This window comes from Bradyrhizobium sp. CCBAU 51765 (assembly GCF_015291725.1).
GTDB lineage: Bacteria > Pseudomonadota > Alphaproteobacteria > Rhizobiales > Xanthobacteraceae > Bradyrhizobium > Bradyrhizobium liaoningense.
Window position 1 is genome coordinate 5,917,876 of record NZ_CP030038.1, and the last position, 115,343, is coordinate 6,033,218.

The window sequence follows — 115,343 nt, forward strand, 5'->3', positions numbered from 1 at the left end:
CTCGTCGAGTGGTACGATTTCTACGCCTATACGGCATTCGCGCTCTATTTCGCTCCCGCCTTCTTTCCCGGCAACGACCCTGTCGTGCAGCAATTGAATGTCGCCGTCGTGTTCGCGGCGACCTTCCTGATGCGGCCCCTGGGCGGCTGGTTCTTCGGCTATCTCGCCGACCATTTCGGCCGGCGCATCTCGCTGACTCTGTCCGTCGTCTTCATGTGCTTCGGCTCGCTGATCATCGCGCTGACGCCGACCTATGCCACGATCGGCTTCGCAGCGCCGGTGATCCTCGCGCTCGCCCGCGTCATCGAGGGCCTGAGCCTCGGCGGCGAATACGGCGCCAGCGCCACGTATCTCAGCGAGGTCGCCGACCCCAAGCATCGCGGCTTCTATTCCAGCTTCCAGTACGTCACGCTGATCGGAGGCCAGCTCACCGCGATCATCGTGCTGCTGCTCCTGCAAAAGGTCTTCCTCACACCGGAAGAGCTGAAGGCCTGGGGCTGGCGCATCCCCTTCGCGATCGGCGCGCTGCTGGCGATCTTCGCCGCGGTGATGCGGCGCGGCCTGCACGAGACCGAGGCGTTCGAGGAGGCCAGGAAGGTGGTGAAGCCGACCGGCTCGATCACCAATCTGCTGCGCTATCCGCGCGAGCTCTTGCTGGTCGTCGGTCTCACCGCCGGCGGCACCGCCGCGTTCTACACTTTCACCACCTACATGCAGACCTTCGTCAAGCTTTCGGTCGGGCTGACCGAGGACCAGACCACCTTCGTGATCTTCGGCACGCTGATTTTCGCGACCATCCTCCAGCCGATCTACGGCGCGATCTCCGACAAGATCGGCCGCAAGCCGCTGCTGATTTTCTTCGGCGTCGCCGGCACGCTCGCTACCGTTCCGCTGCTGATGGCGCTGAAGGAGACGAAATCGCCCTTCATGACGTTCATCCTGATCTGCGCCGCCTGGCTGTTCGTCGCCGGCTACACCTCGATCAACGCCGTGGTGAAGGCTGAATTATTCCCGACCAATGTCCGCGCCCTCGGCGTCGGCCTGCCCTATGCCATCACGGTCTCGATCTTCGGCGGCACGGCGCCGGCGATCGCGCTCTATTTCAAGAGCATCGGGCACGAGGAATGGTTCTATTTCTATCTCAGTGGCATCATCTGCCTGTCGCTGATCATCTATTCAACCATGCGCGATACCAAGCACGCCTCCGCAATGCATCGGCACGAGTAGGCCATGACAGACGAGACGCCATCCGACAGCAAGCTGACGCGCACCAAGGAGAAGTGGGCGCGCGAGGGCCGGTTCCTCACCGGCAAGATCACGCGTCCGGAAGATCAGCGCCTGCCGCCCGGTCAGCACCTCACCAAGGACTGGCCGGTGCTCGATCTGGGCGTCGTACCGCCGGTCTCGCGCGAGCGCTGGCGGCTCGACGTCTACGGCGCGATCGAAACTCCCGTGTTCTGGACCTTCGACGAGTTCATTGCGCAGAAGCAGGCGCGGTTCACCTCCGATATCCACTGCGTGACGACCTGGTCGCGCTACGACAATGAATGGGAGGGACTCGCGACGCGCGAGCTGCTCGCGGCCTGCCAGCCGCGCGAGGATGCGCGCTTCGTCGTGCTGCATTCGTATGACGGCTACACCACCAACCTCCCACTGGAAGACTTCGCCGCCGAGGACGCGCTGCTCGCCCATAGCTGGTCGGGCCAGCCCCTGAGCGAGGAGCATGGCGGCCCGGTGCGGCTGGTGGTGCCGCATCTGTATTTCTGGAAGAGCGCCAAATGGCTCCAGGCCATCGAATTCCTGACCGAGGACGCGCCGGGCTTCTGGGAAGTCCGCGGCTATCATAACCGCGGCGATCCCTGGGCCGAACAGCGCTATTCGGGCGATTAGGCTCACGCAAGGACGAGGGAAGCCCATGCCGACCGAACGCTTTCAATTCACCGGAGAAGGCGGCCATCAGCTCTCGGCCGCGCTGGAGCTGCCTGACGGCGAGGCCGCGGCGTTCGCGCTGTTCGCGCATTGCTTCACCTGCGGCAAGGACGCGCTGGCGGCCAAGCGCATTGCAGTCGCGCTCGCCGCCAAAGGCATTGCGGTGCTGCGGTTCGACTTCACCGGACTCGGCTCCAGCGAGGGCGACTTCGCCAATTCGACGTTCTCCTCCAACGTCGCCGATCTCGTGCGCGCAGCCGATCATCTGCGCAGCATCCGCAAGGCGCCGTCAGTCCTGATCGGCCACAGCCTCGGCGGTGCCGCGATCCTTGCGGCAGCAGGACAGATCCCCGAAGCCAGGGCGGTCGTGGCCATCGCGGCGCCGTCCGATCCCGCCCACGTCACGGGTCTGTTCAAGGAGCATATCGACAGGATCCGCACCGAGGGCGAGGTCGAAGTCTCGCTCGCCGGACGTCCGTTCCGGATCAGGCGTGAATTCCTCGACGACATCGCCGAGCACGAGCTAATGAAGGACGTCACCGGCCTGCACAAGGCGCTGCTGGTGATGCATTCGCCTGTCGACGACACCGTCGGCATCGACAATGCGACGAAGATCTTCGTTGCGGCGAAGCATCCCAAGAGCTTCGTCTCGCTCGATCATGCCGATCATCTGCTGACGAAGCCCACCGACGCGCTTTACGCGGCCGACGTGATCGCGGCCTGGGCGAGCCGTTACATTGACTCAGCACAGCCCGCAAAAGCGATGGATCTAGCCGAGGACCCGCGAAAGGTCGTGGTGCAGGAGACCCGCAAGAGCAAGTTCAACCAGATCATCACCGTCGGGCCGCATCATCTGGTGGCCGACGAGCCGGTCGCGGCCGGCGGCGCAGACGCGGGACCCGGCCCGTATGACTTCCTGCTCGCCGGTCTCGGCGCCTGTACCTCCATGACCATGCGCCTCTATGCCGACCGCAAGTCACTGCCGCTCGAGCGCGTGACCGTCACGCTGAAGCATTCCAAGATCTACGCAAAAGACTGCGAAGAATGCGAGACCCGCGACGGCATGCTCGACCAGATCGAGCGCGACATCACGATGGACGGCGCCCTCGATGCCGAGCAACGCAAGAAGCTGATGGAGATCGCCGACAAGTGCCCGGTGCATCGGACGCTGACGTCGGAGATCCGCATCGTGACGAAGGCGGTGGACTAGGCGCCTGCACTAAAACGCGATGCGATTAGCATGAATCGTCATCGCGCTTTAGGTTGTTGTTTAAGCGTGATCTTTTCGGAAAACCGCTGCGCACTTTTCCGGATCATGCTTTAGAAGCACGATGCCATCGTCCGCACGGCCGCGCTGATCTCGCTCTCGCGCCACGCCGCGAAGCCGAGCAGCAGGCCGCGATCGCGGGGCCGGCCAACCGCCAGGCTCGACAGGGCGCGCGTCTCGACCCCCGCCGCAACCAGCCGCTTCACCGTCGCCTGATCAGTGCGCCCGCGCTTGAGTCGGGCGACGAGCTGGATGCCTCCAGGAGGCACTTCGACCGAGAGCGTCCCGCCGAGCTGTCGCTCCAGTTCCTCGACGAGGTGATCGCGGCGCGCGTGATAGAGCCGGCGCATCCGGCGCAGATGTGCGAGGAAATGCCCATCGGCGATGAGCTCGGAGAGTGCCTCCTGGATGTGACTCGAAGCGATCAGTCCGATGTGCCGCTGCGCGATCTCCAGGATGCTGGCCAGTGCCGGCGGCGCGACCAGATAGCCGAGCCGGATATCCGGCGTCGTCGCCTTCGAGAAGGTGCCGACATAGAACACGCGGCCATGGGTATCGAGCGCCTGCAAGGCCGGCACCGGCCGGCTGTCATAGTGGAATTCGCCGTCGTAATCGTCCTCCACGATCCAGGTCTTGCCGGGCCTGCTCAGGTTGAGAAACTCGGCGCGGCGGGCCAGCGACATCAGCCGCCCCGTCGGATGCTGATGCGAGGGCGTCATGAAGATCAGTTTTGGCGCCGCAAGGCCCGGCATCCGTTGCATACCCTCCTCGTCCAGTCCGATACCGCTCACGCGCGCGCCGGACGCCCGGAAGGCGGCCGCAGCACCGGGGTAACCGGGATCCTCGACCCAGACCTCATCGCCGGGCGTGATGATGGTCGCGGCAATCAAGGTCAACGCAGCCTGCGCGCTCGGCAGGATCATGATCTGGCCTGCGGCGGCCCGGACACCCCGGCTGGTCGCCAGATAATCCGCGAGCACCTCGCGCAGGCGCGTCCGGTTGACCGGGCCGAGCTCGCGCCTGGCTGCACGCAGGGCACCGCGGCGCAAGCAACGCGCCCAGACCTCGTCCGGAAACTCCCTGAAATCGCCATGCCCCGGGCGCAACGGCCTCAGCGATGCCTGATAGGACATCGGCCAGTCGGTCTGCTTGAGATTCGAGGCCCAGGGCGAAAGTCGCAACTTTCCGGAGCGTCCAGGCGCCGCAGCGGCACCCGCTCCTAGACGATCTCCGCCACCATCGACCGTGACCACCGGACGGCGGCCGTGCGATGCCGCAATATATCCCTCGGCGGCAAGCTGTTCGTACGCATAAGTGACGGTGTTGCGGGAGACGCCGAGATCGCTCGCGAGCCGACGGCTCGACGGCAGCGTACGGCCCTTCCCGAGACGGCCGCTCGCGATCAGGTCTCTAAGCTGGCTCGTCAGCTGCGTCACCAGCCCGGCGTCGTCCGTCCGTTTCAAGTCGATCAGAGCGGAGATCACCTCCTCCGAAATTGGCATCTTATTATTCTCCAATCTGGCGCTTTTTCAGGTGCCAGTAGCGATGCTATCCGGCGAACTGGACTGCTTCAAGGACTCCGAGATGAACTCACTTTCACCCCGCGCGGCCGTCGGCCTTTTCCTCATCGTCGTGCTGGCCTGGGGTGTGAACTGGTCGGTGACGAAGCAACTCGTGGAATTCGTCTCGCCGCTGTGGACCGCCGCGATCCGGAGTTGGATCGCTCTGGTCGGCCTGATCGTGATCCTCGGACTGAGCAAGAATCTGGTGATCCCGGAACGACGCGATATACCCGTCATCCTCAGCGTCGCGCTGCTGCACATGACGCTGTTCTCGATCCTCGTCGCGGCGGGTCTGCGCTTCCTGCCCGCGAGCAAGGGCGTCGTGCTCGGCTACACCACCCCGCTCTGGGTCGCACTCGCCGCCCCCATGCTCGGAAAGGGCACGCTGACCGCGCCGAAGCTTGCCGGCGCCCTGCTCGGGCTGATCGGGCTTGCCGTCATCCTGAATCCGTCCTCGATCGACTGGACCAATTCAGGCGTCCTGCTCGGCGCCGGCATGGTCATCCTGGCCGCCATCTCCTGGGCCGCGAACATCATCTATATGCGCGCGCATCGCTGGATCGCTTCTCCGCTCCAGCTCCTGCTCTGGCAGGTGCTCGTGGCCACGGCCGTGTTGTCGACACTGGCGATGATCATCGACGGGCTGCCGCAAGTCGAGTGGTCATGGCGGCTCGTGTCGCTGTTCCTGTATTCGGGCCTGATCGGAACGGTGCTGGCCTATTGGGCGATGTCGATGGTCAACAAGAGCATCTCGGCGCTGACGACGTCGCTCGGGACCACCGCGACGCCGCTCGTCGGCATCGCCAGTGCCGCGATCCTGCTGGGTGAGCCGATCGACGCGAGCCTTGCCATCGCGGCCGGACTGATCGTCAGCGGCATCGGCCTTGCGACGCTCGGCGACCGACTGCTGCGCGGTCAGGCCACTGCGAGGGGTTGAACCCGCAGCGCACCGCGCAGACCCGCCGTCGTGCCGACCAGGATGCCGGCGAGCGCCACGAACGACCCCAGCGCAAGCGTCGAGACGCCGGTGAGCCCCTGCCCGATCGAGCAGCCGAACGCCATCACGCCGCCGATGCCCATCAGCGCCGCGCCGCTGCCCGAGCGCAGCATGTGACGCGGTGAGGAATAGCCTTCGAGCTTGAACCGGCCCGTAGCGAGCGCCGTCACCAGACTGCCGGCGAAGACGCCGGCCACCGTCGCGATGCCGAAATTCAGCGTAAGACCGGTCGAGAGCATGGCGTACTGCAGAGTATCCGCGATCGGCGCAATGAAGGTGAGCGAGGTCACCGGGACGGGGTTGAAGTCGTCGGCGCCGAGACAGTCGGTGACATACCAACCGCCGGCGACGAGCAGGCCCACGACGACACCTGCCGAGATCTGACCTGGCGAACGGCGAAACGCCGGGTGCGCGAAGGCGAACAGCATCAGCCCGACGACCGTCGCGGCGGCGGCAAGCGCGCGTGAAAGCGATTCCGTGACACCGAGCATCACCAGCACGGACGGCAGCGAATTTGCGCTGACAGTCGTTTGTGAGGCCTGGACCAGCGCGATACGCGCCGGCGCGATCAGGCCCTTCAGCGTCATCTGCGCGGCAATGGCGAGCACGATCACGACGACGAAGGAACGGAGATTGCCGCGGCCGAGCAGGACCAGCGCCCGCGAGCCGCAGCCGTTCGACAGCACCATGCCGTAGCCGAACAGCAGGCCGCCGAGGAAGAGCACAGGCACTGAGAATGACTGCTGCAGATAGATCGACTTGCCGAGATCGACCATGCCGTTGCCGGCAAGGAGCTGGCTCGCAGCGATCGCAACGGCGATCGCCAGCGCATAACTCCGCACCAGCCGCCCGTCTCCCTCCGCCAGAAGGCCGCGCATGCTGCTCATCAGGCAGAAACCGCTGAGCAAGCCGACGGCGCCGTAGACGAGCCCGATGACGAGACCGGCGAGGATGACGAACTGGGCGGCTTCCATCGATTGTTCTCAGATCTCTCGACGTTCTCCGTCATTGCTAGCGCAGCGAAGCAATCCAGAAATGCATCCGCGGAGACCGGCTGGATTGCTTCGCTGCGCTCGCAATGACGATTTGCTACGGCTTCAGGATGACCCGGTCGCGCGAGGAGCCGGCGACGGCGACATAGGCTTCCCTGGCACGCTCAAGCGGATAGATCGCATTCGCCCTGATCGGAAACGGCTTCAGATGTCCGCTCGCAAAGCCCGGACCAAGGTCGCGCAGCACCGCGCCCGTCGCGGCCGAGGATAGACCCAGCGTGTCGATGCCGACATAGGTGTGCTGCCCCCGATAGAATTCGAGGATGTTGAACTGCACGATGCGGTCGATCGCGGCGATCAGGATCTGGCGGCCGCGCAGCGCAAGCGATTTGTGCGCGGCCTGGAAGTAGGGATCGCCGACGGTGTTGAAGACGATGTCGGCGCCCTTCCCGCCGGTCAATTCGCGCACGCGTGTGGCAACGTCAATGGCAGAGGCGTCGATCACCTCCACCGGCACGCTGCTATGCCCCTCATAGGCTTCCGTCCTGCGCACCACGCCGATGACGCGCGCGCCCTGCCAGGTCGCGATCTGAACCGCGGCCTGTCCGACCTTGCCGTTGACGCCGAACACCAGCACGGTCTCGCCGCTCTTCGGCACGCCTGCGCGGCGAAAGCCTTCCATCGCGGTGACGAAGGGGACGCCGATGCCGGCGGCCGCCTCCCAGGACACGGTCTTCGGTTTCTCAACGACGGCGTCAGCCTCGACCACGAGATGGGAGGCATGGGTGCCGTCACGACGGATACCGAGATCACCGGACGAGCCGAACACTTCGCGTCCGACCGTACCCGCCGGCCCGTCGATCACCACGCCGGCGTAGTCGCGGCCGGGAGTCCGGGGAAACACGGCATAGGGCATCAGCCCCGTCGCAGCCTTGATGTCGGATGGATTGACGGCTGCGGCCTTAACCTCGATCAGAACATCGCTCGGACCGCGCTCGAGTGTCAGGCGCTCCACGACTGGCGCAAGCGCGGCAGCGTTTTCAGCCTTTGAGACAAGACGCACACAGCGCGCTTCGACGGTTTTGGCATCGGCTGTCGACATGAAAAGACCCGCGATTTCTCGCGGGCCTTGTCGCCCCTGGGCGCGGTCAAGTCAATCCATCCCGTCAGTCCTTGGGGCGCTTGTCGTACAGCCGCCTGGCCTTGCCGAGCGAACGTTCCAGCGTGGCGGGCGCGACCACCTGGACCCTGGAGCTGATCCCGATCGTGTTCTTGATGTGGGTCGATATCCGGTCCGCATGGTCGAGCAGACCACGGCCGTCCCAGCTCTCGGGCCGCGCCTCCGCGATGATCGTCAGTTCGTCCATACGGCCTTCGCGAGTCAGTTCCAGGATGAAGTGCCCGCCGCACCAGTCGGTCGCGAGCAACACCTCCTCGATCTGGGTCGGAAACAGGTTGACGCCGCGCAGGATGATCATGTCGTCGGAGCGGCCGGTCACCTTCTCCATCCGCCGCATGCCGGGCCGCGCCGTGCCCGGCAGCAGTCGCGTCAAATCGCGGGTGCGATAGCGGATCACCGGAAAGGCTTCCTTGGTGAGCGAGGTGAACACCAGCTCGCCCTTCTCCCCATCCGGAAGCACCGCACCGGTCTCGGGGTCTATCACTTCGGGGTAGAAGTGGTCCTCCCAGATGTGCAGGCCGTCCTTGGTCTCGATGCATTCCTGCGCGACGCCGGGGCCGATCACCTCGGAGAGACCGTAGATGTCGGTCGCGTCCATGTCGAAGGCGTCCTCGATCTCGCCGCGCATCGCATTGGTCCAGGGCTCGGCGCCGAAGATGCCGACCTTGAGCGAGCTCTGGCGCGGGTCGAGCTTCTGGCGCTTGAACTCGTCGAGGATCGCGAGCATGTAGCTCGGGGTCACCGTGATGATGTCAGGACGGAAGTCGTTGATGAGCTGCACCTGCCGCTCGGTCATGCCGCCGGAGATCGGCACCACGGTGCAGCCGAGCCTCTCGGCGCCGTAATGCACTCCCAAGCCGCCGGTGAAGAGCCCGTAGCCATAGGCATTGTGGATGATCATGCCGGTGCGGCCGCCGGCGGCACGGATCGAGCGCGCCATCACCTCCGACCAGGTGTCGATATCGCGCTGCGTATAACCGACCACGATGGGCTTGCCCGTGGTGCCGGACGAGGCATGCACGCGCACCAGCTTTTCGCGCGGCACGGCGAACATGTCGAACGGATAGTTGTCGCGCAAATCGGTCTTCACCGTGAACGGAAATTTCGCGAGATCGGACAGTTCACGAAAGTCGGACGGGTGCACGCCGGCCTTGTCGAAGGCCTTGCGATAATGCGCGACGTTGTCATAGGCGTGCTTCAGCGACCAGGCCAGCCGCTGCTTCTGCAGCGCCATGATCTCGTCGCGCGAGGCGCGCTCACGTGCGTCCATCTCGGCGCTATAGCTACTGGCACCTTCCTTGAGCCTCGTCAGAGCCATCCTCGTTTCCCCACATTGGTTTGTTCTTTTCTTTGGTCTTATTGATCTGGCGCCGGCAGCCATGTGCCGGGAACGACACGCGAATGCCCGCGGAATTCCGCGATGACGGCGGTGCCGGCAGTGACACGCACATCATAGATGCCGGAACGGCCGCCACGAGTGACTTCCCGTGCCTTTGCAATGAGGCGGTCGCCGAGCTTGCCCGGCTTGATGAAGGTGATCTGTCCCTGCGCCGCGACAACGCGCTCGTTGTGCGAGTTGCAGGCGAACGCGAAGGCGGAGTCGGCGAGGGTGAAGATGAAGCCGCCATGGGCGATGCGCTGGCCGTTGACCATGTCCGGCCGCACCGTCATCGCAAGCGTTGCGAAGCCAGGGCCGATCTCCACGATCTCCATCCCGAGACCCTTGGACGCATCGTCCTCCGCCCACATCGCGTCAGCGCAGGCACGGGCAATATCCTCGGGCGACAGGGCGGCTTTGACGTTCACGCGCTTCTCCGGGCCAGATGCTTGCACATGATGTTCTGCTGGTTGGCTCAAGCTGTCAAATAATGCGACGCATTTGCATTCATGGGGTCTGATCTGCCCGATCAGACATGGTCATAATCGACGACGACACGCTCTGACGATGGTTTGGCCTGGCAGGTCAGGACGAAGCCGGCCTTCAGCTCCCACGGTTCCAGCGAATAGTTGATGTCCATCGGCGCCTCGCCCTCGACCAGCTTGGCGCGGCAGGTCGAGCACATGCCGCCCTTGCAGGCGAAAGGCAGATCGACCCCGGCACGCAGTGCGGCATCGAGGATCGCTTCGTCCTCGGCGACGGGCACGTCGCGCCGCTTGCCGTCGATGATCAGCGACGCAATCGCCTTCGGCGGCGCATCCGGCGCAACGGCTTTCTTGGGCCGCGGCTTGCCGCCGAATTCGGAGACGAAGCGCTCGACATGGATGCGTTCGTCCGCGATGCCGAGATCGCGGCAGGTCGCCTCGATCTGCTCGCTCATGCCGAGGGGGCCGCAGATGAAGACGTGATCGACGCTCCCCGCCGGCACCAGCGAGCGCAGCAGCACCCTCACCTTGCTGCCGTCGAGCCGGCCATGCAGGATCGGGATGTCCTGCTCCTCGCCGGAAATGACGTGGAAGAGCGAGAGGCGATCGATGAAGCGATCCTTCAGCTCCTCGAGCGCTTCGAGGAACATGATGTTGTCGGTGGTCCGGTTGCCGTAGAACAGGAAGAAGCGGCTGTCCGGCTCGCGGGCAAGCACACCCTTCACGATCGACAGGATCGGCGTGATACCAGAGCCGGCGGCAAAGCCGACATGGATGCGCGCGCGATCTGCCGGCGGGACCACGCCGAAGCGGCCGGTTGGCGTCATCACGTCAAGCTCGTCGCCGCATTTCAGCTCGTCCGCCGCCCAGCTCGAGAACGCACCACCATCGACCTTCTTCACGGCGATGCGGATCTCGCCGTCGTCGGGGCCGGAGCAGATCGAATAGGAGCGGCGCACCTCTTCGCCATCCAGCTTGGTGCGGAGCGTGAGATACTGGCCGGGCGTAAAGGCGTAATCGCCGGCGAGTTCGTCGGGAATGGCGAAGGTCATCGAGACGGCGTCGGACGCCTCGCGGCGGAGGCCGTTGACGGCAAGGCGATGAAAGCGTGGTGCGGCTGCGGACATCACGGGCACCCTACATTGGTCTCACTGCCGTCATTGCGAGCGAAGCGAAGCAATCCAGAATCCTTCTGCGGAAACAGTCTGGATTGCTTCGTCGCAAGAGCTCCTCGCAATGACGATGGTGTTGGCATTTGTGTGCCTCAATGACACTTGAAGTAATCGAAGGGTTCGCGGCAAGCCTTGCAGCGCCACAGCGCCTTGCAGGAGGTCGAGCCGAACTCGGAGAGCAACTCGGTGTTTTCCGAGCCGCATTGCGGGCACGCGACGGCCTGCTCGCCGAACAACGCGCGGCGCGAGTTCGAGGCCTGCGGCGGCGCAATGCCGTAGGCGCGAAGCTTCTGGCGCCCCTCCTCGCTCATCCAGTCCGTCGTCCAGGCCGGCGACAGAACGGTGCGCACCTTGGGATGATGAAAGCCGGCGCGCTCCAGCGCGATCTCGATTTCAAGCGCGATCATGTTCATGGCGGGACAGCCCGAATAGGTCGGTGTGATCGCGACCTCGACATGATCGCCATCGAGCGCAACCTCGCGCAGCACGCCGAGATCGGCGATGGTCAGCACCGGGATTTCGGGATCGACCACGCTTGCCGCGGCGTCCCAGGCCCGCCGGCGCAGCTCGCTGTCATGCTCCAGCACGCTCACCATGTCAGCCCCGGGAACGTTCGCTGCATCGACTGCAGCTCGGACAGGAGGTGGCCGAGATGCTCGCTGTGCCGGCCGGAGCGGCCACCCTGCTGCGTCCAGTCGTTCCGGGGCAGCTCGAGTGTCGCTTCGCCGACGACTTCGGACAGCCTCGTCAACCAGCGACCGCGCAAGCTCGCCGGATCGATGGCGATGCCGGCCTGGATCAGGGCGCGCTCGCCGTCGTCGACCGAGAACATCTCGCCGGTAAAGGCCCAGAGATGATCGATCGCTCCTTGAACACGCGCGTGGCTCTCATCCGTGCCGTCGCCGAGCCGGATGATCCATTGCGAGGCGTGGCGCACGTGATATGCGCTCTCCTTCTCCGACTTAGCGGCAATGGCAGCAAGCGTCGTATCGCGCGAGTTCATCATCGCGCGCCAGTAAAGATCGGCGAAGGCGGAATAGAAGAACTGCCGCACCAGGGTCTGGGCAAAATCGCCATTCGGCTGCTCGACCAGCAGCAGATTGCGGTACTGCCGCACGTCGCGCAAGTAAGCGAGCTTGTCCTCGTCGTTATCCCTACCTTCGACCTTGGCTGCGTAGCTATACAGCTCCCGTGCCTGGCCGATCAGGTCGAGCGCGATGTTGGAGAGTGCCATGTCCTCTTCCAGCATTGGCGCGTGCCCGCACCATTCCGACAGTCGATGGCCGAGGATCAGCGCATCGTCGGCGCGGCGCAGCGCGTAGAGCACCAGCGGCGTTTCGGAGACCTGGATGTTGGCGACGGCCATCACATGTGCCCCACTTCTTCCGGCACCTCGTAGAACGTCGGGTGCCGGTAGATCTTCGACTCCGCCGGCTCGAACATCATGCCCTTCTCGGCAGGATCGCTCGCGGTGATCGCGCTCGACGGCACGACCCAGATCGACAGGCCCTCGCCGCGACGGGTGTAGATGTCGCGGGCGGCTTGCAGGGCCATGGTCGCGTCGCTGGCATGCAGCGATCCCACATGCTTGTGCGCGAGTCCGTTGCGGCTGCGAATGAAGACCTCCCACAGCGGGGTGTTCGGCGTGGCCATCTTGATCTCCCTATTCGGCAGCTTGCGCGGTCTGACGCCGCGCGCGCTTGGCGGCATAGGCGGCTGCCGCCTCGCGCACCCAGGCGCCCTCTTCGTGCGCCTTGCGGCGCGCGGCCATGCGGTCGCGGTTGCAGGGGCCATTGCCGGCGAGCACCTGCTTGAATTCGGTCCAGTCGATCTCGCTGTAGCGCCAGTGCCCGTCCGCATCCTGCGTCATGCCGGGATCGGGAATGGTGAGGCCGAGATATTGCGCCTGCGGCACAGTGGCATCGACGAATTTCTGGCGCAGTTCGTCATTGGAGAAACGCTTGATCTTCCACTTCGTCGAGGTGTCGCTGTGCTGGCTCGTCGCGTCCGGCGGGCCGAACATCATCAGCACCGGCCACCACCAGCGGTTCAGCGCATCCTGCGCCATCGCCTTCTGCTCGTCGGAGCCGCGGCACAGCGTCACCATGATTTCGTAGCCCTGGCGCTGGTGGAACGACTCCTCCTTGCAGACGCGGATCATCGCGCGCGCATACGGGCCATAGGAGCAGCGGCACAGCGGGATCTGGTTCATGATCGCGGCGCCGTCGACCAGCCACCCGATTGTGCCGATGTCGGCCCAGGTCAGCGTCGGATAGTTGAAGATCGAGGAATATTTGGCCTTCCCCGCGAGCATGGCGTCGACCAGTTCCTCGCGCGAGGTGCCGAGCGTCTCGGCTGCGGCGTAAAGATAGAGCCCGTGGCCGCACTCATCCTGTACCTTGGCGAGCAGCGCGGCCTTGCGGCGCAGCGTCGGCGCACGGGTGATCCAGTTGCCCTCGGGCAGCATGCCGACGATCTCGGAATGGGCGTGCTGGGAGATCTGGCGGGTGAGCGTCTTGCGGTAGGCCGCCGGCATCCAGTCGTTCGGCTCAATGCGCTCCTCGGCATCGATGCGGGCCTGGAACTGCGCAGCCTTGGCCGCGTCTTCGAGACCGCGATCCTCGGTCTCGGCCGTATTCAGCGCCTGGGTATACATGCGCATCCTCCCGATTTATTGGGAGGGATAATATAACAGAAATTAGTTCATGCAAGATATTTCTGTAACATATAGGTCAGGCGCCGAACCGCCGTTCCAGGAGTTTTCGGGCCGCCGGCAACGGCCCTTTCTCATTGGTTGCATGGCCGTCAAGCCATTCTTCCGATGGGGCAAGCAGCGCGCGGTAGATCTCGCCGCAGAGCGCGCGGGCGGCCCTGCCCGGCCAATCCACAGGCAGCAGGCTCTCGGGCAGCAGCGGATCGCGCAGCACGACGCGCCGATAATAGTGGATCAAGAGGATTCGCGCGGTGAAGGCGTCGGCCTCGGACAGATCCGTGCCGCGCGCAATCGCGGCGCGCAGCGGCTCGAACGTCTTCATGAATTTCAGATAGGCATCCGCAGTACGATCGAGCGGCCAGCTCGCGCTGAGCAGGCGGCGGCCGCTGTCGTCTTCGGCCGAGACTTCGAGACGGATCGCACCCGCGGCCTCGTCGGGCACCGGCACACCTGACGGCGCGACCCACACACCCGGCAGCGGACTGCCGAAGCCGGCATTGCGCAGCGCCTCGCGCGAGGCGTCGCGGTCCTCGCCATTGCCGATGAGCAGCAGCTCGAAACGCCCGGTCCAGTCGGACGGCGGCGGATCGTAGATGTGGCGCGTGGCAGCTTCAAAAATCTGCCGACCCTTGTCGGCCAGGCGATAGAAACTGTTTCGCCCGACCTTCTCGCGCGTCAGCCAGCCGTCGGCAGCAAGCCGCGACATTGCGGTGCGGACCACGCCGCTGTCGATGTCCAGGCCTTCGAAGAATTCCAGCAGCGTCCCCAGCCACACCGAGCCGCCGCGCGGCACGATGGCATCGCCGAACACGGTGATGACGATGGAGCCGGTGCGCGACGGCTCGCGCTTGAGCTGGTCGATGATGCGGGAGAGTGGATGCGCCATGCGCGAGGCATAGCGCGTTTGGCGTGGCTGCGACAATGGATGGAAGCGACTCGCCTCTTCCATTCTCATGCGGGACGAAGTGGAGAACGAGCTACCTATGCGGATCGGGATACGCCAGGCTGCGCCAGCCGCTGCGATCAAATGGGCGCCACTGGCCCTCCTTCTGCGCAAGGCGATCGGCCACGGCATAGACGACGGCCGGATGATGGCCCATGCCGCAATGGCTGCTCTCCACCTCGATGCTCTCGGTCTGTGCGCCCGTTTTCTCCATGCAGCCCCGCCAGGCGCAGACACCGTCGGTGCGGCTGAAGATGGCGGTGGTTGGCACCGGCGGCGGAGCGGCGAGCTCGCCGCCGAAACGCGGATCGACCTCATCGGCCTTGTGCCCGCTGGCCCATTCGTAGACGCGCCAGGCGTTGGTCGATCGCGGATCGCCGGCAAAGGGGCTGCCGAGCGTGATCACCTGGCGTACCCGCTCCGGCATCATCTTGGCGAGCTGGCGGGCATAGAGGCCGCCGAGGCTCCAGCCGACCAGGCTGATCCTGCGGCCGTGCTTGTCGTTGAGCTCCTGGACCAGATCGACCATGGCATCCTGCACGCCCTCGCGCAGGCCGTAATTGCGACCCTGGCGCCAGCCGCTCACCGCATAGCCCTTGTTCGTCAAAAACGTGCGCAGCGCGCGCGTCGACGCATCGGAAGCCACGAGGCCCGGCAGCACCAGTAGCGGATGTCCATCGCCGCGCGGCGCAAGGCTCAGGAGCGGCAGCGCGCCGAGGAATGCGCCGAACTCGTGGATCGCGCGCCCTTCCAGAAACATCAGGGTACGTGACGGCGGACGCAGCGTCTGGGCAGTTGCGGTCATCGATGTTTTCCCCTGGAAAGACTTGCTGGAAAGGACGCCGGCTGCGAATCCGGCAAATGGGCATGAATTCCAATGCGCCGGCTTCTCGAACGTTCCGCAGCGCAACATGAATCAGCTAGGTGGCCGGTTCCAGACATTCAAGCGGGAGAGATGCGCGGCGGCAATAGGCCCGCACGGTAATGCTGACGGCCGTGACGCGAAAGTCACAGCAATCGAAGCAGGAATTCTGCGGAGTAGAGCGCGAGACCGGCGAGACCGCCGATCAGCGAACCATTGAAGCGGATGTATTGCAGGTCGCGGCCGATGTTGATTTCGATCAGCGTGATCAGCTGCGTCATATTCCACGCCTTGACCTGATCGGAGATGAAGGTGGAGACGCCCTTCTTCTGGTCGGCAACGAAGCTGCGCAGCACCGCTACCAAGCCCTTGTTGATCTCGCCGCGCAGCTCGGCATCGCCGGCGAGCGCCTCGCCGGCCGCGACGAACATGCCGGCGAGATGATGCTGCAGCACCTGCGTCTCGCCGCTCGCGCTACGCTCGATGAAGGAGCGCGTGTTGGCCCAGACGGTGCGGGCGAGTTCGGCAAGCTCGGGACGCGCGAGCAAATCGCGCTTCAAGCCGTCGATGCGATCGATGTAGGCCTGATCGGTACCGAGCCGATCGACGAAGCTCAGCACCATGCGATCGAACTCACCGCGGAACGGATGTTTGGGATCGCTGCGCACCTCGTTGAAGAAAGCGGTGGCTGAGACCACGATCTTGTTCACCAGAAACTTGTCGGCGCGATAGAGCCTGAGCAGGGTCGGCAACTCCGCGCGTACTTTCTCGCGGATCATCGCCATCGTTTCCTTCTGGTTCAGCGTGTCGTGCATCACACGCAGGAGATCGTCGAACAGGATCTGGTGCCGCCCCTCCGCCACGAAGCCGCGCAGCGTGCCGGCCGCGAGCGGCGCCAAATCGATCGCCTGGAGCTGCGATGACATGCGGCGGATGACGAAGCTCATCAGACCGGAGCTTTCGGTGGCGGAAACGGCCTCCGGGAGCAGGCGCAGCGCGAACCGCGCCAGATCATCGCTGCGCTTGCGGTTGCGCAGCCAGTCCGCAACGAAGGAGCCGAAATCGATCTCCTTCAGCTTCGCCTCGACGGGGCCGGCCTCGAGGAAATGCACCTGGATGAATTCGCCGAGCTTGTCGGCGAGGCGAGCCTGATTGCTCTGGATGATCGCCGTGTGCGGGATCGGCAGGCCGAGCGGCCGCTTGAATAGCGCGACCACCGCATACCAATCGGCGAGACCACCGATGGTCGCCGCTTCCGCGAAGGCTGCAACGAAGCCGAACACGGGATGCACTGGAAGAAGCCATTTCGCGACGACGAAGAGCAGAAGCGTCGCGGCCAGCACCAGCGTCGCCAGGGTTTTCACACGGCGCAGCTCGGCCGCGCGTTCGGCATCGCCGGGGGCGTCGAAGGAGAAGGTGGCGGGTGGAGTCATGACGGTTTGAGAGTACGTCATTCCGGGGCGGTCCGCAGGACCGAACTATGGTGCGCAATTGCGCACCTGAGAATTTCGAGATTCCGGGTTCGCCCTTCGGGCGCCCCGGAATGACGGTGGATGTGCTTACGGCAGCTCAAACAAAAGGCCCGCCGAAGCGGGCCTCAAATTCAGTTTCTACTCAGGCGCCAATCAGGCGGTCTTGTTGTAGACCTTGGCGAAATTGTCCTGAGCGGACTTCGCACCGTTGGCGGCGAGGTTGCCGAGATAGTCGGCGGTCGCCTTGGCACGCGAGACGAACACTTCGCCGCGGGAGCGGAGCAGGCTCGACTGGATCTCGACGGCTTCGCTGATCGATTTTGCCGACGCCAGCTTGTCGATGCCCGAGAAGAACGCCTCGGCGTCCTCGTAGATCGCCTGCTGGATATTGCGGCTGATCTTGCCGGCCTCGGCGACGGATTCGGCCACTGCGTTCTCGACAGCGGCGGTCACCCGCTCGGAGCCGGCGAAGGCCTCCGCGGCACGGTCCTTGGCAGTGTTGGCAGTCTTCTTGACGAATTCGCGGGCGGCCTCGGGAACTTCCAGATTCTGGATGTTCTTGAAAGCGTCCTTGAAGCCCTCGAAAGCGGTGTTGGTTTCAGTGGTCATGGGGGTTCTCTCCATCCTCATTGATCTGAGCTATGGGCTCACCCCGTCCTCATTGGCCCGGGGCAGTCACTTGTATGGCATAATTAATTGTGCGTTGCAACATTTGCATTGCGACGCACCATCACAAAAGTGTGATAAGCCTCGGCAAGAGGCATCATGATGCCTTTTTAGCCAACCGGTCCGATGATCGGCCCGATGCTGAGCGGGCGCTCCTAGTGCTGGACAGCGCCCGGCACCCCATACGCCTCCATCTGGGCCTGGACCTGCGCGATGTTGTGACCGAGCACGACGATGTCGTGGGTCCTGCCGTCGACATCCCGGACATGGTCGCGCAGCAGCGCCTCGGCCTTGAAGCCGAGGCTTTCGAACAGGGCGATCGCCGCCTGCTGATCGACGGTCATCTGGACCGAGAGCTTCTCCAGGCCGGCCCCGAGCGCGAGTGCAAAGGTCTCCTGCGAGAGCGCCTTGCCCACTCCCTTGCCGCGGACATCGGGCGAGACCACCATCCGGATCTCGCCGACATGCGGCGACCAGGAATGCGGATCGCGCACCAGCGTGCCGCACCCGACCACCCTGCCCTCTCTCACCGCGAGCAGGCTCTGAATCGCGCCGCGCTCGATCTCCTTGACCCATGCCGACAGGACCTTCGGCTCGCTGATGTTGCGGGGGAGGAACAGCAGATCGTGGGTCGGCAAGCCCTTGCCGAAGGCCAGCACGGCGGCCTCGTCCGCAGGCGACATCAAGCGGATCTCGACATCGCCGGCGTCGGACTTGACCCGACGCGGATAGGAACGCTGCTCGCTCATGTCGATCTCTTTCCCAGCCAGGAATCCAGTTTCGGCCACAGCCGCTTCACCGCGTTGGCGCCCGCGACGAGAGAGACGTGACCACCCTTCAGGATCACCTCCTCCTTGTCCGCCGAGCCGACCTTGGCGATCAGATGCTTGGCGGCCTCATACGGCACGATGTGGTCGTGCTCGGCGACCGCATGCAGGATCGGCACCGTGATGTCTTCCAGCTTCGCCGCCCGGCCGCCAACCGACATGGTGTCGTTGAACAGCTTGTTGTCCCACATCAGGTCCTTGGTGATGGCGCGGAAATACTCGCCCGCCAGCGGCAGCGTGTCGGTCGCCCAGCGGTCGAACATGCGGTAGGACTTCACGAACTCGTCGTTCCAGATGTTCTCCCAAAGCTGGATCTGGCTCGCCGTGCGCGAGGCGGGGCGCAGCATCTCGAACGAGGACAGGATCATCTCCGGCGGCACGTTTCCCACGCTATCGACGAGACGATCGACGTCGAAATAGCGGCGGTCGGAGAAGTTCGAGAACAGCTTCATCTCGCGGAAGTCGATCGGCGTGGTGAAGCAGATCAAATTCTTCATCGGCCCGTCCTGGTGGATCGCGCCGTAGAGCAGCGACAGCACGCCGCCGAAACAATAGCCGATGATCGAAACGTCCCGTTCGCCGGAATCGGCCTGCACGCGGCGGACGCAATCCGGAATGAAGTCGAGGACATAGTCCTCCATGCGCAGGTTCTTCTCCTCCGGCCGCGGGGCGTTCCAGTCCAGCATGTAGACGTCGTAGCCGCGCCTCAGCAGGAACTCGATGAAGCTCTGGCCGGGCACGAGGTCGAGGATATAGCCGCGGTTGGTCGTCGCCATCACGATCAGCACCGGCACGCGGTAGATCTCGTCCGACATCGGCCGATAGTGGTAGAGGCTCATGGTTCCGCGCGAATGCAGCACGTCCTTCGGTGTCGAGCCGAGCGAAGGGCCCGAGGTCGAGAAATACTCGACGCCCTTGATGCTGCGCTGGATCGCGCGCTGCACCTCGGACTGGATGCGCTCCGGGATGGACGCGAAATCAAGTCCCGTCGGCGCGTTCATTTTTGGTCTCCGCCTTCGGACGGCGGACGTTTCGTCCGCGGCGGCCGCGGAGCAGCGCCGCCCTGCTGCGCACCCGAACTGGCCGACATCTGGCTCAGCATCGACTTGATCTCGCCGAGTTGCCCTTCAATCGACTGAAGCCGCTCCGCGATACCGGTCATCTGCTCGCGGCTCGGCAGGTTCATGGAGAGCAGGTATTTCTCCATGAGATCGCCAAATTGCTTCTGAGCACCTGCAGCAACGCCGCCGGCGCGGTTCACGGCTTGCGAGAACTCGGGCGTCTCCATCGCCTTGGTCGCGAAAGAGTTGAAACCCTTCTCCATCTCGCCGACCATCTTCTGCCACAAGGCGACCGGATCGGTGATCTTGTCGGTCATCAGCATCCTCCCATGTGGAGGGCTTTGCACCCTTCTTTTCTCGCCATACCACACCGTTGCGAGATGCCGGTCAACCGGCAAGCCGCGGGCGCGGTGTCGCGCTCGCCGCTTCTTCACGGAACGAAACCGTGCGATACAGCAGCGACCAGCAGGAGGGACCGCGCCCGTGACCGCCCATCAGCCGCCCCACACCGTCCGCGCCAATGGCATCGACATCTGCTACGAGATCTTCGGCAACGACAATGCCGAGCCGCTGCTGCTGATCATGGGGCTCGGGGCGCAGATGATCCATTGGGACGATGCGTTCTGCGAGCAGCTCGCCGCGCGCGGCTTCCGCGTGATCCGCTTCGACAACAGGGACATCGGTAAGTCGAGCCATCTCACGGGCGGCAAGCGCCTGACCCCGCTCGAACTGCTGAAGCTGCGTTTCCTCAGGATTCCTGTGGCCGCAACCTACAAGCTGATCGATATGGCCAAGGATACGGTCGGCTTGATGGATGCACTCGGCATCAAGTCGGGGCATCTGGTCGGCGCCTCCATGGGCGGCATGATCGCACAGGAGGTGGCGCTGTCGTTTCCGCACCGCGTGCGTTCGCTGACGTCGATCATGTCGACGACGGGCAATCCGCGCATACCGCCGCCAACCCGCGAGGCCGCCGCGATGCTGATGGCGCCGCCGCCACGCAGCAAGGAGGAGTTCATCATCCGCTTCGGCCAGACCTGGAAGATTTTGCGCGTCGGCTCGTTTCCGGAAGAGGAAGCGCTCGACCTCGGACGTGCCGAGCGCGTGTTCGCGCGCGGGCTCAATCCGGCCGGCGTCGGGCGCCAGCTCCGCGCCGTGCTTGCCTCCGGCAGCCGCAAGGAGCGCCTGCATAGCGTGAAGACGCCGACGCTGGTGATCCACGGCACGGTCGATCCGCTGGTCCATCCCGAAGGCGGCAAGGACACGGCGGCGTCAATCCCGAATGCGAAGCTGCTGATGATCGAAGGCATGGGTCATGCCCTGCCCACGCGCTTCTGGCCGGAAATCATCGACGCGATCGACAAGCACGCGCATGGCGCGGCGGCGCGGGCGGCTTAGGTCTTCCGTGCGATCCAGATCACGTGGCGTGCGCCGCCGCCTCTGCCGGTGGCTCGGACGTTGACTTCGTTGACGTCGAAACCGGCGCTGCGAAGGCGCTTGGTGAACGCCGGATTGGGTCCGGACGACCAGACGGCGAGCACACCGCCCGGCCGCAGCGCCGTCTTCGCCGCCTGCAATCCGCTCGCACTATAGAGCGCATCATTGCCCTTGCGGGTCAGCCCTTCAGGTCCGTTGTCGACGTCGAGGAGAATGGCGTCGAAGGCCGACCGCTGCGCGCGGATGATTTCGCCGACGTCGATCTCCCGGATATTCACCCTGACATCGTCGAGGCTGTCGCCACAGACCTCCGCCATCGGACCTCTCGCCCAAGTCACCACCGCGGGCACGAGCTCGGAGACCACGACCTTCGCCTTGGCTCCAAGCACGGCGAGCGCTGCACGCAGCGTAAAGCCCATGCCCAATCCGCCGATCAAGACGACGGGCTTGGCGACCTTCTCGATCTGCTTCGCCGCGAGCGTCGCGAGCGCGGCTTCGGAGCCCGACAGGCGATTGTTCATCAGCTCGTTGGTGCCGAGCTTGATCGAAAACTCCTTGCCCCGCCGCATCAGGCGGAGCTCTCCGTCAGAGCCGGGGATTTTGGCGGTGTCGATCTCTTCCCAGGGAATCATGCCAGACATTTAGCACGATCGGGCGGGCCGTCACCCACCCGCCCAGACATCCAGCACATACCGGTTCTTCGCGCCCATCTCCTCGATCCAGCGCGCAGCCGTGGCGGTGTCGCTGCCGGCCTTCTCGCGCTGGATCGCAACCAGCGCGGCCTTCACATCGGGCTCCATCCTGCCGCCGTCGCCGCAGACATAGATGATGGCGCCCTGCTCGATCAATGGCCAGACCTTGTCCTTCTGGGCGGCGAGCACATGCTGCACATAGGTCTTCGGTCCATCCGCGCGCGAGAACGCCGTGAAGAGCTCGGTGATGCCGCCGGCCGCCAGTGCCTTCAGCTCATCGGCATACAGAAAATCCTGATCCGGGTGACGGCAGCCAAAGAACAGCATGGCCGGGCCGAGCGCGGCGCCTTTGGCCTTGCGCGCGGCACGCTCCTGGAGGAAGCCGCGGAACGGCGCCAGGCCCGTGCCCGGGCCGATCATGATGATTGGCACGGAGGGATCATCGGGAAGCCGGAAACCCGCCTTGGTCTCGCGCACCGTCGCATAGATCACATCGCCCGCCCGTCGATTGGCGAGGTAGTTGGAGCAGATGCCCTTGTAAGTGCCTCGGCCGGAGGCTGCCGGACCTTCGACCACGCCGACGGTGATGCTGCAACGCGCCGGATCGACCGACGGCGATGACGAGATCGAGTAATAGCGCGGGGCCAGCAGCGAGAGCATCTCCAGATAGACGTGGAACGGCAATTCGCAGGCGGGATATTCGAGCAGCAGATCGAACACCGATTTGCGCCTGGCCAATATCTCGCCGTGATAGCGCTCCAGCGTTTCAGGCTCCTCGCCGACGAAGCCCAGCAGCTTCGGCTTGGTCACAGGGCACCGGGTGTGCTCCGCCATGATCTGGATCTGCTTGCGCGTCGCGACCTGCTGGAGTTCGACGAACTCGCTGAGCAGGCGGCCGACCGACACGGCCTCGCCGACCGGCAATTGCGCACGACGGCCTTCGGCGACTTGCAATCTGATCTGATCGGCCGGCAGGAAGCCGAAGCGGCGGGCAACGGAATCCACCAGCGTCGGATCGTTGCGCGGAACGACGCTCAAATGATCGCCGACGCGGTAGGTGATGTCGGACGGCAACTGCACCTCGATGTGGCGCGTCGAGCGCTCCGACGGATGCGGTCCACTCTTGTTCTGCAGCTCGTCATTGACCAGCACCTTCATCGCCACCGCGCCGCCCTGGGCGACGATGGTGTTGACAGCGGTCACGGCCACCGGCTCGATCGCATAGAGCGGATCGTCCTCGGCGGTGCGGGTGAAATTCCAGTCGATGCCGAACTCCTTGGTCGCGACTTGCGCCGCAGCCGGGAACCATTTTTGGAACTGGCCGTCGAGATCGCTGCGCGCATCGCCCTCGCCGCGCGGATAGACCGCGCGCGCACCATGCTTCGACAATTGCTCGTCGATGAAGCGCGGCACCGATTGATAGGTCGCAGCCCAGTCGCTGTTGCCGCAGCCGAACACGGCGTAGCGCACGCCGGCGAAGGCATCCTTCGGCAAATCGCTACCAAGCCATTTGACGAACTGCGTCGCATTGTCCGGCGGTGCGCCGTTGTAGGAGGCGCAGATGATCAGCACACCGCCCTCCTGCGGCAGCCTGCCGACGTAATCGTCTAACGGGCCGAGATGCACGGCAAAGCCGTTGATCTCCGCAAGATCCGCCATCCGCGTCGCGAGCTCCTCGGCAGTGCCGAGATTGGAGCCGTACAGCACCAGCATCGGCGTGTTGTGGCCGGGCCGCGTCGTGGGTTTGCGCTGCGCCTTTGATGCCGAGGACGCAGCCGCAACCGGCCCGCCATAGGCACCGCGCTCGCGATCGGCGCGCGCGCGGACCTTGATCTTGAAGCCTTCCGGCTTGATCGTCAGCGTTTCCTTCAGGTGCATCTGATAGCGCTGATGGTCGATCAGCTTGAAGCGCTGCAGGATCATGCCGAGCGCGAGCACAGCCTCGTGCATGGCGAAGCCACGGCCGATGCAGGCGCGCTGGCCATTGCCGAACGGCTTCCAGGCATTGATCGGCCGTTTCGCTTCCGCCTCGCGGCTAAAATTCTCGGGATCGAATACATCCGGGTTCGGCCCCCAGACAGAGGGATCGCGATGCAGCGCGGTCACCAGGATGGTGGTGAACGTGCCCTTTCTGAGCTTGTACTTGCCGCCGCCGATGGTCTCGTCCTTGAGCGGCGAGATGCCGTAGGCCGGCGCGGGCGGCCACAGCCGCAGCGCCTCCTTCAGGATCTGCGTGATGTAGGCGAGCTGCGTCACCTGCTGATAGGTTGGCTTCGCGTTGACGTCGGGGCCGAAGACGCGGTCGACCTCGTCATAAGCCTTCTTGAGAATGTCGGGGTGCTTGAGCAGCGCATAGAGCGTGTAGGACAACAGGCCGCTGGTGGTCTCGTGGCCCGCGATCAGGAACGTGTTGATCTGGTAGCGGATATTGACGTCGTCGAGCTGCTCGCCGGTCGCGCGGTCGACGCCGGTCATCATCGCCGCGAGCATGTCCTTCTTGTCGTCGATGCCCTCCGCGCTCTTGCGCCGCCCGGCGATGATCTCGTCGACCATCCTGTTCATGAAGGCGACGTCCTCGGCGAGCGTCTTGCGGCGCTTCTGCATCCAGAGCTGCTCGAACGGCAGGCCGCGCGTCATCATGATGGTTTCGAGCGAACGCACCAGCGACTCGACGAAGGGGTGGTAGTCGCGCCGGTAGAACGAATTGAAACGATAGTCGAAGCCGCACAGGCCGATCGTGTCCAGCGTCAGCGCGGTCATGTCGTGGACGACGTCGATCTCGTCGTCGGCGTTGAGCCGCTCCCATTTCTGGACCAGCTGCTCGGCGATATCGACCATGCTTCCGTGGTAGGACTGCATGGCGCGGTTGCCGAAGGGCTGGAGCAGGATGTTGTGCGCCTTGCTCCAGTTCGGCTCGTTGGTATCAGCCGTGAACAGGCCGTCGCCGCCGACCGCGCGCACGCGCCGCAGCGCACCGCGCACCGTCTTGTCGAACCGCTTCTCGTCCGAGAGCTCGTCGACGAGATCGTGGCCGGACACGACGACGATCGGCGAGCCCATCATGTCGAGCCAGAAGATCGGCCCGAGCTCCCTGGCGAGCCGCGTCAGGTGCTGCACGGGGGCGGATGAATCCAGCGACAGCATGTTGCCGACCACCGGCTTGGTCGGCGGATGCGGAATCGGGTCCAGACGGTTCTTGGATGACATTTAACTACGTTCCCCCCTTGCCGTCATTCCGGGGCGATGCGCAGCATCGAGCCCGGAATCTCGAGATTCCGGGTTCGCCCTTCGGGCGCCCCGGAATGACGTCTCATTTGCACCGACGGCTACGTCGTCAGCCAAACCGCCTTCTACGCCATTCGATCAGCTTGGCGCTGACCTCTTCCGGCTTCTCCTGCTGCGTCCAATGGCCGCTGTCCTTCACCAGATACTTCTCGAGGTCGGAGATCAGATTCTCCATGCCGTCGGCCGCCGAAGGCGGCAGCACCGCATCGTTCTCGGCCATGATCATCAGCGACGGGACGTGGATGTGATGATCCAATCCCTCCGCGCGTTCCCAATTGCGCGTAAAATTGCGATACCAGTTGATGCCGCCGGTGAATCCGGTCTTCGTGAACGTGTCGACGAACACCTTCTTCTCCTCCGCCGACAGGATCGGCGTGCGCGGATCGACCTTGGCATCATAGGCCGCGATCATCTGCGGAAACGCGAGGTTGGTTTTCGGCGATGCGCCGACGCCGGCGACCGGCGGCGCTTCCGGTTTCGCCGCCGGCCGCGGCAGCGGCTTGCGCATGAAGGCGTCGAAGGTCTGCTCGACACGGCTGCCGAAGATCCTGTCCGGCTCGCGTGCGGGATCCTGGAACTGGACGATGTACATCTGATCGCCGAAGCGTTGGCGGAACAGGGCAATGGGATCGATCGGCGCGCGGTCCCAATGCGGCGTGTTGACGCCGACGACGCCGGCGACGCGCGAAGGGTGACGCAGCGGCATCTGCCAGACCACGAAGCCACCCCAGTCATGGCCGACGAAGATCGCCTTGTCGATGTTCAAGTGATCGAGCAGCCCGACGAGATCGCCGGTCAAATGCTCCATGTCATAGGCTTCGACCGCCTCGGGCCGCTCGGTCGCGCCATAGCCGCGCTGGTCCGGCGCGATCACCCGGATGCCGGCCTCGCTCAGCGCCTTGATCTGGTGACGCCAGGAGAAGGCGAGCTCCGGCCAGCCGTGACAAAGCACGAGCGGCGGTTTGTCATCTTTCGGACCCGCCTCGTAATAGCCCATGCGGATTCCGTTCGTCTGTGCGAACTTGAGCGGCGGCATTTCAATCATCATGGCTTCCTATTCCGCCGCGCCCTTGATATCGGCGGACGGCGGCACATAGGCGGCCTCCAGCGCGGCAAACTCCTCCGGCAGCATATCGCACATCACCTGCACATGCGGAATGATGTTGGCGCCGACGATGAAACCGAAGTCGAGCTGGTCGCGATAGCTCTGCACGGTGATGTTGAGGGCCTGCCCGTGCGTCGAAATCGACACCGGGAAGATATGCAGCAGCTCGGCGCCCGCGGCATAGAGCGTCTGCCGCGGCCCGGGCACGTTGGACACCGTGATGTTGGCGGCCGGCGGCAGCACGTCCGACAGGTTGGAGCGGCTGTACAGCAGCGCCAGGATCTGCACCATGATCGGCGCGCCCAGCATGGAGATGTTGGAGACCTGCGGCATCAGGGCACGCAAGGGATGCGACATCTCCTTGGACTTGGTCGATTGCGCGATGATGGCCTCCAGCCGCGCCTTGGGATCCTCGATGTTGGTCGCGATCGCGCAGATCATTCCGAACACCTGGTTGTTGGCCTCGGTGTTGCCTTCCTCGCGCAGCGAGATCGGCACGGCGGCGGTCAAGGATTTCGCCGGCAGCGTGCCATATTGCAGGAGGTAGCGCCGGACCACGCCGGAGGCCAGCGCCAGCACCACGTCGTTGAGCTTGCCGCCGGCCTGCTTGGCCAGGGCCTTCGCCCGCGACAGCGGGATCGACACGCCGGCAAAGCTTCGCTCCGACGAGATCGTCTTGTTGAGCATGGTCGGCGGCGACACCATGCTGGCGAGGCTCTCGCGCGACTTGGGATCGGCGACCTTGCCGAGCACGTCGGAGACGCTTTTCAGCACGGTCGGGATGTTGCCGGCGAAGCGCACCGCGCTCTCGATCTGGTACATCGCGTTGTCGAACAGGATCGAGCCGATGTCGCTCTTGCCGGTGCGCGGCAATTGCAGGTTCTTCGCGGCCTGCGAAGCGTCGAGCGGTTGAGAGAAGAGCTGCTGATAGGAATCGAGCAGGTTCGCGGCGATGTCGCGCGGCTCCTGTCCGGGCTTGCTTCCAGCCGTCGGCGGATCGACCTTCCGCGGAATCGGCGAGATATCGTAGATCATGTTGGTCAGCGCAGCGCCCGCGCCGCCATCGATCGCAGCATGATGCATCTTGGAATAGAGCCCGACCTCATTGTCCTTCATGCCCTCGAAGACGTAGAACTCCCAGAGCGGGCGCGCGCGGTTCAGGAGCTTGGCGTGCATCCAGCCGACGATACGTTCGAGCGTGGCGCGGTCGCGCGGTTGCGGCAGGCTGGCGCGAAAAATATGACGATCGATGTCGAACTGATCATCCTCGACCCAGGAGGGATGATCGATGTCAAGCGGCGCCTTCTCCAGCCGTGCCTTGAGGATCGGCGCGATGTGCAGGCGCGAGAGGATCATCGCCTTGAAGTCTTCGAAAAAGTCGCCCTTGTAATCGTCGGGCAGGCGGAAGATCGCCATGCTGCCGACATGCATCGGCATTTCGGGTGTTTCCAGATAGAGAAACGACGCGTCCAGCGACGACAGCTTCTTCCCGTCGGCCATGGTTCCCTCCCGCAGGATCTGACGGGCGCCTTGGACGGCGCTTCTCGTCAGGCGGATACTGCCTGTTCCGGCGGGGCATATGCAATGGCAAACGGCCCGGCCCGGTCAAATGGCCGGAACTCCCCCTCCGGTTGCGCCAGGCGGTCCGCCACGGCCCACAGCGCTGCGGGGTTCACCCCGAGCCCGATGTGGCTCGCCAAATGCACCTCGATGTTCTCGGCACGCGCGGAGGGACGAAGCAGACAGGTCCGCCAGTTCACGACGCCGTCAGCGCGCGAATAGATCGACGTCGTCGGCACCGGCAGATCGCCGGCGATCGCCTCGCGCGCTTCGGCAAAATCCTCGACCCGCTCGCCTGACATCGCCTCGTAAAGCCGCGTGGCGTTGGTCGCCCGCACGTCGTTGGCGAAAGGGCTGCCGAGCGTGATGACGTAACGGACCTTGTCGGGTGCCCAAAGCGCGAGATCGCGGGCATAGACGCCGCCGAGGCTCCACCCGACCAGGCTGACCTTGCGTCCGGTCGCGGCATGGATTTCGGTCAGGCGGGTGCGCAGCGAATCCCGCATCCGCCCGAGCCCGCCGAGATTGCGGCCCATCCGCCAGGCATGTGCCTCATAACCGAGCTCGCTGAGGTAGCGCCGCATCGGCGCCATCGAGAGGTCGCTGGCGAGAAAGCCCGGCAGCGCTAGCACCGGATGGCCGTCGCCCCTCGGCGCGCGCATCAGGAGCGGCGACAGCAGCAGGCTTGCATTCAATTCGAACAGTCCACGGGCTTCGGCCAGCAGCAGGCCGAGACCTGGCGGACGAAGCCGGCCCGATTCCAGCGCCCCGTCCGGTCCGGTCGACACTATTTTTTCTTGTCGCCGCTGCGGGTGCCGCCGAGGCCGGCCATCGCGACGAACATGTCCTGAAACCGCTCGGCGATCTTGGGATCGAAGGTGAACCAGCTCTGGATCAGGGATTCCGGCGAGACCTTCTCGATGTTGCTGAGAACCTGCTGCTGCAACTTGTCCATCACCGCCGCCTGCATCGGCGCCACGTCCGGCAGACCGAAGAACTGGCGAGCCTCGAGGGGGGTGCAGTCGATTTCGATGTTAACCTTCATGTCCCCTCCAGATGAGATTCGAGCGGCCTGTCGGAGTATCGCCGCGAGTTGTGGTGCAACGCAAGCGACCTGATGCCGGTGCGACATGCTCCGTCCGGCAATCAGCCGGCATGGTCAACCAAAGTCGAAAGACATGGTCCTCCATGCCGGGCGACACGGTCAGCATTGCTGCACAGCGGCGCAACTTGGCGCGTTCCTTGCTGGAATGACGCTTGCACGGGTCGATAACTCTGGGCAACATGGATCAGTCAGCCTCGCCGAACAATCAAAAATCACCGGCGTGGCAGTGCGGAGAGGGTCAAGAATGTCAATCGGTCAAGGTCTGTTTGCGGCGGCGCTCGCCGGTGCGCTTGCGTTGGCGGTCTCGCCGGCGTCAAGCCAGACGCTACGTTATGCCAATCAGGGTGACCTGAAGTCGCTCGATCCCTACACCCTGAACGAGAGCACCACCCACGCCCATCTTGGCCACGTCTATCAGGGCCTCACCGCGCGCGACAAGGACCTCAAGATCATTCCGGCACTGGCCGAGAGCTGGGAAACGCCGGAGCCGACCCGCTGGCGCTTCCATCTGCGCAAGGGCGTGAAATTCCACAACGGCGATCCCTTCACCGCCGACGACGTGCTGTTCTCCGCCGACCGCGTCCGCAAGAAGGGGTCCAACATGCAGACCCGCCTTGCGCCCGACGTCAAGGTGGTCAAGGTCGACGACTACACCGTCGATTTCGTTCTGCCCTCGCCTAATCCAATCCTGCATAATTCGTGGGATGTCTGGTACATCATGGACAAGAAGTGGGCCGAGGCGAACAACGTCGTCGATCCGACGCCGGTGGCGGCGACCACGCCGAGCTACGCCTCGCTGCACGAGAACGGCACCGGTCCCTTCATCATCGAAAGCCATCAACCCGGCGTGAAGACGGTGTTCAAGGCCAACCCCAACTATTGGGGCAAGGTGGAAGGCAATTTGAAGGAGATCATCTTCACCCCGATCGCCTCCGACGCCACACGCGTCGCCGCGCTGCTGTCGGGCGAAGTCGACGTCATCGAGCCGGTGCCGATCCAGGACATCTCCCGCGTCGATTCCAGCCCGAATGCCCAGGTTCTGAAGGGGCCGGAGCTGCGCACCATCTTCATCGGCTTCGACCAGACTCGCGATGAGCTGCTCTACTCCAACATCAAGGGCAAGAACCCCTTCAAGGACGCCCGCGTCCGCGAAGCCTTCTACAAGGCCATCGACATCGAGCTGATCAAGACGCGCGTGATGCGCGGCCTGTCGACGCCGTCGGCTCTGATGATCGCGCCGGAATTGTTCGCGCTCTCCAAGGATTTCACGCGGCCGAAATTCGATCCCGACGGCGCCAAGAAGCTCCTGACCGAGGCCGGTTACCCCGACGGCTTCGAAGTCACCATGGACTGCCCGAACGATCGTTACGTCAACGACGCCGCGATCTGCCAGGCCGTCGTCGGCATGCTCGCGCGCATCGGCGTCAAGATCAATCTGCTGGCGCAGCCGAAGGCGCAGTACTTCGCCAAGGTGCTGAAGCAGGGCGGCTACCAGACCTCGTTCTACCTGCTGGGCTGGACGCCGAGCACCATGGATTCCCATAACGTGCTCTACGACATCATGGGCTGCCGCGACGATGCGAAATCCTCGCGCGGCGAGGCCAATCTCGGCGGCTACTGCAACAAGGAGTTCGATGCCATCACCGACAAGGTGCTGGTCGAGACCGACACCGCCAAGCGCAACCAGCTAATCAAGCAGGCCTACGAGATCGGCATGAAGGACTGGGCCTACATTCCGCTGCACCAGCAGGCGCTGGCATGGGGCGTATCGAAAAAGGTCAACCTGCCGCAGCGCGCCGACAATCTGGTCATGTTCCACTGGGCGACCAAGAAGGAATAGCGTCAGTTGAACACAGGGTCCCGGTCGCGTGAGGCGTCCGGGACCATTCCTTTTCCGGCCGACAAAGATGTCAGCCGCACGCACACCCAAGGACAGTGGAAGGCATGCTCGCTTTCACTCTTCGCCGCGCCGTTCAGGCCATCGGCGTCATGTTCGCCGTCGGCATCATCGCGTTCTCGATGTTCCGCTTCGCCGGCGACCCCGTCAACCAGATCGTCTCGATCGATACCTCGGCGGCCGAGCGCGCGATCGTGCGCAAATCGCTCGGCCTCGACGATCCCGTGCCGGTGCAGTTCGTGCGCTATTTCGCCGATGCCGCGCAATTCAAGTTCGGCGTCTCCTACCAGTTCCGCCAGCCGGTCTCGGCGCTGTTGATGGAGCGCATGCCCGCGACACTGGAGCTGGCGATCTGCGCGACCGTCTTCGCGATGGTGTTCGGCATCCTGATGGGCGTCTATTCGGCGCTCAAACGCGACACGGTGCTGGCCAAACTGTTCCAGGCCGTTTCGCTTGTAGGCATCTCGCTGCCGACTTTCCTGATCGGCATTCTCCTGATCTATCTGTTCGCGGTGACATTGGGCTGGTTGCCCTCGTTCGGCCGCGGCGAGGTGGTCAAGCTCGGCTGGTGGACGACGGGCCTGCTCACGCTGTCCGGACTGAAGGCACTGATCATGCCCTCGATCACGCTCGGCCTGTTCCAGATGACCCTGATCATGCGGCTGGTACGCGCGGAGATGCTGGAAGTGCTGCGGACCGACTATATCCGTTTCGCCCGCGCGAGGGGGCTGACCACCCGTGCCATCCATTTCGGCCACGCGCTGAAGAACACGCTGATTCCGGTGATCACGGTGGCCGGGCTTCAGTTTGGCTCGGTTATTGCATTTTCCATCATCACCGAAACCGTGTTCCAGTGGCCGGGCATGGGACTTCTGTTCGTCCAGGCCGTGCAAAATGTCGATATCCCGATCATGGCCGCCTACCTGCTGATGGTCTCGCTGATCTTCGTCACCATCAATCTGGTGGTCGACATTCTCTATACCGTGGTCGATCCGCGCCTGCGCTCGACCATCGGTCGCGCCGCATAAGGCAGCCCTGCATGTCCGACGCCGTCGTCTCCAGTTCCGACAAGCAGAACGCGCAGCCGGCACAGGCCGCCCAGAACTGGTTCAGGCGCGCGCTCGACAGCGATCTCTTTTATTCTTTCCGGCGTTCCAAGCTCACCATGGTGGCGGCGACCATCACGGTCTTGTTTTTCCTGCTCGCGATCTTTGCATCCGTGCTCGCGGTGCAGAACCCGTTCGATCCGGCGCAGCTGCAATTGATGAATTCGCGGATCTCGCCGCTGTGGACCACCGACGGCCAGAGCCCGTTCCTGCTCGGCACCGATGAGCAGGGCCGCGACGTGTTCTCTGCCATTCTCTATGGCATGCGCATCTCGCTCGCCGTCGGCGTCGCCGGCGTGATCTTCGCCGGCGCGCTCGGCATCGGGCTCGGCCTGATCGCCGGCTATTTCGGCGGCGCAGTCGACGGCGTGATCATGCGGATCGCCGACGTTCAACTCACCTTCCCCGCCATCCTGATCGCGCTGCTGGTCAACGGCATCGCGAAATCGATCCTCGGCAACCGGCTCGACGCCACCAGCATGCTGGTGGTGCTGGTAATCTCGATCGGCCTGAGCTTCTGGGTGGGGTACGCGCGGACGGTGCGCGGCTCCGTGATGGTCGAGAAGAACAAGGACTACGTGGCTGCCGCGCAGCTGATCGGCCTGCCTGCGCCGAAGATCATGCTGCGGCATGTGTTGCCGAACACGATGGGCCCGATCCTGGTCATCGCGACGATCAACCTTGCGCTCGCCATCATCACCGAGGCGACGCTCTCCTTCCTCGGCGTCGGTCTGCCCGACACCATGCCATCGCTCGGCACGCTGATCCGCATCGGCAACAACTATCTGTTCGCCGGCGAATGGTGGATCGTCGCTTTCCCCGGTTTTGCGCTCGCCGCCCTGATCCTCTCCATCAACCTGCTTGGCGACTGGCTGCGCGACGCGCTCAACCCGAAGCTTCGATGAGTATGCTGCGCCCATGACCGAACCCGTTCTCTCCGTGCGCAACCTTCAGGTGGAGTTCGCCTCCCGCCGAGGTACCTTGCGCGCCATCGACGACGTCTGCTTCGACATCGCCAAGGGCGAGGTGCTCGGCGTCGTCGGCGAGTCGGGCGCCGGCAAGTCCGTCACCGGCCTCTCGGTAATCGGCCTGATCGATCCGCCCGGCCGCATCGCCGGCGGCGAGATTCGTCTCGCGGGCCTGCGCATCGACAATCTGCCGCCGGAGCAGATGCGCCGGATCAGGGGCAAGCGCATCGGGATGATCTTCCAGGATCCCCTCACCTCGCTCAATCCGCTGTACAGGGTCGGCGACCAGATCGTGGAGACGATCCGGACGCACCTCAATCTGTCGGAGCAGGCGGCGCGCCGCCGCGCCATCGACCTGCTCGCCGAGGTCGGCATTCCCGCGCCCGAAAAGCGGATCGACGGCTATCCGCACGAGTTCTCCGGCGGCATGCGCCAGCGCGTGGTGATTGCGCTCGCGATCTGTGCCGAGCCGGAGCTGATCATCGCGGACGAGCCGACCACCGCGCTCGACGTTTCCGTGCAGGCCCAGATCATCTCGCTGATCAAGCGGCTCGGGCGCGACCACGGCACTGCGGTCATGCTGGTGACTCACGACATGGGCGTGATCGCGGAGACCTCGGACCGCGTCGCGGTGATGTATGCCGGCCGCATCGCGGAGATCGGCCCGGTGCAGGATGTCGTGAGAAACCCGCTGCATCCCTACGCCAAGGGCCTGATGGGCGCGATCCCGACGCTTGCGGGCGAGGACAAGCGCCTCGTGCAGATTCCCGGCTCCATGCCGCGGCTGTCGGCGATCCCGCGTGGTTGCTCGTTCAATCCGCGCTGCGCCTTCGCCTTCGATCGCTGCCGCGTGGAGCGGCCGGAGCCGCTGCCGCGCGGCGCGCAATCGGTCGCGTGCCATCTCTATGACACCGTGCCGGCGGAGAGCGCGGCATGAGCATTCCCTTCGTCCAGGCCACGAATCTGCGGCGCGTTTTCGACGTCTCGAAACCCTGGCTCAACCGCATGCTCGAAGGTGGTCACCTCGAATACCTCAAGGCGGTGGATGGCGTCACTTTCGACATCAGAAAGGGCGAGACGTTCGCTCTGGTCGGCGAGTCCGGCTCCGGCAAGACCACGGTGGCGCGGATGGTCGTCGGCCTCCTGCCGCCGAGTTCCGGCGACGTCCTGATCGACGGCGTCTCGATGACCGATCCGCGGCAGGCGCCGGCGCGGCGAAAGCTGCGTCGCCGCATTCAGATGATCTTCCAGGATCCCTATGCAAGCCTGAACCCGCGCTTCCGCGTGGATGCCATCATCTCCGAGCCGATCCGCGCCTTCGACCTGATCCAGGGCGAACGTGACATCCAGGCCCGCGTCGGCGAGCTGCTCAGCCTCGTCGGGCTGCATCCCGACGACCGGCTGAAATTTCCGCATGAGTTTTCTGGTGGCCAGCGCCAGCGCATCGCGATCGCGCGCGCTCTCGCCTCCGACGCCGAGTTCATCGTCTGCGACGAGCCGACCTCGGCGCTCGACGTCTCGGTGCAGGCACAGATCCTGAACCTGATGCGCGACCTCCAGGACAAGTTCGGCCTGACCTACATGTTCATCAGCCACAACCTCGCCGTGGTCCGCCACATGGCGAGCCGCGTCGGCGTGATGTATCTCGGCCGCATCGTCGAGATCGCGGAAGGACGCGAGCTGTTTGCCCGCCCGCGCATGCCCTACACCAAGATGCTGCTGGGCGCCGTGCCCGATCTCGCCATGAGCGGCCGCCAGCGCATTCCGGTCAAGGGCGAGATCCCGAACCCGATCAATCCGCCCCCGGGCTGCGCCTTCAATCCACGCTGCCCGCTCGCGTTCGATCTCTGCCGCAAGGAGATCCCGGAACTTATCGACGGCGTCGCCTGCCACGCCGTCAACACCGCGCCGGTCCCGGCGTGACGCGCGCGTGCCATGCAGCCTGCGCATTTGGCGGCGGCGTGGCCCTGTGATCAATTGCGCGCGCCGGAAATAAGGTGGTGAAGTTCATGGGCAGCAATATCAATCCCGATCCGTTCACGACGAGGCCCGAGATCGAAGGCACGTTCGGGGTCGTCGCCACCACGCACTGGATTGCGACGGCCGTCGGCATGGCCATTCTGGAAAAGGGCGGGAATGCTTTCGATGCCGGCGTTGCCACCGCCTTCACGCTCCAGGTGGTCGAGCCCCATTTGAACGGTCCCGGCGGGGACGTACCCATCATCGTCCACGACGTGAAGCGCGGCCGCACCGAGGTGATCTGCGGTCAGGGCCCGGCACCCGCGCGCGCCACCATCGCACACTACAGAAGCGAAGGCCTCGACATGGTGCCCGGCACCGGCCTGCTCGCCGCCTGCGTTCCCGGCACTTTCGAATCCTGGATGATGCTGCTGCGCGACTACGGCACGATGCGCGTGCGCGACGTGCTGGAGCCGGCGATCTCCTACGCCCGCGACGGCTATCCGCTGGTCGAACGCGCCTGCGCCACGATCCAGACCGTCGAGCAGCTGTTCCGCAAGTATTGGCCGACCTCGGCCGCGGTGTATCTTCCAGACGGCAAGGTGCCGAAGCCCGGCACGCTCTTCACCAACAAGACGCTGGCCGCAACCTACGCCCGCATCCTCAGCGAAGCCGAGAGCGGCGGTGGGGGCCGTGACGCCGAGATCGAGCGTGCGCGAAAAGCCTGGTCGCAAGGCTTCGTTGCGGAGGCCATCGACAAGTTCTGCCGGACGCAGGAGGTGATGGACGTCAGCGGCTCGCCTCATCGGGGCGTGCTCTCGGCCGAAGACATGGCACGCTGGCAGCCGACGGTCGAGGCGCCGCTCACTTACGACTATGGCCGGTACACCGTCTGCAAGGCCGGCGTCTGGAGCCAGGGCCCCGTCACGCTCCAGCAGCTCGCGCTGCTCAAGGGCTTTGCGCTCAACGGGCTCGATCCGACCGGGCCGGAGTTCATCCATCTCCAGATCGAATGCGCCAAGCTCGCCTTCGCCGACCGCGAGAAATTCTATGGCGATCCCAAGTTCAACGAGATTCCGATCGGAACGCTGTTGTCGGATGCCTACAATGACGAGCGGCGCAAGCTGATCACCGACACGGCTTCGCTCGATCTCCTCCCCGGTTCGGTCGAAGGCTTTGGCGGCGAGGTCAAGCTGCGCCGCGCCGAGGGCCAGCGCGAGGCCGTCGGCGCGCTTGGTGCCGGCGAGCCGACGGTGGGGCGCTTCGGCGAGGTGCGCGGCGACACCGTGCATTTCGACATCATCGACAAGGCCGGCAACATGGTGTCCTCGACGCCGTCGGGCGGATGGCTGCAATCCTCGCCAATCATTCCGGAGCTCGGCTTCTGCCTCGGCAGCCGCGCCCAGATGTTCTGGCTGGAGGAAGGTCATCCCGCCGCGCTCGCGCCGGGCAAGCGGCCGCGCACGACGCTGTCGCCGACCATGGCATTGCGCGATGGCGAGCCGTATCTCGCCTGGGGCTCGCCCGGTGGCGACCAGCAGGACCAGTGGATCACGCAGTTCTTCCTGCGCCACGTTCATTGCAATCTGAATCTCCAGGAGGCAATCGACGCACCGGCCTGGCACTCCGAGCACTTCCCGATCTCGTTCTGGCCGCGCACCGCGCGCCCCGGCGTGCTCGTGGTCGAGAACCGCGTGCCGAAGGCGACGATCGAGAACCTGCGCGAGCGCGGGCATATCGTCGAGGTCGGTCCCGACTGGTCGGAAGGCCGCCTCACCGCGGCCTCGCGCGTCGGCGTGCGCCGCCGCGCCGCCGCCAATCCCCGCGGCATGCAGGGCTACGCCGCAGGACGCTGAAGGTAGCACAATGACCTGGTCGATCATCGCGCGTGACCCTGCCACCGGCCAGTTTGGCATTGCGGTAGCGACCCGCTTCTTCGCCGTCGGCGCGCGGGTCCCCTACATTGCCGCCGGTGTCGGCGCCATCGCAACGCAGGCCTTCGTCAACCCCTATTACGGCCTCGACGGCGTCAAGCTGCTGCGCGAAGGTTTGAACGCGCATGACGTGCTCGCCACCCTGCTCGCGACCGACGACGGTCGCGAGAGCCGCCAGATCCACATCATGGATGCCAGCGGCGAGATCGCAGCGCATACGGGGCGCGATTGTGTCGACTGGTGCGGTCACATCGCGGGCAGCGGCTTCTCGATCGCGGGCAACATGCTCGCCTGCGCCGACGTGCTCGACGAGACGGCAAAGACCTACATCGCCAATGACAGCCTCCCCTTCCCGCGCCGCCTGCTCGCGGCGATGCGCGCAGGCGAAGCCGCCGGCGGGGACAAGCGCGGCAAGCAGTCCGCCGCGCTGCTGATCCACGGCGAGGAGGAATGGCCGGCGCTCGACGTTCGCGCCGACGATCATCCCGATCCGCTCGGCGAGCTCGAGCGGCTCGAAGAGGTCAGCCACGAGCTCTGGGTGCACTTCCGCGCCTCCATGCCGACGCGGCAGAACCCGGCCGGCAACACCGATCGCAGCGTCATCGACGCCAGCATCGCAGCAGCGCGGGCAAGGCGCTCATGAGCCCGAGCCCCCTCATCGAGATCAGGGATCTGCGCATCCGCTTTCACGGCGACGACGGCCGCGTCACGCACGCCGTCGACAGCGTCGATCTCAGTGTCGCCCATGGCGCCACGCTCGGCCTCGTCGGCGAATCCGGCTGCGGCAAGAGCGTGACGTCGCTGGCCATCATGGGCCTCTTGCCGAAGCAGAGCGCGGAGATATCAGGCGCGATCCGCTTCGACGGTTTCGACCTGTTGAAGACCCCGGACCAGACGCTGCGCGACCTCCGCGGCAATCGGCTGGCGATGATCTTCCAGGAACCGATGACCTCGCTCAACCCGAGTTTCACGATCGGCGACCAGATCATCGAAACGATCCTGCGCCATCGCGGCGGCTCGCGGAAGAGTGCGCGGAACCGCGCAATCGAGCTGCTGCGCCGCGTCCACATCCCATCACCCGAGCGGCGCATCGACGAGTATCCGCACAAGCTCTCGGGCGGCATGCGCCAGCGCGTCATGATCGCGATGGCGCTGGCCTGCGACCCGCGCCTCCTTATCGCCGACGAGCCGACGACCGCGCTCGACGTCACCTTGCAGGCCCAGATCCTGGAATTGATGCGCGAGTTGAAAGCGGCGAGCGGCGCCGCGATCATCCTGATCACCCACGATCTCGGCGTCGTCGCCGAGGTCTGCGACGAGGTAGCCGTGATGTATGCCGGCGAGATCGTCGAGCGCGCGCCGGTGGACGAGCTGTTCTCGGCTCCGCAGCATCCTTATACGGTCGGTCTGCTCGGCTCGATCCCGCGGCTCGACCACCGCGCCGAGCAGCTTGCGACGATCGAAGGCATGGTTCCGAACATGGCGCAGCCGCCCGCCGGTTGCCGCTTCGCCGCGCGCTGTCCCTTCATGCTGGATGCCTGTACGAAGGCGCCGCCGCCGCTGCTGGAAGTCGGCCCCGGTCACCTCTCGCGCTGTATCCGCGCGCCGCTCGAACTGTTGGTGTCGTGATGGCCCTGCTCGAGGTCGAAGGCCTGGTCAAGCATTTCGTCGCCGAGCGCTCGCTGTTCGGCCGCGCATTGGCGCACGTCAAGGCCGTCGATGGCGTTTCGTTCTCGCTCGACGCCGGCAAGACGCTGGCCCTCGTCGGCGAATCCGGATGCGGCAAGTCCACCGTCAGCCGCCTGGTCTTGCGGCTGATCGAGCCGGATGCGGGCGCGGTCCGCTTCGACGGCCGCGACCTGCTCTCGCTCGACGCCAACGGCTTGCGCGCCTTCCGGCGTGAAGCCCAGATCATCTTCCAGGATCCCTACGCCTCGCTCAATCCGCGCATGACGGTCGGGCAGATCCTGACCGAGCCGCTGGCGCTGCACGATCTCGTTCCGGCGCCGCGACGATCCGAGCGCGTTTCCGAGCTGCTGCGGCTGGTCGGGCTCGAGCCGCGGCTGGCGCGGCGCTATCCGCATGAATTCTCCGGCGGTCAGCGCCAGCGCATCGCCATCGCGCGCGCACTCGCGGTCGAGCCGAAGCTGATCATCTGCGACGAGCCGGTCTCGGCGCTCGATGTCTCGATCCGCTCGCAGATCCTGAACCTGCTGAGCGAGCTGCAGGACCGGCTCGGCCTCGCCTACATTTTCGTTTCGCACGACCTCGCCGTGGTCAAGCACATCGCCGACCACGTCGCGGTGATGAATCTCGGCCAGATCGTCGAGACCGCGGAGGCGGATGCGCTGTTCGCCGCGCCGCGCCATCCCTACAGCCGGGCGCTGCTGTCCGCGATCCCTGTGCCTAAACCGCGGGCAAAGAGCAGCCGGATTGTGCTGCAGGGAGAGATCCCCAGCGCGATCAATCCGCCGCCGGGATGCCGCTTCCACACCCGCTGCCCTTATGTGGTCGACCGCTGCCGCAGCGAAATGCCTCGGCTCGTCGCGGATGGCATCGGACATGCAACGGCCTGCCACCGAACATCGGAACTGCCCTCCTCGGAGGCGATCGTCCCCATGGACGGCGGCTTCTCGCCGGTCCTGGAAAAACTGGTCGCAGCCTTCAGCGGCGGGCCGGAAGCAGCACGCGGCGGCGGGGTTCGTTCATTGGGGGCGGCCCCCACAACGCCGTGAAACAGAGGTCGAGAACGATGAGCTTTATGCGTTTGACAATCCTGGCGTCGGCATTGCTGACGTCGCTCGCGGGCACCGCCCAGGCGCAGACTACGCTTCGCATCGGCATCGCCGAGGACCCCGACATCCTCGATCCCAGCATCGGCCGCACTTATGTCGGCCGCATCGTCTTCTCCGCGTTCTGTGACAAGCTGTTCGACATCGACGAGAAGCTCAACATCGTGCCACAGCTGGCGTTGTCCTACGAGACATCGGCCGACGGCAAGGCCATGACGATCAAGCTTCGGCCGGGCGTCAAATTCCACGACGGCGAACCGCTGGACGCTGAAGCCGCAAAGTTCTCGATCGAGCGTCACATGACGCTGCCGACCTCGTTCCGCAAGTCCGAGCTCGCCAGCGTCGACCACGTCGAGGTGGTCGATCCTCTCACCATCAAGCTGGTGCTGAAGACGCCCTACTCGCCGCTGATCGCCCAGCTCACCGACCGCTCCGGCATGATGGTCTCGCCCAAGGCTGCGAAGGAGGCAGGCGACAAGTTCGGCCTGCATCCGGTCTGCGCCGGTCCCTACAAATTCGTCGAGCGCGTCCAGCAGGACCGCATGGTGTTCGAGAAGTTCGCCGACTACTGGAACAAGGACAACATCCACATCGACCGCGTCGTGTTCCAGCCGATCGTCGACGCCACCGTGCGCCTCGCCAATCTGAAATCCGGCGCGCTCGACCTGATCGAACGCGTGCTCGCCACCGACATCAAGGACGTCCGCGCCGATTCCCGGCTCGTATTGTCGACCGCGCCGGAACTTGGCTATCTCGGTCTGACCATCAACATCGGTAACGACAAGAATAAGGGCCCACTGAGCCAGTCGGCCAAAGTCCGGCAGGCGCTCGATCTGTCCATCGATCGCGAGGCTCTCAACCAGGTCGTGTTCAACGGAGAGTTCACTCCGGGCAATCAATGGGTCAGCCCGACGCATCCCTATTACCAGAAAGCATTCCCGGTTCGCGGCCGCGACGTTGCCAAGGCCAAGGCTCTGCTGAAGGAAGCGGGTGTCACCCTGCCGGTGACGGTAGACTACATGATCCCGAAGGGCGCGGAGAACGAGGCCGTCGCCCAGGTCGTCCAGTCGATGGCGGCGGAAGCCGGCTTCGACATCAAGATCCGCGCCGTCGAATTTGCAACGACCTTCAAGCAGGCCCAGGCCGGCGAGTTCCAGGTCTTCCAGATCAACTGGAGCGGCCGGATCGATCCCGACGGCAATTCCTACATCTTCATGCGCAGCAAGGCGCCGCAGAATGACGGAGGCTATTCCAATCCCGAGGCCGACAAGCTCTTGGAAGAGGGGCGAGCGACAGCGAACGTCGACGAGCGCAAGGCGATCTACGCCAAGCTGACCAAGGTCCTGCTCGACGACCTTCCGATCATCTACATCTATCACCGCACGCTCCTGATCGCGCACACCAAGAAGCTCGAGGGTTACCGGCAGATGCCCGATGGCCTCGTGCGCGTGGTCGGGCTGAAGTTCAAGTGATAGATCTGATGACGACGATGGCGTGTCCCGGACGCGGCGCAGCGCATGAGCGCTGCTCCGCAGAGCCGGGACCCACAGCAGCAGCGAACCGCGGCCATTGGGTCCCGGTTCAGCAGCGCAGCATTGCATGTTGCGCAGCGCCCGGGACACAAGCCGCACCATGCTGAATTTCCTCGCCCGCCGGATCGCGCAGATCGTGTCGACGCTGTTCTTCGTGTCGGTTCTGATCTTCTCGCTACAGCAATTGCTGCCGGGCGACCCCGCGCTGGTGATGGCCGGCGAGGAGCGCGATCCCGCCGTGATCGAGCAGATCCGCCAGCAATACAAGCTCGATCAGCCGGTCCCGGTCCAATATGTCTACTGGCTCAAGGGCGTCCTGACAGGCAATTTCGGCGAGTCGCTGCGCAACAAAATGCCGGTGCGCGAGCTGATCGCACAGAAGCTGCCCGTGACGCTGCAGCTCGGCTCGATGGCGATCCTGATCGCGTTCTGCATCGGCATTCCCGCCGGAATCATCTCCGCTGTGAAGAAAGGCACGGCCTGGGACTATGGCGCCAATCTGTTCGCGCTGTGGGGTATCTCGACGCCGAATTTCTGGCTCGGAATCCTCCTGATCTTCCTGTTCTCGATCAAGCTTGGCTGGCTGCCTGCCTCCGGCTACGTGCCGCTGACCGAGGACTGGCGCGCGAGTCTCGCCGCCACCATCATGCCGGCCTTCGTGCTCGGCAACGCGATTTCCGCGATCCTGATGCGACACACCCGCAGCGCCATGCTCCAGGTGCTGGAGAGCGACTATGTCCGCACCGCTCGCGCGAAGGGTCTTTCCGAGCGCTCGGTCATCCTCAAGCACGCCATGCGCAATGCGCTGACGCCGATCATCACGCTCGGCGCGCTCGAGCTCGGCACGCTGCTGTCGGGCGCGGTGCTGACCGAGCAGATCTTCTCCATTCCCGGCTTCGGCAAGCTGATTGTCGACGCCGTGTTCAATCGCGACTACGCCGTGGTGCAGGGCGTGGTGCTGGTGACGGCCACGGTTTACATCACCCTGAACCTCGTCGCCGACGTCGCCTATGGCCTCGTCAATCCGCGGCTGAGGGGCTAGGCGATGACGGACGCTGCGCTGCCCGCTAGCCCCGCCGCCCAAGCCTACGAGCTGGACAGCCCGGCGCGTCGTGCCCGGCGGCGGCTGTTCAAGCGCAAGGCGGCCGTGTTCGGGCTCGTCGTGATCACGGTATTCATCCTCCTTGCGGCGCTCGCGCCACTCGTCGTTCCCTACGATCCGATCGCGACGAGCTGGAGCCTGGTGCGCAAGCCGCCGACGGCGGCGCACTGGTTCGGCACCGACGAGCTCGGCCGCGATATCCTGAGCCGCGTCGTCTACGGCGCGCGCGCCTCCCTGCTCGCGGGTCTCATCTCGGTCGCGATCGCGCTCGGCATCGGCGTGCCGCTCGGCCTTCTCGCCGGCTATCGCGGCGGCTTCACCGACGCGCTGATCAGCCGGATCACCGATGCGATGCTGGCCTGCCCGTTCCTGATCCTGGCGATTGCGCTCGCCGCGTTCCTCGGCCCGAGCCTCGGCAATGCCATGATCGCGATCGGCATCTCGGCGACCCCTATCTTCATACGCCTGACCCGCGGCCAGGTGCTCGTCGTCAAGGCCGAGGACTATGTCGAGGCCGCGCGGGCGCTCGGCAATCCGCCGTGGCGGATCGCGTTCTCCCATATCCTGCCGAACATCCTGCCGGCGCTGCTGGTGCAGGCGACACTCTCGATCGCCGCCGCCATCATCGCGGAAGCCGCCCTGTCCTTCCTCGGCCTCGGCCAGCAGCCGCCCGCGCCGTCCTGGGGCAGCATGCTCAACGCCGCGCAACGCTTCCTGACCCAGGCGCCCTGGATGGCGATCTGGCCCGGGCTTGCGATCTTTCTCGTGGTGCTGTCGCTGAACCTGCTCGGCGACGGCCTTCGCGATGCGCTCGATCCGCGGCAGCGCTAGAGCCTTTTCCGTTCCGATGGAATCGGAACGGGGCTCTAGATTCTTGTTTTGACGCGTTTTCTTGACGCGAACCGGTGTCCACTTCGCTCGAAAACGCTCTAGATCACAACCTCGCGCATCACGCGGCGGCAGTCCATCTCGTATTCGAGATCGACGACCGGCGGCCGGGCAAAATGCCAGGTCAGACCGGAGCGCAAGGCGCCGCGGCGGACCAGTTCGTCGACCAGCGCGTGGTGGAAGTCATGCACGGAATAGGCCTGCACGCCGGTCGTGTCCTTCCAGCCGAAGCCGAAGGCGGCCATCCGGCTCTCCATCTGCGAGGTCGTGGTGAAGCGAACCTTTTCCCGCAAGCCTTCCGGGCTGAGGTCGCGGTAGCGCACGGTGCGCTCGACATAGGTACCGCTGCCCTCGCGTGCCTCGGCGCCGCCGGCAATGACGAAGCTGGGCGTGTTTGATCGCGTCGGTCGCGTGAAGGAGAATGCGTAGAAGGACGGCTCTGACGGCGGATCGATCTCCGGGCAGACATTGCTGCGCGCCACCGGATTGGTCGTGCCGTCGAAGATGCCCCACTCGGACAACGTCTTCACATAGTGCAGGTTGAACGCACGAAAGCCCTCCTCGCTGAAGGCCGCCGGCGAGCGCAGCTCGCAGGCACAGAACGCCGTCAATGGACGCCCCGCCTCCTGGATGAACTTTGCGGCCAGCGCAAATCCTTCAGCGAGCGGCACCAGGCGATCGAACCGGACGCGTTCGATCTCATAACCCTCATCCGCGACGGCGCCGGCGGAATACTGGAACACGGATGGAATGAAACGATAGTTTCCGGCGGAGAATTCGCGCGTCATGACGGACTCCTATTCCAATTGCATGCGAGTGCCCTTGGCGCCGTTGAGCAGACGCCTCAGGTGAAAACCGGCCAGCGGATCGTCGGCATGCATCCCGACCAGCGCGGCAAAGGCCGGCATTGCGGCGGCATCGCCGGCCTCCATCTTGGCAAAAGCTTCGGAATATTGCGCCGTCGCCGGGGCTTCGAATTTCGCCTGGGGCAGCGGTTCGAACGCGCGCAGCGGCTCGCTGCGCCCGCGCAGCATCAGGTCGCCCACGGGCCGACCATGGAAGTTCGCAGCCCCCTCGGCCACGCTGGCACTGACGCAGATGCGCGTTCCCAGATACTTGTTGGCCGCCTCCAGCCGCGCTGCCGTATTGACGGTGTCGCCATAGGCCGTGTAGTCGAAGAAGCGGTTGCCGCCGAAATTGCCGACCAGCGCGGGACCAGCATGGGCACCGATGCGGGTGGTCCCGAAATTCACGCCTCTCGCCTTCCAGCGCGCCGAGAAGTCCTCCGCCCAGGCGTCGAGATCATGGGCACAGGCGACGGCACGCGTCGCATAGTCCGGCTGGTCGCCGGGTGCATTGAACAGCACCTGGATCGCATCGCCGATGATCTTGGCGACCGTCCCCTCATGAGCGAAGACAATCTCGGTCATGCCGCCGAAATATTCGTTGAGAAGCTCGCCCAGTGTCTGCGGGGCCGCGGACTCGACCAGTGAGGTGAAGCCGGTGATGTCGGTGAAGAGGGTGGCGACATCGCGCCAATGCACCTCCATGCCGTCACCCTGGACATCCGCGGCCAAGCGCCTTGCGATCTCCGGCGAGAAGAAGCGCGACAGCGAGGCATAAGCGCGCTCGGCTTCCATCTGGCGCCGCCGCACTTCGCGCAGCATCTCCACATGACGAATGGTCTTCTCGATCGTGGTCTCCAGATCGGCGAAGTCGATCGGCTTGGTCAGGAAGTCGAAAGCGCCGCGGTTCATGGCGATGCGGATATTGCTCATGTCGCCATAAGCCGAGACGATGATGGTCGACTTCTTGTCCTCGGCCTCCTGGAGCTTCGCCAGCAGCGACAGCCCGTCCATCCGCGGCATGTTGATGTCGGAAACCACCATGTCGACATGCGGGTTCAGCTCGAGCGACTCCAGCGCCTCCAGGCCGTCGCGCGCGAATATGAGAGCGAGCTTCCCATCGCGAATCTGCCTGCGGAATTTCTGCAGGATCAGCGCCTCGAGGTCAGGCTCGTCGTCGACGAAGAGAATGGTCGCAGTCATGCGGCTTGCTCGAGCCTCGTGTCGATCTCCTGCCGCAGCAGTGCGAAGTCGATCGGCTTGGTGAGAAGCCCGACGGCACCGCGCTCGATCGCCTTTCGGCGCGTCTCGGCGTCGCCATAGGCCGTGATCATGATGACGGGCACATCCGGATGCGTGGCACGCACCTGCGGCAGCATGTCGAGCCCGCTCATGCCGGGCATGTTGATATCAGACAGGATCAGGATCAGCGAGGGATCGCGAACCTCGGCCGCGCGCTTCAGCGCCTCGGGGGCCGAGAGCGCGAACTCCATCTGGAAGCGGCCTGCGCGCAGGTCGCGCCGGAACTGTTGCCGAAACAGCGCCTCGACGTCGGGCTCGTCATCGACGACCAGGATGTAAACGTTCAAGACTTGCCTCCAAGTGTACTGCCAGGTGTGCTGCCAGTCGTGCCGCCTGTGGCCATCGCCCGCGGCAGGGTGATGATGAATTCGGTGAATACACCGGGCTCGGTGTTCACGTCGATCGTGCCGCCGTGCTGTTTCACGGTGATATCATGGCTCATGGACAGACCGAGCCCCGTTCCCTCGCCGGCCGGCTTGGTGGTGAAGAAGGGGTTGAACATCCTTTCCTTCACCTCGGGCGGAATCCCTGTGCCGTTGTCGCGGATCCGGATTTCGACGCTGTCGCCGAGATCCTTGGTTGTCGCGCCCAAGGTGGGCGCGAAGCTGTCCCCCTCGCTCTCCTTGCGCTTGGCCGCCGCGTAGAAGCCGTTCGAGATCAGGTTGAGGAAGACGCGCGTGATCTCCTGCGGATAAATGTCGACCATGCCGGCAGCGGGATCGAACGCGCGCTCGAGCGTGACGTTGAATGCCGGCCTTTCGGCACGCGCGCCGTGATAGGCCAGATTGAGGCTTTCCTCCACGACGGCATTGATGTCGACGGCGCGATGCTCGCCGGAGCCTTCGCGTGAATGCAGCAGCATGTTCCGCACGATGGAATCGGCGCGCCTGCCGTGCTGCACCACCTTCTCGAGGTTGCCCCTGAGCATGCCGGTCAGCTCCTCGACCTCCTCCTTCGTCTTGCCGTCGAGAGCGGCGGATCGCAACGTTTCGTTGAGCTCGTCGATCAGCTCCGTCGACACTGCGGAGAAATTGTTGACGAAGTTGAGCGGGTTCTTGATCTCGTGAGCGATGCCGGCGGTGAGCTGGCCGAGAGACGCAAGCTTCTCGGTCTGGATCAGGCGGTTCTGCGCGGTGCGCAGATCGTTGAGGGATTGGCGGAGTTCCGCGGTGCGCTGCTCGACCTTGTTCTCGAGGTCGGCATAGGATTCCTGCAAGCGTGCACCCATGTCGTTGAACTGGTCGGCGAGCCCTTCAAGCTCGTCGCCGGTTCTAATCGAGATGCGCTGGGAGAAATCGCCGCCCCCGATCCGCTCGGCGCCGCTGCGCAGGGCCTGGATCGGCACGACCATGCGGCGCGCCAGGAAGATCCCGGCGAGCACCGCGAAGATCGATGCTGCGAGCAGCACGATCGCAAGCCGCTGCAATGAAGCATAGAGCGCGGCATAGGCCTCCTCGACCGGCAGCTCGACGAACATGGTCCAATGCAGCGGCTCGATCGGGGCCGATGCAGTCAGCACCTTCTGGCCCTGGATGTTGCGCGCTTCGGAAAGCGCGCCGGCGACGGTACCGCTCCCGGCCAGCGCGGCACGTACCTGGGGGAGTCCGGACATGTCGGTATTGCGCAGGACGAGGCTGATGTCGGGATGCGCGATCAGTCGTCCCTCCGGACCGACCACGTAGGCGTGTCCGTGCTCGCCGACCTTGATCTGGGACACAACGTCCCAGATCAGCTTGAGATTGACCTCCGCGATGCTGACGCCGGCATCCTTGCGGGCGCCGGCCAGCGCCAGCGTCATGTAGGGCTCGGACTCCCGGCGGAAGTAAACCGGGCCGTAATAGACCTTGTGCGCGACCGCCTCGGTGAACTTCGGGTCGGCCGACAGGTCGATTCCGCTGTCGAGCGCGTCCATCGCCAGCCGCGAGACCCGCAACCGCTCCTTGCCAGTCGAATCCACCTGGGCAAGTTCGGTGATGGCAGGCACCTGGCGCAGGAGGCGCAGCGCGTCGAACCGGCGCTGCTCGATCGAACCTCCCGACCAGGGCAGTTGCGTGGTCCAGCCGAGCTGGCTCTCGATCTCCTTGACGAATTGGCCGATCTTGGCGGCGGCCGCCTCGGCCTGCTCGTGCTGGACTCTGATCAGCGAAGCCTTGTGCTCACGATAATAGAAGAAGACCTCGAACAAGCCATTGGCGAGCAGAGCGATGGCGACGACGGCCACGAACAGCGCGACGTATTTGGTGAACAGCCGCGACCTGATTCCGCGGCCCGCCGTTCCGCCGGACGCTGCCTTGCCTGGGGCCGCGCTCGGCAGCGGCCCGGCTCGAGGTGTGTCGGAGTGGACGGAAAGGCTCATCCCGCGGAACCTAGCAAGAAGACCGGACCTTGTCTCTCGCAAGCGCAGGAACGGGCTTCCCCAGGACACAACGAAAAAGGGCGGCAGCGGATGACCGCTGCCGCCCTTGGACTGGCTTGCCTTGCGGCCTCAGGTCGGCCGCAGCGCCTTGGAGCCGAGGTCGAGCTCGTTGACCTGCTTGTTCCGCTCCGAATCAGCCGCCGCGCGATGGTCGGTCGCCAGCACCACATAGACCGCCGGCAGCACGAACAGCGTGAACAGCGTGCCGATCGACATGCCGGCCACGACCACCAGACCGATCGAGAAGCGGCTGGCCGCGCCTGCGCCGGTCGCGGTCAGGAGGGGGATCAGGCCGGTGACCATGGCGGCCGTCGTCATCAGGATCGGCCGCAAGCGGATGCGGGCCGACATTTCGATGGCAGAGCGGCGGTCGAGCCGCTCTTTGACCTGGAGCTCGTTGGCGAACTCCACCATCAGGATGCCGTGCTTGGTAATCAGGCCGACCAGGGTGAGCAGACCGACCTGGGTATAGATGTTCATGGTCGCCGCGCCGAAGAACAGCGGGATCAGCGCGCCTACGATCGCCATCGGCACCGAGATCATGATCACCAGCGGGTCGCGGAGGCTCTCGAATTGCGCGGCCAGCACCAGGAAGATGATGATCAGCGCGAAGCCGAAGGTGATCGCGAGCTGATTGCCTTCCTGCACATATTGCCGGGAGTCGGCCAGATAGTCGTGGCTGAAGCCCTGCGGCAGCTTCTTGGCCTCGCCTTCGAGGAAGTCCACCGCCGCGCCGACGGTCACACCCGGCATCGGCACCGCCGAGAACGTCGCCGAATTGAGCTGGTTGAAGTGAGTCAGCGAATTCGGGTCGGTCTTGGTTTCAATGGACACCACCGTCGACAGCGGCAGCTGCTGACCGGTATTGGTCGTCACGTAGTAGCCGCCGAGCGATTCCGGCGACAGCCGCTTGGCGCGCGGCACCTGCGGGATCACCTGGTAGGACCGGCCCTCGAGATTGAAGCGATTGATGTAGTTGCCGCCGAGCAGCACCGCGAGCGTAGAGCCCAGGTTCTGCATGTTGACGCCGAGATCCTGTGCCTTGGTGCGGTCGATCGTCACCTTCACGTTCGGCTGGTTATAGGCAAGGTCGCTGTCGGAGACGATGAACATGCCGCTCTTCCGCGCAGCTTCCTTCAGCTTCTCCATCTGCTCATAGACAGTCTGGAACCCGGCGGTGGAGTTGATCACCATCTGGATCGGCAGGCCGCCCGGACCGCCCGGCAGCGGCGGCAGGTTGAAGGCGAAGGCCTGCACGCCCTCGATCTTGGAGAGCTCGGCCTGCACCAGCGGCTTGAGCTGGATCGACGAACGCGTGCGCTCGTCCCAGGGCTTGAGCAGCATGCCGGCGATGCCGCCCTGCGGGCCGTTGATGCCGTTCAGCACGAAGCGCAGGTCGGTCTCGGGGAATTTCGCGAATTCCTTGTCGAGCTTTTCGCCATAGAAATCGAGATAATCGATGTTGGCGTATTTCGGGGCCTTGGTCACCGCGAACACGATGCCCTGGTCTTCTTCGGGCGCCAGCTCCTTCGAAGTATGCATGTAGAGGAAGCCGACCAGCCCGAGGATCGTGATCGCAAACAGGCCGGTGATGGCCTTGTAGTCGAGCGAGCGATCGAGCTTGCGGCCATACCAGCGCGTCATCGCGCCGAACACCCGATTCACGATCTTTGCGAAGCGCCCTTCCTCGGTGTTCTTCAGCAGCATCGAGCACATCATCGGCGACAATGTCAGCGCGATCACGCCCGACACGATCACCGAGCCCGCGAGGGTAAAGGCGAATTCGCGGAACAGCGAGCCGGTGAGGCCGCCGAGGAATCCGATCGGCGCGTACACCGCCGCGAGCGTGATCGTCATGGAGATGACGGGACCCACGATCTCGCGCGCACCTTGCAGTGAGGCCTGAACCGGTGTCTTACCCTCCTCAAGGTGGCGATGGATGTTCTCCACCACGACGATGGCGTCGTCGACGACGAGGCCGATCGCCAGTACCATCGCGAGCAGGGTCAAGAGATTGAAGCTGAAGCCCAACGCCAGCATCAGGGTGCAGACACCGATCATCGACAGCGGAATGGTGACGACGGGGATGATGACCGAGCGCAGCGAGGCTAGGAACAGGAAGATGACCACGATCACGATGATCACGGCTTCGCCCAGCGTCTTCTCCACCTCATCGATCGAGGACTGGATGAACTTGGTGGAGTCGTAGGCGACCTTCATCTTCATCGACGGCGGCAGATTCCGCTCGAGTTCAGGGAACAGCGCGCGCACCCCCTTGACCAGCGTCAGCGGGTTGCCCTGCGGCGTTGCCTGCACGCCGATGAAAATCGCGTGCTCGCCGTTGAAGGCAACACTGGCGTCCGTGCTCTGGGCGGCAAGCTCGACGGTGGCGATATCCTCCATCCGCACGAAGCCGCCGTCCTTGGCCTTGACGATCATCTTCTTGAACTGGTTGACGTCGGTGAGGCCGGTATTCGTCGAGACGTTCGAGACGATGAGATAGCCCTTGGTCTGGCCCGCCGCGGACTGGAAGTTGTTGGCGGTGATTGCCGCGGCGACGTCGGCCGGCGACACATTGCGGCCGGCCATCTTCACGGGATCGAGCCAAAGACGCATCGCGAAGGTCTGGCCGCCGAGAATGTCGGCCGAGGCGACGCCGTCGACGGTCGACAGCACCGGCTGCACCACGCGCGTCAGATAGTCGGAGATCGCCGAACCGGACAGCTCCTCGGACGAGAATCCGAGATACATCACCGCCGTGGTCTGGCCGGTGGTCTTGGTGACAATCGGGTCGTTGGACTCCTTAGGGATCAGGTACTTCACCGAGTTCGTCTTCGCCAGCACCTCGGTGAGCGCCTGGTTCGGATCGAAATTCAGCTTGATGTAGACCTGGATCGTCGAGGTGCCGAGCACCGATGACGAGGTGATGTAGTCGACGCCCTCGGCCGAGGCGACTGCCTGCTCGATCGGCGTGGTGATGAAGCCCTGGATCAGGTCCGCGGACGCGCCGGGATAGACGGTCGTGATGTTGATGACCGTGTTCGACAGCTTCGGATATTGCCGGATCGGCAGCACCATCGCCGCACGCAGGCCGATCAGCAGGATCAGCAGGCTGACGACGACCGACAGAACCGGGCGCTTGATGAAAATATCGGTAAGGGCCATCGCAGCGATCTCGATTTCCGATCTGGATTTCTATGTCTCAAGAGACGTGATCCGGCGGGGCCGGATCACGTGAGGATGTTGTCAATAGCGCGGCGGCTGCGCCGGGATCGGCGGAGCCGGATCGGTCGAAATCGATACCGGCGCACCCGATTGCAGCTTGAGCTGGCCGAGGGCGACGACCTTGTCGCCCGCCTTCACGCCCTTGAGGATCTCGACGCGACCATCGACCCGGTTGCCGGTCTGCACGAAGGTGCGCACCGCCGAGAGGCTGGTCTTGCCGTCCGCTTCCTTTTTCTCGGCGATCACAAACACCGAGTCGCCGTACAGCGTGTAGTCGACAGCCGTCTCAGGCACCGTGATCACGGCCGGCTTGTCCGGCAGCACCACCGTGGTGGTCACGAACATGCCGGGCTTGAGGATCTTCTCCGGATTGGCGATCGTCGCCTGCACGCGGATGTTGCGGGTGTCGGTCGCGATCTGCGGCTCGATCGTGGTGATCTTGCCCTCGAAGGTGCGGCCCGGATAGGCATCGACCTTCAGCCGGACGGTCTGGCCGACCTTGAGGTTGCCGGAATCCTTTTCCGTCACCGTGAAGTTGGCCCACAGCTCCGACAGATCGGTCAACGACACGATCGCCGTACCTGCCGTCAGATATTGGCCAACCTCGACCTTGCGCATGCCGAGATCACCGGAGAACGGCGCTCGCACCAGCTTCTGCGAGATCAACGCTTCGGTCTTGGCGATGCCGGCCTGCGCCTGGTCGTAGGAGGCCTGCGCGGCATCGACGGTCGCCTGCGGACCGAACTGGCGCGCGGCCAGTTGCTTGGCGCGGTCGAGCGACAGCTGCGCGACGGTCGCCTGCGCCTTGTAATTGGCGAGGTCGCCCTGGTCCGGCGCGTCGAACAGCTGCACCAGCGGCGTGCCGGCTTCGACGCGCGTACCCGGCTCGAACTTGATCTCCGTGACGCGGCCGTTGACGTCGGCGCTGACGTCGACCTGATGCACGGCGACAAGGCTGCCGACCGCGGTGAGCAGGTTCGGCACCACCTCGGACTTCGCCTCGGCCGCGCTGACGGCCGTCGGCGGCGGCTTGTTGTTGGCGAAGAACTGCTGGATCATCTGGCCGCGGAAATAGTTGAACCAGACGAGTCCACCGACCAGCGCGGCGAGAAGCGTGCCGACGATGATGAACCAGAGCACCGGCCGGACCGGACGCTTGGGAGCCTTGTTGTCGATCGGTTCGCCCGAAATCTTGTGTTCGGTTACGATGTTCATGTCATGCACTTTCTGCAATCGCCGCCTTGCCGGCATCCGCGGCCTGATCGCGGCCCAGATGCGAAGCAATTGAGGCGTCGTTAAGTCCGATACCCCTCAGGAGAAACTCACAGAGCTGCCGCTCCAGGTCGTTCGCCTTGCCGTAAGCGAGACAAGGCGTGGCCGGCAGCCTGGTCAGCGCCGCGGTCATCACCGCATGATGCGCAAACCAGAACAGGTTGAGCGGATCGCCAGCGTAGGGCCGCGCATCCCCGGCGGCCACGGCGCGCTCGAGCGAGCCGACAAAAGCCGCCCCAATCAATGTCTCGATCTTGGCATACAGCAAACGCGCGAATTCGCCGTCATCCAAATGGCTCGTGGCCATCAGTCGCAGGCGCTGCGCCTCTTCCTGATCGGGACCGTCAGCAATGTGCAGGAAATGCCCGACCATCCTGCGGATCACCTCGACCAGCGTGGCGGTCGAGGGCTCCCGTTCGAGAAGCTCGATGAAAGCCGGATCCGCTTCGCATTCGTCGCTGAGAATTTCGGCGTAGAGCGCCGCCTTGGACGGGAAATGCTTGAACAGCAGCGCCTCGGAAATGGCAGCGGCGGCCGCCACGCTCTTCGTCGTGGTGCCGGTGTAGCCATGTCGGGCAAAGCAGCGCTTTGCGGCACCGAGGATCAATTGACGCCTCAGGTCGCTCGTCATACGCAATGAGCTCATGGTGGGTGAGTAAACACTCACCCACCCAGAAGTCAAGCACTATGTTGCATCGCAACCTGAGTGCGTTGCAAATTCAGGGGAAATTCGCACCACCACTCGGGCTGCTTGCAGGGCGCCCCTCCGAGAGCCGCGCCCGGCTAGATCGGCTGGAAGCCGAGGTCGCTGCGGATCCGGTTCAGGATAAAGGTCCCATCCCGGCTCGGCAGGATCCGCTCCAGGCTGGCGCCGTCGATCTTCACATTGGCAAAGCGCGGCCCGGCCGAGACGTCGTGGACGGCTTTGGCAAAGGCCTCGACCTCGGCCATGGTGGTGACGGCCCGGCTGTCCGCAATGCCGCATGCCTTGGCGACGCCGACAAGGTCCGCGGCGGCCGAGGTATGGCTGGTCTGCCCGCCGGTCTCGCCATAGGCCTCGTTGTCGAGCACTGCGATTGACAGATTGGGCGGCCTTTGCAGGCCGATGGTGGCAAGGCTGCCCATGCCCATCAGCATCTCGCCGTCGCCGGTGATGACCAGCACCGGCAGCTTCGGCTGCGCCAGAGCGAGGCCGAGCCCGATCATCGCGGCGCCGCCCATGCCACCCCAGAGGTAGAAGTTGCGGGCATGATCGCCGGCGGCGCACATGTCGTTGGTGGAGGCACCCAGGCCCCCGATCGCGACGACGTCCTTGCGGTCCGCGAGGAGCGTCGACACCACCTGGCGGCGGTCGAGGAGATTGGCCTTGCTCATTTGGTGAAAACCTTGGCGCCGATCAGGCGCTGCGACAGAAGGACGGCGGTCGGCGTGAGCGCGTTGTAGGCCTGCGCGGCGGCGGCCTCCAGCACGGCGGGCACCTCGGCTGCGTTGGAGGCGCGCAGCACCTTGACGCCGGAGAGCTCGAACACGCCCTGCGTGGTCGATCCCATCGGCACCTGCCACGGATTGAACTCGCCCCACTCGCCGCGCATGGTCACGAGCGTGAGGAACGGAAAGCGCAGGATCGGGATCAGCGACAGCATGTTGATGCAATTGCCGACGCCGCTCGACTGCATCAGCAGCACGCCGCGCTGGCCGCCGGCCCAGGCGCCTGCGAGCAGCGCCACCCCCTCCTCCTCGGTCGTCAGCGGAATGCCGCGCATGGTGGCGGAGTCCAGCACGCGCTGGATCAGCCTGGAATGACCGGCGTCGGGGACATACGGCACCTGCCGGACGTCGAAGCGCTGCAATGTTGCGAAGATATCGTCGGGCCAGTTCGGGGCCGTGTCGGCAGCGTCAGCGCGTGCGTGCATTTTCCTGTCCGGTCGGCTAGCAAGGTAGAAAGACTGTAGACGCATGCATGCGCCGACCAGAACAACAAAAACGGCATATCGGCTTTAACCGGCGAGTATAACGGGATGAACGCAGATGCGAAGGCGCTGGCCGCCAGCTTCGACCTCGAGAAGCTGCAGCCGGAGTTCTACGACAACCCCTATCCGACTTATCGTGCACTGCGGGAGAACGAGCCGGTCAAGCGCCTGCCGAACGGCACCGTGTTCCTGACCCGCTATGACGACCTCGTCACCACCTACAAGAACACCAAGTCGTTCAGCTCGGACAAGAAGCGCGAGTTCGCGCCGAAATACGGCGACACCCCGCTTTATGAGCACCACACCACCAGCCTCGTCTTCAACGACCCGCCGTCCCACACCCGCGTGCGCCGCCTGATCATGGGGGCGCTGTCGCCACGGGCGATCGCGAGCATGGAGGGCGACCTCATCAAGCTGGTCGACGGCCTCCTCGACGCCATCGAAGCCAAGGGCGCTTGCGAGCTGATCGAGGATTTCGCGGCCTCCATTCCCATCGAGGTGATCGGCAATCTGCTCGACGTTCCCCATGACGAGCGCACACCGCTGCGTGACTGGTCGCTGGCGATCCTGGGCGCCCTCGAACCCGTGGTGTCGCCCGAGGCGGCGGCGCGCGGCAACAAGGCGGTGACGGATTTCCTCGCCTATCTCGAGACGCTGGTCGCGCGGCGGCGCGCCAAGCCGGGCAATCCCGAGCGCGACGTGCTGACGCGGCTGATCCAGGGAGAGGAGAACGGCGAGCGGCTCACCGAGAAGGAGCTGCTGCACAATTGCATCTTCCTGCTCAACGCCGGGCACGAGACCACCACCAATCTGATCGGCAACGGCCTCGTAGCGCTGGACCGTCATCCCGACCAGAAGCAGCGGCTGATCGACAACCCCGACATGATCAAGACGGCGGTCGAGGAGATGCTGCGCTATGAGAGCTCGAACCAGCTCGGCAATCGCATGACCACGGAGCGTGTCGAGCTCGGCGGCGTCGCGCTCGATGCCGGCACGTCGGTGACGCTGTGCATTGGTGCGGCCAACCGCGATCCCGCTCAGTTTCCAGACCCGGAACGCTTCGATATTGCGCGCACGCCGAACCGGCACCTCGCCTTCGCGACCGGCGCGCATCAATGCGCCGGCATGGCGCTGGCGCGGCTGGAAGGCGCGATCGCGATCTCGCGCTTCCTGGCGCGCTTCCCGAACTATGCCGTGAGCGGCCAGCCGGTCCGGGGCGGACGGGTCCGGTTCCGCGGGTTCTTGAGCGTGCCCTGCGCAATCGACTGAGGGGGCCAGAACAAAAATGTCGAAAACAACCCCATGCACAGTAGAGAGCCTGTCGGCGAACGACGCCCTGTGGTTCCGCAGAACCATCTGACATTCCGGGCAGATCGGGCCCCACCACGCGATCGGGTGCATGAAGGCTTCCAAGACGGCAGAGCGATACCCAGATCAGGTTGAGGGCCGCCGGAGCGGTCGGTTGACGCCGGCGCGCAGCAATGGAGTGACGACAGATGAGCGCGTCGGTCATTGATCTCATCGCCACGGAAGCACGGTTCGGCGCCCATAATTACGAGCCGATCGGGGTCGTCCTGTCGCGCGGCGAAGGTGTCTGGGTCTGGGATACCGAAGGCAACCGCTATCTCGATTGCCTCTCGGCCTATTCGGCGGTCAGCCAGGGCCACTGCCACCCCAAGATCCTGGCGGCGATGGTCGAACAGGCGCACAGGCTGACGCTCACCTCGCGGGCCTTCCACAACGACCAGCTCGCCCTGTTCTACGAAGAGATCGCCGCGCTCACCGGCTCCCACAAGGTGCTGCCGATGAACAGCGGCGCCGAGGCGGTCGAAAGCGCGATCAAGGCGGTTCGCAAATGGGGCTATGAGGTGAAGGGCGTGCCGGACGGTGCGGCCGAGATCATCGTCTGCGCCAACAATTTTCACGGGCGCACACTTGGCATCGTCGGTTTTTCAACCGACCCCGAGACACGCACACATTTCGGGCCGTTCGCGCCGGGTTTCAGGATCATCCCGTTCGGCGACGCCGCGGCGTTGCAAGACGCAATCACCCCAAATACCGTCGCCTTTCTGGTCGAGCCGATCCAGGGCGAAGCCGGTGTCATCATTCCTCCGGCCGGCTATTTCAGTGAGGTACGCCAGCTCTGCACCGCCAACAACGTGATGCTCGTGCTCGACGAGATCCAGACCGGGCTCGGCCGCACCGGCAAGCTGCTCGCCGAACAGCACGAGGGAATTGAGGCGGACGTGACGCTGCTCGGCAAGGCCTTGTCCGGCGGTTTCTATCCGGTGTCGGCCGTGCTCTCGAACAACGACGTGCTCGGGACCTTGAGACCGGGGCAGCATGGTTCGACCTTTGGCGGTAACCCGCTTGCCTGCGCGGTGGCGCGCGCGGCGATGCGCGTGCTGGTCGAGGAAGGCATGATCGAGAACGCGGCCAGGCAGGGCGAGCGCTTTCTCGAAGGCTTGAAAAACATCCGCGCCAATACGATCCGCGAAATGCGCGGTCGCGGCTTGATGCTGGCGGTCGAGTTGCATCCCGAGGCCGGCCGCGCACGCCGCTACTGCGAGGCGCTCCAGGCCAAGGGCATTCTCGCCAAGGATACCCATGAGCATACGATCCGCATCGCCCCGCCGCTGGTGATCACAAGCGACCAGGTCGACTGGGCGCTGGAGCGACTCGCCACCACCCTGACGCAGGATGTCTCCTGAGACTGCCTGCGTCGGAAGATCGCAATGCCGGCCATGGCCAAGAACGAACGATTGCGCCGTCTGTGCGTTGAAAATCGTGGGCGATTACGAGTTGGGAGCTAGATCATGCTTCCGCGTGGCGTTTGCCTGACGGCTGTTTTGGTTGGCGTCTCGATGCTGACGACGAGCGCGCCGGCCCAGGGACCTCTCGGACACGGACGGGGTGGAGGACCACCAGGGCCAGCCGCAGCGCCGCCTGCAGGACCACCGGCCATGGCCCGTCCGGCAGCACCACCGGCCATGGCTCGTCCTGCGGCGCCGCCTACCATGGCGCGTCCCGCCGCGCCGCCAGCCATGCCGCAGCGACCGGCGATGGCGCCAAGTCCGGCGCCGCACATCGCCTCACCGCCACCGCGTCCGACCCCACATATCAGTGCCCCGCGAGCCGCCCCGCAGGTGGCCGCGCCCCGACACGAACTCCATCGCCCGCCGGCAGCGCCGCAACGTCCGGCCATGGCGCCGCGGCCGACGCCGCATATCGCCGCCCCTTCGCGTCCAGGTGCACCGCCGGCCGTAAGCCAGCGACCGGGGCCACCGCGTGAGATGCTTTCGCGCCAATCCGCGGAACGCCAAGTCCGCATCGACCGCTTGCAGCAGCGCCTGCAGCAATTGCAATCGCAGAAGCTGGAAGGCGCAAGGGCCCAGCAACAGCAGCAACGGTTGCTGCAGTCGCAGAGCCGTCTTCTAGAGCGCGAGCAACGTGTCCAACAGCGCTCGCAGCAGGTCGAGCAACGGCAGCGCGAGATGCTGTCGCGCCAGACGACGGAGCGCCAGACTCGCATCGAACGCCTGCAGCAGCGTGTGCAGCAATTGCAGTCGCAAAGGCCGGAAGGCGCGCAAGCGCAACGCGCACAGCAGCGACTGCTCCAGACGCAGAACCGCTTGCTTGACCGTGAGCAGCGCGCGCAGCAAATTGACTTGGCGCGCCAGCAGCGGCTTGGATTGCAGGCTCCGGAGCGCGCTCCGGCACTTGCGGCTGCCGCGCAGGCCGCCGAGCGCGGACGGTTTGCGGCGCGCTTCCGCGAGCAGTCCACTTCGCAGACCCAAGCGGCTCTCGTCACTCGCCAAAGCGGCTGGGCTCCCCGACAGGCCTGGCGTCACCGTCATCCCGCGGTGTTCGTGGCGTGGCTTGGACCCGTGTTCTGGCCTTACGCCTATTCCGACATCTTCAACTACACGTTCTGGTCCTATGGCTACGAGCCCGGATATTGGGCGTACGCCTATGACGACTTCGTCGACACCATGTTCTGGGGAGGTGACGGCCCCTATTCCGCCTATGCCAGCACCAACCCGTACGACACTCCGCAAGCTGGCGGCGGCTACCACGCGCGCCAGCGTGCCAGCGCGAGCCCGCAGACGCTTCAGCAGTTGTGTGCCACGCCGGACAAGGGCGTGACCGCCTGGCCGCTTGCCGATATCGCACGGGCGGTGCGGCCGACGCCGGAGCAACGCACACTGCTCGATGAGCTGAAGACGGCGGCGGCCAACGCTGCCGGTGTGTTCAAGGACTCCTGCACGGAGACTTATGCACTGACTCCCCCTGGCCGCTTGCGCGCGATGATGAACCGCATCAGCGCGACGCTTGAAGCCGTCAAGATCGTTCGACCGGCACTGGAGAATTTCTACAATTCGCTCAGTGACGAGCAGCAGGCCCGCTTCAACGCGCTCGGCCCCCATGTCGGCGAGCGCTCGCCGCAGCAGCAGGAGGCGAGTAGCGAAGGCTGCGCCGATCCGAAGTCGGGGCTCACGCAGTTACCGATCCAGAGGATCGAGGCTGTGCTCCACCCTGCAGGTAAGCAGAAGGAGACGCTCGACCGCCTCCGCGAAGCGACGGCGAAGGGCGTCGAGGGCCTACAGGCGGCCTGTCCGAATGATGCGCCGCTGACACCGGTCGGACGGCTGGAGACGATGCAGCACCGGCTCGAGGCCATGTTGACCGCCGCCAAGCTGGTCGAACCCGCCCTGGACGAGTTCTATGCCACACTGAGCAGCGAGCAGAAGGCGCGCTTCAACACGCTGCAACAGGTCGCAAGCCCGTGAGGATGGCGTCGCGTTCTCGCGCTGCAATTTGCGCAGCGGTCGAACGACGCCAGGTGACTGGGGCATGTACTCATTGATCGGCTAACCGACTGGTGTCGGGTTAACCCCCAACAGCGGACCAAGCGCGGACATTCTCCGAGGTCGCAGGTGGGCCACTTCCAGACATCGCCGATGAGTATAAGATCAGCGTCCACGCGGAGAACGGCAAGTGGCCCGAATAACATCCTTGGTATGGATCCTAACGACTTTCATAATCATTGTGGTCGCCACTCCACGACGGGCTCTGGCAACACTAGACGCGTCTGCATGCGGGTACCTCGCTGGTCTAATCGATAAGGCGCCACCAGGGCCGTTGTTCTTGCCCAGCTATCCGACGGTGGACTCAGGGCCTCTCCATGGCGCCGCATACCTTTATGACAATGCAGTGGCCGCCATCGCATTGGTCGGTTGCGGTGAGCAAGACAAAGCACGTCGCATCGGCGCGGCGATTCTCGGGGCCATCGACAATGACCGGACCTGGCATGATGGACGGCTCCGGAACGCTTACGCCGGGGGTGTGGTGGCGAATGGCCCTGTCAAACTTCCGGGGTGGTGGGACAACACGCAGAACAAGTGGTTAGAGGATCGATATCAGGTGGGCAGCGATAACGGCAACATCGCATGGGCCATGCTGGCGTTGCTGTCGATTGATGATGTGAACACCGGCTCTCGATTCCGCGATGGTGCAGCACGGCTTGGCACCTGGGTCGCGCAATGGGCCGACAGTCGCGGGACTGGCGGTTTCACGGGCGGTACGTTTGGGCACGAACCGACGCCGGAGTTGCGGACATGGAAATCGACTGAACACAATACTGACCTCGCCGCTGCGTTTGGCCTTCTTGCAACCCGCACAGGCGACTCGCGCTGGCGTGACATGGCAAAAGCTGCTGAGCGCTTCGTGGATACGATGTGGGATCCGGCGTGCGGCTGTTTCGCCGCAGGCACCGCAGAAGACGGCGTCACGCGCAATCCGATTTTGGCCCTTGATGCTCAAGTCTGGCCGTTAACGGCGCTCCCGGGAGCGGCCAGGAAATTTGCATCGGCCATTACGACCGCCGAACAGCGAATGAGAGTCGACGAGGGCTTTTCTTACGGTGAAAACCGAGATGGTGTGTGGACCGAAGGGACAAGCCAAATGGCTCTCTTGCTGAAATTGCTCGGCAGGACTGCGGAGGCAAAATCGTTGGTTGCTGTCATCGAATCCCAGAGGTCGCCGGATGGCGGGTTCTATGCCACAAGTGTCCGAGCACTACCGACCGGGTTCATGCTGGATACCGATCCGGCTAAGCCACGCCTCTATTTCCGATTGCCACATCTTGGCGCTGCTTCGTGGGCTGCTCTTGCAGAACGGGGGTTCAATCCCTTTACGGCGACAAAAGGACTTCCGTAGTTGAACCGCGGTGCCGCCCGTCGAGGTCCGAATTAGGTCAGAAGCGCCGGTTTGAACGGCGCCGCGTCACTTCCGGTGTGCTCCGATCAGCTGACCATACCTGGCCTGGGCCAAAACCACACTTCGCCATCGGGCCATAACCGGACCTTTCAAAGGGACTACACTGGCCGCTCGTCTGGATCAATCAACGCCAAGGTGATCCAGTGCGCTTCGATAGCCGGCCTGATCACACCTTCAACCTCTACCACCGTGTCCCATGCTGACTGGATAGAGACCGCGCGCTCGGTCAATCCAATCAGACGGAATTTACCTCGCACCCGGGCTCCAGACTTAACCGGGCTAAGGAAACGAACCCGCTCGAACCCGTAGTTGACACCCATTCGTATCCCCTCGACGCCCGGCATCGCATCGAAAGCGAGCGTCGATAGGAGCGATAGCGTGAGAAATCCATGTGCAATTGTTCCTCCAAAGGGCGTTTCGCTCTCGGCTCGTTGACGGTCGGTGTGAATAAACTGGTGATCGTGGGTGGCATCGGCGAACGTGTCGATCATCGACCGATTGACCAGCAGCCAATCCGACACGTGCTCGGGGCCGTTGAGAAGCTGACGGTACGCCGTCAATGGAATAAGCTTTCGGCGGATAGCTTCGAGTTCAGCGGCTCGCTTGATGTCTGACACCTTCGACCTCGGCAATGATGATTTGGTCTTTGACCCCGTTTAAGCGAGCCCGCCGCATCGCACCAGTGGTAAGAAAGTTTCGGCCCAGACCGTCCTTGTGACGGCTGAGAGCCGTTCAAAATCTGGTCGGCTGTGGGTCAAAGGCTGCCCTGGCGGCTCCACCAATGGCTTCCGCTCAGCCTCCGGAAGCGGACCGTGCAAAGCCAAGAGGGAGTGTCAGCCACGGGCCAACAGCGGAAGTCCGGATTCGCGCGCGGGGGCGAGGCCTACCTATCAATGGGCGAGAATGTGCGCACGACCTCATACATGCCCGGCTCAAATTTCGCGATGGTGAGCGCCTCTTCGAGAAAGGGTAGCGGTCCAGGATCCTGGCGCATGGCCTCATAGTCTTCCGCGCTGCGCCACTGCGCATACATGGTCACCTTCGTGCCGTCGAGGCTCCGATGAAGGGTCGAGGAAACAAAGCCAGGTGCCCGGCTGACGAATTCATCGGTCGCGCGCGCAAGCAAATCGAGGAGCCGGTCCTGGTTGGCTGGATCTACCGTGAAGACATTTATTAGACTGATCATGCCGGTTCGGTCCTCTCTTTTGTTGCCTGATGCCTTGCCTATCACGAAGGGGGAGTTCCAATAGGACCGTCACCATTTCAGCCTCGCGCCGGATCGACCGCCCGAGGTCGTTGCTGGACGCAAATGATGCGCCACTGGGAGAACCCTATCAAACCAAAGGTAGGCCGCACCGGGTCAAGGCCATTGATGCCCGTTGCGGGTCAAAAGCTACCCTTGGTAGCCAGCATTATCTTGGTCAGCTCACCTCTCGGAGGCGGACATGGCGGCGCTTTGCGTCGAGGTCAGCCACGGGCCATTAGCGGACCATCGAGTACGCCATTGTTCGCACAACTGGCAGTTGGCCGAACCGACTAAAGTGACGCTTCTTCGCTGTGGAATTCGAGCCTAATTCCGTTGACCTTTCGCTTGCGCAAAATCGAGGCCAATCGATCGGAAACGAACCAGCAGTCGGTATAGCGATGCTCGACCCAGCATGCCCGTCCGTCAATAACAGAGGCGTTTAGCGTACACTGCCAAGGCCCGACACGGCGGCTGTAAGCCCAATTGTCGGTGTTGGCCTGTCCGACCACGTTGAAATGGCTGCGCTCAGCGACGATCGAATCGATCCGTCCAACGACATTGAAAATAAAGTGCTGCTGCTCGGCCCGAGCGTTACCGTCCTTGTCTTCGACTGTAACCGGAAAGAACTGGTGCCGCCCGGGGTCAAGCTCTTCAACAGCGTCCTTTACGCGTGAGCTGACCAAGTCGCCTCCTCGACGCATCAGCATCCAGTCGCTCATGGTCTTAGCTTTGGCCAGCCTGACGCGCCGCGGCATTACCTCGGAGGGAATTGGCACCCCGCAATTCCAGCCTACTCGCTTCAGCGACCCCGGCTGAACGAAACTATGCTCGAAATAAGCTTCCAGAACCTCGGCGTCTTCGGCGGAATATCCGATCACCGACTTGCCAAACATACCCCTTATGATCCACGCCATTTTCTGCTTTGCCTCATGAGGCTAATTTTTGGATGAAGGCAGACGAGAATGCCGTCCAGCGAGATGGTCAGTAGGCGTCATTTTCCGTCCCGGCCGACTGACGGCTTTGTATGCTCGCGGTGGCTCGGCCGGCAATCTACCGACTGCCAGCAAACGTGGCGAGCCTCCATTGCTTTTGGCAAGACCTCATGTGTTCCGCTCTGGGTCAAAAGCTACCCTTGGTAGCCAGCATTATCTTGGTCAGCTCACCTCTCGGAGGCGGACATGGCGGCGCTTTGCGTCGAGGTCAGCCACGGGCCACAAGCAGTCACCGTCAGCATTTTGGTTAATCGTCTCTGAAGGCCATCCGAGCATTGGATCGTGAAGTCGTGAACCGCCGTTAGAAAGACCCGTGGTAAGTTGAAGTTATGCTCAGCCCTGAACCATCGGTACGGGACGTACCGAAGTCGCTCACCGACGATCAAATTGCTTCAGCACCGCTCATCGTTAATGGCCTGACGGTCCGACCGCGCAAGCAAGTGAACCCGTGGCTCTGCGCACTTTGTCTGCTGCCAGAGTTCGTAGCGCTCCCCGTTCTTGCCGGTCTCGGCATGCAGCGGCTGCTGCGATACCTAGTCACCCAGCGGAAGAAGGCTAACTAGGCGTGACTTCCGCAACGGGTCAGTAGCGGCCCTTCTCGCGCCTCATGCTTCTGGTCCGCTCTTAGACCGGAAGCCCTCACTCGAGACAATCGCGTTGCATTGTTCGAAGTGAGAAGACAACTCAAGATCGGCCAAATGATCCCAGTATTCTGCCTCAGCCAGCAGCTTCCATTTGTTCATGCTGTTGTACGCGGCCTGTTGGCGACACAGTGAGCTCATCGCACGCAAGCGTCGCACTTTCTCCACTGCGAACCTCCCTTCGCGCCTGCTTGTTGCAAGCGCATCTGTGTTGTCACAGCTTCGCAGATCGAATGGACGAGTGATAGTCCGGTGTTTGACGGTGAATCGATGACAGCGCAATCGTCTGACTTTTTCACCGAATCGCTCGTGGTAACTAAACCACCATCTTGTGCCGCGCGATGCAGGTGCGCAGCACCTCGTCCATCGGTTTGCCCCACCAGTCGTTGGAGAAGATTTCGATCTCGGAATAGCCGGCAAAGCCCTGCGCTTCGACCGCCTGACGCACCGATCTGATGTCGATGACGCCGTCGCCCATCATGCCGCGGTCGTTGAGGATGTCCTTGGTCGGCACCAGCCAGTCGCAGACATGGAACGCGAGCAGGCGACCCTGGCCGGCACGCGCGATCTGGCCCATCAGCTCCGGATCCCACCAGATGTGATAGACGTCGAGCGCGACGCCGAGCATGCCGCTGCGATCAGGGTCGAGCCGGTCGCAAATGTCGAGCGCCTGTTTCGTGGTGTTCACGCAGGCGCGGTCGGCCGCATAGGCCGGATGCAGCGGCTCGATGGCCAGCGGCAGTTTTGCCTGCTTCGCATAGTCGAGCATCTCGGCGAGCGCGTCCTCGACCTGCCCGCGCGCCGCCGCGATGTCCTTCGAGGCTTCGCTGCCCGGCCGCGAATATTGTGGCAGGCCGCCGACGACGAGGACGATGCAGGGCGCGCCCAGCGCCTTGGCTTCGTCGACGCAGCGGCGGTTGTCGTCGCGTACCTCGCCCCGGCGCGAGGCATCCGACGTGAACATGCCGCCACGGCAATAGCCTGAGAGTTCGAGGCCGGCCTCGCGTACCGCGCGCGCGGCGCGCTCGAGACCGACGGCAGCGACCTGGTCGCGCCAGGGATCGATGGCGCGGATGCCATGCTTCGCACAGGCCTCGATGATCGCGACGAGGTCACCCTGCTTGCGGACCGTCGCCGTGTTCAACGACAGCCAGCGGTGATCGGACGAGAAGTCGCGCATCAGGATTCGATACCGTGGGTGGCGAGCACGGTCTTCATCCGTTGCGTCGCGAGTTCAGGGTTGGCGAGCAGTCCGGCCTTGTCGGCCAGACGAAACAGCTCAGCGAGGTGCAGCGTGGAGCGCGTGCTCTCCTGTCCCCCGACCATGGTGAAATGATCCTGGTGACCGTTGAGATAGGCCATGAACACGACGCCGGTCTTGTAGAACCGCGTCGGCGCTTTGAAGATGTGGCGCGACAGCGGCACCGTCGGCCCGAGCACGTCGTGAAAGCCGGCCTCGTCACCGGCTGCCAGCCGCGACAACGCGTAGGACGCCGCCGGCGCGATCGCGTCGAAGATACCGAGCAGCGCGTGCGAAAAGCCCTGTTCGTCACCGGCAATCAGCTCCGCGTAGTTGAAATCGTCCCCGGTATACATCTTGATGCGTTTGTCGAGACGCCGGCGCATGTCGATTTCGCGCTGCTTGTCGAGCAGCGAGACTTTCACGCCGTCGACCTTGGCGGCGTTGCCATTGATGATGGCGACCGCCGTATCCATCGCCTTGTCGAGATCCTGGGTGCCCCAATAGCCCGCGAGGGCCGGATCGAACATGTCGCCGAGCCAGTGGATGATCACGGGCTCGCGGACCTGCGACAGCACGCGGTCATAGACCTTGGCGTAATCGTCGGCGTTGCGGCCGAGTTTTGCCAGGGCGCGCGAGGCCATCAGGATGATGCGGCCGCCGACCTTCTCGACCGCAGAGATCTGCTCCTCATAGGCGCGGATCACGTCGTCCAGGTTTTTGGCATCCTCGACCGCGAGATGGTCGGTGCCGGCGCCGGAGAACACCAGGGCGTTGCGGCGCTTTGCGGCACCGACCGAACGCGTGATCAGCTCCAGCGAGGTCGGCCAGTCCAGCCCCATGCCGCGCTGCGCAGTGTCCATGGCTTCGGCAACGCCAAGGCCGAGGTCCCAGACGTGCTCGCGGAAGGCGATGGTCTTGTCCCAGTCGACGGCGACCGACAGCCAGGGATCATTGTCCGCGAAGGGATCGGCGACCGTGTGCACGGCCGAGAAAGCGATGCGGTTCAGCGGCCCCTCGAGCTTGGCGGGGAACGTGCGCGAGGCCGCGAGCCGGTAGGTCTCGATCGAGCGATCGGCCTTCGGCAGCTTGAGCGCCAATGACGACATCGGTTGGACGGGCTTGTTCATGATTTCGAACCTCTCCCCGTCATTGCGAGGAGCAGAGCGACGAAGCAATCCAGACTGCCTCGGCGGAAAGATCCTGGATTGCTTCGCTGCGCTCGCAATGACGGCTTGGTAGACATCGGGGCTTATCTAGTAGACCTCACGCCTTGATCGGGGCGACGTCGATCCAGCGCCGCTCCTTCCAGCTCTTCAGCGCGCACTCGGCGAGCTGCACGCCCTTGGCGCCTTCGAGCAGCGTGAACTTGTAGGGCGCATCCTCGTAGACGTGGCGGATGAACATCTCCCACTGTTCCTTGAAGCCGTTGTCGTAGGTGACGTTGTCGGGCAGCTTCTGCCAGTCGCCGTAGAAATCGTGCAGCCGTTTCTCGTCCGGATTCCAGACCGGACGAGGCGTCGCCTGCCGCGCCTGGATCATGCAGTCGGTGAGGCCTGCGACCGCCGAGCCGTGCGTGCCGTCGACCTGGAAGGTGACGAGGTCATCGCGATAGACGCGCGTCACCCAGGACATGTTGATGTGGGCGATGATGCCGCCCTCCAGCTGGAAGGTCGCATAGGCGGAATCATCCGCGGTCGCCTTGTACTTCTGCTCCTGCTCGTCGAAACGCTCCGGAATATCGGTGTTGCCGATGCAGACCACGCTCTGGACATTGCCGAAGAGGTTGTCGAGCACGTAACGCCAGTGGCAGACCATGTCCAGGATGATGCCGCCGCCGTCCTCGCTGCGGTAATTCCAGGATGGCCGCTGCGCCTCCTGCCAGCCGCCTTCGAACACCCAATAGCCGAACTCGCCGCGCACCGAGAGGATGCGGCCGAAGAAGCCGGAATCGCGCAGGAAGGCGATCTTCTTCAGGCCGGGCAGGAACAGCTTATCCTGTACCGTGCCGTGCTTGACGCCCTTGGCATTGGCGAGCTTCACGACCTCGATGGCCTCCTCGAAATTCGTCGCGATCGGCTTTTCGCAATACACATGCTTGCCGGCGTTGATGGCCTGCGTCAGCAGGCCGGGCCGGGCCTGCGTGGTCGCAGCGTCGAAGAACATGGTGTCGTTCTTGTCGGCGAGCGCGGCATCGAGATCGGTGGTCCAGCGCGTGATGTTGTAGCGCTTCGCAAGCGCCTCGACCTTCTCTGCGCTGCGGCCGACCAGGATCGGATCGGGCATGACGCGGTCGCCGTTCTTCAGGCGGACGCCGCCCTGCTCGCGGATCGCGACGATCGAGCGGATCAGATGCTGGTTGAGCCCCATGCGGCCGGTGACGCCGTTCATGATGAGGCCGAGGCGTTGCGTGGTCATGCCAGATACTCCTGAAGTGATTTTGGCTGTTCGAGCGGACGAAGCGCTGACCAGTCCGGATGGACCGACGTCGCAAAGCCCGTTGCATGAAGCGATCCCGTCAGGAGATCACCGTCGTGGATGGAGAGGCGGATGCCCTGCCCGGCATCGGCATAGAGATCGGGGTGCGCGGCGGCGAAGGCTTGCGCTTCAGGAGTTGGCGTGTCGCCAAAGCCGTCGACATAGTGATGGCCGTTGCGCTCGGCGTGGGTGACGCCGATGAAGGCGCCGAGCGCGAGGTCCTGCTGCACGGCGAGACCGGCCTGGCAAGTGAGGTCCTCGCCGGTCACGAAGTACTGCTCGCCGCCCGCGCTCCATTTCGCCGCGCGCGTCGCGTTGACGATGGATTTGTAGAGGCCCTTGCAGGATTTGGAGGAGATGCCGCGATAGCCTAGGGCCCGGGCGGCCGGAAAAGCGTCGTAGGAATCGTCGGCTTCGTCGATGATGAAACCGCGATCTGCCAGCGCGCCGAGCGGCGATTGCCGGGTGATGTCGCGCGGCATTGGCTGTTCGACATAAAGCAATCGCGCCGCGATCCGGCGCAGCGCGGCGTCATGATCGAGCCGGTCGATCAGCGCACGCAACGCCGAGAGGTCGGCGTACTGCTCGTTGGCGTCGAGCGTCACCTTGTAGTCACGCCCCAGCTTATCGAGCTCCTTGCCGATCCGGGCAAGCCGCGCCGCGTCGGCCGCAGGATCGCCCGACAGCTTGAGCTTGAAATAGCGCGCACCTGCGTTCTCCCGCGGGTCGGCAACGCCGCCCTCGCCTTCTACGGGATCGTCAAGACCGACGGTGTGCCTGATGGCAACACGCTCCAGCGGGGCCCGGCCGCCGAGGAACGTGGCGATGTCCGCCCCCCCAAGGTCAGGCGAGAGGCGCGCGTCCATGCCGGCGATGTTGCCGGCCATCCCGTCGAAGAAATTGGTCTCGGCGGCGCGCAGCAGCGCATCGAGGATCGCCTTGTCGATCTCCGCCGGGCCATAAGCGGCGGCGAGCGCCGGAATGTTCTTCTTCGCGCAGGTCGCGATCTGCGCCCCGATGCACGAGGCATGCAGATCGAACGCGGTCTGGTATCCGGTCCGCGCCAGGTAGAGACCGCGCGCGATCTCCAGCGCGCGACGCAAGCCATCGACCGTCTGCGCCGGCGACAGCTCCGGCCGCTTGTCGAACCATTTCGGCACCAGCAGTTCAGCACTGGCGCCGACGGCAACGCCCCTGTTTGTAGTCTTGCCCTCGACCTCGATCTCGACCCGCACGAACAGCTGCGGCGTCGCGTTGATGGTAACAGCGCCGAAGCGGAACGGCCGCGCGAACTGCACGGGACGTTCGAAGAAGGCGATGTCTCGCAGCTTCAGGCGGGGTGACATGGTCTAACAACAAAACGAGGTGAGCTTGGTGCGAGCGGTATGCCCACGGGCGACTCGCCTCTCCCGCTTGCGGGAGAGGCCGACGCGCAAAGCGCGGCGGGTGAGGGTTCTATCCTCTTGGGGAGTCTTTCCAGCGGAGACACGCTCTCCCCACCCCTCCCCCGCAGGCGGGGGAGGGAGCGCAGCGTGCACGTGGCTCCCTCGGAAAACGCCATGACAGCTAATCCAATGCACCCTGCGAGAAGAAGTGCTTGCGGATGCGCTGCACGAGCTCGGTGAAAACAGGATCGGCCATCACGTCGAGCGAGCGCGGGCGCGGCAGTGGCACGTCGTAGATCGCGGCGACCGCGCCGGGGCGCTCGGTCATGACCAGGACGCGATCGGCGAGGAACACAGCCTCCGGAATCGAATGCGTGATCAGCAGCACCGTCTTCTTCGTCTCGCGCTGGATGCGCATCAATTCGAGATTCATGCGTTCACGCGTCAATGCATCGAGCGCGCCGAACGGCTCGTCCATCAGCATGATCCTGGGATCGTGCACCAGCGCGCGGCAGATCGAGGCACGCTGCTGCATGCCGCCGGAGAGTTGCCAGGGCAGCTTCTTCTCAAAACCTTCGAGTCCGACCAGCTTCAGCAGCGCCTTGGCGCGTTCGAGATATTTTTGCCGGGGCAGCCGCTTCATGTCGATCGGCAGCATCACGTTGGACAGGATGTTGCGCCATGGCAGGAGCAGCGCGTTCTGGAAGACGATGCCGACATTGCCATGCGGCGCCGTCACCTTCTCGCCCTCGACCAGGATTTCGCCCGTCGTCGGCGGCAGCAGACCCGAGATCAGCTTGAGCAGCGTGGACTTGCCGCAGCCGGATGGGCCGACCACGACGAAGAACTCACCGTCGTTGATGTGGAAGTCGAGCGGCCGCAGCGACGGCACGTCGCCGTCGCGTGTCCGGTAGGTCTTGGACACGCCGGACAGCTTGATGCCCGACGAATCGGCGGCACGGCCGCTTACCAGGCGCAGATGCGCGGCCGGCTGGTTGATATCGACTGGCTTGGTCGCAGGGTTCATCACAACCTTCTCCACGCGTCGTCCCTGCGAACGCAGGAACCCATACGCCGTGCCGGAGCGTTCGGGCACGCGGGTTGAGACCTTCCGTAACCATCAAGGCCGGTGGTTATGAGTCCCTGCGTTCGCAGGGACGACAGAGGAGATTGATCGCTCACGACCCGCTCTTCGGCAGATAATCGTTGGTGTAGAAGGCCTTCGGGTTGTCCTTGGCCTTGGCATCGAGACCGCCATATTCGACCATCAGATTGACGGAGTCCGTCATGTTCTGGTCGGTGACCTGGAACGGCCGCTTGCTCTTGGTCTCCGCAGTCCGGTAGAGCGGAATGGTCAGCTCGAAACCTTGCGTCAGCGTGTCGATCTTGCCGCCCTTGGGGTTGGCATCGAGGATTGCCTGCGCCGCGGCTTTGGGTTCCTTCTCGGCGGCTTCCACCGCCTTGGTCGTCGCCGACATGAAGCGGCGGACGAGATCGGCGTTGGCCTTCACATAGTCGGTGTTGGCGATGATGCCTGATGAAACCATGTTGATGCCGTAGTCGGCGAACTTGATCGGATAGACGTCCTTGCCGGTGGCGTCCTTGATCTTCATCGACTGGTCCATGACGTAGCCGAGCAAGAGGTCGGCCTGGCCATTGATGACGGCGTTGAGCTTGGTCTGGCCGTCGCCGGCCACGGTCTTGAAGTCGCTCTCCTTCAGGCCGGTCTTCTTCAGGAACAGCGGCCAGATCTGGGTCATGGAATCAGCGGGCGTGATCGCCACCGTCTTGCCCTTGATGTCCTCGGGCTTCCTGATGTTCTTGTCGGCGAAGCCCATCGCAGACATCGGGCTGGTCTGGAGCAGCACGCCGGTCGCAACCACGGGCGCGCCCTTGATCGCGGCGCGCATCATGGTGGGGACGTCAACATAGCCGAAATCCGCCGTCTTGGCCGCGACGGCCTGCGTCGTCGCCGCCGAGCCGCGGCCTTCCTGGATCTCGAGGTCGATGCCTTCAGCCGCATAAATGCCCTTGGCCTTGCCGTAATAGAACGGCGCGTGCTCGCCATAGACGTACCAGTTCAGCATCAGCACGACCTTGTCGGCCGCCTGCGCCGGCATGGCCGCGAAGGTCATCAGCACCGCCGAGACAGCCCCAATCAAGCGCTTCATCGTCACTCTCCCTTGCCCTTGTTGCGTCGGCCGTTGGTGGCCGTTCGTTTCGTCACTTCAGAGCCGCAAACACTCAAGCGGCGAAAATCACGTCCTCGCGCTGGCTGACATGCCAGGGAATGACCAGCTTCTCGATCCGGTCCACGATCCAGAACAGGATCACACCGAGCAGCGCGAGAATGACGAGGGCAGCGAACATCGTCGGCAGATCGAACGTGCCGATCGAGCGCTGCATGACGTAGCCGATCCCGGAATTGGAGCCGACGAACTCGCCGACGACGGCGCCGACCACGGCGAGCGTTACCGACACTTTGAGGCCGGAGAAAATCGCCGGCAGCGCATGCGGCAGGTTCACCGCGCGAAACACCTGGAAACGGCTGCCCTGCATGGCGCGGGCGAGATCGACCATGTCAGGATCGACTGACTTGAAGCCCTGCACCGCCGAGACCACCACTGGGAAAAAGCCGAGCAGGAACGCGGAGATCACCTTTGGAATGATGCCGAAGCCGAACCAGACCACGAACAGCGGCGCGATCGCGATCTTGGGCACGGATTGCGAGAACACCAGCAGCGGATAGACGTAGCTCTCCACTGTCCTGGAGCCTGCGATCAGCATCGCCACGGGAATTCCGAACAGCGCCGAGAGCAGGAAACCGCAGACGGTCGCGTAGGTGGTCGGCCAGGACTGGCGTAGCAGTTCCGGCCATTCGGTGCGCAGCACGGCGACGACATCGAGCGGCGACGGGATCTGATAGGCGGGAATCCTGAAGATTCGGATCGCGAGATCCCAGGCGACCACGATGAAGACCAGGAACAGAAACGGCCGAACCCAGGCCGCGTTCAGCATCTTGGACACCGCATTTTGCGGCTTCGGCTCGGCCAATTTTCACTCCCGGCATCTTCTTCGTTACGAGGAGAAATTAACCCGTTGGATAAATACTGTCCAGAGCTTTCCCTGTGACGTTTTGCGCCGGGGTTCCGGGGCTGTGTGTGGGGGGACGCACAATCGCCTCCGTGTCCCGGACGCGCTGCAACGCGAAGCGTTGCGGCGCAGAGCCGGGAGCCGGCGGCCGCGTGCTCGATGGTGACATGGGCCCCGGCTCTGCAGCGCCCCGCAAGAGCGCTGCGCTGCGTCCGGGGCACGAGACCGCCCCACCCTCAATGTCATTCCCAGCGAAGGCGGGGAATCCAGCACGCCGCGGCCTCGCCGTATCCCATTAGCGTCTCTGGAATACTGGATTGCCCGCCTTCGCGGGCAATGAGAGTGGAGATTGGGGAAGAGGCGGATGCCACGTCTGCCCTGCGTGCGGGCTCCGCCCGCTACACCGTCTGCACCACCGCGCTGCGCGACTTCGGCGCCTTGGCAATCTCGAACAGTGCCACGGACTGCCCCGTCAATGCCGCCAGGACTAGGCCGACCATGTGCGCGAGCCGCTCGTCCTTGGCCTTCTTGTCCAGGAGATCGCGGCCGAAGATCACGCTGAGCGTCGCCGAATTGGAGAGATAGAAGAAACTCAGCGCCGCGATCGAGATGTAGAGCTGCACCGGATCGACCGCGACCTGGAAATCGCCGCTGTCGATGCCGCGCCGCACCACGGTGCGGATCATCTCGACGAAGGGCGAATGCATCGACTTGACCTTGGTCGATTTCTTCAGGTGTTTTGCGCGCGCGAGGTTCTCGGTCTGGAGCAGCGACAGGAACTCCGGATTGCGCAGGAAGTAATTCCAGGTGAACTCGATCAGGCGTCTGATCGCCTCGGGCGGATCGAGGTGCTCGAGATCGAGCCCCCGCTCCTCGCTGCGGATCTTGTCATAGGCGCCTTCGAGCACCGCGAGATAGAGCTCGTCCTTGTTGCCGACGTGATAGTACAGCATGCGCTTGTTGGCGCCGGCCTTCGCCGCGATACGGTCGACGCGCGCGCCGGCGAGACCATGGGCGGAGAACTCCTGCTTGGCAGCTTCGAGAATGCGCAGCCGCATCCCCTCGGGATCGCGCTGCCATTTCAGAGTTCGCTTTGCCTTCGCCTTCGCCAAACCGGGTGCTCGCTGGGTGCTGTCAAGTCAGCGTGTAACATGCGGGCGGGTGTTTGAGAACGATCTCGTGCCCCGGACGCAGCGCAGCGCTTCTTCAGCGGTGCGCTGCGTCCGGGGCACGAGAGTGCATTACGCGGTCCCTCAATCCACCGGCTTCGGCGAGCGCTCCAGCAGAACCGTCTGAATCCCGCAGGTCCCGCTCCGCACCGTCATGATCCGCGTGCCCGGCTTGCGGCCGTTGCGGACTTCGCTGACGTCGAGGCCGGAAGCGATCAGGCGGGCGCGGGTGGCGTCGATGTCGGCGACCCGCCAGCTCAGGCCCCAGAGCCGGTCATGCGTGAGGTCACCGCCGGCGACGGGCCGGCGTACCACCTCGACGATGAGATCGCCGCAGCGGAAGAACATCAGCTGGCCCCAGTCCTGGTGCGAGCGGTCGAGGGCGAGATCGAGCCCGAGCCGCGCTCCATAAAGCGCGGCGGCGCGCTCGGAATCCTCGGTGGTGATGACGACGTGGTCGAGCGCGTCGATCGGCGCGATGTCGGTCGCGGCCGACTTCGGACGCTCGTCGGCCAGTTCGAGGAAGAACATGCGCACGCCGCGCGTGAGCTCCGTGGCGGCACGCGTCCGCTTCCAGTGCAGCATGGCGTCGCTGACGGCATCGCTGCTTTCGACCTCGGCGACCGGGTCCGGCCTCAAGGCCACCCGCTCCAGCCGCCGGTGCATCTTGCCGATGTCCGCGACCCGAAAGCACAGGCTGGCGAGCATGCCCTCCTGGTCCTCGAGCAGTGCGCGCATGCGGTCGGCGGTGACGCTGAAGCCGTGAGGGGCCATCAGCTCGATCGTCATGTTGTCGAGGGTGAACAGCACCCGGTCAGCGCCCTCGCCGGAGTTCTGCCAGGCCGGCGCGCGGGCGAGCAGCGTCTGATAGGCCGCCTTGGCCGCACCAATATCGCTCACCAGAGCGACGATGTGATCGAGGCCGGTGATCATCCTGCACCCTTTTGAACGACTTGGAACCCATGGACCGGCAGACGGTCTTTGTCCGGGCTTGGCATTGGCCCGACATGGTCGTATTCCGGCACCATGCTGACCTCAAGCGCTTCGGGCGGCAGTTTTGCGAATAATTTCAGCGTCCCTCCGGAGCGGAACCGGTGCTAGAGTAATCCCGCCGGCCGGGACCACAAGCGCATCACGGACAAGCAATGCAGGCTCTCTTCATCGGACAGACCTATATCGACGTCGTCTTCATCACCGACCACATGCCGACCGGCGACGAGAAGCACGTGGCCTCGGACTACGCGGTCTCCTTCGGCGGCAACGCGGTGACGGCGGCCTTCTGCTGCGCCAAGCTCGGCATCGTGCCCGATCTCATCGCCACGGCGGCCAATGACTGGCTGGGGCGCATGTTCCAGGACATGTGCGCCAAGTACGGCATCTCGCTGCACGGGCGCAAGGTCAACCAGTCCTCGCTCTCCTTCATCATGCCCAAGGACGGCAAGCGCGCCATTGTCCGCTGCCGCGACGACGAGCACATCCACCCCTTCCCGATGCTCAATCTCGGCGGCTGCCGCGCGCTGCATGTCGACGGCCACCAGCCGGATGCCGCAATCCACTACGCCAAGGTGTGCCGCGAGGCGGGCATCCTGACCTCGCTCGACGGCGGCGGCCTGCGCACCAACACGCATGAGCTGCTCGAATATATCGACGTCGCCATCGTCGCCGAGCGGCTGTGCGAGCAGATGGACCTGACGCCTGAGAAGATGCTCGACTACCTCAAGGGCCGCGGCTGCAAGATCGGCGGCGTCACCATGGGCGAGAAGGGCCTGCTCTGGTACGACGAGACAGGGACGGTCCAGGTGATGCCGGCGATGCCGATCCCGCGCGAGCGCGTCATCGACACCAACGGCGCCGGCGACGTCTTCCACGGCGCCTATGTCTATTCCTACCTCGCCCATCCCGGCAAAAGCTGGCGCGAGCATTTCGATTTCGCGCGCGCCGCCTCGACCTTCAAGATCCAGCGCCTCGGCAACGAGGCGGGGTTGCCGACACTCGTCGACATCGCCAAGGTCAGGCACGAGTTCGAGGTCAGGGTCTAAAGCGCGATGCGATTAGGATGAATCGTCATCGCGCTTTAGGCTATTGTTTGAGCATGATCTTTTCGGAAAACCGCTACACACTTTTCCGGATCATGCTCTAGCGGTCGCAGGGATCAGGATGGGGCGCGTCTTCGTCGCCGGCAGCATCAACATGGACGTGGTGGCGACCGCCGATCGCCATCCGAAGGTCGGCGAGACCGTCGCCGGCCGGCAGGTGTTGTATTTTCCAGGCGGCAAGGGCGCCAACCAGGCGGTCGCGGCGTCACGGCTTGGCGCGCGGACCACGCTGATCGGGCGGCTGGGGAAGGATTCATTCGGAGGCGAGCTGAAGGCCTTTCTCGGCGAGCAGGGCATCGACCTCGGCTATGTCCAGGAGACGGCGGAGGCCCACACCGGGACGGCCATCATCACGGTGGCGGAGGCCGACAATACCATCGTCGTCATTCCCGGGGCGAACGGGCTGGTCGGCGCCGACGACGTCGAGGTCGTGCCGCTACTGGCGGGCGACGTCGCCGTCAGCCAGTTCGAGATTCCGCTGCCGACGATCGCCGCGTTCTTCCGACGCGCCCGCGCCGCCGGGGCCACGACGGTGCTCAACCCGGCTCCGGCGCAAGCCATGTCCCGCGAGCTGCTCGCGCTCGTCGACATCCTCGTGCTGAACGAGACCGAGCTCGGATTCCTCGCAGGCAGCGGGCTCTCCGAGAGCGACGAGGCGGCAAGGATCATTGCCGTGGCGCGGCAGCTTCAGGCGCGCGAGGACCAGACCATCTGCGTCACGCTCGGCAAGCGCGGCGTGCTCGCGCTGGCGGGGCGCGAGGAGATTGCCGTGCCCGGCCGCGCGGTGAAGGCGCTCGACACCACGGGCGCCGGCGACTGCTTCGTCGGCGCGCTGGCGGCGCAACTGGCCGACGATGTGCCCTTGCGCGCTGCCCTCGCCTTCGCCAATGCCGCGGCGTCGATCAGCGTGCAGCGGATGGGCGCCGGGCCGTCGATGCCGACGGCCGCGGAGGTGGCGGCGGTTTTGCCGCGCTAAGCGCTCACGCCAGCGCGCTCTTCAGGTCGAAGCTCTCGTCCGCGGCCTGCTCCGGCGTGATCGAGCGGTCCATGCTCTGCAGGCGGCGGCCGAACATGTGATCGCCGGCGCGGTTGATCGATTCGATGCCGAGCAGCTTGTCGCCCTTGTAGCAGAACGCCGAGAACGCCTTCCTGGCGGGATCGCCGCGCAACACGACGCGGTCGTAGCCGGTGGTAAGGCCAGCGATCTGGAGCTTGTCGTCGCCCTGGTCGCTCCAGAACCAGGGATGGCTGTCGTAGGGCTTCTTGTCGCCGGTCAGCCGCGCCGCAAGGCAGCGGGCGTGATCGGTGGCGTTCTGCACCGATTCCAGCCGCAGCGATCCGCCGAAGCGCGGGCTCGCGAACAGCGCGCAATCGCCGATCGCAGAGATGTCAGGATCGGCCGTCGCAAGATATTCGTCGACGATGATGCCGGCCGCGACCGGCAGCCCCGCCCCCGCGGCAAGCTCGATGTTCGGCAGCACGCCGACGCCGACCACGACGAGGTCGGCCGGCAGATGCCGGCCGTCGCTTAAAGAAACGCCCGTGACCTTACCGCCCTCCGCCTCGATCGAGGTGGCCTGCACGCCGAGGTGAATGCGGATGCCGGCCTCGCGATGGCGTTCCTGAAAATACTCCGAGACCTCTGATGTCACCGCCCGCGCCATCACGCGCGGGGCAAGCTCGAGCACGTCGACCTCGAGGCCCTTGATCCGCGCGGTGGAGGCGAATTCGAGACCGATGAAGCCGGCGCCGATGATCACGGCGCGCTTCTTCGACGGCATGATCTTGCGCAGCGCCTCGCTGTCGTCGAGGATGCGCAAATATTTCACGTCCGGAAGGTTGGCGTTGGGCAGGTCGAGCAGGCGATTGCGCGCGCCGGTCGCCAGCACGAGGTGGCCGTAAGCCAGCGTCTCGCCGGATTCGAGATGCACCTTGTGCCCCGCGCGGTCGATCGAGGCGGCGCGGCCCGCGATCAGCTCGATCTTCTGGTCCTGATAGAATTTCTCGGGCCGGAACATCAGGCTCTCCGGCCCCGCAGAGCCCTTGATGTAGGCCTTCGACAGTGGCGGGCGCTGATAGGGCAGATGCGCCTCGTCATTGACCAGGCAGATGCGCTCCGAAAAGCCGGCCTGGCGCAGCGACGCCGCGACCTGATAGCCGCCATGGCCTGCGCCGACGATGATCACCGGACCGCCCGTCATTGGACAGCCCATTTCCGGAAGACACGAGCGTAACCCATGCCGTCTCCTCTCTCGCTGATTCTGGTTGCTGGCCTTAGGAGGAGCCGGCGCTCGTGTCCGTCCCTTGACGAAGGCAGCCCCATTTGAGCCGATCGTTCCGCCCGGCGCAAGAGCGGCGGCCGGGGATTGTCACCCCTCGCCTTCTGCGATTTAGTTCGAGCCTCGACCTCCTGCCGGGGATTTTCCAAATGACCGCTCCCGTCTCAAAGCCCGATGATCCCGCCCTGCTGCGGATCGACGGCCCGATCGCGACCATCACGCTGAACCGCCCTGCCGCGTTCAACGCGATCAACCTTGCGATTGCCCAGAAGCTCGAACAGCTCGCGACCTATATCGAAGGCGCGGACGAGATCCGCGTCGTCGTCCTCGAAGGCGAGGGACGCGCGTTCTGCGCCGGCGGCGATCTGCAGACGATCGGAGCCGCCGCCGAAGCCGGCACGGTGACGCCCGTCGTCGGCGAGCTGCTCAAGCATTATCATGCCTTCATCGAGACCGTCAGGCGCATGCCGAAGATCTCGCTCTCCAGCGTGCACGGCTCGGCCGCCGGCGCCGGCATGGGCCTCGCCTTCGTCACCGATCTCTGCATCGCCGCCGACGACGCCAGGTTCACGCCGGCCTATGCCAAGATCGGGGTGTCGCCGGACGGCGGCTCGACCGTCGGCATCGTCGGCACGGTCGGATCGCGCCGGGCGCTGCAGGTCTTCCTCGCCGAGGACAATTTCACCGCGCAGCAGGCCTATGAATGGGGCCTGGTCGCCAAGACCGTTCCCGCGACCCAGCTGAAGGCGGCGACGCGGCAACTCGCCGAGCGCCTCGCGCAAAATCCGCCGGCCGCGATCGCAGGCACCAAGCAGCTGGTCTACCAGGCCGCGACCACGCCGGTGAAGCAGCAGTTAGACGCCGAGGAGCACAAGATCATCATGGCGATGAACACGGAGGCGTTCCGCACCGCCGTGAAGAAGTTCACGAGCAAGTCGAAGTGACGAGGCCCGCGCGCACGTTCTACGGCCTTCGTCACGGTGCGACCGACTGGAATCGCGAGGGGCGGTTCCAGGGCCGCACCGACAATCCGCTGAACGACGATGGCCTGCGACAAGCGCGCGAGGCCGCGCATGTGCTGCGCGGCATCGGGATCAGCCGCATCGTCGCAAGCCCCCTGGTTCGCGCGGCGCGGACGGCCGAGATCATCGCGGACGTGATCGCAGTGCCGCTCGCGATCGACGCCAGCATCATCGAGTTTGATTTCGGCAGCTTTGAAGGCCTCCCCGTCCGCGACCTCATGATCAAGCACGGCGTCAAATCCGCGACGGGTCTCGTGTCGATCCTGCCGGCCGACGGCGAAAGCTGGGACGCCATGGCCGAACGGTCGCTGGCCTGCGTCTCGGGGTGGCTCGCGCGCCATCCCGGCGACAATCTCCTGTTCGTCTGCCACGACGCCGTGATGCAAGCCATGGCAAACGCACTATGTGGCAGCTATTTCAAGAACAGCCACGGCACGCCGTTCCGCTACCTGCACGAAGACGCGCAGTGGCGGATCGAGCAGGTCGTTACCTAGGACAGATGCAGCCTGTCTCCGCCGGCAATTTGAAGCAGCCGATCCGAGCGTTCGTTCGCGCGGCCGATCAACGCTTATCCGTCTGCTTCCCGGTCCTCTGCATGAAGTCGAAGTCGCAGCCCTCGTCGGCCTGCATGATGGTCTCGTTGAACAGCCAGGCGTAGCCGCGCCGCGTTTCCTCGGGGACGGCGGCCGGCGTCAGCGCGGCGCGGCGCCGCTCCAGCTCGGCGGCATCGACCAGCAGTTCGATGCTGCGCTTTTCGACATCGAGGCGGATCATGTCGCCGTTCTGCACCAGCGCCAGCGGCCCGCCGACGGCGGATTCCGGCGTGATATGCAGCACGATGGTGCCGAAAGCGGTGCCGCTCATGCGCGCATCCGAGATGCGCACCATGTCCTTGGTGCCGCCGCGCGCGAGCTTCTTCGGGATCGGCAGATAGCCCGCCTCGGGCATGCCGGGCGCACCCTTCGGGCCGGCATTGCGCAGCACCAGCACGTCGTCGGAGTTCACATCGAGATCGGGATCGTCGACCCGCAAGGTCATGTCCTCGACGGATTCGAAAACGACTGCGCGCCCGGTGTGCTGCAGCAGCTTCGGGCTCGCGGCCGACTGCTTGATGACGGCGCCGCGCGGCGCGAGATTGCCGTGCAGGATGGCGAGACCGCCTTCCTTCTTGATCGGGTTGTCACGCGAACGAATCGCGTCCTGGCCCGGCACGTCCTCGGCATTCGCCGCGATCTCGCGCAACGTCTGGCCCGAGATGGTCCTGGCATCGAGATCGATGAGATCGCCGAGCTGCGCCAGCAGTTTCGGCACGCCGCCGGCGTGATGGAAATGCTCCATGTAATGCTCGCCCGACGGCTTGAGATCGACCAGCACCGGCACCTCGCGGCCGATCCGGTCGAACATCTCGAGATCGAGCCGGTGCGGCGAGCGATGCGCCATCGCGGTCAGATGGATCAGGCCATTGGTCGATCCGCCGATCGCCTGGAGGACGACCTGCGCATTCCTGAAAGAGGCAGGCGTCAACAACTCGCTCGGCTTCGGCCCCTTCGTCTTCGCCATCTCGGCGGCCACCTTGCCGCTCGCCTCGGCGAGACGGAAACGCTCGGCGTGCGGCGCCGGGATCGTTGCGCTCATCGGTAGCGACAGGCCCATGGCTTCGATCATGCAGGCCATGGTCGAGGCCGTGCCCATCACCATGCAGGTGCCGACCGACGGCGCCAGACGCCCATTCACCGCCTCGATCTCGACGTCGTCCATGTCACCGGCGCGATACTTGGCCCATAGACGGCGGCAATCCGTGCAGGCCCCCAGCACCTCGCCCTTGTGATGGCCGACCACCATGGGCCCCACCGGGATCACCACCGTCGGCAGATCCGCGCTGATCGCCGCCATCACCTGCGCCGGCAGCGTCTTGTCGCAGCCGCCGATCACGATCACCGAATCCATCGGCTGGGCGCGGATCATCTCCTCGGTGTCCATCGCCATCAGGTTGCGCAGGTACATCGAGGTCGGATGCGCAAAGCTCTCGGCGATCGAGATGGTCGGGAACACGAACGGCATCGCGCCGGACAACATCACGCCGCGCTTGGCGGCTTCGATGATCTGCGGGACGTTGCCGTGGCAGGGATTGTAGTCGCTATAGGTGTTGGTGATGCCGACGATCGGACGTTCGAGCGCGTCGTCGGAGTAGCCCATCGCCTTGATGAACGCCTTGCGCAGGAACAGCGAGAAGCCGGCATCGCCGTAGCTCGTCAAACCCTTACGCAAGCCGCTCGTCATCAGGTCGCTCCGTCCAGTTTGCCATGGTGGTACCGCCTCGCCCCGTATTGTCAACAAGACGCGCAAATGGATCCGGCGGAGCTCATCCTTTCCCGAGGACCATCGTCTGGTAGATTCTCCTCGATCTCACAACCGATTAACGCCTTGTTAGAAAACTCTAGCGCAAATGGTTCTTGAAACAAATAACAACCATGCCGGGTTCCTTCACCCGGAGAAATCCCATGAACGTACCCGGTGTCCTGATCGCAGCGGCTTTCGGCGCAGCATTTTTCGCGGTGGAGTATGTGTGGTACTACCAGCCCGAATTGATCAATCCTGACGTCCTGATCAGCGCGCTCTCCTCCGAACACATGAAAGCTCGCGCAGCCGTTCGACATGCGCTGATCGATCCAGCGACGGCCACATTCGGCGCGTTGCGTTCAGTCGAAGCCGGCGCGGCGAGGTATGTTTGCGGCGGTGTCAAGGCAAGGGACAAGTCCGGCAAGGTCATCGACGCCGCTTTCGTCTACACTGTTGCCATTGATTTTGCCCGCATCGATGATGACGGACGCATTACGCGTCAGCGTTCGGGATACCGGCCCTGCCCCACCGAGGACGACAAGGTCGCGCAACAGCGGCCGGCTCTGTCACCCGGCGCGTCGGCGGTCGTCAAGACCGTTCAGAAGATTGCCCCCGAGGTGCAGACGTCGATTGCGCCCGTCCTGACAGCGCCTGCGCCCTCGGCGGGCGGATCGTCGTCTGGCGGGACAATGGAGCAGCAGATCCGCGAGTTGGCCGGCCGGACCGTTCCGCCCGATGCCGCACATGGACAGGCAAATCCGCCCGCGAAGCGCGAGGCCGCCAAGGAAGGCGACTGGCGAGCCGATCGGCCTCCCACCGCCTGGCCCACATTCCCTCCGGACCACGCATTGGCGAAGCCAACCCGGAAGCGAACCCCGTCGGAAGCACTGGCCCTGGCGAAAGATGTCGAGGACCGCTGGAAGCGGGCGGAGTCATCGGGTGACATCTCCATGCGTCCTTCAGCGGACGACATCAACGAGGCCTGCCGCGCGCTGCTCACGATCGATTCAAGAGACGCCCAATATCCAAACGCGTGGGCCGCCTTTGCACGATTGCAGAAGATAAGCCGGGACATCGCCGGAGGTTGATTTCGATTCGCTTGACTGGCTGGGCAGACGTCCTGTCTGCAGCCCCTTGCCGGCAGCACGGTCAATGCCTCCGGCCGGCACGCCGTGGCCCACAAGCGCGCAAGGACCCCACAATTTTCCCAGCCGCTCGCGATCCGCACTGGTCTCGCATGGTCGGTGCGGCCACTTGGTCTTGCATCAATTGAGGCCCGACCCGCGCGAATTCCCGGCCCCCCGGCTCGCACCCAGGAGATTGCGCTGGAGCCCAGTCCAGCCGCGACACTTGAACGCAACTAAGAACGAGTCGCAACAATTGCATCGAGGGCATTTCTATGGAATGTTTTGCGAATGACTTGCATTTGCATACGGTCGGCGCGTGCCTGAGACCTTCTGTCCATCAGCGAGTCTCGGCTTAGAGGTGAATTGTTCGTGTCTGGAATATTGAGCTTCCCGCACGCCGTAGCGGCGGCAACGATCGTGGCCAGCCAGCTGGCAAGCTGTGCCTTGGCCTTCGCCGACGACAAGCTGGAACGCACATATGGTACGCCTCGCGACCCGCTCAGCCACGCCGCCTCGAAGCCTGCGCAAAACCTGCCGTCAGCCCACGCGGAGATCGACACCGAGCACATTTTCGGCTTCAGCATGGGCTCCGACATCGGCAAGCCCGGCGAAATCGAGATCGAGTTCGAGAATGTCGGCGCGTTCGGCAAGCGCTCCGGCAGCTACGCGGCCTGGGCCAATCTCAATCAGATCAAGTACACGGTCTCGGACAATTTCCGGATCGCACCCGGATTTGCACTGAGCGGACAGCGCATCAGCGGCGTTCCGGGACTTGCCGATCATTCGGATGTCTCTTTCAGCGGCGCCGCGCTTGAACTGCGCTACAAGCTGGTCGATCGCGCCGCCGCACCCTTTGGGCTCACCCTCCACGCACAGCCCGGCTGGAGCCGGATCGACGACGCCAGCGGCATGCATATCCAGCAATATGGCGCAGAGTTTGCCGCGCTGTTCGATCGCGAGCTGGTCAAGGACAGGCTGTTTGCGGCCTTCAACGTCTGGTACGGGACCGGCGGAACCCGCGAGATCGTCACCAATCTTTGGCGACACGATTCCGAGATGCAGCTCCAGGCGGCGATCTCGTACGCAGTGCAGCCCGAGCTCTTGTTCGGCCTCGGCGTACGCTACGCGCGGGCCTATGACGGCGGCGCACTCGACCGCTTCGTAGGCGACGCCGTCTTCGCCGGCCCGACCTTCTCCTACAGTATCTCGAAGGAAGTCGGCATCTCCGGCACCTGGCAGATGCAGGTCGCGGGCAAGGCGATCGGCGACAACCGCAGCCTCAACCTCGAGCAGTTCGAGCGGCACCAGGCACTGTTGCGTCTCAACCTGCATTTCTGATGTCCTCGCCCGACGCAGTTACGCCCGCTGCCTCGGCGACGCCACGTCCCGGGGCATGTCGGCCAAGCGCGCCCTCAGGCGCGGTACTGCAAAATCGAGAAAGGCTCGCAGTTTGGCCGGCATGAAGCGGTTGGGCGAATAGACGAAGTTGACCGGCTGCGGCGGCGGCTGAAACTCCTGCAGTAGCGCGACCAGCGCTCCGGACCGCAGCGGGTCGGCGACGAGGTATGAGAACGCGACGGTAACTCCTATGCCTGCCCGTGCGGCATCGAAGGCCGATTCGAGATTGCTCGCAATGAAGCGCGACCGCACCGGGACAGCATACTCGGTCTGCCCTCGTTTGAACCTCCAGGTGTTCGGCGACTGAAGCGGAGGATAGCTGATGCAGTCATGCGCAGAGAGGTCGTCGGGAGACTGCGGTATCCCGCGTAATTCCAGATAGGCCGGACTGGCGCATGCCACGCGGTGAATGTCTCCGACGCGCACCGCGATCAGGCCGCTGTCGGCGAGTTCGCCGACGCGAAGCGCGACGTCAATGTGCTCGTCCAGGAGATTGAGCGTCCGGTCCTGCAAATTGAGCTGAACGTCGACCTCCGGGAAGGCTGCAAGGAACTCGGCCAGGATCGGCTGCAGGCAGAGGCGGCCGAGGGCGACGAGCGTCGTGACACTCAGATCCCCGCGCGGCGTGGTGTATTCGCCGGAGGCAACCCGCTCGGCCTCGGCGACATCGGCAAGAATTCGCTTGGCCGCGGCGATGTAGGAGCGCCCGGCGTCGGTGGGAACGAGGACGCGGCTTGATCGGTGAAACAGCTTGGTGCGCAGGTGCTCCTCGAGCTCCGAGACCTTCCGGCTCACCGTTGCCAACGGCATTTTCTGGCGGCGTGCGGCGGCGGACAGGCTGCCGGCCTCCGCCACCGCCAAAACCACCGACATGCTTTCGAGACGATCCATCTAGAACTTCCATATTCTGGAAGGATAGATCCCGAATTTGCCAGATACCGGTCATTTCCGGAAGTACCTATTCCTCTCCGCACCGAAACGGAGAGCGAAAATGACCCAGACCAGAAAAGGCACGGCCCTCATCACCGGTGCTTCGACCGGAATCGGCGCGATCTACGCCGACCGCCTGGCGAAACGCGGCCACGACCTCATCCTCGTTGCGCGCAACAGGCAGCGGCTCGCATCGCTGGCGCGCAGGCTCGCCAATGAAAGCGGCGGCAAGGTAGAGACGGTGCAAGCCGATCTCACTTCCCCGTCCGACCTGCGCCATGTCGAGCAACTCCTCAGAACCGAGCCCGGCATCTCGGTGCTGGTCAACAACGCCGGCGTCGGCGCCTCAGCCCCACTGATCGCCTCCGACATCGACAAGATGGAGGACATGATCCGCCTCAACGTCGGCGCGCTGACGCGCCTGACTTACGCGGCGGTGCCCGGATTCATCGCCCGCGGCCATGGCACGATCATCAACATCGCTTCCATCGTCGCGATCGCGCCGGAACTGCTGAACGCCGTCTACGGCGGCTCGAAAGCCTTCGTGCTCGCATTCACCCAGTCACTCGTTCACGAACTCGCCGGCAAGGGCATCCGCGTGCAAGCCGTGCTGCCGGGCGCCACTGCGACCGAGTTTTGGGATGTCGCCGGTACACCGGTTCACCAACTGCCCGCCGAGATCGTCATGTCGGCCGACGACATGGTCGACGCGGCGCTCGCAGGTCTCGACCTCGGCGAGGTCGTGACGATCCCGGCGCTGGCCGACCGCTCCGCGTGGGATCGCCACGAGAGCACGCGGCTCGCCATGACGAACAAGCTCTCGAGCGCCATTCCCGCCCCTCGCTACAACCTGCACACGCACGTGAATGCGTGAGCGATACCCAGCATCAAACGGAGACAACCATGTCACGCATCATCAGCCACTCGCCCACCTCACCCATCGCGCTGAGCCGCACCATCAGCTGGCGCGACCAGTCTGAACACCTGCTCGCCTACGCCGAACCGGTCAGCCGGATCGGTCTCTATGCATCGCTTGCAATCATCTATGCCTGGTTCGGCGGGATGAAGTTCACCGACTACGAAGCACAGGGGCTGGTTCCTCTGGTGGAGAACAGCCCACTGCTGCGCTGGTTCTACGCGCTGTTTTCGGTCCGCGGCTTCTCCACCTTTCTCGGCTTCGTCGAACTGAGCATCGGGTCTTTGATCGCGCTTCGGTTGGCAAGCCCGATCTATTCCACAGCCGGTGGCCTTCTCTCGGCCGGACTGTTCGTCACGACGCTGACCTTCATGATCTCGACGCCTGGCGTCGTCGTGCCGGAGCTCGGGGCGCCCGCGATCACGGTCGCACCGGGACAGTTCCTGCTGAAGGACATCGGCCTGTTGGCCGCTTCCTTCTGGGTGTTCGCGGACTCGCTGAAGGCCGTCTTCCGCAGGTGAGAACTCGCGTCACAGCGCACAACAACCGAGCTCGAAACGAGAGCCCCGCCATGAAATCCGATTCATCCTGGCCGGGGCTCGCGCTGCTCGCAGTCTTCGTCGTCGACAGCGGCGAGAAGGATCTGACCACTGCCTCCGAGCAGGATCATCATCAAGGAGAAGAACATGAGTAAGCGTCTCGACTACAACCAGATCGCGCCGGCAGGCACCAAGGCGCTCGGCGGCGTCTACGGCTACATCCTGCAGAGCCGCCTTTCCCCCACGCTGATCGAGCTGGTCTATCTGCGGGTCTCCCAGATCAACAATTGCGCCTACTGCCTGGACATGCACACCCGCGACCTGCTCAAGAAGGGAGAGAAGGTCGAGAAGATCGCGCTGCTGCAGGCCTGGCGCGAGGCCGGCAATCTCTTCGACGACCGCGAGCGGGCTGCCCTGGCGTGGGCGGAAGCGGTGACGCGGGTTGCCGAGACCGGCGTCCCTGACGAGGCATACCAGGCCGCACGCACCGTATTCGAGGAGCGTGAGCTTGTGGACCTCACAATCGCCATCAGTTTGATGAATGCCTACAACCGCATGGCCATTAGCTTTCGCGCAACACCGGCGGCAGCGGCCGCCGCCTGATCGACACAAGCGCAACGTCGCGCACAAACGAAAGGCCATTCACATGAAGAGACATGGAATCATCGTCGCGACGGCGCTGATCGCCGCCACCAGCCTGACTTCGCTCGCCGCTCGATCCGAAGAGCCACGGCTGGGAGACATCAAGCGCACACATCTCATGAAGGAAGCTCTGAGCATCCCCGGACGCGAGGTCGTCCAGGTCCGCGTCGATTTTCCTCCAGGCGTTGTCGCCGTCAGGCACAGTCACCCGGGCGAAGAGCTCGTCTATATGATCGAAGGCGAGCTGGAATATCGGCTCGACGGCAGGCCGCCGGTGATCCTGAAGGCCGGCGACGTGCTGCTCATTCCTCACGGCGTGCATCACGCGGTGACGAACGTCGGCAGCGGCAGCGCGGCGGAGCTTGCGACCTACATTGTCGAGACGGGCAAGCCGCTGTTGACGCTCGGCAGGTGAGCCGCTTCTAACGCTTGGTCCAGTCGATCACGCGGCCTGAGTCGGCATCGAACTCCATGCTGCAGAACGTGCCGCCCTGGAAATAATCGCCGACCGGGTCCGGCTTCAGCTTGGCCTGCTCCGCCATCGCGTGCTCACGGAAATCTTCGGCGCGGCCGGTCGGGCGATAGCCGAGCTCGTAGGCACGGTGATTGTCCCACCAGGCGCGCTCATTGAAAGAGGCGCCGTAGAAGACCTCGAAATGGATGTCGGGATGTTCGAGCCCGATGCGGCAGAGCTGCACGAGGTCGTCGGGCTTGAGCCAGATCGCGAGCCGGCGCTGGTCGAGCGGCATGTCGCCGAAATTGCCGATGCGCAGGCACGTCACCTTCAGGCCGTGCTTGTCGGCGTAGAGTGCGCCGACAGCCTCGCCGAACACCTTGCTGACGCCGTAGCGGCTGTCGGGCCGCGCGGTGACGTCGGTGCCGATCCTGTGGTGGCGCGGATAGAAGCCGACGGCGTGGTTCGACGAGGCGAACACCACGCGCTTGACGCCCTTGCGATACGCGGCCTCGAACAGATTGTAGCAGCCGATGATGTTGGCCTGGTGAATTTGATCCCAGGTGCCTTCGACCGAATAGCCGCCGAAGTGGAGAATGCCGTCGACGCCCTCGCACATGGCCTCGCACTGCGCGAGATCGGCGAGGTCGGCCATCTTGAATTTTTCATCTGCGCCGAGATCCGCCGGCGGCTTGATGTCGGAAAGCAGCAGGTCCGGATAGATCGGCGGCAAGAGTTTCCGCAGTCGCGTTCCGATTCCGCCCGAAGCTCCTGTCATCAAGATGCGCGGCATGTCTGACCTCGTCCGTGGCAACCGATTTGCGGCCATGGATATCTGATGCTAGCAGACTTGGACAGAGGGAACGCAACGACGAGACCCGCACATGAACGATGCATCGTCCCATAACCAAGGCTGGCGGCCGGCGACCTGTTACCCCGATCCGGCGATTCATGCACTCGATCCCCGCTTCGAAAAATACTGGCTGAAATTGTCGGCGGTGGAGCGGCTGACGACCGGCCTGCGCTGGGCCGAGGGTCCGGTGTGGTTCGGCGACGGGCGTTATCTGCTCTGCAGCGACATTCCGAACCAGCGCATCCTCAAATGGGAGGAAGAGACCGGCGCAGTCAGCGTGTTCCGCAAGCCCTCGAACTTCGCCAATGGCAACACCCGCGATCGCCAGGGTCGGCTGATCACCTGCGAGCACGGCGGCCGCCGCGTGACCCGCACTGAATACGACGGCAGCATCACCGTGCTGATCGACTCGTTCGACGGCAAGCGGCTGAACTCGCCGAACGACGTCGTGGTGAAATCCGACGGCTCGATCTGGTTCACCGATCCCACCTTTGGCCTGCTCGGCAATTACGAGGGCTACAAGGCGGAGCCCGAGATCGAGCCCAATGTCTATCGGCTCGATCCCGCAACCGGAAAGGCAACCATCGTCGCCGAAGGCGTGCTCGGGCCGAACGGGCTGTGCTTCTCGCCGGACGAAAAGATCCTCTACGTCGTGGAGTCGCGCGGGGTGCCGAACCGCAAGATCCTCGCCTATGACGTTTCGGCCGACGGCACCACGATTTCCAACAAGCGCGTCCACATCGATGCAGGTCCCGGCACGCCCGACGGCATGCGCTGCGACATCGACGGCAATCTCTGGTGCGGCTGGGGCATGGGCGATCCCGAGCTCGACGGCGTGGTCGTGTTCGCGCCCGACGGCGTCATGATCGGCCGCATCGCGCTGCCCGAGCGCTGCGCCAATCTCTGCTTCGGCGGCGTCAAGCGCAACCGCCTGTTCATGGCGGCTAGCCAGTCGATCTACGCGCTGTATGTGAACACGCAAGGCGCGGTGGGGGGATAGTTTCTCCGCGGCGACGATCTCGTAGGGTGGGCAAAGCGAAAGCGTGCCCACCACTTCTGAATGGTGGGCACGTCGCGCAAAGAGCGCGCCTTTGCCCACCCTACGAGATCCCTCTTCCGTCATTGCGAGCGAAGCGAAGCAATCCAGACTGTCTCCGCGGAGGGAACCTGGATTCGCTTCGCCGCTTCGCTCGCAATGACAAAAAAACGCCGGAGCGGTTGCCCGCTCCGGCGTTTGGTTTGCTCGCGCTAACGATTACGCCGCGTTGAAGCCCGCGACGGCCTTCACTTCGAGGAAGTCCTCGAGGCCGAACTTGCCCCATTCGCGGCCGTTGCCCGACTGCTTGTAGCCGCCGAACGGCGCGGTGCGGTCGTTGGGCACGCCCTGGAGGTTGACGTTGCCGGCGCGGATCTGACGGCCGACACGTTTGGCATCCTCGACTGACGGACCGTAGACATAGCCCGCGAGACCATAGGGCGTGTCGTTCGCGATCTTGACCGCGTCGGCTTCGTCCTTGGCGCCGATGATGGTCAGCACCGGTCCGAAGATCTCTTCGCGGGCGATCGTCATGTCAGGGGTGACGTCGGCGAAGATGGTCGGACGGACATAGAAGCCCTTGTTGACGCCTTCGGGCAGGCCCGGGCCACCGGCAACGAGGGTAGCGCCCTCGTCGATGCCCTTCTTGATCAGGCCCTGGATCTTGTCCCACTGGCCGCGGTTGACGACCGGGCCGATGGTGGTGCCTTCGGCGCGGGGATCGCCGGCCTTGGTCTTGTCGGCCGCGGCCTTCGCGATCGCGGCGACTTCCTTCATCTTCGACAGCGGAACGATCATGCGCGAGGGTGCGTTGCAGGACTGGCCGGAGTTGTTGAACATGTGCATCACGCCGCCGGTCACCGCCTTCGTGAGGTCGGCGCCTTCGAGGATGACGTTCGGCGACTTGCCGCCGAGCTCCTGGCTGACGCGCTTCACGGTGGGAGCCGCGCGCTTGGCGACGTCGATGCCGGCGCGGGTCGAGCCGGTGAACGAGATCATGTCGATGTCGGGGTGCTCGCTCATGGCGGCGCCGACTTCGGGGCCGAGGCCGTTGACGAGGTTGAACACGCCCTTGGGCACACCGGCTTCATGCAGGATTTCCGCGAAGATCAGCGCCGAGGTCGGGGTGAACTCGCTGGGCTTGAGGATCATGGTGCAGCCGGCGGCGAGCGCGGGCGCGACCTTGCAGGCGATCTGGTTCAGCGGCCAGTTCCAGGGCGTGATCATGCCGACCACACCGATCGGCTCGCGCAGCACCATGGCCGTGCCGACCGGCTCCTCGAAATGATAGTTCTTGAGCACGTCGAGCGTGGTCATGAGATGACCGAGGCCGGCGCCGGCCTGGAGCTTCTCCGCCATCGGCAGCGGCGCGCCCATCTCGTCGGAGACAGCAGCGCCGATCTCCTTGAGACGGCCCTTGTAGACTTCGATAACCTTCGACAGCAGCGCGACGCGCTCCTCGCGGCTGGTCTGGGAGAAGGTGGCAAAGGCACGCTTGGCGGCGGCGACGGCCTTGTCGACGTCGGCCTTGGAGCCCAGCGCAACCTCGTACATCGCCTCTTCCGTCGCCGGATTGACCACGGCGGTGGACTTCTTGACGGTGGGATCGACCCAGGCGCCGTCGATGTAGAATTGCATGCGATTGACCATCGTTAACCTCTTCTTGGGGCTTGGAGGGGGCGTTTCGGCAGGCATCCTTGCACGAAAGCGCCGGCAATTGAACCCGCCATATGCGGGGCCAGCGTTGCGGCGAGCGGAGGCTATATGAGCCGATGGCGGGAAGGAGGCAAGGTTCTCTCAGCCGTCATTCCGGGGCGCGCGAAGCGCGAGCCCGGAATCCATTTCACCACCTGCCCTGACGCCCCAATGGATTCCGGGTTCGATGCTTCGCATCGCCCCGGAATGACGACGTGGTTACCTCGACTACACCGCCATCTTCCGGTGCAGCACCGGCGCGCCGGTGGTGAGGCTTTCGGCCGCATCGATGATGGCGTTGGCGTCGATGCCGTAGTGCCGATAAAGGTCCGCGATACTGCCGGTCTGGCCGAACTGCTCGACACCGAGCGCCTCGACGCGATGGCCGCGGACGCTGCCGAGCCAGCCGAGCGCGGAGGGATGACCGTCGATCACGGTCACGATGCCGCAGTCGCGCGGCAGCGGCGCCAGCAGTTTTTCGACGTGGCTGAGATGCTGGACGCCGCGGCGGTCGCGCCGCAATTTCCGCGCGGCGGTCCACCCCGCATGCAGGCGATCCGCCGAGGTGATCGCGAGCAGGCCGACGTCGCGGCGACTCTCGCCAATGAAGCCGGTCGCCTCGATCGCCTCGGGCGCGACCGCGCCGGTATAGGCGATCACGACTTCGGCATTCGGGCCCGGCTTGCGCAGCCAGTAAGCGCCGTCGGTGATGCCCTGCCTCAGCTCCGGCGTCATGATCCGCTGCGCCTGCTCGATGCTGCGCGTCGAGAGGCGCAAATACACCGAACCGCCCTCGCCCGGATCGCGCTGCATGTGCTCAAAACCGAACGCCATGATCACGGCGAGTTCGTCGACGAAGGCCGGCTCGAATGAGGCGAGGCCATCTTGCGCCATGCCGATCAGCGGCGTCGCGATCGACTGGTGCGCGCCGCCCTCCGGCGCGAGCGTGATGCCGGACGGCGTCGCCGCCACCATGAAGCGCGCATCCTGGTAGCAGGCATAGTTCAGCGCATCGAGCCCGCGCTCGATGAAGGGATCGTAGAGCGTGCCGACCGGCAGCAGCCGCTCGCCGTTGATCTGGTGCGACAGGCCGAGCGCGGAGAGCATGATGAACAGGTTCATCTCGGCGATGCCGAGCTCGAGGTGTTGGCCCTTCGGCGAGGCGTCCCAGTTGTAGGTCGAAGGAATTTTCTCGCTGCGGAATAAATCGGCCTTCTCAGCGCGTGCGAACAGGCCGCGACGGTTCACCCATGGGCCGAGATTGGTCGAGACGGTGACGTCGGGCGAGGTCGTGACGATGCGCTTTGCCAGTTCGCCGTCGCTGCGCGCGATCTCGTTGAGGACGAGGCCAAAGCCCTGCTGGGTCGACATCTGCGGCGACGGCTTGAAGGCGAGCTGCTGGGGCACCTCGACGACGGGCGCCGTCAGCCGGCGGCCGTCCTGGTTGAACGGCACCCGCGCGAGGAACGCTTCCAGTTCGGCTGCGTCCTGCGTCAGCCCTTCGAACTTGTCCCATTCATGTCCGGGCCGGATGTTCTGGCTGTCGCGGTATTTCTCCATCTGCGCGACCGTCATCAGGCCGGCGTGGTTGTCCTTGTGACCCTGGAACGGCAGGCCGACGCCCTTGATGGTATAGGCGATGAAGCAGACCGGGCGATCGTGATCGATGGAGTCGAACGCCTCCAGCATGCTCGCCATGTCGTGGCCGCCGAGATTCGACATCAGCGCCAGCAGCTCCTCGTCGCTGCGCCTGTCGATCAGCTTCGTGATCGGGCCCTGGTCGCCGATCTCGTCGTGCAGATGCTTGCGGAAGGCCGCGCCGCCCTGGAAGCACAGCGCCGCATAGAGCGCGTTCGGGCAGTTGTCGATCCAGCGCTTCAAGGCTTCGCCGCCAGCTTCCGCGAACGCCTCGCGCATCAGGCGGCCGTATTTCACGATGACGACGTCCCAGCCGAAATTGCGGAACATGGTCTCGAACTTTTCCCAGAGACCTTCGCGCACGACGGCATCGAGCGACTGGCGGTTATAGTCGACCACCCACCAGGTGTTGCGCAGGCCGTGCTTCCAGCCCTCCGCGAGCGCCTCGAAGATGTTGCCCTCGTCCATTTCGGCGTCGCCGACGAGGGCGATCATCCGCCCCTCGCGGCGGTCCTTCATCCAGCCATGCGCCTTGACGTAGTCCTGCACCAGCGACGAGAACAGCGTCTGCGCGACGCCGAGGCCGACTGAGCCGGTGGAGAAATCGACGTCGTCGACGTCCTTGGTGCGCGAGGGATAGGACTGCGCACCCTTGAAGCCGCGAAAATTCTCCAGCTTCTCGCGGGTCTGGCGGCCGAACAGATACTGGATGGCGTGGAACACCGGGCTCGCATGCGGCTTCACCGCGACGCGGTCCTCGGGCCGCAGCACGTGGAAATACAGCGCGGACATGATGGTCGCGAGCGAGGCGGAGGAGGCCTGGTGGCCGCCGACCTTTAGTCCGTCCGCATTGGAACGGATGTGGTTGGCGTGGTGGATGGTCCAGGACGACAGCCACAGCGCCTTGCGGGCCAGCGCGGTCAGGATGTCGAGGCGAGCGGGGTCAACGGGCATAGCGATGCTCCGGGAAATAAGCACTGATCATACGCCTGCGGGCCGCGCCAAACTTCTCAATTTTTCGCGCCATACCGGCTGATATTGGGATATTTTACCAATCAGACGCCTCCTGACCCAGGTTCCATCCCAATGCCAGAGCTCGACGCCATCGACCGGAAAATCCTCAGCCATCTCCAGAACGACAGCCGGATGACCATGCAGGAGCTCGCCGACAAGGTCGGGCTCTCGGTCTCGCCCTGCCACCGGCGGGTCAAGCTGCTGGAGGAGCGCGGCGTGATCTCTCGCTATATCGCAACCGTGGACCAGAAGGCGCTGGGGCTGCATGTCAGCGTCTTCATCTCGATCAAGCTGGCCCGGCAGAAGGAGGAGGACCTCAACCGCTTCGCCCGCGCAATCTCGAAATGGGACGAGGTCCTGGAGTGCTATCTGATGACCGGCAACCGCGACTATCTGCTCCGCGTCGTCGCCGCCGACCTCGCCTCCTACGAGACGTTCCTCAAGACCAAGCTGACCCGGCTCGACGGCATCGCCTCGATCGAGTCCAGCTTCGCGCTGAGCCAGGTGAAATATTCGATCGCGCTGCCGGTGTGACCTGCGTCAGCGGGATCGCACGTTGTCACATGGTCGCAACAAACCCCGCCGATGGTCGTTGTGACTGGTATTCGAGCCGAGAGAAGCACCCATGACCGCAGCCGATCGCAAATCCGAGATCTCCAAGCGCGAGCGCATCATCCAGGAAATGGCCGACGATCTCGACGAGGAACTGGAGATGGAGCTGGATGATACCCGCCTCGACGAGCTCCTCGACGAGACCGGAACGCTGAGACCGACGGTCGATCGCAGGCTCTATTTCCGGGAGCTGCTTCGCCTCCAGGGCGAGTTGATCAAGCTCCAGGACTGGGTGCAGAGCGAGAGGAAGAAGGTCGTGGTGCTGTTCGAGGGCCGCGACGCCGCCGGCAAGGGCGGCGTGATCAAGCGCATCACCCAGCGCCTCAATCCCCGCATCTGCCGCGTCGCGGCGCTTCCGGCGCCGAACGAGCGCGAGCGCACGCAATGGTACTTCCAGCGTTACGTCGCACACCTGCCGGCCGGCGGCGAGATCGTGCTGTTCGACCGTAGCTGGTACAACCGCGCCGGCGTCGAGCGCGTGATGGGCTTCTGCTCGGAGGACGAATATCAGGAGTTCTTCAAGACAGTGCCGGAGTTCGAGCGCATGCTGATCCGCTCCGGCATCATCCTGGTCAAGTACTGGTTCTCGATCACCGACGACGAGCAGCAGTTCCGCTTCACCATGCGCATCAAGGATCCCCTGAAGCAGTGGAAGCTGAGCCCGATGGACGTCGAGTCCCGCAGTCGCTGGGAGGCCTACACCAAGGCCAAGGAGACGATGCTGGAGCACACGCATCTGCCGGATAGCCCGTGGTGGATCGTCGATGCCGTGGACAAGAAGCGCGCCCGGCTCAACTGCATCGCGCATCTATTGACTCAGATCCCGTACCAGGAGGTCGTGCGGGCTCCGGTGACGCTGCCGCCGCGCGTGCGCAATCCCGACTACCAGCGAGGCCCGGTCCCGCCGGAGATGTACGTGCCGGCGAAATATTGACACTCCTACCGCCACGGCTGCACGAGGATCTTGGTGTGCGCCTCGGGATTTGCGAGATCGGCGAACGCCTTGGCGACGCCGTCGATGCCGACTTCGGCCGTCACCATCGCGGCGGCATCCACCTGCCCTTCCGCGATCAGGCGCAGTGAGCTTGCGAATTCGTCCGGCGTGTAGCCCAGCACGTACTGGACGCTCAGCTCCTTCATGATGCCGAGCATGGGCTCGCTTCTGTCGGTCTCCATGCAGACGCCGACCACGACGATCCGTGCATCGCGCGGCGCGCCTTCGAACACCTGCTGGAGCAGGCCGGGCACGCCGACACATTCGAAGATGACCGCGGGCTTCAGCGCCGGCAGCATGGCCCGGAACGGCGGCCGCGCCGCCTTCTCCGCCTCCGACATCTGCGCGTGCTCGGCCCAGGTCGCATAGGGCTGCGAGACCCGGGGATCGACGACGACGTCCGCGCCCAGCTTCGCCGCGAGCGCGCGCCGGGCCGGCGAATAGTCCGCGGCGACGATCGGGTGCAGACCCCTGAGCTTCAGCGCGGCGATCACCGCGAGGCCGACCGGGCCGCAGCCGATCACGAGCGGCACCTCGCCGCCGCTGATATTGGCTTTCGCCACGGCGTGGACGCCGACCGCCAGCGGCTCGGTGAGCGCGGCATGCTCGGGCGCAAGCCCGTTGGGCACCTCAAGCAGCAGCGCCTCGCTCAACAGCATCGCTTCGGCATAGCCGCCGACATTGTCGTTGGAATAGCCGATGCCTTCGATACCCTGCGGCGTCAGCAGCGCCGGCAGCGAGCAGACGCGGGTGCCGGGCTTGAGCTTGCGTCCGGTGCCGGTGCCGTAGTCGACGATTTCGCAGCAGAACTCGTGGCCGAACACGACGTCACGGGAGAGATCCATCGGCTTGCGCCCGACCTTCCGCGCCATCTCCACCATGCGATGGGCGTGCTGGCGCGCGTGCAGGTCGGAGCCGCAGATACCGCAGGCGAGCGTCCTGACCAGCACCTGGCCGGGGCCCGGCTTCGGCTCGGCGATCCGGTCGACGACGATCTCTCCGTTCCTGAAAATCGCGGCCCGCATCCGGCTCCTCCCGTCTTGTTTGGAGCGCTGATACCACAAAGCACGAGGAGCGAACTTGCGTCAGGCGTTCGGGGAACGCTCTTCCAGTACCAGGAGCTGGGCGCGGCGGACACGCTCGCGATGGGCGATGTAGAGGCCGCTGGCCACGATGAAGGCCGCGCCGGTGATGGTGAAGACATCGGGCACTTCGCCGAAGATGAAGAAGCCCAGAATGCTGACCCAGAGCAGCTGCGTGTAGGAGAACGGCGCCAGCACAGAGGCATCGCCGTAGCGATAGGCCAGCACGACGATCCACTGGCCCGCGGTCGAGGCGACGCCGATGAAGATGCCGAGCGCGACCGCGGTCCAGGATGGCGTGACCCAGACGAACGGTACCAGCGCGGTCAGAATCGCAAGGCCGGTCAGCGAGGAATAGGCCATGGTGGTGACAACGGCTTCGCGTCCGCTCATCATGCGCGTCAGGATTAGCGTGCCGGCCCAGCATGCCGCCGAGATCAACGGAAAGACTGCGGCGGGGTGAAATGCGCTGGTGCCCGGGCGCAGGATGATCAGCACGCCGATGAGGCCGAGCGCCGTGGCGATCCAGCGGCGCATGCCGACCTTCTCGCCGAGGAAGACGATCGAGAGCGCAGTGACGAACAGCGGCGCGACGAAGCCGGTGGCGGAGGCTTCCGCGATCGGCAGGAAGCCGAGGCCCGTGATGAAGAACAGCGAGGAGCCGAGCAGCGCCGCGCCGCGCATCACGTGAAGGCCGGGACGCTTGGTGCGCATCGCATAGAGCGGCGAGGCCGGCAGCATCACCGGCGTGAACAGCAGCGTGAAAGTGATGAATCGGATCCAGGTGATCTCGATCGAAGGCAGGCTGGCCGCCAGATACTTTGCGGTGACGTCCGAGCAGCCCAGAAAAACCGTCGAGAGCAGGATCAGCGCGATGCCCTTGAAGGGATGATCGACGCGTGCAGGCGCGCGGCGAGCCTGCTGCTTCTTCTCCGGTGCGGGCATGGGAATACTGTCGAGCCTTGCGGCTGCGGCGGGCGGCGGTGTCACGGCTGGAACCCGGGCAAAATGCGAATCGAGAACGGTCGTAAAAAACGACAAATGCGCCGCGTTCACAACTTCCGAAAACAGGATGCCGATATGCGCAGGCCGCCGCGCGCGTCAATGCTCCGTTAATATTGCCCGTTGTGCACTACAGCATGGGAAGGCTGCGCGGCTTCGGCCCGCGGGGAAACGCCGCGTCCAGCGCGGCAATCTCGTCCTTCGTCAGCACGAGGTCGCCTGCCGCCGCATTCTCGCCGGCATGTTCCGCAGACGAGGCCTTCGGAATCGCGAACACCGTGGCCGCACGGGTGAGGAAGCTCAGCGCGACCTGACGCGGCGTTGCGCGCCGCGCCTCCGCGATGCGCGCCAGCACGGCGCCGCTCTTGCTGCTGCTTGCCGGGAAATCGTCATGCCCGAACGGCGAATAGGCCACGACGGCGACACCGTGCCGCTCGCACCACGGGATCACCGCATGCTCGATCGCGCGCTCCTTCAGATGATAGAGCACCTGGTTGCACGCGATCCGGCCCTCGCCCGCAACGTCGAGAATTTCGTCGAGATCGTCCGCGTCGAAATTGGAGACGCCCCAGGATTTGATCTTGCCGGATTTCACCAGTTCCTCGAATGCAGCGACGGTGTCCTCCAGCGGATAAGAGCCGCGCCAGTGCAGGAGATAGCAGTCGAGCCGATCGGTCTTGAGCCGCTTCAGCGAGCGCTCGCAGGCGGTGATGGTTCCGCGGCGCGAGGCGTTGCTGGGCAGCACTTTCGAAACGAGGAACACCTCGTCGCGCCGGCTCGCGATCGCATCCGCGATGACGAGCTCGGCATCGCCGTACATTTCGGCGGTGTCGATATGGGTCATGCCGAGATCGAGCCCGCGCTGAAGCGCCGCGATCGCGCGCTTGCGATCGCCGTGATCGAGATACCAGGTGCCCTGCCCGATGACGGGGACGTTGGCGCCGGTCTGGCCGAAGGGATGTGTGTTCATGTTATTCCTTCAGATGCTCTAGAGATCACTGATGTCGGCAACCAGCACGCTGCCCGTCGCCGACTCCGTGATATAGAGCCGATCCTTCTTCGCGCCACCGATCGCGACATTGGTGCAGTTCGGCCCCGCGCAGGACTTGATCCGCGCGATCAGTTCGCCGTTCGGCGCGAACACGAAGACATGGCCGAGCGAGGCATGACCGACGAACAGCCGGCCCTTGGCGTCCATGGTCATCCCGTCAGGCCCGCTGGTGCCGAACAGCGAGCAGAAGCGGCCGACCTTGGACACGCTGCCGTCCTTCATGAAGGGCAACCGCCACACCGCGTTGTCGCGCGTCATCGCGACGAACAGCACGGTCTCGGTCGGGTCGAGCACGAGGCCATTCGGGCTGATGCCGGTGTCGATCAGGCAATCGAGCCGGCCGTTCGACGCGAGACGATAAACCCGACCGCTGGGATCGTGCAGGCCGGTCTGGCCCTGATCGGTGAAATAGAAATCGCCGTTGGAGGCGAGATGCAGGTCGTTGCAGCCGCGAAACGATTCCGAATTGCGCGCCGTCAGCACCGGCTTGATCCGCCCGGCCTTCGCGTCAAGCTCCATGAGGCCGTGCATGTAATCGGCAACCAGGATGCGGCCGTCGGATGCGATCTTCAGCCCGTTCGGCCAGCCCTCATATTCGGCGACCTGCGACCACTCGCCGTCAGGCGCAATACGGAAGATGCGGCCAAAGGGAATGTCGACGATGTAGAGATTGCCATCCTTGTCGAATGAAGGACCTTCGATGAAGCTGTCGGTGGCAATGCCCGGCCGGTTGGCATCGGCCCAATCGGTCCGCTCGCCCTTGCGGCGGAACTTGTCGGGCATGGCGGAGAAGACTCTTGTCTCGATCAGGCGCGGCGGCGTTTCCAGGTACATCATTGCTTTTTACGGGTGCTGAGGTGGAAGCCGCGGCAACATAGGGCACAATCGACGGTGCGTCGATTGGCGCGGGCGGCATGGCTGCGTGCCAGCCCATACCACTCTCGTGTCCCGGGCGCGCTGCAACGCGCAAGCGTTGCGGCGCAGAGCCGGAACCCAGTAAGCCACGCAACTCGGTGCAACATGGGCCCCCGGCTCTGCAGCGCACCGTCGCTCCGGACGATGCTTCGCATCGTCGGGATGACGCTGCGCTGCGTCCGGGGCACGAGATCGTAGTTTTGGCACCCACCTGCATCCAAGCCGTCATTGCGAGCGCAGCGAAGCAATCCAGAAGCCCTTATCGGGAAGAGCCTGGATTGCTTCGCTACGCGCTACGTTCGCAATGACGTTGGAGAGAGCCAGCCTACCCCGCCGCGCCGGCGACCTTGGCCGGCTTCGCCGGCGCGACCTCCGTCGTCGCGATCAGGCGCTTCAGCTCGGGGATGCAGGAGCCGCAATTGGTGCCGGCCTTGAGCCTGGCGCCGATCTCGGCGGCGGTGCGTGCGCCGCCGGCGATGGTGTCGCAGATGGTGCCGCGGCCGACGCCGAAGCACGCGCAGACGATCGGGCCGGTCGAAGCGGCGCCCTCTATCGACTTGCCGGACAGCAGCATACGGCGCTGCTCGTCGGTCACCTGGTCGGCGGCGAATGCGCTTTTCACCACCTCCCAATCGCCGGCATCGTGCGCGGGTCCGACGAACAGGCAGGTCTCGATGCGCTCGCCCGCGAACGAGGCGGCGCGATAGACCCCGCCGCCGAAGTCGCGGTACTCGGCGACGTCCTCGCCCGCGACGTTCTCGAGCCAGGCGGGCCAGCGCGAAAGATCGCCGTTGTCAGCGAAGAGATAGCCGAAGCCGCCGGCGACCGTGACGCGGGTCCACAACAGATTCTCCGGCAGGTCGATTTGTTTTCGCGACAGCGCGAAGCCGCGGAAGACGAATTCGTAAGGAGCGATCGCGGCCGGCGTCGCCTTCGCCTCCGGCTGGCCCGAGAACGGATCGGTGAAGGACTGCACCAACGCACCGACGCGGCCATGCGAGGCGTTCATCGCGCTCCAATGGATCGGCACGAACAGGGTGCCGCGCTGCTGCCGTTCGCTGACAACGGCCTTCAGGATGCACTGGCCGTAATCCGTGGTGATGCGGGCATAGCTGTCATGGGCGATGCCGTATTTGCTGGCGTCATCGGGATGAATCTCGACGAAGGGCTCCGGCAAATGCGCGCCCAGCCGTTGGCTCAGCCCCGTGCGCGTCATGGTGTGCCACTGGTCGCGGATGCGCCCGGTGTTGAGCCGCAGGGGGCGCGACGGACCGGTCTCGCCGCGCAGCGCCGGCACCTCCGGCGCGACGAAGCGGCCCTTGCCGTCATTGGTGAAGAAGCCGCCTTGCGCAAAGAAACGCTCGCCGGGCCTCTGCCCCTCGCGCGCGGGCCATTGCACCGGCTCCAAGGCGTCGAAGGCGTCGTCGGTCAGCGACGTCAGCGCGCCGATGTCGAAATCACGGCTGCCATTGTTCTCGAAGGCCGAGAGTGCGGCATGCTCGCGAAAGATATCGGCAGCGGATTTGTAGTTGAAGCTGTCGCCGAAACCGAAACGTTTTGCGATCTCGCTGAGAATCCACCAATCGGGGCGCGCCTCGCCCGGCGCCGGCAGGAAGGCGCGCTGGCGCGAGATACGCCGCTCGGAATTGGTCACCGTGCCCGACTTCTCGCCCCAGGCCAGCGCCGGCAACAGCACATGCGGACCGGCCTCGACCGTGTCGTTGGAGAGCACGTTCTCGGAAACCACGAACAGTTCGAGCTTCTTCAGGGCTTCGCGGACCATGTCGGCATCCGGCAGCGACACCGCCGGGTTGGTGCCCATCACCCACAGCGCCTTGATCTCGCCGCGGTTGATGGCCTCGAACAATTGCACCGCCTTCAGCCCCTCATGGGTGGCGATGCGCGGCGCCTTCCAGAACCGCCTGACGCGATCGATGTCGGGCGGCGTGAAACCCATATGGGCGGCAAGCATATTGGCGAGGCCGCCGACCTCGCGACCGCCCATCGCATTGGGCTGGCCGGTGAGCGAGAACGGCGAGGCGCCGGGCTTGCCGATGCGCCCCGTCGCAAGATGGCAGTTCAGGATGGCGTTGACCTTGTCGGTGCCCTGCGCCGACTGGTTGACCCCTTGCGAATAGAGCGTGACGACCTTCTCGGTGTCACGGAACATCCTGAAGAAGGTGGCGACGTCCTGCTCGGAGAGGCCCGTGGCAAGCGCCGTCGCAGTGACACTGCCGGCGATGTTGCGCGCACGCGCCAGCGCGTCGTCGTATCCGCTGGTGTTCCGTGCGATGTAGTCCCGATCGAGTGCGCCATTGTCGGCGAGATGAACGAGGAGGCCGGAGAACAGCGCCGTGTCGGTGCCGGGCCTGAGGCCGAGGAACAGGTCGACATCGCCAGCGGTGTCGGTACGGCGCGGGTCGATCACGACCATGCGCGCGCCGCGCTCCCCACGGTTCTTCAGCATGCGCTGGAACAGCACAGGATGGCACCAGGCCGCATTCGAGCCGACGAAGACGAGCAGGTCGGCCTGGTCGAGATCCTCGTAGCAGCCAGGCACGGTGTCGGCGCCGAAGGCGCGGCGATGGCCCGCAACTGAAGAGGACATGCAGAGCCGGGAATTGGTGTCGACATTCGCCGTGCCGACAAACCCCTTCATCAGCTTGTTGGCGACGTAATAGTCCTCGGTCAGCAGCTGACCGGAGAGATAGAACGCGACTGCGTCCGCGCCGTCGCGCGCCACGATGTGCTTCATGCGATGGGCGACGTGGTCGAGCGCATCGCTCCAGGCGACCCGCTCGAGCACGCCCTTGCAGCGGATCATCGGATACAGCAGCCGACCTTCGAGGCCGACGGTCTCGCCGAGCGCCGAGCCCTTGGAGCACAGCCGGCCGAAATTGGCGGGATGATCGGGATCGCCGGCGATCGCCGCGCCGCCCTTGCCGTCGGGCGTCGCGAGCACGCCGCAACCGACGCCGCAATAGGGACAGGTGGTCTTGGTGGTGCGGAGATTTGGATCGATCGCCGTCATGTCACGCCGCTTTCGAAGGCTGCGCTACCGCGCGGCCAAACATCATATCGGTACGGATCGCCGCGACCTTGTCGCGATTGCGGATCAGCTCGAGGTACCAGAGCGCATCGACGGTATCGCCGATCAGCACGGCGCCGGTGAGCCGGCCGTCGGCGATCACGAGCTTCTTGTAGGTGCCGCGGCTGCGGTCCGACAGCACGAGGCTCTCGCTGCCCTCCCCGCCCATGAAGTCGCCGGCGGAGAACACGCTGACGCCGGAGACCTTCAGATTGGTCGAGACCACGCTGCCCTGATAGGCGGCGGGGCGGCCGGAAAGGTGCCGCGCCAGCACGCGCGCCTGCTCATAAGCGGGCTCGACAAGGCCATAGCAGGTGCCGCGATGCTCGGCGCATTCGCCGAGCGCGAAGATGTCGGCTGAGGAGGTCTGCATGACGTCGTTGACGACGATCCCGCGATTGACCGCGATGCCCGCATCCTTCGCCAGCACGACGTTCGGCTTGATGCCGGCAGCGAAAATCACGGCGTCGGCCTCGATGCGGTTGCCGTCGGCGAGCTCGACGGCCTCGACCTGACCGTCGCCATGGATGCACTTCGTGCTGGCGTTGAGCAGGATGCGGATGCCCTTGCGCTCGACCAGCGTCTTCAGCAGGTCGGCGGCGGGCGGATCGAGCTGGCGCTCCATCAGCCGGTCCATCAGATGCAGCAGCGTCACGGGGGCACCGGCCTTGGCGAGGCCATAGGCCGCCTCCAGCCCGAGCAAACCGCCTCCGACCACCACGACGCGCTTCTTCGCCGCCGCCAGCGTCAGCAGCAGGTCGACGTCGCGGGTGTCGCGAAAGGTGTGCACCCCGGCTAGATCGGCACCCGGCACGTTGAGCCGCAGCGGCGTCGAGCCGGTGGCGAGGACGAGCTTGGAGTACTCCATGCTCTCCTCGCCTTCGATCTTCAGCTCGCGGCGGCCGGTGTCGATCTCGGTGACGCGATAGCCGTAGCGGACCGTGACGCCGCGGTGTCGCCACCACTCGGCCGGCCGCAGTTCGATCTCGTGCGATCCGGTCTCACCGGCCAGCACGGAGGAGAGCAGCACGCGGTTGTAAGCGAGCCGCGGCTCTTCGCCGATCACGGCGACGGCGTAGCGGCCGAGCGCGGTCTTCGCGAGCTCGTCGACCAGACGCGCGGCCGCCATACCGTTACCGACGATGATCAGCGGTTCACTCACGAGGCATCTCCTATTCGGCGGCCTGCGCTGGTGCGCCATAGGCCTCGGATATCATGTAGCCGGACAACACGCCGTAGGTGTCGGTCCAGGCCTTGGCGAGATCTGGCGTCCAGGCTTCGCCAAGACCCTTCTCCAGGGTCCACAGCAAGGTCGCGCCGACCACAGGGTAGTGCTCGGCCTTGGCGCCGTAGGCGACGTGTCGCTTGGCGAGGGCGGAGGCCGCGGGAAGAATCGACTCGAGGTTCGACAGGCCTCCGACCACGGCGGCGAGCATGCCCATCAGCTTCTTGCGCTGCTCGGTCATGTCCTCAGGAAACATCGCGCGCACGGACGGCGCCACCTCGAACAGGCGATCGTAGAACAGCACCGCGGCCTGCTCCGATATCGGCGCGACCTTGGTGAAGCTCTGCTGAATGAGGGTAATCTGTTCGGGCGTCATGATGTTCTCCTGTCTGTTTCGGTCTGCCTTCGTCCGCGCCATTGCGGAAAAAGTTCATGGATCAAACGTCATCAGAGAAACTTCTCCCCGCGTACGGAGAGAAGCGACATTCGTGCCAAGTTCTATCTTCTGAGCATGATCTGGTCGGAAAGCCGCTTCACACTTTTCCGGATCATGCTCTACACGCGCGCTCCGGCGAGGCTTGGCGCGCCTTCACCCTGCGGGCTGCGACGCAGGTAGAACCACCAGGTCAGGGCGAGGCACGAGGCGTAGAAGGCGAGATAGATCGCGAGCGCGAGCTGCGGCCCGCCGGTCATGGCGATCGACTTTCCGAAGCCGCTCGGGATCAGATAGCCGCCGACGGCACCGATCGCGCCGATGAAGCCGACCGCCGCGCCGCTTTCGATGCTCGCGGTCTTCAGCGCGGCCGCACGTGCGCCATCGCCCTTGCCGCGCACCTTGAACAGGTTCTCCTCGCGGAAGATCGAGGGGATCATGCGGTAGGTCGAGCCGTTGCCGATGCCCGTCGTCACGAACAGGATCAGGAACATCGACAGGAAGCCGATGAAATCCTTTTGCCCGACGAAGTAGAGCACGCCAACCGTGGCGCCCGCCATCGCGATGAAGTTCCAGAAGGTGATGATGGAGCCGCCGACCCGATCTGCGAGCCAGCCGCCGAGCGGACGCGACAGCGAGCCGACCAGCGGGCCCAGGAAGGCGATCGAGATCATCACGGTGGGGAATTGCGTCTTGATCAGAAGCGGAAACGCCGCGGAATAGCCGATGAAAGACCCGAACGTGCCGATGTAGAGATACGCCATGATCCAGGTGTGCTTGCGCTTGACGACCGCAAGCTGGTTCTTCACCGACGATTTCGCCGTGGTGAGATTGTTCATGAAGAACACCGCGCCGAACACCGCGATCGCGATCGGCAGCACCCACATCAGGCCGGCGTTCTGGAGATAGATGCCGTCGACGGGCGTCGCCTGGAACAGGTTGAAGACCGCGAGCGTCATCAGGATCGGGGTCAGGAGCTGCACGCTGGAGACGCCGATATTGCCGCCGGCGGCGTTGAGGCCGAGCGCCCATCCCTTCATCCGGTCGGGGAAGAAGAAGGAGATGTTGGTCATGCTGGAGGCGAAATTGCCGCCGCCGAGACCCGCGGTCGAGGCGACCAGCAGCATGAGCCAGAACGGCGTGTCGGGCTGGCTCACGAAATAGGCGAGCGACAAGGTCGGGATGAACAGGATCGCCGCGCTGAAGATGGTCCAGTTCCGACCGCCGAACGTCGTCACTGCGAAGGTGTAGGGAAAGCGCATCAAGGCGCCGATCAGCCCCGGCACGGCGACGAGCTGGAACAGCTGGTCGGTGGTGTAGTGGAAGCCGGCCTGCGGCAGCTTGGTCGTGACGATGCTCCAGATCAGCCAGACCGAGAAGCCGATATGCTCGGCTACGATCGACCAGATCAGGTTGCGCCGCGCGATCGTCTTGCCGGTCGCGTTCCAGAACGCCTCATCCTCGGGGCGCCAGTCAGAAATCCAAGTGGGACTCTTCGTCATTGCATATCCCTTCCAGTCTCACCGCTGCGTCGTTGCAGGCTCAGCCTCCAGACAAGGAGGCGCGCTCCGAGGCTTCACCCCGGTGGCGAGTTCACGATGCTGATTGATGATGTTGAGGGACGTCGTCGTTGGCGTCGCGCAAAGACACTTCAATTTCCGTGCCAGTTGCGCGCACACTGGAAATGTAGGGATTTCAGGACGTTATTCGTACTGCCCGAATTCTTTGCAGGACTTTTCCGCACGCTAAACTTGCGATTCGCTCAATCCCTGTGCGATGCACAAGGATTGAGCTCGGTGTGGATCAGCTGGGCGCGGGCATGTTTCACGTCAACGCGTGATTTACGCGGCCTCGACGAAGCGATGACGCTCGTAGAGGAATTCGAGCACGCGCTGGCGGCACTTCAGATAGGTGGCGTTGGTCGCGAGCTCGAGCCGCTTGCGCGGCCGCGCCAGCGGCACCTCCAGCACCTCGCCGATGCGCGCGCTCGGCCCGTTCGTCATCATGACGATGCGGTCGGACAGCAACACGGCCTCGTCGACATCGTGCGTGATCATCAGGATGGTGTTGCCGAGCTTCTGATGCAGCGCCATGACCGAGTCCTGCAGATGGGCTCGGGTCAGCGCGTCGAGCGCGCCGAACGGCTCGTCCAGCAGCAGCACCTTCGGCTCCATGGCGAGCGCCCGCGCGATGCCGACGCGCTGCTTCATGCCGCCGGAGATTTCGGAAGGACGCTTGTCCCTGGCATGAGCCATCTGCACGAGATTGAGATTGTGCATCACCCAGGCGTCGCGCTCGGCGCGGGACTTGGTCCTGGCAAAGACCTTGTCGACGCCGAGCTTGACGTTCTCGTAGACGGTCAGCCACGGCAGCAGGCTGTGGTTCTGGAACACCACGGCGCGGTCGGGCCCCGGCGAGTTCACCTCGCGGTTTTCCAGCAGCACGCCGCCCGTGGTGGCGCCGGTGAGCCCTGCGATGATGTTGAGCAGGGTCGACTTGCCGCAGCCGGAATGGCCGATGATCGAGACGTACTCGCCCTTCTCGATCGTCAGGTTGATGTCCTTCAGCACCTCCGTGGTGGCGGCGCCGCGGGTGAAGACCTTGTCGATGTGGTCGAGCTTCAGATAGGCGGTCATGTCCCCTCTCCTCAGTTCTGCGCGGTACCGTGGGTGACGAATTTGCCGAGCCCCGCGATCAGGCGGTCCAGCACGAAGCCGATGATGCCGACATAGAACAGCGCCAGGATGATCTCGCTGATATGCGAGGAGTTCCAGGCGTCCCAGATGAAGAAGCCGATGCCGACGCCGCCGATCAGCATTTCCGCCGCGACGATCGCAAGCCACGACAGGCCGATGCCGATGCGCAGGCCCGTGAAGATGTAGGGCGCCGCCGCCGGGATCATGATCTTTGCGAAGAATTCCAGCGGATTGAGCTGCACCACGGCCGCGACGTTGCGATAGTCCTGCGGGATGTTGCGGATGCCGACCGCGGTGTTGATGATGATCGGCCAGATCGAGGTGATGAAGATGACGAAGATCGCGGAAGGCTGGCCGTCGCGGAACGCCGCGAGCGACAGCGGCAACCAGGCCAGCGGCGGAATCGTGCGCAGCACCTGGAACAGCGGATCGAGCCCGCGCATCGCCCAGACCGACTGCCCGACCAGCACGCCGAGCCCGATGCCGGCAATGGCCGACAGCGAATAGCCGAAGGCGACGCGCTGGAGACTGGCGGACAGATGCCAGAACAGGCCCTTGTCGATGCCGCCATTGTCGAAGAACGGATCGAGGATCAGTTCCTTCGTGTCCGTGAACACCTTCGACGGCGGCGGCAGCGCCGAGCCCGCGCGGCGGCAGACCAGCTCCCACACCAGCGTCAGCAGCGCAATGACGACCAGCGGCGGGATCACGCGCACGGCCGTCTCCCGTGCCATGCGTGCGTAAGCTTCGGCGCGCGGGGGACGCTTTGGCGTCAGCGCGACGACTGGCGCAATTGTTGCGGCAGGCTTCGCGGTCTCAACCTCGATCTTGGTGGCAGTCATGCTCATCGCAATCTCTCTCCGGATTGGCTGGGACGATGCGGCCGCCGCCCATGGGCGGCCGCTGGCTCCATCAGACTTCGACGCGCTTGATCGCGAGCGACTTCAGATAGGCTGCCGGATTCTCCGGATCGAAGACCTTGCCGTCGAAAAAGGTCTCCTTGCCGCGCGAGGTGGATGTCGGAATATCGGCGGCGGCGACGCCGAGGGTCTTGGCCGCGTCCTTCCAGAGGTCCTCGCGGTTGACCTTGGCAATCAGCGCCTTGCTGTCAAAACCGGCCTCGTACTTGCCCCAGCGGATGTCCTCGGTCATGAACCACAGGTCGTGGCTCTTGAAGGGATAGGAGGCATGATCCTTCCAGAAGCGCATCTGCTGCGGCGAGTTGTCGACCACCCGGCCAGTACCGTAGTCGAACTTGCCCTTCATGCGGTCGGTGATGTCCTCGACCGGGCAATTGATCCACTGGCGCTTGGCGCAGATCACCGCGGCTTCCTCGCGGTTTTCCATCTTCTCGGACCACTGCTGGGCTTCCATCACCGCCATCAGCAGTGCCTTCGCTGCCTTCGGGTATTTGTCGACCCAGGCCGCGCGCATGCCGAACGACTTTTCGGGATGCTTGTCCCAGAGCTCACCGGTGGTGATTGCGGTGTAGCCGATGTTCTGATGGATGAGCTGCAGATTCCACGGCTCGCAAACGCAGAAGCAATCCATGGTGCCGACCTTCATGTTGGCGACCATCTGCGGTGGCGGCACCACGATGGTTTCGATATCCTTGTCCGGATCGATGCCGCCGGCGGCGAGCCAATAGCGGATCCAAAGATCATGCGTGCCGCCCGGGAAGGTCATCGCGGCCTTGACAGCCTTGCCTCCGGCCTTCTTCTTCTCCAGCGCAGTCTTGAAGGGCGCGGTGTCGATCCCGACCTTGATATCTGCATACTCCTTGGCAACGGAGATGCACTGACCATTCAGGTTCAACCGCGCCAGGATGTACATGGGCGTCGGCTGATTGTTCTGTGTCACCTTACCCGCCGAGATCAGATACGGCATCGGTGTCAGGATATGTGCGCCATCGATGCCGTTGCCCTCGGAGCCGAGCACGAGATTGTCACGGGTGGTGCCCCAGGAAGCCTGCTTCTGTACCTCGACATCGGGCATGCCATACTTGGCGAAAAAGCCCTTTTCCTTGGCGACGAATAGCGGCGTGGCGTCCGTCAGCGCAATGAAGCCGAGCTTGGCGCCCTTGACCTCGGGGCCGGCGTCCTGCGCGAAGGCGCCGGCGGGGAAATTCAGCTTGGCGGCGGCGAGCAATGCGGCGGTCGCGCCGGTGGCTTTCAACAATTGACGGCGGCTGAGGCCAGTCTTGGAGGGCCGGCGAATGCGCTTGGTCATAGGCTGTGTCGTCCTTTGCGGCTGTGCGGAATGATTTGCGGCTGTGCGCGCGAGCGGCCCGTCCGTCCGGTGGCGCCATCTTCGGCGCATGCGAACGCGCGACGGGGAGGACCCCCGTCTGGTGGCGTCAGCAAATCGGATGAGAATTCTCGCGGGACGGCTTCAATGGCGTCGGCTGGAACCATTCAAGCTTCATGCCAAGCCCGGCGCTTTGAAAAGCGAAAACGAATCAATGTGTTATATCGGCGGCGCTAGACTGTCGCAGGTCGGTTCCGCACGGGAAATTTGCGACCTGCACATTGCTTGTGCGACGCACAAAGCTTGGGCAACAGCTCAAGAAAAAGGCCGAAGCGAAGTCAGAATCAGATCAAGCAGAGCGGCATCACATTGAAATTACTCGGTATTTTTGACACTACGCGCCGGCACGCAACTTGCTTTTCTTTCAACGTCAACGAAGACTGCGGCTTGCCGCATTGATGCAGCCTCTGGCGGCCGCATCCCGGAAGCTCAACTGCTTCGCGGCCCTTCCCGGCTCAAAGTCCTCGTGACGCGATTCCCAAGGCTTCCAGATTTTCCATAGCCCTCGTGCGCGGCAGGCAGCCCGCACGGCCGAACACGTTCAGCCGCGCTCTCCGGAGCGTGTCGATCTCCCTTAGGAAGCAAAGGAACCATTGATGTCGTATCTCGCGCCTTCGGAATTCGTCACCAAGATGGTGGATGCAGGCGAGTCCAAGATCTTCATGTCCACCCGGGATACCATCATCCGAGCCTATATGGCGGGCGCCATCCTGGCGCTGGCGGCCTGGTTCGCCGTGACGATCAACGTCAACACCGGCCAGCCGCTGATCGGCGCGCTGCTGTTTCCGGTCGGCTTCGTCATGCTCTACCTGCTGGGCTTCGATCTCCTCACCGGCGTCTTCGTGCTCTCCCCGCTCGCCCTGATCGACAAGCGCCCGGGCGTCACCATCGGCGGCGTGCTGCGCAATTGGGGTCTCGTGTTCGTCGGCAACTTCGCCGGCGCCTTCACGGTGGCCTTCATGATGGCTTTCGTCACGACCTTCGGCTTCACCCAGGCGCCGGACAAGGTCGGCGCCGCTATCGGCAATATCGGCGAAGGGCGAACCCTCGGCTATGCCGCGCACGGCGCGGCAGGCATGGCGACGCTGTTCTTACGCGGCATGCTCTGCAACTGGATGGTCTCGACCGGCGTCGTCGGCGCCATGATCTCGACCTCGGTCCCGGGCAAGGTCATCGCGATGTGGATGCCGATCCTGGTGTTCTTCTACATGGTGTTCGAGCATTCCGTCGTGAACATGTTCCTGTTCCCGTCCGGGTTGCTGCTCGGCGCGAAGTTCTCGATCATGGATTATCTGATCTGGAACGAGATCCCGACCGTGCTCGGCAACCTCGTCGGCGGCCTCGCCTTCACCGGCATGACCCTCTACGCCACGCACGTCATGACCCTGCCGAAGCGCCAGGCCGCCAAGGCTGTGAAGCCCCGCGTTGCGGCCTGATCGAACCCATCTCGACAGGGGAGCCGCGACCGAGCACGGTGAGGCTCCCCTTTGCCGGTGGCGACGATGACCTGCGGACTCCAGATCTCGGTCGGCCAGCATTCCGACAAGGGCCGCAAGCCCGTCAACCAGGACTTTCACGGTGTCCTGATTCCGGGAGAGCCGCTGCTCAGCCTGAAGGGCATCGCGGCCGTCCTCGCCGACGGCATCTCCTCCAGCACGGTGAGCCAGATCGCCAGCGAGTCGGCGGTCAAGAGCTTCCTGATGGACTATTACTGCACGTCGGAATCCTGGACGGTGAAGACCTCCGCCCGCCGCGTGCTGGAGGCGACCAATTCCTGGCTGCACGCGCAGACGCGCAAGAGCCAATATGCCTATGACCGGGACAAGGGCTATGTCTGCACTCTCAGCGCCATGGTCATCAAGGCGACCACCGCGCACATCTTTCATGTCGGCGATTGCCGCGTCTACCGCCTCGCCGGCAAGACGCTCGAGCAGCTGACCGACGATCACCGCATCATCGTGTCGTCGGAGCAGACCTATCTCGGCCGCGCGCTCGGCATCAATCCGCAGCTCGAGATCGACTATCAGGCCTTCGAGGTCGAGGCCGGCGACATCTTTCTGCTGGCAACCGACGGCGCCTATGAATTCGTCGACGCACGCTTCGTCACGAGCACGATGAATGAGCATGCGGGCGATCTCGACGCGGCGGCGAAGGCCATCGTCGAGGAGGCCTACCAGCGCGGCAGCGACGACAACATCACCGTCCAGATCCTGCGCATCGATGCGGTGCCGCAGCGCGAGCCGGCCGGCATCTTCAATCAGACCGCACAATTGCCGCTGCCGCCGCTGCCGCAGCCGCGTGCGATCTTCGATGGCTACCGGATCGTCCGCGAGATTCACGGCAGCAGCCGCAGCCATATCTATCTTGCCGCCGATGTGGAGACCGGGGAACCGGTCGCGCTCAAGCTGCCGTCGGTCGACCTCCGCGACAATGCTGCGTACCTGAAGCGCTTTCTGATGGAGGAGTGGATCGCGCGCCGCATCGACAGCCCGCACGTGCTGAAGCCGCGGTCACCGTCGAGACGGCGCAGCTACCTCTACGTCGCGACCGAATTCGTCGAGGGACAGACCCTGAAGCAGTGGATGATCGACAATCCGCGCCCCGATCTCGAAACCGTGCGCGGTCTCATCGAGCAGATTGCCGCGGGCCTGCGCGCCTTCCACCGCATGGAGATGCTGCATCAGGACCTCAGGCCCGACAACATCCTGATCGACAAGACCGGCACCGCCAGGATCATCGACTTCGGATCGGTCAGGGTGGCCGGCGTCGCAGAGGCCGCACCTCGCGACGAGGCCGACGAAATCCTGGGAACGGTCCAGTATACGGCGCCGGAGTATTTTCTTGGACAGGGCGGCTCACCGCACTCCGACATGTTTTCGCTGGCCGTGATCTGCTATCAGATGGTGACGGGAAAGCTGCCCTATGGCACCCAAGTCGCGAAAATCCGGCGCAAGGCGGATGTACGCAGGCTCCAGTATCGCCCGGCCGACGACGACCGCAATGTGCCGGCCTGGGTCGATGGCGCGTTCAGGCGCGCGCTCCATCCCGATCCCTACAAGCGACACGAGGACCTGTCCGAATTCGTCCACGAGCTTCGCACGCCCAACCCGGCCTATCTCGACACGCGAATGACGCCGCTCCTGGAGCGCAATCCGCTGATGTTCTGGAAGGTGACGTCGGCGGCGCTCGCCTGCGCGGTCATCGCGCTGCTGGCGCTGCTGCACGCGCGCTAAACGTTTAAGGCGCAAGTGTCAATTTCGGCCGAGCAAGCGGAAATAATGTGGCCCGTCCGAGCATCGCTCGCTCGTGCCTCCAAAGCGGCAATATTAGGGCGGTCCGTTGGTCATAGATTATCGTCAGCTTTAGCTTGCATGGCCGCTATCAGCATACGCTCCACCAAGCCGTCGAATTCCAACTTCCCGATGGGATCGGTCGCAGCAAGCTCATCGCAAGGCCTCTTGTAGTTGCCCCACCAACCATGACGTAGTGCGTCATGGTGAAGGACGCGCGCAGCAGCTTCGACCGCTTTTGCGGTCGGCCCTTCAATCAACGCAACCGCGGATTTGCCGGCGCGCTCTCTCGTTAGCTGACTGTTTGCAGGAAGTGCGAGTTCTAATAGATAATCCCTTACAACGGCGTCTGACTTGTAGCCGATGTCGTTGCGAGATACGATCAAGCTGGCCCAGCGTTCGACGTCATGGCGGTTCAAATCGCCGTCGCAATAACGACGAAGGATCGACACCACATGCCTTCGCCCGTCCAGCGGCTTTTTAAGCTCAAGCAGCTCGTGCAGCACTGATTTTCTTTCCACGCAGAAGATCCGGGGTTTGGGCCAACGATCCAATTGTAACGGCCAAGGTTGCTAATACCAGCTGTGACTCGTTCCGGACCTTCATCAGTCGCTGATATCAATAACTTCAAAGGTCGGATCTGCTCCAGAGAGCACATCCATGCAGCCCCATCCCGTGATAAATTCGTAATGTCGAACAGGATGATGAACCTTCTTCCATGGCTCCGACTGGGTGTCCGCGAAGGTAGAACCCTCCACGCGATATGCGAAGTGCCTTGGAACTAGTCCCTCGTTCTTCGTAGGCTGTTGTTCGGTGCTGAGCGGCATTTCGTCCAAGAGACGCACTATTGTCGCGCCATTGAAGCGAACACGAAGCGCCTGCCTGTTTGCGTCCGGCAGAAGGAAGTCCGCCGAAAGGCTATAGGCTTCCCACTTGATCGTGAGAAGGTCGCTCTTATCGCAGTCGAACCTCACGCCTGCGTCGATCGCAAAATACTTAGGCACAGCTTGCTCCGGCGACACCAAGCAGGTACGCCTTCTATCATTTTTCAGCTTGAATGTCCGCAGATCGTCCAACTCGGAAATTCGCTGTGGTCCATAACTGCACTTCTTTCAGAGGCACAGCTGACGTCGTACGCGTCCAGGCTGCCGCGCCTCCCAGCAAGCCCTCACGCCGGCTCCGCAGCTTTCGTCCCCAGCGGCTTCGGCACCATGCCGCCGCCCGGCTTGAGGTGGAATTCGTACGTCATCAAATGCCATTGCCCATTCGCCTTGGTGCCGTCGGGCATTGCAGGATCGTTGCGCGGCTCGACCTTGGCGACGAGGTCGTCCTTGACGCCGAACACGACGTCGGAATCGAGATACTTGTCGCCGCCGACGAAGACGTGGGTGATCAGCGGCTCATAGCCTTTCGCATTGACCAGGAAGTGCACATGCGCCGGGCGCATCGGGTGGCGACCCGTCTGCACGATCATCTCGCCGACCGGGCCGTCGGTCGGGATCGGATAGCTGCATGGCAGGATGGTGCGGAAGAAGAAGCGGCCGTCGCTGTCCGTGATGAAGCGCGCCCGTGCCGAGGAACCGACCTCGTCATAGTTCGGTTTCTGGGAGTCGTAGAAGCCGTCGTCATCGGCATGCCAGACATCGACGGGAACGCCCGCGAGCGGCTTGCCCTTGAGGTCGGTGACGCGGCTCTGCACGAACATCCGTTCGCCCGTCTGATTGTTCGGCGAGATGTCGGTGCCATGCGCGGTCACCTTGTGCTCGCCGACATAGAACGGACCGAGCACTGTCGTTTGGGTCGCGCCCTCGCGGTCGCGGTGGTTGACGGCGTCGACCAGCATGGAGACGCCGAGCACGTCGGACAACAGGATGAACTCCTGGCGCGTGTCGGTGCATTTCTGCCCCGTCCGGGTCAGGAAATCGATGGCGTATTCCCATTCCTCGAAGGTCAGGCCGGTCTTGCTCACGTAATCGTGCAGCGACTTCACCAATTCCTGCAGCAGGAATTTTGCCCGCGTATCAGGCGTCTGGTCGAAGCTCCGAACGACGGCTTCGGTGAGTTCGGTCTCGTTGAACTGCGTCATGATGCGTTGCCCTCGCGTTTTTCTCGTTGGCCCGGGCGGGCTCCCTGGAGGCGTTCCGAAGCCGAGCCTACACCAGTCGGCCCGGCCGCGTTAAGCGCAACCGACTTGGAATGGGGCCGCCATTTCGGTATCAACTTTCCGACAAAATGCCCCGGAGGAACTGATGCTCGCCCCCACCCCCGCCTCGCCCGAATCCGTCGGCATGTCCAAGGCCGCGCTCGACCGCGTCGATGCCCATCTGAAGAACCGGTACATCGATGCCGGCCGCTTCCCGGGGACCCAGCTTCTCGTCTACCGCCGCGGCAAGATCGCTCACAGCTCGGTCCAGGGCTTTGCCGACGTCGAGCGCAAGGCGCCAGTGAAGGACGACACGATCTACCGTATCTATTCCATGACCAAGCCGCTCACCAGCGTCGCCTTCATGATGCTGGTCGAGCAGGGCCTCGTCGCGATCGACGAGCCCGTCGCCAAGTACATTCCGGAATGGAAGGATCTCGGCGTCTTCGTCGCCGGCACCTACCCGGCCTTCCTGACCCGGCCGCCGTCCCGGCCGATGCTGATCGTCGACCTGCTGCGCCACACCTCCGGCCTCACCTACGGCTTCCAGCAGCGCTCCAATGTCGATGCCGCCTATCGCAGCGAGAAGATCGGTGAGGTCGAGAAGTCAGGCACGCTCCAGACCATGATCGAGGGACTGGCAAAGATCCCGCTCGAATTCTCGCCGGGCGAATCCTGGAACTACTCCGTCTCAACCGACGTGATCGGCTACCTCGTCGGCAAGATCTCGGGGATGCCTTTCGAGCAATTCCTGAAACAACGCATCCTCGATCCGCTTGGCATGACCGACACCGATTTCCACGTGCCGGCGTCGAAGGCGCATCGCTTCGCCGCCTGCTATTCCGCCGATCCCGGCGGCGGCATGACCTTCCATGCCGGACAACGCCGCGAGGGCCTCACTCTTCAGGACGATCCGACGACGAGCTCGTTCCTGTCACCGCCCTCCTTCGTATCCGGAGGCGGCGGCCTCTGCTCCACGGTCGCCGATTATCTCACCTTCTGCCGCGCGCTGCTCAACGGTGGGGCGGTTGGCGGCGTCAGGCTGATCGGGCCGAAGACGCTGGCGCTGATGACGAGCAACCACATCCCGGGCGGACGCGCGCTGCCGGAGGTGTCGCGCTCGCTGTTCTCCGAAGCCACCTATAACGGCATCGGCTTCGGCCTCGGCTTCGCCGTCACCATGCGCCCGGCGGAGACGCTGATTGCCGGCAGCCCAGGCGAGTACAATTGGGGCGGCGCGGCCACGACCTCGTTCTGGATCGATCCGGCCGAGGAGCTGATCACGATCTTCATGACGCAGGTGCTGCCGTCGAGCGCCTATCCGATCCGCCGCGAGCTGCGCAGCATGGTCTACGCCGCCATCACCGAGAGCAATCTGTAACCAATCGCGGCCGTCGACCGCGGCAGGGCTATCGCATATGACTCGTTGCGGCGCCTGCACGCACGCCTCGTCCTTCGAGACGGCGCTTGCGCGCGCCTCCTCAGGATGAGGCTAATCAGCGTCAGTACCCGTTGAAACTGCTCCCAAGCACTCCGTCCTCATCCTGAGGAGCCCGCCCAAAGCGGGCGTCTCGAAGGATGGCCACGGGGAAAAGCTCTCAGATGCGATAGCCTACCGGCCGCGGGCTTCCCCTATCAGGCACTCATTTCAGCATCTCCGGCACGATCAGACGCGGCAGGAACAGCGACACGCTGGGCCAGACGATGACCGCCGCCAGCACGAGCAGCATCGGGATCAGCATGATCACCGTGTCCTTGAGGGCATAGCGCAGCCGCACGCCGGCGATCGAGCAGGCGATCATCAGACACAGGCCGTAGGGTGGCGTCACCAGTCCGAAGGCGAGCGATACGATGGAAATGATCGCGAACTGGACCGGATGGAGATCGACCGACTTGGCGAGCGGCTCCAGCACGGTGCCGACGATGATGATCGCCGGGATGGCGTCGAGGAAGCAGCCCACCACCAGAAAGCAGAAGGAAATGAAGAAGCCGGCCGCAACAGCGCCCATGCCCCAGGTCGAGACATTGGCCAGCAGCTCTTGCGGGATCTTGTAATAGGCGAGCAGCCAGCCGAACGCACTTGCGGTGCCGACACAAAACAGCGC

General features: G+C 64.3%; 103 protein-coding genes (2 of these 103 only partly in view). 38 read left to right on the top strand and 65 right to left on the bottom strand.

Annotation, left to right across the window (positions count from 1 at the left end):
* The 3 genes in view from XH96_RS27995 to XH96_RS28005 are tightly spaced (at most 25 nt apart) and all read left to right on the top strand, a layout consistent with a single transcriptional unit that may run on beyond the window.
* Nucleotides 1-1,227, top strand: the 3' portion of a protein-coding gene (locus tag XH96_RS27995; protein WP_194388691.1) for an MFS transporter. Its footprint begins 96 nt before the window's first position; only the last 1,227 of its 1,323 coding nucleotides appear in the window; the start codon falls outside the window, past its left edge; the stop codon is at nt 1,225-1,227.
* Nucleotides 1,228-1,230: 3 nt separating this feature from the next.
* On the top strand, nt 1,231-1,890 hold the full coding sequence (locus XH96_RS28000; protein WP_028178372.1) for a sulfite oxidase-like oxidoreductase: 660 nt from the start codon (nt 1,231-1,233) through the stop codon (nt 1,888-1,890).
* A 25-nt stretch (nt 1,891-1,915) separates the two neighbouring features.
* Complete coding sequence (locus tag XH96_RS28005; RefSeq protein ID WP_194388693.1) at nt 1,916-3,139, top strand: alpha/beta fold hydrolase; 1,224 nt, start codon at nt 1,916-1,918, stop codon at nt 3,137-3,139.
* A 110-nt stretch (nt 3,140-3,249) separates the two neighbouring features.
* On the opposite strand, the gene XH96_RS28010 is transcribed toward XH96_RS28005, so the two are convergent.
* Nucleotides 3,250-4,698 (bottom strand): PLP-dependent aminotransferase family protein, encoded by a 1,449-nt coding sequence (locus tag XH96_RS28010; RefSeq protein WP_194388695.1) that lies wholly within the window; start codon nt 4,696-4,698, stop codon nt 3,250-3,252.
* 82 nt (nt 4,699-4,780) lie between these two features.
* On the opposite strand from XH96_RS28010, the gene XH96_RS28015 reads away from it, so the two are divergent.
* Nucleotides 4,781-5,695 carry a DMT family transporter gene (locus XH96_RS28015; RefSeq protein WP_194388697.1) on the top strand — a complete coding sequence of 305 codons (915 nt, stop codon included), beginning with the start codon at nt 4,781-4,783 and terminating at the stop codon, nt 5,693-5,695.
* On the opposite strand, the gene XH96_RS28020 is transcribed toward XH96_RS28015, so the two are convergent.
* The 16 genes from XH96_RS28020 to XH96_RS28095 all read right to left on the bottom strand — a co-directional run bounded on the left by XH96_RS28020 (nt 5,674) and on the right by XH96_RS28095 (nt 19,823).
* Complete coding sequence (locus tag XH96_RS28020) at nt 5,674-6,729, bottom strand: YeeE/YedE family protein (RefSeq protein ID WP_194388698.1); 1,056 nt, start codon at nt 6,727-6,729, stop codon at nt 5,674-5,676. The two genes, XH96_RS28015 and XH96_RS28020, sit on opposite strands and share 22 nt — an antisense overlap.
* Before the next feature lie 115 nt (nt 6,730-6,844).
* Nucleotides 6,845-7,849, bottom strand: coding sequence for a zinc-binding alcohol dehydrogenase family protein (locus XH96_RS28025; protein WP_194388700.1), 1,005 nt, complete (start codon nt 7,847-7,849; stop codon nt 6,845-6,847).
* Nucleotides 7,850-7,913: 64 nt separating this feature from the next.
* On the bottom strand, nt 7,914-9,245 hold the full coding sequence (paaK, locus tag XH96_RS28030; RefSeq protein WP_194388702.1) for a phenylacetate--CoA ligase PaaK: 1,332 nt from the start codon (nt 9,243-9,245) through the stop codon (nt 7,914-7,916).
* A gap of 38 nt (nt 9,246-9,283) precedes the next feature.
* Nucleotides 9,284-9,733 (bottom strand): hydroxyphenylacetyl-CoA thioesterase PaaI, encoded by a 450-nt coding sequence (paaI, locus tag XH96_RS28035; RefSeq protein ID WP_194388704.1) that lies wholly within the window; start codon nt 9,731-9,733, stop codon nt 9,284-9,286.
* A 101-nt stretch (nt 9,734-9,834) separates the two neighbouring features.
* Nucleotides 9,835-10,917, bottom strand: coding sequence for a 1,2-phenylacetyl-CoA epoxidase subunit PaaE (paaE, locus tag XH96_RS28040; protein WP_194388706.1), 1,083 nt, complete (start codon nt 10,915-10,917; stop codon nt 9,835-9,837).
* Between the two features lie 137 nt (nt 10,918-11,054).
* Nucleotides 11,055-11,558, bottom strand: a complete 504-nt coding sequence (gene paaD, locus XH96_RS28045) for a 1,2-phenylacetyl-CoA epoxidase subunit PaaD (protein WP_194388708.1) — start codon at nt 11,556-11,558, stop codon at nt 11,055-11,057.
* Entirely contained in the window at nt 11,552-12,328 is a 777-nt protein-coding gene (gene paaC, locus XH96_RS28050; protein WP_194388710.1) for a 1,2-phenylacetyl-CoA epoxidase subunit PaaC, read from the bottom strand. Before paaC ends, paaD begins: the two co-directional genes overlap by 7 nt.
* Nucleotides 12,328-12,615: a 1,2-phenylacetyl-CoA epoxidase subunit PaaB gene (gene paaB / locus XH96_RS28055; protein ID WP_015687593.1), complete on the bottom strand. Its 288-nt coding sequence runs from the start codon at nt 12,613-12,615 to the stop codon at nt 12,328-12,330. Before paaB ends, paaC begins: the two co-directional genes overlap by 1 nt.
* Nucleotides 12,616-12,625: 10 nt before the next feature.
* Entirely contained in the window at nt 12,626-13,618 is a 993-nt protein-coding gene (paaA, locus tag XH96_RS28060; protein ID WP_194388712.1) for a 1,2-phenylacetyl-CoA epoxidase subunit PaaA, read from the bottom strand.
* Nucleotides 13,619-13,694: 76 nt separating this feature from the next.
* Nucleotides 13,695-14,561, bottom strand: coding sequence for a phenylacetic acid degradation operon negative regulatory protein PaaX (gene paaX / locus XH96_RS28065; protein WP_194388714.1), 867 nt, complete (start codon nt 14,559-14,561; stop codon nt 13,695-13,697).
* A gap of 91 nt (nt 14,562-14,652) precedes the next feature.
* Nucleotides 14,653-15,423, bottom strand: a complete 771-nt coding sequence (locus tag XH96_RS28070; protein ID WP_194388716.1) for a triacylglycerol lipase — start codon at nt 15,421-15,423, stop codon at nt 14,653-14,655.
* 203 nt (nt 15,424-15,626) lie between these two features.
* Nucleotides 15,627-16,913, bottom strand: coding sequence for a DUF445 domain-containing protein (locus tag XH96_RS28075; RefSeq protein WP_194394283.1), 1,287 nt, complete (start codon nt 16,911-16,913; stop codon nt 15,627-15,629).
* Nucleotides 16,914-17,105: 192 nt separating this feature from the next.
* Complete coding sequence (locus tag XH96_RS28080; RefSeq protein WP_061878177.1) at nt 17,106-17,561, bottom strand: phasin; 456 nt, start codon at nt 17,559-17,561, stop codon at nt 17,106-17,108.
* 212 nt (nt 17,562-17,773) lie between these two features.
* Nucleotides 17,774-18,367 carry a GNAT family N-acetyltransferase gene (locus XH96_RS28085; protein WP_194388718.1) on the bottom strand — a complete coding sequence of 198 codons (594 nt, stop codon included), beginning with the start codon at nt 18,365-18,367 and terminating at the stop codon, nt 17,774-17,776.
* On the bottom strand, nt 18,364-19,446 hold the full coding sequence (locus tag XH96_RS28090) for an alpha/beta hydrolase (protein ID WP_194388720.1): 1,083 nt from the start codon (nt 19,444-19,446) through the stop codon (nt 18,364-18,366). Before XH96_RS28090 ends, XH96_RS28085 begins: the two co-directional genes overlap by 4 nt.
* Nucleotides 19,443-19,823 carry a hypothetical protein gene (locus tag XH96_RS28095; protein ID WP_194388722.1) on the bottom strand — a complete coding sequence of 127 codons (381 nt, stop codon included), beginning with the start codon at nt 19,821-19,823 and terminating at the stop codon, nt 19,443-19,445. The genes XH96_RS28090 and XH96_RS28095 overlap by 4 nt, the downstream gene beginning before the upstream one ends.
* Nucleotides 19,824-19,989: 166 nt before the next feature.
* Between XH96_RS28095 and XH96_RS28100 the strand changes: the two genes are divergently transcribed.
* Nucleotides 19,990-20,904 (top strand): alpha/beta fold hydrolase, encoded by a 915-nt coding sequence (locus XH96_RS28100; protein WP_194388724.1) that lies wholly within the window; start codon nt 19,990-19,992, stop codon nt 20,902-20,904.
* On the opposite strand, the gene XH96_RS28105 is transcribed toward XH96_RS28100, so the two are convergent.
* From XH96_RS28105 to XH96_RS28130, 6 genes are all read right to left on the bottom strand, one after another.
* Nucleotides 20,901-21,575 carry a spermidine synthase gene (locus XH96_RS28105; RefSeq protein ID WP_194394284.1) on the bottom strand — a complete coding sequence of 225 codons (675 nt, stop codon included), beginning with the start codon at nt 21,573-21,575 and terminating at the stop codon, nt 20,901-20,903. The genes XH96_RS28100 and XH96_RS28105 overlap by 4 nt on opposite strands.
* A 30-nt stretch (nt 21,576-21,605) precedes the next feature.
* A complete protein-coding gene (locus XH96_RS28110) occupies nt 21,606-24,842 on the bottom strand; it encodes a bifunctional cytochrome P450/NADPH--P450 reductase (RefSeq protein WP_194388726.1) in 3,237 nt (1,078 codons plus the stop codon).
* 127 nt (nt 24,843-24,969) lie between these two features.
* Complete coding sequence (locus XH96_RS28115) at nt 24,970-25,965, bottom strand: alpha/beta fold hydrolase (protein ID WP_194394285.1); 996 nt, start codon at nt 25,963-25,965, stop codon at nt 24,970-24,972.
* A gap of 9 nt (nt 25,966-25,974) precedes the next feature.
* Nucleotides 25,975-27,525, bottom strand: a complete 1,551-nt coding sequence (locus XH96_RS28120) for a wax ester/triacylglycerol synthase family O-acyltransferase (protein WP_194388728.1) — start codon at nt 27,523-27,525, stop codon at nt 25,975-25,977.
* Between the two features lie 47 nt (nt 27,526-27,572).
* Nucleotides 27,573-28,373, bottom strand: coding sequence for a triacylglycerol lipase (locus XH96_RS28125; RefSeq protein WP_194388730.1), 801 nt, complete (start codon nt 28,371-28,373; stop codon nt 27,573-27,575).
* The gene (locus XH96_RS28130) at nt 28,373-28,630 is read right to left on the bottom strand and encodes a DUF6489 family protein (protein WP_194388732.1); all 258 of its coding nucleotides are present in this window, start codon (nt 28,628-28,630) and stop codon (nt 28,373-28,375) included. The genes XH96_RS28125 and XH96_RS28130 overlap by 1 nt, the downstream gene beginning before the upstream one ends.
* 304 nt (nt 28,631-28,934) lie before the next feature.
* Between XH96_RS28130 and XH96_RS28135 the strand changes: the two genes are divergently transcribed.
* The 12 genes from XH96_RS28135 to XH96_RS28190 all read left to right on the top strand — a co-directional run bounded on the left by XH96_RS28135 (nt 28,935) and on the right by XH96_RS28190 (nt 42,811).
* On the top strand, nt 28,935-30,530 hold the full coding sequence (locus tag XH96_RS28135; protein WP_194388733.1) for an ABC transporter substrate-binding protein: 1,596 nt from the start codon (nt 28,935-28,937) through the stop codon (nt 30,528-30,530).
* Between the two features lie 104 nt (nt 30,531-30,634).
* Nucleotides 30,635-31,615 carry an ABC transporter permease gene (locus tag XH96_RS28140; protein WP_028178267.1) on the top strand — a complete coding sequence of 327 codons (981 nt, stop codon included), beginning with the start codon at nt 30,635-30,637 and terminating at the stop codon, nt 31,613-31,615.
* 11 nt (nt 31,616-31,626) lie between these two features.
* Nucleotides 31,627-32,598, top strand: a complete 972-nt coding sequence (locus XH96_RS28145) for an ABC transporter permease (RefSeq protein ID WP_194388735.1) — start codon at nt 31,627-31,629, stop codon at nt 32,596-32,598.
* Nucleotides 32,599-32,611: 13 nt separating this feature from the next.
* Nucleotides 32,612-33,598 carry an ABC transporter ATP-binding protein gene (locus XH96_RS28150; RefSeq protein WP_194388737.1) on the top strand — a complete coding sequence of 329 codons (987 nt, stop codon included), beginning with the start codon at nt 32,612-32,614 and terminating at the stop codon, nt 33,596-33,598.
* Entirely contained in the window at nt 33,595-34,584 is a 990-nt protein-coding gene (locus XH96_RS28155) for an ABC transporter ATP-binding protein (protein ID WP_194388739.1), read from the top strand. The genes XH96_RS28150 and XH96_RS28155 overlap by 4 nt, the downstream gene beginning before the upstream one ends.
* A gap of 86 nt (nt 34,585-34,670) precedes the next feature.
* Nucleotides 34,671-36,476 (top strand): gamma-glutamyltransferase family protein, encoded by a 1,806-nt coding sequence (locus XH96_RS28160; RefSeq protein WP_194388740.1) that lies wholly within the window; start codon nt 34,671-34,673, stop codon nt 36,474-36,476.
* A 10-nt stretch (nt 36,477-36,486) separates the two neighbouring features.
* Nucleotides 36,487-37,197: a DUF1028 domain-containing protein gene (locus tag XH96_RS28165; RefSeq protein WP_194388742.1), complete on the top strand. Its 711-nt coding sequence runs from the start codon at nt 36,487-36,489 to the stop codon at nt 37,195-37,197.
* The gene (locus XH96_RS28170) at nt 37,194-38,183 is read left to right on the top strand and encodes an ABC transporter ATP-binding protein (RefSeq protein ID WP_194388744.1); all 990 of its coding nucleotides are present in this window, start codon (nt 37,194-37,196) and stop codon (nt 38,181-38,183) included. Before XH96_RS28165 ends, XH96_RS28170 begins: the two co-directional genes overlap by 4 nt.
* A complete protein-coding gene (locus XH96_RS28175; RefSeq protein ID WP_194388746.1) occupies nt 38,183-39,289 on the top strand; it encodes an ABC transporter ATP-binding protein in 1,107 nt (368 codons plus the stop codon). The genes XH96_RS28170 and XH96_RS28175 overlap by 1 nt, the downstream gene beginning before the upstream one ends.
* A gap of 17 nt (nt 39,290-39,306) precedes the next feature.
* On the top strand, nt 39,307-40,818 hold the full coding sequence (locus tag XH96_RS28180; RefSeq protein ID WP_194388748.1) for an ABC transporter substrate-binding protein: 1,512 nt from the start codon (nt 39,307-39,309) through the stop codon (nt 40,816-40,818).
* Between the two features lie 160 nt (nt 40,819-40,978).
* Nucleotides 40,979-41,920 (top strand): ABC transporter permease, encoded by a 942-nt coding sequence (locus tag XH96_RS28185; protein WP_194388750.1) that lies wholly within the window; start codon nt 40,979-40,981, stop codon nt 41,918-41,920.
* 3 nt (nt 41,921-41,923) lie between these two features.
* Nucleotides 41,924-42,811 carry an ABC transporter permease gene (locus tag XH96_RS28190; protein ID WP_194388752.1) on the top strand — a complete coding sequence of 296 codons (888 nt, stop codon included), beginning with the start codon at nt 41,924-41,926 and terminating at the stop codon, nt 42,809-42,811.
* A gap of 98 nt (nt 42,812-42,909) precedes the next feature.
* Here the strand turns inward: XH96_RS28190 and XH96_RS28195 are convergent, their stop codons facing one another.
* The 9 genes from XH96_RS28195 to XH96_RS28235 form a co-directional block, all read right to left on the bottom strand.
* The gene (locus XH96_RS28195) at nt 42,910-43,656 is read right to left on the bottom strand and encodes a hypothetical protein (protein ID WP_194388754.1); all 747 of its coding nucleotides are present in this window, start codon (nt 43,654-43,656) and stop codon (nt 42,910-42,912) included.
* A gap of 9 nt (nt 43,657-43,665) precedes the next feature.
* Nucleotides 43,666-44,916 carry an adenylate/guanylate cyclase domain-containing protein gene (locus XH96_RS28200; RefSeq protein ID WP_194388755.1) on the bottom strand — a complete coding sequence of 417 codons (1,251 nt, stop codon included), beginning with the start codon at nt 44,914-44,916 and terminating at the stop codon, nt 43,666-43,668.
* Nucleotides 44,913-45,302 carry a response regulator gene (locus XH96_RS28205; RefSeq protein ID WP_194388757.1) on the bottom strand — a complete coding sequence of 130 codons (390 nt, stop codon included), beginning with the start codon at nt 45,300-45,302 and terminating at the stop codon, nt 44,913-44,915. The genes XH96_RS28200 and XH96_RS28205 overlap by 4 nt, the downstream gene beginning before the upstream one ends.
* Entirely contained in the window at nt 45,299-47,371 is a 2,073-nt protein-coding gene (locus XH96_RS28210) for a sensor histidine kinase (protein ID WP_194388759.1), read from the bottom strand. Before XH96_RS28210 ends, XH96_RS28205 begins: the two co-directional genes overlap by 4 nt.
* Nucleotides 47,372-47,500: 129 nt before the next feature.
* Complete coding sequence (locus XH96_RS28215) at nt 47,501-50,596, bottom strand: MexW/MexI family multidrug efflux RND transporter permease subunit (RefSeq protein ID WP_194388761.1); 3,096 nt, start codon at nt 50,594-50,596, stop codon at nt 47,501-47,503.
* An 81-nt stretch (nt 50,597-50,677) separates the two neighbouring features.
* Entirely contained in the window at nt 50,678-51,871 is a 1,194-nt protein-coding gene (locus XH96_RS28220; protein ID WP_194388763.1) for an efflux RND transporter periplasmic adaptor subunit, read from the bottom strand.
* Between the two features lies 1 nt (nt 51,872).
* Nucleotides 51,873-52,574, bottom strand: a complete 702-nt coding sequence (locus XH96_RS28225) for a TetR/AcrR family transcriptional regulator (protein WP_194394286.1) — start codon at nt 52,572-52,574, stop codon at nt 51,873-51,875.
* A 137-nt stretch (nt 52,575-52,711) separates the two neighbouring features.
* Nucleotides 52,712-53,302, bottom strand: coding sequence for a thiamine pyrophosphate-dependent enzyme (locus tag XH96_RS28230; RefSeq protein ID WP_194388764.1), 591 nt, complete (start codon nt 53,300-53,302; stop codon nt 52,712-52,714).
* The gene (locus tag XH96_RS28235) at nt 53,299-53,841 is read right to left on the bottom strand and encodes a phosphonopyruvate decarboxylase (RefSeq protein ID WP_194388766.1); all 543 of its coding nucleotides are present in this window, start codon (nt 53,839-53,841) and stop codon (nt 53,299-53,301) included. The genes XH96_RS28230 and XH96_RS28235 overlap by 4 nt, the downstream gene beginning before the upstream one ends.
* Nucleotides 53,842-53,946: 105 nt before the next feature.
* On the opposite strand from XH96_RS28235, the gene XH96_RS28240 reads away from it, so the two are divergent.
* The 4 genes from XH96_RS28240 to XH96_RS28255 all read left to right on the top strand — a co-directional run bounded on the left by XH96_RS28240 (nt 53,947) and on the right by XH96_RS28255 (nt 60,117).
* Nucleotides 53,947-55,167: a cytochrome P450 gene (locus tag XH96_RS28240; RefSeq protein WP_194388768.1), complete on the top strand. Its 1,221-nt coding sequence runs from the start codon at nt 53,947-53,949 to the stop codon at nt 55,165-55,167.
* A gap of 227 nt (nt 55,168-55,394) precedes the next feature.
* On the top strand, nt 55,395-56,609 hold the full coding sequence (gene rocD, locus XH96_RS28245) for an ornithine--oxo-acid transaminase (RefSeq protein WP_194388770.1): 1,215 nt from the start codon (nt 55,395-55,397) through the stop codon (nt 56,607-56,609).
* A gap of 627 nt (nt 56,610-57,236) precedes the next feature.
* Nucleotides 57,237-58,688 carry a Spy/CpxP family protein refolding chaperone gene (locus tag XH96_RS28250; RefSeq protein ID WP_246789765.1) on the top strand — a complete coding sequence of 484 codons (1,452 nt, stop codon included), beginning with the start codon at nt 57,237-57,239 and terminating at the stop codon, nt 58,686-58,688.
* 424 nt (nt 58,689-59,112) lie between these two features.
* The gene (locus XH96_RS28255) at nt 59,113-60,117 is read left to right on the top strand and encodes a hypothetical protein (protein ID WP_246789766.1); all 1,005 of its coding nucleotides are present in this window, start codon (nt 59,113-59,115) and stop codon (nt 60,115-60,117) included.
* 158 nt (nt 60,118-60,275) lie between these two features.
* Here XH96_RS28255 and XH96_RS28260 read toward each other — a convergent pair whose 3' ends face one another.
* The 12 genes from XH96_RS28260 to XH96_RS28315 all read right to left on the bottom strand — a co-directional run bounded on the left by XH96_RS28260 (nt 60,276) and on the right by XH96_RS28315 (nt 73,354).
* The gene (locus XH96_RS28260) at nt 60,276-60,794 is read right to left on the bottom strand and encodes a MaoC family dehydratase (RefSeq protein WP_371739890.1); all 519 of its coding nucleotides are present in this window, start codon (nt 60,792-60,794) and stop codon (nt 60,276-60,278) included.
* Nucleotides 60,795-61,060: 266 nt separating this feature from the next.
* Complete coding sequence (locus XH96_RS28265; protein WP_142252419.1) at nt 61,061-61,363, bottom strand: antibiotic biosynthesis monooxygenase; 303 nt, start codon at nt 61,361-61,363, stop codon at nt 61,061-61,063.
* 350 nt (nt 61,364-61,713) lie between these two features.
* Nucleotides 61,714-62,316 (bottom strand): imm11 family protein, encoded by a 603-nt coding sequence (locus XH96_RS28270; protein WP_210337783.1) that lies wholly within the window; start codon nt 62,314-62,316, stop codon nt 61,714-61,716.
* A gap of 1,056 nt (nt 62,317-63,372) precedes the next feature.
* Entirely contained in the window at nt 63,373-64,236 is an 864-nt protein-coding gene (locus tag XH96_RS28275) for a sugar phosphate isomerase/epimerase (RefSeq protein WP_194388777.1), read from the bottom strand.
* Nucleotides 64,236-65,426, bottom strand: coding sequence for a dihydrodipicolinate synthase family protein (locus tag XH96_RS28280; RefSeq protein WP_194388779.1), 1,191 nt, complete (start codon nt 65,424-65,426; stop codon nt 64,236-64,238). Before XH96_RS28280 ends, XH96_RS28275 begins: the two co-directional genes overlap by 1 nt.
* A gap of 136 nt (nt 65,427-65,562) precedes the next feature.
* Nucleotides 65,563-66,714, bottom strand: a complete 1,152-nt coding sequence (locus tag XH96_RS28285) for a Gfo/Idh/MocA family protein (protein WP_194388781.1) — start codon at nt 66,712-66,714, stop codon at nt 65,563-65,565.
* Nucleotides 66,711-68,120: a hypothetical protein gene (locus tag XH96_RS28290; RefSeq protein WP_194388783.1), complete on the bottom strand. Its 1,410-nt coding sequence runs from the start codon at nt 68,118-68,120 to the stop codon at nt 66,711-66,713. The genes XH96_RS28285 and XH96_RS28290 overlap by 4 nt, the downstream gene beginning before the upstream one ends.
* A gap of 220 nt (nt 68,121-68,340) precedes the next feature.
* Nucleotides 68,341-69,186 (bottom strand): ABC transporter ATP-binding protein, encoded by an 846-nt coding sequence (locus tag XH96_RS28295; RefSeq protein ID WP_194388785.1) that lies wholly within the window; start codon nt 69,184-69,186, stop codon nt 68,341-68,343.
* Between the two features lie 151 nt (nt 69,187-69,337).
* Nucleotides 69,338-70,330 (bottom strand): ABC transporter substrate-binding protein, encoded by a 993-nt coding sequence (locus tag XH96_RS28300; RefSeq protein WP_194388787.1) that lies wholly within the window; start codon nt 70,328-70,330, stop codon nt 69,338-69,340.
* 73 nt (nt 70,331-70,403) lie between these two features.
* A complete protein-coding gene (locus tag XH96_RS28305; RefSeq protein ID WP_194388788.1) occupies nt 70,404-71,213 on the bottom strand; it encodes an ABC transporter permease in 810 nt (269 codons plus the stop codon).
* Nucleotides 71,214-71,650: 437 nt separating this feature from the next.
* Nucleotides 71,651-72,310, bottom strand: coding sequence for a TetR/AcrR family transcriptional regulator (locus XH96_RS28310; RefSeq protein ID WP_194394288.1), 660 nt, complete (start codon nt 72,308-72,310; stop codon nt 71,651-71,653).
* Between the two features lie 195 nt (nt 72,311-72,505).
* Entirely contained in the window at nt 72,506-73,354 is an 849-nt protein-coding gene (locus XH96_RS28315) for a VOC family protein (RefSeq protein WP_194388790.1), read from the bottom strand.
* A 212-nt stretch (nt 73,355-73,566) separates the two neighbouring features.
* On the opposite strand from XH96_RS28315, the gene XH96_RS28320 reads away from it, so the two are divergent.
* Together XH96_RS28320 and XH96_RS28325 are read left to right on the top strand one after the other, a co-directional pair.
* The gene (locus XH96_RS28320) at nt 73,567-74,460 is read left to right on the top strand and encodes a sugar kinase (RefSeq protein WP_194388792.1); all 894 of its coding nucleotides are present in this window, start codon (nt 73,567-73,569) and stop codon (nt 74,458-74,460) included.
* 118 nt (nt 74,461-74,578) lie between these two features.
* A complete protein-coding gene (locus XH96_RS28325) occupies nt 74,579-75,493 on the top strand; it encodes a ribokinase (RefSeq protein WP_194388794.1) in 915 nt (304 codons plus the stop codon).
* A gap of 4 nt (nt 75,494-75,497) precedes the next feature.
* On the opposite strand, the gene XH96_RS28330 is transcribed toward XH96_RS28325, so the two are convergent.
* On the bottom strand, nt 75,498-76,718 hold the full coding sequence (locus XH96_RS28330) for an NAD(P)/FAD-dependent oxidoreductase (protein WP_194388796.1): 1,221 nt from the start codon (nt 76,716-76,718) through the stop codon (nt 75,498-75,500).
* Between the two features lie 227 nt (nt 76,719-76,945).
* Here XH96_RS28330 and XH96_RS28335 point away from each other — a divergent pair, with 227 nt between their 5' ends.
* Together XH96_RS28335 and XH96_RS28340 are read left to right on the top strand one after the other, a co-directional pair.
* The gene (locus XH96_RS28335) at nt 76,946-77,740 is read left to right on the top strand and encodes an enoyl-CoA hydratase/isomerase family protein (protein ID WP_194388798.1); all 795 of its coding nucleotides are present in this window, start codon (nt 76,946-76,948) and stop codon (nt 77,738-77,740) included.
* A complete protein-coding gene (locus XH96_RS28340; RefSeq protein ID WP_194388800.1) occupies nt 77,737-78,312 on the top strand; it encodes a histidine phosphatase family protein in 576 nt (191 codons plus the stop codon). The genes XH96_RS28335 and XH96_RS28340 overlap by 4 nt, the downstream gene beginning before the upstream one ends.
* Before the next feature lie 67 nt (nt 78,313-78,379).
* On the opposite strand, the gene XH96_RS28345 is transcribed toward XH96_RS28340, so the two are convergent.
* On the bottom strand, nt 78,380-80,098 hold the full coding sequence (locus XH96_RS28345; RefSeq protein ID WP_194388801.1) for an IlvD/Edd family dehydratase: 1,719 nt from the start codon (nt 80,096-80,098) through the stop codon (nt 78,380-78,382).
* 221 nt (nt 80,099-80,319) lie between these two features.
* Here XH96_RS28345 and XH96_RS28350 point away from each other — a divergent pair, with 221 nt between their 5' ends.
* Nucleotides 80,320-81,246, top strand: coding sequence for a hypothetical protein (locus XH96_RS28350; protein ID WP_194388803.1), 927 nt, complete (start codon nt 80,320-80,322; stop codon nt 81,244-81,246).
* A gap of 408 nt (nt 81,247-81,654) precedes the next feature.
* Nucleotides 81,655-82,623, top strand: a complete 969-nt coding sequence (locus tag XH96_RS28355) for a hypothetical protein (protein WP_246789768.1) — start codon at nt 81,655-81,657, stop codon at nt 82,621-82,623.
* Nucleotides 82,624-82,641: 18 nt separating this feature from the next.
* On the opposite strand, the gene XH96_RS28360 is transcribed toward XH96_RS28355, so the two are convergent.
* Nucleotides 82,642-83,574, bottom strand: a complete 933-nt coding sequence (locus XH96_RS28360; protein ID WP_194388805.1) for a LysR family transcriptional regulator — start codon at nt 83,572-83,574, stop codon at nt 82,642-82,644.
* Between the two features lie 100 nt (nt 83,575-83,674).
* On the opposite strand from XH96_RS28360, the gene XH96_RS28365 reads away from it, so the two are divergent.
* The 5 genes from XH96_RS28365 to XH96_RS28380 are packed head-to-tail and all read left to right on the top strand — an operon-like array spanning nt 83,675 to nt 86,125.
* Nucleotides 83,675-84,487 (top strand): SDR family oxidoreductase, encoded by an 813-nt coding sequence (locus XH96_RS28365; protein ID WP_194388807.1) that lies wholly within the window; start codon nt 83,675-83,677, stop codon nt 84,485-84,487.
* A gap of 29 nt (nt 84,488-84,516) precedes the next feature.
* Nucleotides 84,517-85,050 (top strand): YkgB family protein, encoded by a 534-nt coding sequence (locus XH96_RS28370; RefSeq protein ID WP_194388809.1) that lies wholly within the window; start codon nt 84,517-84,519, stop codon nt 85,048-85,050.
* 50 nt (nt 85,051-85,100) lie between these two features.
* Entirely contained in the window at nt 85,101-85,223 is a 123-nt protein-coding gene (locus XH96_RS39670) for a hypothetical protein (RefSeq protein WP_256439306.1), read from the top strand.
* Nucleotides 85,216-85,671: a carboxymuconolactone decarboxylase family protein gene (locus XH96_RS28375; protein ID WP_194388812.1), complete on the top strand. Its 456-nt coding sequence runs from the start codon at nt 85,216-85,218 to the stop codon at nt 85,669-85,671. The genes XH96_RS39670 and XH96_RS28375 overlap by 8 nt, the downstream gene beginning before the upstream one ends.
* Before the next feature lie 43 nt (nt 85,672-85,714).
* Nucleotides 85,715-86,125, top strand: a complete 411-nt coding sequence (locus tag XH96_RS28380; RefSeq protein ID WP_194388813.1) for a cupin domain-containing protein — start codon at nt 85,715-85,717, stop codon at nt 86,123-86,125.
* A 7-nt stretch (nt 86,126-86,132) separates the two neighbouring features.
* On the opposite strand, the gene XH96_RS28385 is transcribed toward XH96_RS28380, so the two are convergent.
* Nucleotides 86,133-86,957, bottom strand: a complete 825-nt coding sequence (locus tag XH96_RS28385) for an NAD(P)-dependent oxidoreductase (protein WP_194388815.1) — start codon at nt 86,955-86,957, stop codon at nt 86,133-86,135.
* Nucleotides 86,958-87,048: 91 nt separating this feature from the next.
* On the opposite strand from XH96_RS28385, the gene XH96_RS28390 reads away from it, so the two are divergent.
* Entirely contained in the window at nt 87,049-88,017 is a 969-nt protein-coding gene (locus tag XH96_RS28390) for an SMP-30/gluconolactonase/LRE family protein (protein WP_194388817.1), read from the top strand.
* Nucleotides 88,018-88,272: 255 nt separating this feature from the next.
* Here XH96_RS28390 and XH96_RS28395 read toward each other — a convergent pair whose 3' ends face one another.
* Nucleotides 88,273-89,703 (bottom strand): aldehyde dehydrogenase family protein, encoded by a 1,431-nt coding sequence (locus XH96_RS28395; protein ID WP_194388819.1) that lies wholly within the window; start codon nt 89,701-89,703, stop codon nt 88,273-88,275.
* A gap of 273 nt (nt 89,704-89,976) precedes the next feature.
* Nucleotides 89,977-92,340, bottom strand: a complete 2,364-nt coding sequence (locus XH96_RS28400) for a transketolase (protein WP_194388821.1) — start codon at nt 92,338-92,340, stop codon at nt 89,977-89,979.
* A gap of 132 nt (nt 92,341-92,472) precedes the next feature.
* On the opposite strand from XH96_RS28400, the gene XH96_RS28405 reads away from it, so the two are divergent.
* Both XH96_RS28405 and ppk2 read left to right on the top strand, forming a co-directional pair.
* Nucleotides 92,473-92,934 (top strand): Lrp/AsnC family transcriptional regulator, encoded by a 462-nt coding sequence (locus XH96_RS28405; RefSeq protein ID WP_028177825.1) that lies wholly within the window; start codon nt 92,473-92,475, stop codon nt 92,932-92,934.
* Between the two features lie 91 nt (nt 92,935-93,025).
* Nucleotides 93,026-93,946 carry a polyphosphate kinase 2 gene (ppk2, locus tag XH96_RS28410; protein ID WP_194388822.1) on the top strand — a complete coding sequence of 307 codons (921 nt, stop codon included), beginning with the start codon at nt 93,026-93,028 and terminating at the stop codon, nt 93,944-93,946.
* 5 nt (nt 93,947-93,951) lie between these two features.
* Here ppk2 and XH96_RS28415 read toward each other — a convergent pair whose 3' ends face one another.
* The 11 genes from XH96_RS28415 to XH96_RS28465 all read right to left on the bottom strand — a co-directional run bounded on the left by XH96_RS28415 (nt 93,952) and on the right by XH96_RS28465 (nt 107,727).
* Entirely contained in the window at nt 93,952-95,031 is a 1,080-nt protein-coding gene (locus XH96_RS28415) for a zinc-binding dehydrogenase (RefSeq protein WP_194388824.1), read from the bottom strand.
* Between the two features lie 60 nt (nt 95,032-95,091).
* Complete coding sequence (locus tag XH96_RS28420) at nt 95,092-96,033, bottom strand: DMT family transporter (RefSeq protein ID WP_194394290.1); 942 nt, start codon at nt 96,031-96,033, stop codon at nt 95,092-95,094.
* Between the two features lie 187 nt (nt 96,034-96,220).
* Complete coding sequence (locus XH96_RS28425) at nt 96,221-97,060, bottom strand: aldo/keto reductase (protein ID WP_194388826.1); 840 nt, start codon at nt 97,058-97,060, stop codon at nt 96,221-96,223.
* 18 nt (nt 97,061-97,078) lie between these two features.
* A complete protein-coding gene (locus tag XH96_RS28430; RefSeq protein ID WP_194394291.1) occupies nt 97,079-97,975 on the bottom strand; it encodes an SMP-30/gluconolactonase/LRE family protein in 897 nt (298 codons plus the stop codon).
* Between the two features lie 406 nt (nt 97,976-98,381).
* Nucleotides 98,382-101,087: a nitrate reductase gene (locus XH96_RS28435; protein WP_194388827.1), complete on the bottom strand. Its 2,706-nt coding sequence runs from the start codon at nt 101,085-101,087 to the stop codon at nt 98,382-98,384.
* 1 nt (nt 101,088) lies between these two features.
* Entirely contained in the window at nt 101,089-102,306 is a 1,218-nt protein-coding gene (locus XH96_RS28440; protein WP_194388829.1) for an NAD(P)/FAD-dependent oxidoreductase, read from the bottom strand.
* Nucleotides 102,307-102,316: 10 nt separating this feature from the next.
* A complete protein-coding gene (locus tag XH96_RS28445; RefSeq protein WP_194388831.1) occupies nt 102,317-102,745 on the bottom strand; it encodes a globin family protein in 429 nt (142 codons plus the stop codon).
* A gap of 179 nt (nt 102,746-102,924) precedes the next feature.
* Nucleotides 102,925-104,304 carry an MFS transporter gene (locus XH96_RS28450; protein ID WP_194388833.1) on the bottom strand — a complete coding sequence of 460 codons (1,380 nt, stop codon included), beginning with the start codon at nt 104,302-104,304 and terminating at the stop codon, nt 102,925-102,927.
* Between the two features lie 339 nt (nt 104,305-104,643).
* Complete coding sequence (locus XH96_RS28455; protein WP_194388834.1) at nt 104,644-105,438, bottom strand: ABC transporter ATP-binding protein; 795 nt, start codon at nt 105,436-105,438, stop codon at nt 104,644-104,646.
* An 11-nt stretch (nt 105,439-105,449) separates the two neighbouring features.
* Entirely contained in the window at nt 105,450-106,346 is an 897-nt protein-coding gene (gene ntrB, locus XH96_RS28460; protein ID WP_194388836.1) for a nitrate ABC transporter permease, read from the bottom strand.
* Nucleotides 106,347-106,410: 64 nt separating this feature from the next.
* Nucleotides 106,411-107,727 carry a CmpA/NrtA family ABC transporter substrate-binding protein gene (locus XH96_RS28465; protein WP_194388838.1) on the bottom strand — a complete coding sequence of 439 codons (1,317 nt, stop codon included), beginning with the start codon at nt 107,725-107,727 and terminating at the stop codon, nt 106,411-106,413.
* A gap of 674 nt (nt 107,728-108,401) precedes the next feature.
* Here XH96_RS28465 and XH96_RS28470 point away from each other — a divergent pair.
* Entirely contained in the window at nt 108,402-109,241 is an 840-nt protein-coding gene (locus tag XH96_RS28470; RefSeq protein ID WP_194388840.1) for a formate/nitrite transporter family protein, read from the top strand.
* A gap of 66 nt (nt 109,242-109,307) precedes the next feature.
* Nucleotides 109,308-111,038 (top strand): bifunctional protein-serine/threonine kinase/phosphatase, encoded by a 1,731-nt coding sequence (locus XH96_RS28475; protein ID WP_194388842.1) that lies wholly within the window; start codon nt 109,308-109,310, stop codon nt 111,036-111,038.
* Between the two features lie 110 nt (nt 111,039-111,148).
* Here XH96_RS28475 and XH96_RS28480 read toward each other — a convergent pair whose 3' ends face one another.
* From XH96_RS28480 to XH96_RS28490, 3 genes are all read right to left on the bottom strand, one after another.
* Nucleotides 111,149-111,601, bottom strand: coding sequence for a hypothetical protein (locus tag XH96_RS28480; protein ID WP_194388844.1), 453 nt, complete (start codon nt 111,599-111,601; stop codon nt 111,149-111,151).
* A gap of 99 nt (nt 111,602-111,700) precedes the next feature.
* Nucleotides 111,701-112,171 (bottom strand): hypothetical protein, encoded by a 471-nt coding sequence (locus XH96_RS28485; protein ID WP_246789769.1) that lies wholly within the window; start codon nt 112,169-112,171, stop codon nt 111,701-111,703.
* A 92-nt stretch (nt 112,172-112,263) separates the two neighbouring features.
* Nucleotides 112,264-113,181 carry an intradiol ring-cleavage dioxygenase gene (locus tag XH96_RS28490; RefSeq protein ID WP_194388846.1) on the bottom strand — a complete coding sequence of 306 codons (918 nt, stop codon included), beginning with the start codon at nt 113,179-113,181 and terminating at the stop codon, nt 112,264-112,266.
* 163 nt (nt 113,182-113,344) lie between these two features.
* Between XH96_RS28490 and XH96_RS28495 the strand changes: the two genes are divergently transcribed.
* Nucleotides 113,345-114,619, top strand: coding sequence for a serine hydrolase (locus tag XH96_RS28495; RefSeq protein WP_194388848.1), 1,275 nt, complete (start codon nt 113,345-113,347; stop codon nt 114,617-114,619).
* Between the two features lie 262 nt (nt 114,620-114,881).
* Here the strand turns inward: XH96_RS28495 and XH96_RS28500 are convergent, their stop codons facing one another.
* Nucleotides 114,882-115,343, bottom strand: the end of a protein-coding gene (locus XH96_RS28500) for a TRAP transporter large permease (RefSeq protein ID WP_194388850.1). The gene runs 858 nt beyond the window's last position; only the last 462 of its 1,320 coding nucleotides appear in the window; its start codon lies off the right edge, out of view — the gene reads right to left on this strand; its stop codon occupies nt 114,882-114,884.

Bases quoted from the DNA above. Each gene is read 5' to 3' on its own strand.
- XH96_RS28240 (WP_194388768.1), top strand. From the start codon at position 53,947: ATGAACGCAGATGCGAAGGCGCTGGCCGCCAGCTTCGACCTCGAGAAG.
- XH96_RS28350 (WP_194388803.1), top strand. From the start codon at position 80,320: ATGAACGTACCCGGTGTCCTGATCGCAGCGGCTTTCGGCGCAGCATTT.
- XH96_RS28450 (WP_194388833.1), bottom strand. From the start codon at position 104,304: ATGACGAAGAGTCCCACTTGGATTTCTGACTGGCGCCCCGAGGATGAG.
- XH96_RS28475 (WP_194388842.1), top strand. From the start codon at position 109,308: ATGACCTGCGGACTCCAGATCTCGGTCGGCCAGCATTCCGACAAGGGC.
- XH96_RS28335 (WP_194388798.1), top strand. From the start codon at position 76,946: ATGACCGCTCCCGTCTCAAAGCCCGATGATCCCGCCCTGCTGCGGATC.
- XH96_RS28195 (WP_194388754.1), bottom strand. From the start codon at position 43,656: ATGACGCGCGAATTCTCCGCCGGAAACTATCGTTTCATTCCATCCGTG.
- ppk2 (WP_194388822.1), top strand. From the start codon at position 93,026: ATGACCGCAGCCGATCGCAAATCCGAGATCTCCAAGCGCGAGCGCATC.
- XH96_RS28070 (WP_194388716.1), bottom strand. From the start codon at position 15,423: ATGACCGCAACTGCCCAGACGCTGCGTCCGCCGTCACGTACCCTGATG.
- XH96_RS28005 (WP_194388693.1), top strand. From the start codon at position 1,916: ATGCCGACCGAACGCTTTCAATTCACCGGAGAAGGCGGCCATCAGCTC.
- XH96_RS28265 (WP_142252419.1), bottom strand. From the start codon at position 61,363: ATGATCAGTCTAATAAATGTCTTCACGGTAGATCCAGCCAACCAGGAC.
- XH96_RS28150 (WP_194388737.1), top strand. From the start codon at position 32,612: ATGACCGAACCCGTTCTCTCCGTGCGCAACCTTCAGGTGGAGTTCGCC.
- XH96_RS28385 (WP_194388815.1), bottom strand. From the start codon at position 86,957: ATGCCGCGCATCTTGATGACAGGAGCTTCGGGCGGAATCGGAACGCGA.
- XH96_RS28085 (WP_194388718.1), bottom strand. From the start codon at position 18,367: ATGAGCGAGCAGCGTTCCTATCCGCGTCGGGTCAAGTCCGACGCCGGC.
- XH96_RS28170 (WP_194388744.1), top strand. From the start codon at position 37,194: ATGAGCCCGAGCCCCCTCATCGAGATCAGGGATCTGCGCATCCGCTTT.
- XH96_RS28135 (WP_194388733.1), top strand. From the start codon at position 28,935: ATGTCAATCGGTCAAGGTCTGTTTGCGGCGGCGCTCGCCGGTGCGCTT.
- XH96_RS28225 (WP_194394286.1), bottom strand. From the start codon at position 52,574: ATGAGCTCATTGCGTATGACGAGCGACCTGAGGCGTCAATTGATCCTC.
- XH96_RS28235 (WP_194388766.1), bottom strand. From the start codon at position 53,841: ATGCACGCACGCGCTGACGCTGCCGACACGGCCCCGAACTGGCCCGAC.
- XH96_RS28465 (WP_194388838.1), bottom strand. From the start codon at position 107,727: ATGACCAAGCGCATTCGCCGGCCCTCCAAGACTGGCCTCAGCCGCCGT.
- XH96_RS28430 (WP_194394291.1), bottom strand. From the start codon at position 97,975: ATGTACCTGGAAACGCCGCCGCGCCTGATCGAGACAAGAGTCTTCTCC.
- rocD (WP_194388770.1), top strand. From the start codon at position 55,395: ATGAGCGCGTCGGTCATTGATCTCATCGCCACGGAAGCACGGTTCGGC.
- XH96_RS28495 (WP_194388848.1), top strand. From the start codon at position 113,345: ATGCTCGCCCCCACCCCCGCCTCGCCCGAATCCGTCGGCATGTCCAAG.
- XH96_RS28190 (WP_194388752.1), top strand. From the start codon at position 41,924: ATGACGGACGCTGCGCTGCCCGCTAGCCCCGCCGCCCAAGCCTACGAG.
- XH96_RS28270 (WP_210337783.1), bottom strand. From the start codon at position 62,316: ATGTTTGGCAAGTCGGTGATCGGATATTCCGCCGAAGACGCCGAGGTT.
- XH96_RS28105 (WP_194394284.1), bottom strand. From the start codon at position 21,575: ATGATTCCCTGGGAAGAGATCGACACCGCCAAAATCCCCGGCTCTGAC.
- XH96_RS28210 (WP_194388759.1), bottom strand. From the start codon at position 47,371: ATGAGCCTTTCCGTCCACTCCGACACACCTCGAGCCGGGCCGCTGCCG.
- XH96_RS28020 (WP_194388698.1), bottom strand. From the start codon at position 6,729: ATGGAAGCCGCCCAGTTCGTCATCCTCGCCGGTCTCGTCATCGGGCTC.
- paaK (WP_194388702.1), bottom strand. From the start codon at position 9,245: ATGGCTCTGACGAGGCTCAAGGAAGGTGCCAGTAGCTATAGCGCCGAG.
- XH96_RS28220 (WP_194388763.1), bottom strand. From the start codon at position 51,871: ATGAACATCGTAACCGAACACAAGATTTCGGGCGAACCGATCGACAAC.
- XH96_RS28185 (WP_194388750.1), top strand. From the start codon at position 40,979: ATGCTGAATTTCCTCGCCCGCCGGATCGCGCAGATCGTGTCGACGCTG.
- XH96_RS28365 (WP_194388807.1), top strand. From the start codon at position 83,675: ATGACCCAGACCAGAAAAGGCACGGCCCTCATCACCGGTGCTTCGACC.
- XH96_RS28145 (WP_194388735.1), top strand. From the start codon at position 31,627: ATGTCCGACGCCGTCGTCTCCAGTTCCGACAAGCAGAACGCGCAGCCG.
- XH96_RS28425 (WP_194388826.1), bottom strand. From the start codon at position 97,060: ATGAACACACATCCCTTCGGCCAGACCGGCGCCAACGTCCCCGTCATC.
- XH96_RS28415 (WP_194388824.1), bottom strand. From the start codon at position 95,031: ATGCGGGCCGCGATTTTCAGGAACGGAGAGATCGTCGTCGACCGGATC.
- paaB (WP_015687593.1), bottom strand. From the start codon at position 12,615: ATGGCCACGCCGAACACCCCGCTGTGGGAGGTCTTCATTCGCAGCCGC.
- XH96_RS28275 (WP_194388777.1), bottom strand. From the start codon at position 64,236: ATGCGCGACTTCTCGTCCGATCACCGCTGGCTGTCGTTGAACACGGCG.
- XH96_RS28445 (WP_194388831.1), bottom strand. From the start codon at position 102,745: ATGACGCCCGAACAGATTACCCTCATTCAGCAGAGCTTCACCAAGGTC.
- XH96_RS28405 (WP_028177825.1), top strand. From the start codon at position 92,473: ATGCCAGAGCTCGACGCCATCGACCGGAAAATCCTCAGCCATCTCCAG.
- XH96_RS28320 (WP_194388792.1), top strand. From the start codon at position 73,567: ATGCAGGCTCTCTTCATCGGACAGACCTATATCGACGTCGTCTTCATC.
- XH96_RS28390 (WP_194388817.1), top strand. From the start codon at position 87,049: ATGAACGATGCATCGTCCCATAACCAAGGCTGGCGGCCGGCGACCTGT.
- XH96_RS28090 (WP_194388720.1), bottom strand. From the start codon at position 19,446: ATGAACGCGCCGACGGGACTTGATTTCGCGTCCATCCCGGAGCGCATC.
- XH96_RS28010 (WP_194388695.1), bottom strand. From the start codon at position 4,698: ATGCCAATTTCGGAGGAGGTGATCTCCGCTCTGATCGACTTGAAACGG.
- XH96_RS28230 (WP_194388764.1), bottom strand. From the start codon at position 53,302: ATGAGCAAGGCCAATCTCCTCGACCGCCGCCAGGTGGTGTCGACGCTC.
- XH96_RS28280 (WP_194388779.1), bottom strand. From the start codon at position 65,426: ATGAACAAGCCCGTCCAACCGATGTCGTCATTGGCGCTCAAGCTGCCG.
- XH96_RS28025 (WP_194388700.1), bottom strand. From the start codon at position 7,849: ATGTCGACAGCCGATGCCAAAACCGTCGAAGCGCGCTGTGTGCGTCTT.
- XH96_RS28285 (WP_194388781.1), bottom strand. From the start codon at position 66,714: ATGACCACGCAACGCCTCGGCCTCATCATGAACGGCGTCACCGGCCGC.
- XH96_RS28095 (WP_194388722.1), bottom strand. From the start codon at position 19,823: ATGACCGACAAGATCACCGATCCGGTCGCCTTGTGGCAGAAGATGGTC.
- XH96_RS28380 (WP_194388813.1), top strand. From the start codon at position 85,715: ATGAAGAGACATGGAATCATCGTCGCGACGGCGCTGATCGCCGCCACC.
- XH96_RS28000 (WP_028178372.1), top strand. From the start codon at position 1,231: ATGACAGACGAGACGCCATCCGACAGCAAGCTGACGCGCACCAAGGAG.
- XH96_RS28160 (WP_194388740.1), top strand. From the start codon at position 34,671: ATGGGCAGCAATATCAATCCCGATCCGTTCACGACGAGGCCCGAGATC.
- paaA (WP_194388712.1), bottom strand. From the start codon at position 13,618: ATGTATACCCAGGCGCTGAATACGGCCGAGACCGAGGATCGCGGTCTC.
- XH96_RS28345 (WP_194388801.1), bottom strand. From the start codon at position 80,098: ATGACGAGCGGCTTGCGTAAGGGTTTGACGAGCTACGGCGATGCCGGC.
- XH96_RS39670 (WP_256439306.1), top strand. From the start codon at position 85,101: ATGAAATCCGATTCATCCTGGCCGGGGCTCGCGCTGCTCGCAGTCTTC.
- XH96_RS28080 (WP_061878177.1), bottom strand. From the start codon at position 17,561: ATGACCACTGAAACCAACACCGCTTTCGAGGGCTTCAAGGACGCTTTC.
- XH96_RS28370 (WP_194388809.1), top strand. From the start codon at position 84,517: ATGTCACGCATCATCAGCCACTCGCCCACCTCACCCATCGCGCTGAGC.
- XH96_RS28115 (WP_194394285.1), bottom strand. From the start codon at position 25,965: ATGATTGAAATGCCGCCGCTCAAGTTCGCACAGACGAACGGAATCCGC.
- XH96_RS28435 (WP_194388827.1), bottom strand. From the start codon at position 101,087: ATGACGGCGATCGATCCAAATCTCCGCACCACCAAGACCACCTGTCCC.
- XH96_RS28295 (WP_194388785.1), bottom strand. From the start codon at position 69,186: ATGAACCCTGCGACCAAGCCAGTCGATATCAACCAGCCGGCCGCGCAT.
- XH96_RS28215 (WP_194388761.1), bottom strand. From the start codon at position 50,596: ATGGCCCTTACCGATATTTTCATCAAGCGCCCGGTTCTGTCGGTCGTC.
- XH96_RS28325 (WP_194388794.1), top strand. From the start codon at position 74,579: ATGGGGCGCGTCTTCGTCGCCGGCAGCATCAACATGGACGTGGTGGCG.
- XH96_RS28155 (WP_194388739.1), top strand. From the start codon at position 33,595: ATGAGCATTCCCTTCGTCCAGGCCACGAATCTGCGGCGCGTTTTCGAC.
- XH96_RS28075 (WP_194394283.1), bottom strand. From the start codon at position 16,913: ATGACTCCACCCGCCACCTTCTCCTTCGACGCCCCCGGCGATGCCGAA.
- XH96_RS28110 (WP_194388726.1), bottom strand. From the start codon at position 24,842: ATGTCATCCAAGAACCGTCTGGACCCGATTCCGCATCCGCCGACCAAG.
- XH96_RS28315 (WP_194388790.1), bottom strand. From the start codon at position 73,354: ATGATCACCGGCCTCGATCACATCGTCGCTCTGGTGAGCGATATTGGT.
- XH96_RS28290 (WP_194388783.1), bottom strand. From the start codon at position 68,120: ATGTCACCCCGCCTGAAGCTGCGAGACATCGCCTTCTTCGAACGTCCC.
- XH96_RS28420 (WP_194394290.1), bottom strand. From the start codon at position 96,033: ATGCCCGCACCGGAGAAGAAGCAGCAGGCTCGCCGCGCGCCTGCACGC.
- XH96_RS28395 (WP_194388819.1), bottom strand. From the start codon at position 89,703: ATGGTCAATCGCATGCAATTCTACATCGACGGCGCCTGGGTCGATCCC.
- paaE (WP_194388706.1), bottom strand. From the start codon at position 10,917: ATGTCCGCAGCCGCACCACGCTTTCATCGCCTTGCCGTCAACGGCCTC.
- XH96_RS28130 (WP_194388732.1), bottom strand. From the start codon at position 28,630: ATGAAGGTTAACATCGAAATCGACTGCACCCCCCTCGAGGCTCGCCAG.
- XH96_RS28300 (WP_194388787.1), bottom strand. From the start codon at position 70,330: ATGAAGCGCTTGATTGGGGCTGTCTCGGCGGTGCTGATGACCTTCGCG.
- XH96_RS28175 (WP_194388746.1), top strand. From the start codon at position 38,183: ATGGCCCTGCTCGAGGTCGAAGGCCTGGTCAAGCATTTCGTCGCCGAG.
- XH96_RS28180 (WP_194388748.1), top strand. From the start codon at position 39,307: ATGAGCTTTATGCGTTTGACAATCCTGGCGTCGGCATTGCTGACGTCG.
- XH96_RS28360 (WP_194388805.1), bottom strand. From the start codon at position 83,574: ATGGATCGTCTCGAAAGCATGTCGGTGGTTTTGGCGGTGGCGGAGGCC.
- paaX (WP_194388714.1), bottom strand. From the start codon at position 14,561: ATGGCGCATCCACTCTCCCGCATCATCGACCAGCTCAAGCGCGAGCCG.
- XH96_RS28330 (WP_194388796.1), bottom strand. From the start codon at position 76,718: ATGACGGGCGGTCCGGTGATCATCGTCGGCGCAGGCCATGGCGGCTAT.
- XH96_RS28490 (WP_194388846.1), bottom strand. From the start codon at position 113,181: ATGACGCAGTTCAACGAGACCGAACTCACCGAAGCCGTCGTTCGGAGC.
- XH96_RS28140 (WP_028178267.1), top strand. From the start codon at position 30,635: ATGCTCGCTTTCACTCTTCGCCGCGCCGTTCAGGCCATCGGCGTCATG.
- XH96_RS28015 (WP_194388697.1), top strand. From the start codon at position 4,781: ATGAACTCACTTTCACCCCGCGCGGCCGTCGGCCTTTTCCTCATCGTC.
- XH96_RS28470 (WP_194388840.1), top strand. From the start codon at position 108,402: ATGTCGTATCTCGCGCCTTCGGAATTCGTCACCAAGATGGTGGATGCA.
- ntrB (WP_194388836.1), bottom strand. From the start codon at position 106,346: ATGAGCATGACTGCCACCAAGATCGAGGTTGAGACCGCGAAGCCTGCC.
- XH96_RS28120 (WP_194388728.1), bottom strand. From the start codon at position 27,525: ATGGCCGACGGGAAGAAGCTGTCGTCGCTGGACGCGTCGTTTCTCTAT.
- paaD (WP_194388708.1), bottom strand. From the start codon at position 11,558: ATGGTGAGCGTGCTGGAGCATGACAGCGAGCTGCGCCGGCGGGCCTGG.
- XH96_RS28400 (WP_194388821.1), bottom strand. From the start codon at position 92,340: ATGCCCGTTGACCCCGCTCGCCTCGACATCCTGACCGCGCTGGCCCGC.
- XH96_RS28165 (WP_194388742.1), top strand. From the start codon at position 36,487: ATGACCTGGTCGATCATCGCGCGTGACCCTGCCACCGGCCAGTTTGGC.
- XH96_RS28310 (WP_194394288.1), bottom strand. From the start codon at position 72,310: ATGCGGCTGCGCATTCTCGAAGCTGCCAAGCAGGAGTTCTCCGCCCAT.
- paaC (WP_194388710.1), bottom strand. From the start codon at position 12,328: ATGGCCGTCGCCAACATCCAGGTCTCCGAAACGCCGCTGGTGCTCTAC.
- XH96_RS28200 (WP_194388755.1), bottom strand. From the start codon at position 44,916: ATGACTGCGACCATTCTCTTCGTCGACGACGAGCCTGACCTCGAGGCG.
- XH96_RS28455 (WP_194388834.1), bottom strand. From the start codon at position 105,438: ATGACCGCCTATCTGAAGCTCGACCACATCGACAAGGTCTTCACCCGC.
- XH96_RS28375 (WP_194388812.1), top strand. From the start codon at position 85,216: ATGAGTAAGCGTCTCGACTACAACCAGATCGCGCCGGCAGGCACCAAG.